This window comes from Albibacillus kandeliae, assembly GCF_003116585.1.
Taxonomy (GTDB): domain Bacteria; phylum Pseudomonadota; class Alphaproteobacteria; order Rhodobacterales; family Rhodobacteraceae; genus Albibacillus; species Albibacillus kandeliae.
The window spans coordinates 1-110564 of the sequence record NZ_QEHM01000004.1 but is presented as its reverse complement, the minus strand read 5'-3'; the positions used below and the strand labels follow the sequence as shown (position 1 = coordinate 110564).

The 110564-nt window shown below is 65.5% G+C and carries 115 protein-coding genes, 1 tRNA gene, 1 other RNA gene and 1 pseudogene (1 of these 118 running past the window's edge); 56 read left to right on the top strand and 62 right to left on the bottom strand.

Going from position 1 to position 110564, the window contains the following annotated elements:
- On the bottom strand, window positions 1–130 hold the 5' portion of the coding sequence (locus DDT93_RS11170) for a hypothetical protein (protein ID WP_109465930.1). The gene continues 71 nt to the left of window position 1, outside the view; only the first 130 of its 201 coding nucleotides appear in the window; its start codon is at window positions 128–130; its stop codon lies beyond the left edge, outside the window.
- A gap of 113 nt (window positions 131–243) precedes the next feature.
- Here DDT93_RS11170 and DDT93_RS11165 point away from each other — a divergent pair, with 113 nt between their 5' ends.
- The 5 genes from DDT93_RS11165 (at window position 244) to DDT93_RS11145 (ending at window position 5086) form a co-directional block, all read left to right on the top strand.
- On the top strand, window positions 244–639 hold the full coding sequence (locus DDT93_RS11165; protein WP_109465929.1) for a cytidine deaminase: 396 nt from the start codon (window positions 244–246) through the stop codon (window positions 637–639).
- A gap of 3 nt (window positions 640–642) precedes the next feature.
- Complete coding sequence (locus DDT93_RS11160; protein WP_109465928.1) at window positions 643–1947, top strand: thymidine phosphorylase; 1305 nt, start codon at window positions 643–645, stop codon at window positions 1945–1947.
- The gene (locus DDT93_RS11155; protein ID WP_109465927.1) at window positions 1947–3158 is read left to right on the top strand and encodes a phosphopentomutase; all 1212 of its coding nucleotides are present in this window, start codon (window positions 1947–1949) and stop codon (window positions 3156–3158) included. The genes DDT93_RS11160 and DDT93_RS11155 overlap by 1 nt, the downstream gene beginning before the upstream one ends.
- 99 nt (window positions 3159–3257) lie before the next feature.
- Complete coding sequence (gene upp / locus DDT93_RS11150) at window positions 3258–3890, top strand: uracil phosphoribosyltransferase (RefSeq protein WP_109465926.1); 633 nt, start codon at window positions 3258–3260, stop codon at window positions 3888–3890.
- A 119-nt stretch (window positions 3891–4009) separates the two neighbouring features.
- The gene (locus tag DDT93_RS11145) at window positions 4010–5086 is read left to right on the top strand and encodes an SPOR domain-containing protein (RefSeq protein WP_157960148.1); all 1077 of its coding nucleotides are present in this window, start codon (window positions 4010–4012) and stop codon (window positions 5084–5086) included.
- A gap of 5 nt (window positions 5087–5091) precedes the next feature.
- On the opposite strand, the gene DDT93_RS11140 is transcribed toward DDT93_RS11145, so the two are convergent.
- From DDT93_RS11140 to DDT93_RS11110, 7 genes are all read right to left on the bottom strand, one after another.
- Window positions 5092–6105 (bottom strand): hypothetical protein, encoded by a 1014-nt coding sequence (locus tag DDT93_RS11140; RefSeq protein WP_109465924.1) that lies wholly within the window; start codon window positions 6103–6105, stop codon window positions 5092–5094.
- A 200-nt stretch (window positions 6106–6305) separates the two neighbouring features.
- A complete protein-coding gene (locus DDT93_RS11135; protein ID WP_109465923.1) occupies window positions 6306–7421 on the bottom strand; it encodes a TFIIB-type zinc finger domain-containing protein in 1116 nt (371 codons plus the stop codon).
- Between the two features lie 57 nt (window positions 7422–7478).
- On the bottom strand, window positions 7479–8594 hold the full coding sequence (locus tag DDT93_RS11130) for an SPFH domain-containing protein (RefSeq protein WP_109465922.1): 1116 nt from the start codon (window positions 8592–8594) through the stop codon (window positions 7479–7481).
- Window positions 8595–8627: 33 nt separating this feature from the next.
- Window positions 8628–9587 carry a DUF2927 domain-containing protein gene (locus DDT93_RS11125; RefSeq protein ID WP_232825437.1) on the bottom strand — a complete coding sequence of 320 codons (960 nt, stop codon included), beginning with the start codon at window positions 9585–9587 and terminating at the stop codon, window positions 8628–8630.
- A gap of 34 nt (window positions 9588–9621) precedes the next feature.
- Window positions 9622–10812 (bottom strand): toxic anion resistance protein, encoded by a 1191-nt coding sequence (locus DDT93_RS11120; RefSeq protein ID WP_109465921.1) that lies wholly within the window; start codon window positions 10810–10812, stop codon window positions 9622–9624.
- 75 nt (window positions 10813–10887) lie between these two features.
- Window positions 10888–11775 carry a 5-bromo-4-chloroindolyl phosphate hydrolysis family protein gene (locus DDT93_RS11115; protein WP_109465920.1) on the bottom strand — a complete coding sequence of 296 codons (888 nt, stop codon included), beginning with the start codon at window positions 11773–11775 and terminating at the stop codon, window positions 10888–10890.
- Between the two features lie 199 nt (window positions 11776–11974).
- Complete coding sequence (locus DDT93_RS11110; protein ID WP_109465919.1) at window positions 11975–12898, bottom strand: pseudouridine synthase; 924 nt, start codon at window positions 12896–12898, stop codon at window positions 11975–11977.
- Between the two features lie 63 nt (window positions 12899–12961).
- Here DDT93_RS11110 and DDT93_RS11105 point away from each other — a divergent pair, with 63 nt between their 5' ends.
- The 10 genes from DDT93_RS11105 (at window position 12962) to DDT93_RS11060 (ending at window position 22607) form a co-directional block, all read left to right on the top strand.
- Window positions 12962–13414: a nucleoside deaminase gene (locus DDT93_RS11105; RefSeq protein ID WP_109465918.1), complete on the top strand. Its 453-nt coding sequence runs from the start codon at window positions 12962–12964 to the stop codon at window positions 13412–13414.
- A 100-nt stretch (window positions 13415–13514) separates the two neighbouring features.
- Window positions 13515–14207, top strand: a complete 693-nt coding sequence (locus DDT93_RS11100) for a metal-dependent hydrolase (RefSeq protein WP_109465917.1) — start codon at window positions 13515–13517, stop codon at window positions 14205–14207.
- Between the two features lie 230 nt (window positions 14208–14437).
- Window positions 14438–14725, top strand: coding sequence for an Asp-tRNA(Asn)/Glu-tRNA(Gln) amidotransferase subunit GatC (gatC, locus tag DDT93_RS11095; RefSeq protein WP_109465916.1), 288 nt, complete (start codon window positions 14438–14440; stop codon window positions 14723–14725).
- A complete protein-coding gene (gene gatA / locus DDT93_RS11090) occupies window positions 14725–16212 on the top strand; it encodes an Asp-tRNA(Asn)/Glu-tRNA(Gln) amidotransferase subunit GatA (RefSeq protein WP_109465915.1) in 1488 nt (495 codons plus the stop codon). Before gatC ends, gatA begins: the two co-directional genes overlap by 1 nt.
- 50 nt (window positions 16213–16262) lie before the next feature.
- Complete coding sequence (locus DDT93_RS11085) at window positions 16263–17033, top strand: hypothetical protein (RefSeq protein ID WP_109465914.1); 771 nt, start codon at window positions 16263–16265, stop codon at window positions 17031–17033.
- A 5-nt stretch (window positions 17034–17038) separates the two neighbouring features.
- Complete coding sequence (locus DDT93_RS11080; RefSeq protein ID WP_109465913.1) at window positions 17039–17674, top strand: N-acetylmuramoyl-L-alanine amidase; 636 nt, start codon at window positions 17039–17041, stop codon at window positions 17672–17674.
- A gap of 72 nt (window positions 17675–17746) precedes the next feature.
- Window positions 17747–18139, top strand: an RNA gene (gene rnpB / locus DDT93_RS11075) — RNase P RNA component class A.
- Window positions 18140–18379: 240 nt separating this feature from the next.
- Window positions 18380–20869, top strand: a complete 2490-nt coding sequence (locus tag DDT93_RS11070) for a GcvT family protein (RefSeq protein WP_109465912.1) — start codon at window positions 18380–18382, stop codon at window positions 20867–20869.
- Window positions 20870–21125: 256 nt separating this feature from the next.
- Window positions 21126–21764 (top strand): VPLPA-CTERM sorting domain-containing protein, encoded by a 639-nt coding sequence (locus tag DDT93_RS11065; protein WP_109465911.1) that lies wholly within the window; start codon window positions 21126–21128, stop codon window positions 21762–21764.
- A 204-nt stretch (window positions 21765–21968) separates the two neighbouring features.
- Complete coding sequence (locus DDT93_RS11060; protein WP_157960147.1) at window positions 21969–22607, top strand: Hint domain-containing protein; 639 nt, start codon at window positions 21969–21971, stop codon at window positions 22605–22607.
- Window positions 22608–22614: 7 nt separating this feature from the next.
- Here DDT93_RS11060 and DDT93_RS11055 read toward each other — a convergent pair whose 3' ends face one another.
- The 12 genes from DDT93_RS11055 to xdhA all read right to left on the bottom strand — a co-directional run bounded on the left by DDT93_RS11055 (window position 22615) and on the right by xdhA (window position 36295).
- Window positions 22615–23268 carry a DUF938 domain-containing protein gene (locus DDT93_RS11055; RefSeq protein ID WP_109465909.1) on the bottom strand — a complete coding sequence of 218 codons (654 nt, stop codon included), beginning with the start codon at window positions 23266–23268 and terminating at the stop codon, window positions 22615–22617.
- A complete protein-coding gene (locus tag DDT93_RS11050; protein ID WP_109465908.1) occupies window positions 23268–24338 on the bottom strand; it encodes an NAD(P)/FAD-dependent oxidoreductase in 1071 nt (356 codons plus the stop codon). The genes DDT93_RS11055 and DDT93_RS11050 overlap by 1 nt, the downstream gene beginning before the upstream one ends.
- Complete coding sequence (locus DDT93_RS11045; protein ID WP_109465907.1) at window positions 24335–25270, bottom strand: aldo/keto reductase; 936 nt, start codon at window positions 25268–25270, stop codon at window positions 24335–24337. Before DDT93_RS11045 ends, DDT93_RS11050 begins: the two co-directional genes overlap by 4 nt.
- Window positions 25271–25320: 50 nt before the next feature.
- On the bottom strand, window positions 25321–25800 hold the full coding sequence (locus DDT93_RS11040; protein ID WP_198654824.1) for a RidA family protein: 480 nt from the start codon (window positions 25798–25800) through the stop codon (window positions 25321–25323).
- A gap of 127 nt (window positions 25801–25927) precedes the next feature.
- Entirely contained in the window at window positions 25928–26710 is a 783-nt protein-coding gene (locus tag DDT93_RS11035) for a class I SAM-dependent methyltransferase (protein ID WP_109465905.1), read from the bottom strand.
- 146 nt (window positions 26711–26856) lie between these two features.
- Window positions 26857–27927, bottom strand: a complete 1071-nt coding sequence (locus tag DDT93_RS11030) for a BMP family ABC transporter substrate-binding protein (RefSeq protein WP_109465904.1) — start codon at window positions 27925–27927, stop codon at window positions 26857–26859.
- 55 nt (window positions 27928–27982) lie between these two features.
- Entirely contained in the window at window positions 27983–28903 is a 921-nt protein-coding gene (locus DDT93_RS11025) for an ABC transporter permease (RefSeq protein ID WP_109465903.1), read from the bottom strand.
- Window positions 28904–28906: 3 nt separating this feature from the next.
- Window positions 28907–29986: an ABC transporter permease gene (locus DDT93_RS11020; RefSeq protein ID WP_109465902.1), complete on the bottom strand. Its 1080-nt coding sequence runs from the start codon at window positions 29984–29986 to the stop codon at window positions 28907–28909.
- Between the two features lie 79 nt (window positions 29987–30065).
- Window positions 30066–31586, bottom strand: a complete 1521-nt coding sequence (locus DDT93_RS11015) for an ABC transporter ATP-binding protein (protein ID WP_109465901.1) — start codon at window positions 31584–31586, stop codon at window positions 30066–30068.
- Window positions 31583–32509 carry a xanthine dehydrogenase accessory protein XdhC gene (gene xdhC, locus DDT93_RS11010; RefSeq protein ID WP_109465900.1) on the bottom strand — a complete coding sequence of 309 codons (927 nt, stop codon included), beginning with the start codon at window positions 32507–32509 and terminating at the stop codon, window positions 31583–31585. Before xdhC ends, DDT93_RS11015 begins: the two co-directional genes overlap by 4 nt.
- Window positions 32499–34922 carry a xanthine dehydrogenase molybdopterin binding subunit gene (xdhB, locus tag DDT93_RS11005; RefSeq protein WP_109465899.1) on the bottom strand — a complete coding sequence of 808 codons (2424 nt, stop codon included), beginning with the start codon at window positions 34920–34922 and terminating at the stop codon, window positions 32499–32501. Before xdhB ends, xdhC begins: the two co-directional genes overlap by 11 nt.
- Window positions 34919–36295 (bottom strand): xanthine dehydrogenase small subunit, encoded by a 1377-nt coding sequence (gene xdhA / locus DDT93_RS11000; RefSeq protein ID WP_109465898.1) that lies wholly within the window; start codon window positions 36293–36295, stop codon window positions 34919–34921. Before xdhA ends, xdhB begins: the two co-directional genes overlap by 4 nt.
- 394 nt (window positions 36296–36689) lie before the next feature.
- On the opposite strand from xdhA, the gene map reads away from it, so the two are divergent.
- The gene (gene map, locus DDT93_RS10995; RefSeq protein WP_109465897.1) at window positions 36690–37439 is read left to right on the top strand and encodes a type I methionyl aminopeptidase; all 750 of its coding nucleotides are present in this window, start codon (window positions 36690–36692) and stop codon (window positions 37437–37439) included.
- A gap of 175 nt (window positions 37440–37614) precedes the next feature.
- Here map and thrS read toward each other — a convergent pair whose 3' ends face one another.
- On the bottom strand, window positions 37615–39594 hold the full coding sequence (gene thrS / locus DDT93_RS10990) for a threonine--tRNA ligase (RefSeq protein WP_109465896.1): 1980 nt from the start codon (window positions 39592–39594) through the stop codon (window positions 37615–37617).
- A gap of 288 nt (window positions 39595–39882) precedes the next feature.
- Between thrS and DDT93_RS10985 the strand changes: the two genes are divergently transcribed.
- Window positions 39883–40089, top strand: coding sequence for a cold-shock protein (locus DDT93_RS10985; protein ID WP_109465895.1), 207 nt, complete (start codon window positions 39883–39885; stop codon window positions 40087–40089).
- A gap of 118 nt (window positions 40090–40207) precedes the next feature.
- Here DDT93_RS10985 and DDT93_RS10980 read toward each other — a convergent pair whose 3' ends face one another.
- A complete protein-coding gene (locus tag DDT93_RS10980) occupies window positions 40208–40768 on the bottom strand; it encodes a type 1 glutamine amidotransferase domain-containing protein (protein ID WP_109465894.1) in 561 nt (186 codons plus the stop codon).
- A 203-nt stretch (window positions 40769–40971) separates the two neighbouring features.
- Here DDT93_RS10980 and DDT93_RS10975 point away from each other — a divergent pair, with 203 nt between their 5' ends.
- The 3 genes from DDT93_RS10975 to DDT93_RS10965 all read left to right on the top strand — a co-directional run bounded on the left by DDT93_RS10975 (window position 40972) and on the right by DDT93_RS10965 (window position 43943).
- Complete coding sequence (locus tag DDT93_RS10975; protein WP_109465893.1) at window positions 40972–41718, top strand: alpha/beta fold hydrolase; 747 nt, start codon at window positions 40972–40974, stop codon at window positions 41716–41718.
- A 91-nt stretch (window positions 41719–41809) separates the two neighbouring features.
- Complete coding sequence (locus tag DDT93_RS10970; RefSeq protein WP_157960146.1) at window positions 41810–42121, top strand: hypothetical protein; 312 nt, start codon at window positions 41810–41812, stop codon at window positions 42119–42121.
- Between the two features lie 103 nt (window positions 42122–42224).
- Window positions 42225–43943 carry a methyl-accepting chemotaxis protein gene (locus tag DDT93_RS10965; protein ID WP_109465891.1) on the top strand — a complete coding sequence of 573 codons (1719 nt, stop codon included), beginning with the start codon at window positions 42225–42227 and terminating at the stop codon, window positions 43941–43943.
- Window positions 43944–44112: 169 nt separating this feature from the next.
- Here DDT93_RS10965 and DDT93_RS10960 read toward each other — a convergent pair whose 3' ends face one another.
- Window positions 44113–44697 carry a DUF6151 family protein gene (locus DDT93_RS10960; RefSeq protein WP_232825436.1) on the bottom strand — a complete coding sequence of 195 codons (585 nt, stop codon included), beginning with the start codon at window positions 44695–44697 and terminating at the stop codon, window positions 44113–44115.
- 26 nt (window positions 44698–44723) lie between these two features.
- The gene (gene phaZ / locus DDT93_RS10955; protein ID WP_109465890.1) at window positions 44724–46001 is read right to left on the bottom strand and encodes a polyhydroxyalkanoate depolymerase; all 1278 of its coding nucleotides are present in this window, start codon (window positions 45999–46001) and stop codon (window positions 44724–44726) included.
- A gap of 108 nt (window positions 46002–46109) precedes the next feature.
- Here phaZ and phaC point away from each other — a divergent pair, with 108 nt between their 5' ends.
- The 5 genes from phaC (at window position 46110) to folD (ending at window position 52426) form a co-directional block, all read left to right on the top strand.
- Entirely contained in the window at window positions 46110–47915 is a 1806-nt protein-coding gene (gene phaC / locus DDT93_RS10950; RefSeq protein ID WP_109465889.1) for a class I poly(R)-hydroxyalkanoic acid synthase, read from the top strand.
- Between the two features lie 369 nt (window positions 47916–48284).
- A complete protein-coding gene (locus tag DDT93_RS10945) occupies window positions 48285–48725 on the top strand; it encodes a phasin family protein (protein WP_109465888.1) in 441 nt (146 codons plus the stop codon).
- 272 nt (window positions 48726–48997) lie between these two features.
- Window positions 48998–49561, top strand: coding sequence for a polyhydroxyalkanoate synthesis repressor PhaR (gene phaR / locus DDT93_RS10940; RefSeq protein ID WP_109465887.1), 564 nt, complete (start codon window positions 48998–49000; stop codon window positions 49559–49561).
- Window positions 49562–49765: 204 nt separating this feature from the next.
- Window positions 49766–51442 carry a formate--tetrahydrofolate ligase gene (locus tag DDT93_RS10935; RefSeq protein ID WP_109465886.1) on the top strand — a complete coding sequence of 559 codons (1677 nt, stop codon included), beginning with the start codon at window positions 49766–49768 and terminating at the stop codon, window positions 51440–51442.
- 87 nt (window positions 51443–51529) lie between these two features.
- Window positions 51530–52426, top strand: coding sequence for a bifunctional methylenetetrahydrofolate dehydrogenase/methenyltetrahydrofolate cyclohydrolase FolD (gene folD, locus DDT93_RS10930; protein ID WP_109465885.1), 897 nt, complete (start codon window positions 51530–51532; stop codon window positions 52424–52426).
- Between the two features lie 15 nt (window positions 52427–52441).
- On the opposite strand, the gene DDT93_RS10925 is transcribed toward folD, so the two are convergent.
- From DDT93_RS10925 to DDT93_RS10915, 3 genes are all read right to left on the bottom strand, one after another.
- Window positions 52442–53248 carry a class I SAM-dependent methyltransferase gene (locus DDT93_RS10925; RefSeq protein WP_109465884.1) on the bottom strand — a complete coding sequence of 269 codons (807 nt, stop codon included), beginning with the start codon at window positions 53246–53248 and terminating at the stop codon, window positions 52442–52444.
- Between the two features lie 122 nt (window positions 53249–53370).
- Window positions 53371–54579: a DegT/DnrJ/EryC1/StrS family aminotransferase gene (locus DDT93_RS10920; protein WP_109465883.1), complete on the bottom strand. Its 1209-nt coding sequence runs from the start codon at window positions 54577–54579 to the stop codon at window positions 53371–53373.
- A 216-nt stretch (window positions 54580–54795) separates the two neighbouring features.
- Window positions 54796–55194 (bottom strand): hypothetical protein, encoded by a 399-nt coding sequence (locus DDT93_RS10915; RefSeq protein ID WP_109465882.1) that lies wholly within the window; start codon window positions 55192–55194, stop codon window positions 54796–54798.
- Window positions 55195–55348: 154 nt separating this feature from the next.
- Between DDT93_RS10915 and DDT93_RS10910 the strand changes: the two genes are divergently transcribed.
- Entirely contained in the window at window positions 55349–56140 is a 792-nt protein-coding gene (locus tag DDT93_RS10910) for a helix-turn-helix domain-containing protein (protein WP_109465881.1), read from the top strand.
- Here DDT93_RS10910 and DDT93_RS10905 read toward each other — a convergent pair.
- The 4 genes from DDT93_RS10905 to DDT93_RS10890 form a co-directional block, all read right to left on the bottom strand.
- Window positions 56137–57441 carry an NAD(P)/FAD-dependent oxidoreductase gene (locus DDT93_RS10905; RefSeq protein WP_109465880.1) on the bottom strand — a complete coding sequence of 435 codons (1305 nt, stop codon included), beginning with the start codon at window positions 57439–57441 and terminating at the stop codon, window positions 56137–56139. The two genes, DDT93_RS10910 and DDT93_RS10905, sit on opposite strands and share 4 nt — an antisense overlap.
- A gap of 54 nt (window positions 57442–57495) precedes the next feature.
- Complete coding sequence (locus tag DDT93_RS10900) at window positions 57496–58854, bottom strand: glutamine synthetase family protein (RefSeq protein ID WP_109465879.1); 1359 nt, start codon at window positions 58852–58854, stop codon at window positions 57496–57498.
- Window positions 58854–59537: a type 1 glutamine amidotransferase gene (locus tag DDT93_RS10895; protein ID WP_109465878.1), complete on the bottom strand. Its 684-nt coding sequence runs from the start codon at window positions 59535–59537 to the stop codon at window positions 58854–58856. Before DDT93_RS10895 ends, DDT93_RS10900 begins: the two co-directional genes overlap by 1 nt.
- Before the next feature lie 73 nt (window positions 59538–59610).
- Window positions 59611–60930 carry a glutamine synthetase family protein gene (locus DDT93_RS10890; protein WP_109465877.1) on the bottom strand — a complete coding sequence of 440 codons (1320 nt, stop codon included), beginning with the start codon at window positions 60928–60930 and terminating at the stop codon, window positions 59611–59613.
- 329 nt (window positions 60931–61259) lie between these two features.
- On the opposite strand from DDT93_RS10890, the gene DDT93_RS10885 reads away from it, so the two are divergent.
- Window positions 61260–61898 (top strand): hypothetical protein, encoded by a 639-nt coding sequence (locus DDT93_RS10885; protein ID WP_109465876.1) that lies wholly within the window; start codon window positions 61260–61262, stop codon window positions 61896–61898.
- Between the two features lie 73 nt (window positions 61899–61971).
- On the opposite strand, the gene DDT93_RS10880 is transcribed toward DDT93_RS10885, so the two are convergent.
- The 14 genes from DDT93_RS10880 to secG all read right to left on the bottom strand — a co-directional run bounded on the left by DDT93_RS10880 (window position 61972) and on the right by secG (window position 72765).
- Complete coding sequence (locus tag DDT93_RS10880) at window positions 61972–62778, bottom strand: ABC transporter permease (RefSeq protein ID WP_109465875.1); 807 nt, start codon at window positions 62776–62778, stop codon at window positions 61972–61974.
- Entirely contained in the window at window positions 62775–63659 is an 885-nt protein-coding gene (locus DDT93_RS10875; RefSeq protein WP_109465874.1) for an ABC transporter permease, read from the bottom strand. The genes DDT93_RS10880 and DDT93_RS10875 overlap by 4 nt, the downstream gene beginning before the upstream one ends.
- A gap of 92 nt (window positions 63660–63751) precedes the next feature.
- On the bottom strand, window positions 63752–64477 hold the full coding sequence (locus DDT93_RS10870) for a transporter substrate-binding domain-containing protein (protein ID WP_109465873.1): 726 nt from the start codon (window positions 64475–64477) through the stop codon (window positions 63752–63754).
- A gap of 35 nt (window positions 64478–64512) precedes the next feature.
- On the bottom strand, window positions 64513–65289 hold the full coding sequence (locus tag DDT93_RS10865; RefSeq protein ID WP_109465872.1) for an ABC transporter ATP-binding protein: 777 nt from the start codon (window positions 65287–65289) through the stop codon (window positions 64513–64515).
- A gap of 163 nt (window positions 65290–65452) precedes the next feature.
- Window positions 65453–66187, bottom strand: coding sequence for a phosphate/phosphite/phosphonate ABC transporter substrate-binding protein (locus DDT93_RS10860; protein ID WP_109465871.1), 735 nt, complete (start codon window positions 66185–66187; stop codon window positions 65453–65455).
- A complete protein-coding gene (locus DDT93_RS10855; RefSeq protein ID WP_109465870.1) occupies window positions 66184–66621 on the bottom strand; it encodes a tellurite resistance TerB family protein in 438 nt (145 codons plus the stop codon). Before DDT93_RS10855 ends, DDT93_RS10860 begins: the two co-directional genes overlap by 4 nt.
- Before the next feature lie 61 nt (window positions 66622–66682).
- Window positions 66683–67396, bottom strand: coding sequence for a DNA helicase (locus DDT93_RS10850; protein ID WP_109465869.1), 714 nt, complete (start codon window positions 67394–67396; stop codon window positions 66683–66685).
- 176 nt (window positions 67397–67572) lie between these two features.
- Window positions 67573–68025: a tellurite resistance TerB family protein gene (locus DDT93_RS10845; protein WP_109465868.1), complete on the bottom strand. Its 453-nt coding sequence runs from the start codon at window positions 68023–68025 to the stop codon at window positions 67573–67575.
- Between the two features lie 42 nt (window positions 68026–68067).
- Complete coding sequence (locus DDT93_RS10840) at window positions 68068–68361, bottom strand: DUF1330 domain-containing protein (RefSeq protein ID WP_109465867.1); 294 nt, start codon at window positions 68359–68361, stop codon at window positions 68068–68070.
- Window positions 68362–68457: 96 nt separating this feature from the next.
- A complete protein-coding gene (locus tag DDT93_RS10835) occupies window positions 68458–69372 on the bottom strand; it encodes a nickel/cobalt transporter (protein ID WP_109465866.1) in 915 nt (304 codons plus the stop codon).
- Window positions 69357–70004, bottom strand: coding sequence for a DUF1007 family protein (locus DDT93_RS10830; protein ID WP_109465865.1), 648 nt, complete (start codon window positions 70002–70004; stop codon window positions 69357–69359). The genes DDT93_RS10835 and DDT93_RS10830 overlap by 16 nt, the downstream gene beginning before the upstream one ends.
- A 69-nt stretch (window positions 70005–70073) precedes the next feature.
- Complete coding sequence (locus tag DDT93_RS10825) at window positions 70074–70487, bottom strand: nuclear transport factor 2 family protein (protein WP_109465864.1); 414 nt, start codon at window positions 70485–70487, stop codon at window positions 70074–70076.
- Window positions 70488–70584: 97 nt separating this feature from the next.
- Entirely contained in the window at window positions 70585–72228 is a 1644-nt protein-coding gene (locus DDT93_RS10820; RefSeq protein ID WP_109465863.1) for a CTP synthase, read from the bottom strand.
- 171 nt (window positions 72229–72399) lie between these two features.
- Window positions 72400–72765: a preprotein translocase subunit SecG gene (secG, locus tag DDT93_RS10815; RefSeq protein ID WP_109465862.1), complete on the bottom strand. Its 366-nt coding sequence runs from the start codon at window positions 72763–72765 to the stop codon at window positions 72400–72402.
- A 232-nt stretch (window positions 72766–72997) separates the two neighbouring features.
- On the opposite strand from secG, the gene DDT93_RS10810 reads away from it, so the two are divergent.
- Window positions 72998–73729 carry a tellurite resistance TerB family protein gene (locus DDT93_RS10810; protein WP_109466312.1) on the top strand — a complete coding sequence of 244 codons (732 nt, stop codon included), beginning with the start codon at window positions 72998–73000 and terminating at the stop codon, window positions 73727–73729.
- A 15-nt stretch (window positions 73730–73744) separates the two neighbouring features.
- On the opposite strand, the gene DDT93_RS10805 is transcribed toward DDT93_RS10810, so the two are convergent.
- Window positions 73745–74686, bottom strand: coding sequence for an endonuclease/exonuclease/phosphatase family protein (locus tag DDT93_RS10805; protein ID WP_109465861.1), 942 nt, complete (start codon window positions 74684–74686; stop codon window positions 73745–73747).
- 161 nt (window positions 74687–74847) lie between these two features.
- On the opposite strand from DDT93_RS10805, the gene nthA reads away from it, so the two are divergent.
- The 3 genes from nthA to DDT93_RS10790 are packed head-to-tail and all read left to right on the top strand — an operon-like array spanning window position 74848 to window position 76474.
- Window positions 74848–75474, top strand: coding sequence for a nitrile hydratase subunit alpha (gene nthA, locus DDT93_RS10800; RefSeq protein WP_109465860.1), 627 nt, complete (start codon window positions 74848–74850; stop codon window positions 75472–75474).
- A complete protein-coding gene (nthB, locus tag DDT93_RS10795; protein WP_109465859.1) occupies window positions 75471–76157 on the top strand; it encodes a nitrile hydratase subunit beta in 687 nt (228 codons plus the stop codon). The genes nthA and nthB overlap by 4 nt, the downstream gene beginning before the upstream one ends.
- Complete coding sequence (locus tag DDT93_RS10790) at window positions 76154–76474, top strand: nitrile hydratase accessory protein (RefSeq protein ID WP_109465858.1); 321 nt, start codon at window positions 76154–76156, stop codon at window positions 76472–76474. Before nthB ends, DDT93_RS10790 begins: the two co-directional genes overlap by 4 nt.
- 3 nt (window positions 76475–76477) lie before the next feature.
- Here DDT93_RS10790 and DDT93_RS10785 read toward each other — a convergent pair whose 3' ends face one another.
- Complete coding sequence (locus tag DDT93_RS10785) at window positions 76478–76873, bottom strand: DUF6524 family protein (protein ID WP_109465857.1); 396 nt, start codon at window positions 76871–76873, stop codon at window positions 76478–76480.
- 165 nt (window positions 76874–77038) lie between these two features.
- Here DDT93_RS10785 and DDT93_RS10780 point away from each other — a divergent pair, with 165 nt between their 5' ends.
- Entirely contained in the window at window positions 77039–78331 is a 1293-nt protein-coding gene (locus DDT93_RS10780; RefSeq protein ID WP_109465856.1) for an adenylosuccinate synthase, read from the top strand.
- A gap of 83 nt (window positions 78332–78414) precedes the next feature.
- Window positions 78415–78645: a DUF2842 domain-containing protein gene (locus tag DDT93_RS10775; RefSeq protein ID WP_109465855.1), complete on the top strand. Its 231-nt coding sequence runs from the start codon at window positions 78415–78417 to the stop codon at window positions 78643–78645.
- A 57-nt stretch (window positions 78646–78702) separates the two neighbouring features.
- On the opposite strand, the gene DDT93_RS10770 is transcribed toward DDT93_RS10775, so the two are convergent.
- On the bottom strand, window positions 78703–80802 hold the full coding sequence (locus tag DDT93_RS10770; RefSeq protein WP_109465854.1) for a chemotaxis protein CheA: 2100 nt from the start codon (window positions 80800–80802) through the stop codon (window positions 78703–78705).
- 139 nt (window positions 80803–80941) lie between these two features.
- Here DDT93_RS10770 and DDT93_RS10765 point away from each other — a divergent pair, with 139 nt between their 5' ends.
- Window positions 80942–81628, top strand: coding sequence for a thiamine diphosphokinase (locus tag DDT93_RS10765; protein WP_109465853.1), 687 nt, complete (start codon window positions 80942–80944; stop codon window positions 81626–81628).
- Here the strand turns inward: DDT93_RS10765 and DDT93_RS10760 are convergent.
- The 6 genes from DDT93_RS10760 to pdxY all read right to left on the bottom strand — a co-directional run bounded on the left by DDT93_RS10760 (window position 81603) and on the right by pdxY (window position 87660).
- Window positions 81603–82568, bottom strand: coding sequence for a DMT family transporter (locus DDT93_RS10760; protein ID WP_109465852.1), 966 nt, complete (start codon window positions 82566–82568; stop codon window positions 81603–81605). The two genes, DDT93_RS10765 and DDT93_RS10760, sit on opposite strands and share 26 nt — an antisense overlap.
- Window positions 82569–82610: 42 nt before the next feature.
- The gene (locus tag DDT93_RS10755) at window positions 82611–83984 is read right to left on the bottom strand and encodes an L-serine ammonia-lyase (protein ID WP_109465851.1); all 1374 of its coding nucleotides are present in this window, start codon (window positions 83982–83984) and stop codon (window positions 82611–82613) included.
- Window positions 83985–84119: 135 nt separating this feature from the next.
- Entirely contained in the window at window positions 84120–84854 is a 735-nt protein-coding gene (locus DDT93_RS10750) for a hypothetical protein (protein WP_109465850.1), read from the bottom strand.
- Window positions 84855–85016: 162 nt separating this feature from the next.
- Window positions 85017–85691: a glutathione S-transferase family protein gene (locus DDT93_RS10745; protein WP_109465849.1), complete on the bottom strand. Its 675-nt coding sequence runs from the start codon at window positions 85689–85691 to the stop codon at window positions 85017–85019.
- Between the two features lie 73 nt (window positions 85692–85764).
- On the bottom strand, window positions 85765–86832 hold the full coding sequence (locus DDT93_RS10740) for a methylglyoxal synthase (RefSeq protein WP_109465848.1): 1068 nt from the start codon (window positions 86830–86832) through the stop codon (window positions 85765–85767).
- Between the two features lie 3 nt (window positions 86833–86835).
- On the bottom strand, window positions 86836–87660 hold the full coding sequence (gene pdxY, locus DDT93_RS10735; RefSeq protein WP_157960145.1) for a pyridoxal kinase: 825 nt from the start codon (window positions 87658–87660) through the stop codon (window positions 86836–86838).
- Window positions 87661–87777: 117 nt separating this feature from the next.
- Between pdxY and DDT93_RS10730 the strand changes: the two genes are divergently transcribed.
- Window positions 87778–87851: transfer RNA gene (locus DDT93_RS10730), tRNA-Gly, on the top strand.
- Window positions 87852–87965: 114 nt separating this feature from the next.
- On the opposite strand, the gene DDT93_RS10725 is transcribed toward DDT93_RS10730, so the two are convergent.
- The 4 genes from DDT93_RS10725 to DDT93_RS10710 form a co-directional block, all read right to left on the bottom strand.
- Window positions 87966–89030 carry a tyrosine-type recombinase/integrase gene (locus tag DDT93_RS10725; RefSeq protein ID WP_109465846.1) on the bottom strand — a complete coding sequence of 355 codons (1065 nt, stop codon included), beginning with the start codon at window positions 89028–89030 and terminating at the stop codon, window positions 87966–87968.
- 245 nt (window positions 89031–89275) lie between these two features.
- Window positions 89276–89575 (bottom strand): DUF2312 domain-containing protein, encoded by a 300-nt coding sequence (locus DDT93_RS10720; protein ID WP_109465845.1) that lies wholly within the window; start codon window positions 89573–89575, stop codon window positions 89276–89278.
- 108 nt (window positions 89576–89683) lie between these two features.
- The gene (locus tag DDT93_RS10715) at window positions 89684–89914 is read right to left on the bottom strand and encodes a hypothetical protein (protein WP_109465844.1); all 231 of its coding nucleotides are present in this window, start codon (window positions 89912–89914) and stop codon (window positions 89684–89686) included.
- Between the two features lie 219 nt (window positions 89915–90133).
- The gene (locus DDT93_RS10710) at window positions 90134–90415 is read right to left on the bottom strand and encodes a hypothetical protein (RefSeq protein ID WP_109465843.1); all 282 of its coding nucleotides are present in this window, start codon (window positions 90413–90415) and stop codon (window positions 90134–90136) included.
- A gap of 307 nt (window positions 90416–90722) precedes the next feature.
- Here DDT93_RS10710 and DDT93_RS26490 point away from each other — a divergent pair, with 307 nt between their 5' ends.
- From DDT93_RS26490 to DDT93_RS10685, 6 genes are all read left to right on the top strand, one after another.
- Complete coding sequence (locus tag DDT93_RS26490) at window positions 90723–90923, top strand: hypothetical protein (protein ID WP_157960144.1); 201 nt, start codon at window positions 90723–90725, stop codon at window positions 90921–90923.
- Between the two features lie 506 nt (window positions 90924–91429).
- Window positions 91430–91753 (top strand): hypothetical protein, encoded by a 324-nt coding sequence (locus tag DDT93_RS10705; RefSeq protein WP_109465842.1) that lies wholly within the window; start codon window positions 91430–91432, stop codon window positions 91751–91753.
- Window positions 91754–91876: 123 nt separating this feature from the next.
- On the top strand, window positions 91877–92293 hold the full coding sequence (locus DDT93_RS26485) for a TIR domain-containing protein (RefSeq protein ID WP_157960143.1): 417 nt from the start codon (window positions 91877–91879) through the stop codon (window positions 92291–92293).
- Between the two features lie 51 nt (window positions 92294–92344).
- Window positions 92345–92977, top strand: coding sequence for a hypothetical protein (locus DDT93_RS10695; protein WP_232825435.1), 633 nt, complete (start codon window positions 92345–92347; stop codon window positions 92975–92977).
- A gap of 172 nt (window positions 92978–93149) precedes the next feature.
- Entirely contained in the window at window positions 93150–93734 is a 585-nt protein-coding gene (locus DDT93_RS10690; RefSeq protein ID WP_109465839.1) for a hypothetical protein, read from the top strand.
- The gene (locus DDT93_RS10685; RefSeq protein ID WP_109465838.1) at window positions 93731–94465 is read left to right on the top strand and encodes a hypothetical protein; all 735 of its coding nucleotides are present in this window, start codon (window positions 93731–93733) and stop codon (window positions 94463–94465) included. The genes DDT93_RS10690 and DDT93_RS10685 overlap by 4 nt, the downstream gene beginning before the upstream one ends.
- Before the next feature lie 39 nt (window positions 94466–94504).
- Here the strand turns inward: DDT93_RS10685 and DDT93_RS26480 are convergent, their stop codons facing one another.
- From DDT93_RS26480 to DDT93_RS10680, 3 genes are read right to left on the bottom strand one after another with little or no spacing between them, the layout of a single operon-like run.
- Complete coding sequence (locus tag DDT93_RS26480; protein ID WP_157960142.1) at window positions 94505–95086, bottom strand: hypothetical protein; 582 nt, start codon at window positions 95084–95086, stop codon at window positions 94505–94507.
- Complete coding sequence (locus DDT93_RS26475) at window positions 95058–95627, bottom strand: hypothetical protein (protein ID WP_157960141.1); 570 nt, start codon at window positions 95625–95627, stop codon at window positions 95058–95060. The genes DDT93_RS26480 and DDT93_RS26475 overlap by 29 nt, the downstream gene beginning before the upstream one ends.
- Window positions 95627–96427 carry a TIGR04255 family protein gene (locus tag DDT93_RS10680; RefSeq protein ID WP_157960140.1) on the bottom strand — a complete coding sequence of 267 codons (801 nt, stop codon included), beginning with the start codon at window positions 96425–96427 and terminating at the stop codon, window positions 95627–95629. The genes DDT93_RS26475 and DDT93_RS10680 overlap by 1 nt, the downstream gene beginning before the upstream one ends.
- 122 nt (window positions 96428–96549) lie before the next feature.
- On the opposite strand from DDT93_RS10680, the gene DDT93_RS10675 reads away from it, so the two are divergent.
- The 7 genes from DDT93_RS10675 (at window position 96550) to DDT93_RS10645 (ending at window position 103501) form a co-directional block, all read left to right on the top strand.
- Window positions 96550–97065, top strand: a complete 516-nt coding sequence (locus DDT93_RS10675) for an HNH endonuclease (protein WP_232825434.1) — start codon at window positions 96550–96552, stop codon at window positions 97063–97065.
- Window positions 97066–97207: 142 nt separating this feature from the next.
- On the top strand, window positions 97208–97687 hold the full coding sequence (locus DDT93_RS10670) for a P27 family phage terminase small subunit (RefSeq protein WP_109465835.1): 480 nt from the start codon (window positions 97208–97210) through the stop codon (window positions 97685–97687).
- A complete protein-coding gene (locus DDT93_RS10665; RefSeq protein ID WP_109465834.1) occupies window positions 97684–99525 on the top strand; it encodes a terminase large subunit in 1842 nt (613 codons plus the stop codon). The genes DDT93_RS10670 and DDT93_RS10665 overlap by 4 nt, the downstream gene beginning before the upstream one ends.
- On the top strand, window positions 99510–100754 hold the full coding sequence (locus tag DDT93_RS10660; protein WP_157960139.1) for a phage portal protein: 1245 nt from the start codon (window positions 99510–99512) through the stop codon (window positions 100752–100754). Before DDT93_RS10665 ends, DDT93_RS10660 begins: the two co-directional genes overlap by 16 nt.
- 172 nt (window positions 100755–100926) lie before the next feature.
- A complete protein-coding gene (locus DDT93_RS10655; RefSeq protein ID WP_232825433.1) occupies window positions 100927–102513 on the top strand; it encodes an arylsulfatase in 1587 nt (528 codons plus the stop codon).
- A 287-nt stretch (window positions 102514–102800) separates the two neighbouring features.
- Window positions 102801–103010, top strand: coding sequence for a hypothetical protein (locus tag DDT93_RS10650; RefSeq protein ID WP_109466310.1), 210 nt, complete (start codon window positions 102801–102803; stop codon window positions 103008–103010).
- Window positions 103011–103084: 74 nt separating this feature from the next.
- On the top strand, window positions 103085–103501 hold the full coding sequence (locus DDT93_RS10645; protein WP_109465832.1) for a response regulator: 417 nt from the start codon (window positions 103085–103087) through the stop codon (window positions 103499–103501).
- Window positions 103502–103769: 268 nt separating this feature from the next.
- Here the strand turns inward: DDT93_RS10645 and DDT93_RS10640 are convergent, their stop codons facing one another.
- Window positions 103770–103976, bottom strand: coding sequence for a cold-shock protein (locus tag DDT93_RS10640; RefSeq protein WP_109465831.1), 207 nt, complete (start codon window positions 103974–103976; stop codon window positions 103770–103772).
- A 189-nt stretch (window positions 103977–104165) separates the two neighbouring features.
- Between DDT93_RS10640 and DDT93_RS10635 the strand changes: the two genes are divergently transcribed.
- From DDT93_RS10635 to DDT93_RS10595, 8 genes and pseudogenes are all read left to right on the top strand, one after another.
- The gene (locus DDT93_RS10635; protein WP_109465830.1) at window positions 104166–104759 is read left to right on the top strand and encodes an HK97 family phage prohead protease; all 594 of its coding nucleotides are present in this window, start codon (window positions 104166–104168) and stop codon (window positions 104757–104759) included.
- A 69-nt stretch (window positions 104760–104828) separates the two neighbouring features.
- The gene (locus tag DDT93_RS10630; protein ID WP_109465829.1) at window positions 104829–106112 is read left to right on the top strand and encodes a phage major capsid protein; all 1284 of its coding nucleotides are present in this window, start codon (window positions 104829–104831) and stop codon (window positions 106110–106112) included.
- Window positions 106113–108347: 2235 nt separating this feature from the next.
- Window positions 108348–108572, top strand: a complete 225-nt coding sequence (locus tag DDT93_RS26470; protein WP_157960138.1) for a hypothetical protein — start codon at window positions 108348–108350, stop codon at window positions 108570–108572.
- Window positions 108573–108575: 3 nt separating this feature from the next.
- Window positions 108576–109154: a head-tail connector protein gene (locus DDT93_RS10615; protein ID WP_109465826.1), complete on the top strand. Its 579-nt coding sequence runs from the start codon at window positions 108576–108578 to the stop codon at window positions 109152–109154.
- On the top strand, window positions 109154–109486 hold the full coding sequence (locus tag DDT93_RS27160) for a head-tail adaptor protein (protein ID WP_109465825.1): 333 nt from the start codon (window positions 109154–109156) through the stop codon (window positions 109484–109486). The genes DDT93_RS10615 and DDT93_RS27160 overlap by 1 nt, the downstream gene beginning before the upstream one ends.
- 4 nt (window positions 109487–109490) lie before the next feature.
- Entirely contained in the window at window positions 109491–109964 is a 474-nt protein-coding gene (locus tag DDT93_RS10605; RefSeq protein WP_109465824.1) for an HK97-gp10 family putative phage morphogenesis protein, read from the top strand.
- Window positions 109964–110320 carry a tail completion protein gp17 gene (gene gp17 / locus DDT93_RS10600; RefSeq protein WP_109465823.1) on the top strand — a complete coding sequence of 119 codons (357 nt, stop codon included), beginning with the start codon at window positions 109964–109966 and terminating at the stop codon, window positions 110318–110320. The genes DDT93_RS10605 and gp17 overlap by 1 nt, the downstream gene beginning before the upstream one ends.
- A gap of 50 nt (window positions 110321–110370) precedes the next feature.
- Window positions 110371–110564: pseudogene (locus tag DDT93_RS10595) on the top strand (hypothetical protein); the annotation flags it as partial.

Sequence of the window (110564 nt, the reverse complement as noted above, 5' to 3'; positions counted from 1 at the left end):
CCGGCTGGCCTTCACGCTCCGAGAGGCGCAGCAGTTCCGCCTCGGTCGCGGCGTGCATCATCTTGCGCGCGCAGTTGGCCGAGATGGGGCTGCGGGGCGGACGAGATATCTTGGTATCTTCCAGCTTCATGGCGTTTTCCCTGTTCTAGTGTATCAGGCCAACGGGCCGGGGGCCATAAGGTTCCGCTTGCATCCGGGGCGCGGGCTTTGGAACATGGGGGTTCAACACAGAGAGGCCCCGAGATGAGCGAGCTGAAGACTGCCGCGACCGCCGTGCGCGAGAACGCCTATGCGCCCTATTCCAAGTTCAAGGTGGGGGCGGCGGTGCGCGCAGCATCCGGCACCATCTATGCGGGCTGCAATGTCGAGAACGTGGCCTATCCGGAAGGCACCTGCGCCGAGGCCGGGGCCATCGCCGCGATGGCCGCCGCGGGCGAGTACGAGATCACCGAGGTCTACGTGATTGCCGGGTCGCCGACCCCGGTGCCGCCCTGCGGCGGCTGCCGCCAGAAGCTGGCCGAGTTCGGCAAGGGCGGGGTGCGGGTGACACTGGCCACCACCGGCGGGGCGGAGTTTTCCACCACCATCGCCGATCTCCTGCCGGGGGCCTTCGACGCGGGCCACATGGAAGGGGCCTGAGCCTTGGACGCACGTTCGATCATCGCCAAGTTGCGGCGGCGCGAGGTCCCGACGGCCGACGAGCTTGGCTGGTTCGCGCAGGGGCTCGCCGACGGTGGGGTGAGCGACGCGCAGGCGGGCGCCTTTGCGATGGCCGTCTGCATGGGCGGGCTGGGCACCGAGGGGCGCGCGGCGCTGACGCTGGCGATGCGCGACAGCGGGAGGGTGCTGTCGTGGGACGTGGACGGCCCGGTGATCGACAAGCATTCGACGGGCGGCGTGGGCGACTGCGTGTCGCTGATCCTCGCGCCCGCTTTGGCGGAGTGCGGTGGCGTGGTGCCGATGATCTCGGGCCGGGGCCTTGGCCACACCGGCGGGACGCTCGACAAGCTGGAGGCGATCCCCGGTGTGAGCACCGGAGTGACCGAAGACATGCTGGCGCGCATCGTGGCCGGGACGGGGTGTGCCATCGTGGGGGCCACCGCTGGGATCGCCCCGGCCGACAAGCGCCTTTACGCCATCCGCGACGTGACTGCGACGGTCGAGAGCCTCGACCTGATCACCGCCTCGATCCTCTCAAAGAAACTTGCGGCCGCGCCCGAGGCGCTGGTGCTCGACGTCAAGGTGGGGTCGGGGGCGTTCATGAAGACGCCCGACGAGGCGCGCGCGCTGGCCGAGGCGCTGACCGCGACGGCCAACGCGGCAGGCTGCAAGACCACGGCGGTGATCACCGACATGAACCAGCCGCTGGCGCCTGCGCTCGGCAACGCGCTGGAAGTGGCCGAGGTGATGAAGGTGCTGCGCGGCGAGGCCGAGGGGCCGCTGTTGCAGATCACAGCCGCGCTGGGCGGCGTCGTGCTGGCCGATTGCGGGCTGGCTGCGGATGTGCAGGCCGGGGCCGACAGGATCGCCGAGGCGCTGCGGGACGGTCGCGTTGCGGAACGGTTCGGCCGGATGATCGCTGCGCAGGGCGGTCCGCTGTCCTTCGTCGACGACTGGGCGCGCTTCTTGCCCGAGGCGAACGTGATCCACGAGGTCGGCGCGGCGCAGGCAGGTTACGTCACCGCCATCGACGGCGAAGCGCTGGGCCTTACCGTGGTGGCGCTGGGCGGCGGGCGGCAGGTCGAGAGTGACGTGGTGGAGCCGGCGGTCGGCCTCTCGCGGCTGGTCCGGCTGGGAGACAGGGTCGAGAAGGGCGCGCCGCTGGCGCAGGTCCATGCGGGGCGCGAAGACGCGGCGCGCCGGGCCGAGGCGTCGGTGCGGGCGGCGATCACCATCGGCGCCGAGCCGGTCGCGGTGCCGGACCTCATTCACGAAAGGATCGGTTGATGGCACGGGCGTTTCTGGTGGTGATGGACTCGGTCGGCATCGGCGGGGCGCCGGATGCCGGCAGCTTCTACAACGGCGCGATACCCGATACCGGGGCCAACACGCTGGGTCATATCGCGGCGGCCTGCGCCGCGGGGCAGGCAGAAGAGGGGCGCACGGGGCCGCTGAAGATGCCGAACCTCGATGCGCTGGGCCTTGGCGCCGCGCTGGCCCTCGCCTCCGGCACGTCGGCGCCCGGGCTCGGGGCCTATCCGCACGGGCGCTGGGGGGCCGCGACCGAGGTTTCGCCGGGCAAGGATACACCCTCGGGTCACTGGGAGCTTGCCGGTCTGCCGGTGCCTTGGGACTGGCACTATTTTCCCGACGATGTTCCGGCGTTTCCGAAGGCGTTGACGGACGCGGTGGCCAAACTTGCTGGGACAGACGGCATCCTTGGCAACTGCCACGCATCAGGCACCGCGATCCTCGACGAGTTGGGGGCCGAGCATATGCGCAGTGGCTGGCCGATCTGCTACACCTCGGCCGACAGCGTGTTCCAGATCGCCGCGCACGAGGAGACCTTCGGGCTGGACCGGCTGCTGGAGCTCTGCAAGGCCATCGCCCCGCGCCTGCACGAGATGAAGGTGGGCCGGGTTATCGCACGACCCTTTGTCGGCAGCCCGGAGGCCGGGTTCACCCGCACGACCAACCGGCGCGACTATGCCATCACGCCGCCCCGACCGGTGCTGACCAACTGGGTGCAGGAGGCGGGGCGGCGGGTCTACGGGATCGGCAAGATCGGTGACATCTTCTCGATGCAGGGCATCGACGAAGTGCGTAAGGGATCGGACGAGGCGCTGATGGGCCACCTCTCGGACCTTGTGGACGAGGCCGATGAGGGCAGCCTGACCTTTGCCAATTTCGTTGAATTCGACAGCCTTTACGGCCATCGCCGCAATGTCTCGGGCTATGCGCGTGCGTTGGAATGGTTCGACGCGGCGATCGGCCCGGTGCTGGAACGGCTGCGCCCGGGAGACCTGATGGTGTTCACCGCCGATCACGGCAACGACCCGTCCTGGAGCGGAACCGATCACACCCGCGAGCGTGTGCCGGTGCTGGTCAAGGGCGCCGGAGAGGGCGGGCTGGGGCAGGTGGCCTTTGCCGACGTGGCCGCCAGCGTGGCGGCGCACCTCGGGGTTCCGGGGCAGGGGCCGGGGCGGAGTTTCCTCTAGGACTGCCCCGGGTTCGGACCTTTTCTCCCCGTTGCATCTTGCCTCCCGCGCCGGACTCGCGGCAAAAGACGAAAACCCTGCAACCCCGGAGCCTGCCGCATGTCCCAGCATCTGACCGCCGTCGATCACCCGCTTGTCCAGCACAAGCTGACCCTGATGCGCGACAAGGCCACGCCCACCGCGGTCTTCCGCCAGCTGCTTCGCGAGATCACGCAGCTCCTCCTCTACGAGATCACCCGCGAACTGCCGATGACGCGCAAGCCCATCGAGACCCCGATGGAAGAGATGGATGCGCTGACCCTTGCGGGCAAGAAACTGGCGCTGGTCTCGATCCTGCGCGCGGGCAACGGGATGCTGGACGGTGCCCTTGAACTCATCCCCTCGGCGCGGGTCGGCTTTGTCGGCCTCTACCGTGACGAGGAAACGCTGCAACCGGTGCAGTATTACTTCAAGGTGCCGGAAGCGCTGGAAGATCGCCTTGTGATCGCCGTCGACCCGATGCTGGCCACCGGCAATTCCTCGGCCGCCGCCATCGACCTGCTGAAGAAGGCAGGGGCGACCGACATCCGGTTCCTCTGCCTGCTCGCCGCGCCCGAAGGGATCGCGCGGATGCAGGAGGCACATCCGGACGTGCCGATCGTGACCGCCGCCGTCGACCGTGGGCTCAACGAAAAGGGCTACATCATGCCGGGCCTCGGTGACGCGGGCGACCGCATGTTCGGGACCAAATAAAGCGGCCGCGACGCTTTACTCACAGGGCGATTTGCTGCAAGGTTGACCGCAATATCTCGTGTAGGGCGGTCATGAGAAACACAAGAATTATTGCGGCAACACTAATACTGGCAGCAGGCTTGGCGACCGGTGCAGAGGCCCGGACGCTGAGCGAGGGAGCCGTTCCCGCCGAGCTCCCGCCTGCCTCCTACACCGGCAAGAGCTATGTCGACAGCAAGGGTTGCCTCTACGTGCGTGCGGGCATCAACGGCATTCTCCGCTGGGTGCCGCGCGTCGATCGCCAGCGCAACCTGCTGTGCGGTTACAAGCCGACGCTCAGCCCCTCCGAGATCGCCCGGGCGCAGGCCGCCCCGCGCAGCGCGGAGGCCAACGGACCCGAGATCCTGACACTCGACGGGCCGGCGCCCGCCGCACCCAGTGCCCGCACCCCGCGGGCGGCCCCCGCCGCCACGACCCAACCTGCGCGCAAGCCGTCACCCAGCCCGGCCCCGACGGTCTATACATCGGGCGGCACAAGGGCCCCGGCGACGATCCAGCGCAAGCCTTCGGCCGGTCCGGCGCCTACGGTCTTTACCTCCGGCGAGGGGCAGATCGCCCCGGTCCGGGTGGAGATCCCGCCAAAGGTCGCCCAGTCGCTGCCGAATGTCACGGTGCCCAAGGGCTACCGCCTGGTCTGGACCGATGGCCGCGCGGCGACCGTGCGGCCGACCGGGGATGGTGCGGTGATGGTGACGGATATCACCCGCGCCCCCAAGGTGCCGCCGGGCTATCGTCCGGCCTGGAACGACGGGCGGCTGAACCCGCTCCGGGGGCTCGGCACGCCCGAGGGCGAGGCGCAGACCGACCAGGTCTGGACCCGGACGGTGCCACGGCAGCTGAAGCAGCCCACCGGGCGCGGCGGCGTAATCGTCGGGCAGGCGCAGCCGGTCACCCATGTCTCCACCCGTTCACAGGTTGCCACAGGTGCGCCCAGCTATGTCCGGGTCGGCGCCTATACCCAGCAGGCGGACGCGCAGAAGGTCGCGCAGGGTCTGTCGCGCAAGACCGGGCTGCCCGCCCGCATTGGCACCCTGCGCCGGAATGGCGAGGCTCTGCCGATGGTCCTGATGGGGCCCTTCGCCAGCGCGGAGCAGGCGCAGGCCGCATTGGTCAAGGTGCAGGGCGCAGGCTTTGGCGGTGCGACGGTGCTGCGCTAGGACGATCAGCCGCCGCAGATGCCCTGCAGCAGGACCCAGTCACGGTCGCGCATCACGGGCGCCGGGTCTTCGGCCTTCATCGGATCGGCCTCGATCAGCGGCAGGGTGGATTCCCCGGTGATGTCCCGCGCGCGGGCGTAGGGCGTGGAGGGGACCTTGGCGTCGGCGAATTCCTTCAGCACCGCGTCGGTCGGCAGCACGGGCTTCGGCGCGGTCACGATGCGCTCGGCGTAGGTGTCGAGCATGTCCTTGGGGATCTCCCCCGTGGTCAGCAGGCGGAAGGAGGCGAAGACGCCGCCATCCTGCAGCACCTCACCGAGGGGGTCGGTGCGCGCGGCGGCGAGTTTCTCGGTCAGCACGTAGCCCGCCAGAACCGCCGGGTCCTCGTGATCTTCAACAAGGGCTCGGTTCAGCAGGACGATGCTGCCGGGGAGGTGCAGGCTGTCGCGCAGCCCGCCGGGCAGGATGACGATGCGGCGCACGGCGAGACGGCGGGCGAGGCGTGACAGCACCGGCTGGGTCTCGGGACTGCGGCAGGCCCGGCCCGACAGCCGCTCGACCCGGGCCAGAAGCGCGTCGCCGATCTCCTGCCGCTTGATCACCGGCACCACGTCCAGCGTATGCCGCCGCATGGCACCCGGCAGCCAGAACACCGCCAGCACCAGCGCGGCGGAGAGCACCCCGGCCACGCCGAACGAACGCAGCCGCCCGGGATGCGGCCGGGCCCGCTCCACCGCCCGGCGCAGCCGTTCGATGGCCTCGATCATGTGCCCTTCGCTCTCGGCGAGTTCGAGCGTCTCGTCCGGGTCCCCGTCCGGGTGGTAGATTGCCGGGAATTCGTCAGGGTTGCGCCGCTGGATCGCGGCGAGCGACCAGTGGGTCAGGGCCTGGTTGTTGAAACTGTTGATGGTCAGGGTGGCGTCGCCGATGGAGACATAGACCTCGCGCCGCTGCTGCTCGGGAGACGGGCGCCAGAGGCCGGTCGCTTCGAGGCGCTGGTATTCCTTGAGTGCGGTCATCGGGTCCTGGTCTGCTCTCGCCTCGGGCTCTGCCGGCCTCGGTCTTTGACCCAGAGTAGCATGGGGCGCAAGCCGTCAGCAAACGGCGAATGCGGCGGTCCGGGGGCCTGCGGACGCGCATGGAACACCGGATGCGGGAGCGAGGGGCCAGCCCCTCGCGCTCCCCGGGATACTTGCAACCCAAAGAAGGGGCGGCGGTGCTATTGCCCGGTGGCGACGAGGTAACCGACCCCGGCGGCGACCAGCAGGCCGAGAACCACGGCGATGGTGATCTTGATCGCCGACCAGGGCCGCTCGCCCTGGACCCGTCCGGTCTGGCCGTTGATCACGAAGCGGTAGGTCTGGCCGCGGAACTTGTAGGCAGCGAGCCAGACCGGCAGCAGGATGTGCTTGAAGGTCACGTTGCGGACCTGCGTGTCGATCGAGTGGATACGCTGCTGGTCGCCGCCGATGTCGAAGCGCACGTCGCGTTCGATCACCCGGGACATCTGGGCACGGGCCTCGGCATGGCCTTCCTCGAGCTGGACGGTGTAGGCCTCGGCGCGGAACCCGGCGAGGTACTGGGGCAGGTAGGGCTGCAGCGCCGCGAGATCCCAGGGTTCGAGCGCGTCGGTGTACTGCCGGGGCAGGCTGCGCGAGGCCAGCACGAGGACGTCGTCGAAGAAGCGCGCGACCTGGCCGCGCACCCCGGTCCAGCGGATCTTCGGCACCTGCTGCTGCACCCGCTTGCCATCGCGCACCACGGTCTGGGTGACGTAGTAGATGGTGCCGCGCTCGCCGGTGTAGCGCGAGGCGGTGTCGGCGTCGAAGGTCCAGTAGGGGACGTAGATGCCCTGCATCCGGCGGCCCTTGCGGGCAAAGTCCTTGAGCCCGTTGGGGGCGAACCAGAGCCGGCCGAGCCAGTCGCTCATCGCCTTGTGGGCGGCGCGTTCGTCCAGCACGAAGGGCAGGACGCCCTTGGGCTTGATGTGCCGGCTTACCCCGGTGTCGGTCACCACGGGCGTCGCGCAGAACGGGCATTCGGCGGCGTGGTCGTTGGGGTCGAACTCGACCTGCGCCCCGCAGTTGGGGCATTGCAGGACCCGGGTTTCCTCGATCTCGGCCTCGGGCAGGCGTTCCGCCACGGCCGCCTCGAAGTCCAGCTCGCGCAGGGTCGCGCCTTGCCAGGGGCCGCCGCCGATCTGCTGTGTGTGCCCGCAATGGTCGCATTTCAGCACTCCCTGCGCCGGATCATAGCGCAGGTCGGCGCCGCACTGGTCGCAGGGAAAGCGGTGTTCCTCCAGAGGAGCGGTGGGCGCGGTATCGGCCTCGGACATGGGAAGGTACGCCTCCGGCGGGAGTATTTACAGAATGGAGAAGCGGGAGCGGTCCCGTTACGCCCCGGGGGGCGGCGGCGGCATCACGGTGAAGAGGCGCGCGAGCTCGGCGACATCGCCCGCCTTGAGCCAGCCATCCTGCCCTTCGGTCCAGACGTAGCTGTCGCGGGTCAGCTTGCCCTCGGTCACCATGCGGCCCATCGACGCCTTGGAGAAGGGGCCGGTGGTCTGGCCGTTCTCGGCGATGTGCCAGACGTGTTCGGCCGGGGGCGGGGGCGGCGTAGGCGCCGCGGCCGGGGCGGAGGGTGCGGCCCCCCAGGGTCCGGGGTTGGCCATCTGCGCGCCCATCGCCATGCCCATGCCGGCGCCGAGACCGGCGGCCATGCCACCGCCGCCCGGGTTGGAGGCGGCTTTGGTCATCGCCTCGGCCGCGGAATACTGGGTGAACTTGCCGAGGTCGCCGACCACGCCCATCGAGGTGCGCTTGTCGAGCGCTTCCTCCACCGCCGGGGGCAGCGAGATGTTCTCGATGTAGAGCTCGGGGATTGACAGGCCGTAGGCGGCGATGGTCTCGGAAATGGCGGTGGCCACCAGCTTGCCGAGGTCGGCGGTATTGGCGGCCATATCGAGCACCGGGATGCCCGAGCCTGCCACCACGCGCGAGAACTCCTGCACGATGATGTTGCGGATCTGGAAGCTGATCTCGTCCATGGTGAATTCGCCGTCGGTGCCGACGATTTCCTGCAGGAACTTGCCCGGGTCGGTCACCCGCACGGAATAGGTCCCGAAGGCGCGCAGGCGGACCGGGCCGAATTCGGGGTCGCGGCAGATGATCGGGTTCTTGGTGCCCCACTTCTGATCGGTGAAGCGGGTGGTGTTGACGAAGTAGATCTCGCTCTTGAACGGCGACTGGAACCCGTGGTCCCAGTGCTGGAGCGAGGTCATGATGGGCATGTTGTTGGTCTCGAGCATGTAGAGACCGGGGGTGAAGACGTCGGCCAGCTGGCCCTCGTGGACGAAGACCGCCGCCTGGCCCTCGCGCACGGTGAGCTTGGCGCCATACTTGATCTCGTGACCTTCGCGTTCGAAGCGCCAGACCATCGTGTCGCGGGTGTCGTCGGTCCAGTGAATGACGTCAATGAACTGGCCGCTCAGGAAATCGAATATGCCCATTGTCATGGTCCTCTTTGGTAATGGCTTTGCGGGTCAGGCATCCTGCCCCATCAATTCCCGCGCGATGACCAGGGCGATGGGGCGTGCTTCTTCCGCCGTCATGCCGGGCGTCAGCCTCGGATCGTACAGGATCTTGAGCAGCATTTCATCGTGGTTGGTCAGCAGCGCGAATTCGTCGTCGTCGTTGAAGATGGAGGGGCGCGCATCGGGGCTGTCGTTGGGCAGCCCGAGACCCTGCGCGATTTCCTCGTGCACGCAGCTCAGGCGGACGAGGTCGGGATGCTCGGCGCGGATCAGCGCCACGGCGCGGGTGTAGTCGTAGTCGGACTTGCCGCCGGCGACGCCAACGACGAGGCAGTAGTAGGAGCGGGGCAGGTTGGCAAAGAGGTCGAGCTCGGACCGGCTGATGGTCGGGATCAGCGTCTTGAGCCGGCCCTGCAGCGCGGTGCGGTCGTCCTCGCCGGCCACCACGATGAAGAAGTTCGGGTTGGAGCGCACCACTGAGACGGAATGGCGGGTGAGGCGGGCGAGGCGGTCGACATAGGAGCCGATGCTGGCGCTGTCCTTGTCGCGGATCGACGCGGGCACGCTCTCGCCGAATTCGATGCCGACCCGCACCGGCCCGCTCCAGCGGCTAAGCCGTCCGGGTTCGCCGCGCAGGGTGCTGCCGTTCTTGCGGGAGTATTCCTCGAAGAAGGCAATGGCGATGAAGTCGTCGACAAGGTCTTCGGCCGAGAAGGGCGTGTCGGGCCCGCCGCCGTCGGTGCGCAGCAGGCCCTGCGCCAGCAGGTCGTTCTGGATGACGCGGTAGTAGCGGGCCAGCTCCTCGCTGCGGGCCGAGGGGGCCGCTGGGGTCGGTTTGGCCAGCCCGTCGGGCCGGGCCTGTGGTGGCAGGGAGGTGGCGGGGCTGGACGGCAGTTCGCAGCCCGACAGCGCCATCACGGATGCGAGCATGACGACGATGCCGAACGCCCTGATGCCCCGCCGTTCCATGCTCCGGTTCTCCGCCTTCCGCCCCGACGTCCGCTCAGCCCGGGACCGAGGTCCCGGCGTTGTCGCCCAGCCCATCCTTGCGGGCCTTGGCGGCGGCGAGGGTCTCGCGCAGCTCGGCCTCCATCGTCTTGAGATCCTCCTCGGCGGCGGCGCGGCGCGCCTTGCCCTCGTCGGCGATCTGGAGGCTGTCCTGGATGGTGCCGATCAGGTCGGCGTTGGCCTTCTTCACCGCCTCGATGTCGAAGACGCCGCGTTCCATCTCCTGCCGGATCATCTTGTTGCTGTCGCGCAAGTTCTTGGCGTTTGCCGTCAGCAGCTCGTTGGTCAGGTCGTTGGCGTCGCGCACCGCGGCGGCCGCTTCGGACGAGCGCTGGATGGTCACCGCCTGTGCCAGCTGCGTCTCCCAGAGGGGGACGGTGTTGACGAGAGTCGAGTTGATCTTGGTCACCAGCGACTTGTCGTTCTCCTGCACCAGCCGGATCGAGGGCAGCGACTGCATGGTCACCTGGCGGGTGAGCTTGAGGTCGTGAACCCGGCGTTCGAGATCGTCGCGGGCGGCGCGCAGATCGCGCAGCTCCTGCGCCTGCATCACCTGCTCGCCCTCGGGCGCGGCCTCCATCTTGGCCTGCTGGGCCGGGATGTCCTTGCTGTCGAGCTCTTTCAGCTTGGCCTCACCCGCGGCGATGTAGAGCGCAAGCTCGTCGTAGAAGCCCAGCGTGCGTTCGTAGAGCAGGTCGAGCGACTTGATGTCCTTCAGCAGCGTGTGCTCGTGCTTGAGCAGGTTGTCGGTGATGCGGTCGATCTGGCCCTGCACCTCTTCGAAGCGGGCGGTGAACTTGGCGAAGGGCGCGGCGCGGCCGATCAGCTTTTCCCACCAGCTGCGTTCGCGGCGGACGTCGAGTTCGCTGACCGCGAAGCCGCGGATGGTGGTGACGATGTCGCGCAGGCTGTCGCCCGCCGGGCCGACATCCTTGTTGCGCACGTCCTGCAGCATGGCCTGGCTGATTTCCTGCAGCTCGGCCTGCGCGCCGGAGCCGAAGGAGACGATCGAGTTGGTGTCTCCCATGTCGATCTCGCCCATGCGCTGGCGGATCGCCTCGCTCACCGGGGCATCGGCCCCTTCGAGGGTGACCTGCTCTGCACTGGGATCGGGCAGGGAAATCGCGGTGACTTCGGAGAGCAATCCTTCGGATTCCTCGGCCTTCTGCCGTACTGTCTCAGACATTCCAATCTCCCTCGATGATGTTCGACCGGACGAATAAATCGCCTTTGTGAAAATTACGGGTGCTCAACTTCTGGTTCATTTCGGACGCACGCCTTCGCGCTGCAGCCGGTCGCGCAGCACCTCTATCTCGACGGTAAGGTCACTGCGGTCGTCAAGCAGCATGGCACGTGTGCGGGCGGCGAAATTCTGCTCAAGGTCGTCCAGCAGCGCCTCGTAATCGGCCAGCGCCCGCGAATCGCGGTTGCGTGCGTAGAGGTCGGCGAACTTGATCGTCGCGTCCCGCGCGCCCATCAGGTAGACGGTCAGGTACTTTCGCGCGGCGGTCAGGTCGCGCGGATCTTCCTCGACGGTGCGGAACAGGTCGCGCGCGGTGGCCTGGAACCGTTCCACCCGGCCCTCTATCCGCCGGTCCCCGGCGCGCCGCACGGCGTCGGTCATTTCCCGCAGGTAGGTCTCGCCCTCGTCGACCACGCGCGCCACCCGGTCCTGCTGGAAGGTGTCGATGCCCTCCATCCCCTTGTTGCGCAGCGGGTCGAGCCCGAAGGACCCGAGGTGCAGGGCACCGGCGACCAGACCGTAGAGAACCGGCGCCACGACGCCCGGTTCAAAGGCAAAGACGGCAAGGGCTGCGCCTATGCCGGTCAGCACGCTCGCGGCCATCTTGCGCGGAAAAGCGGGGCGGCGGGCCACCTTGCGGGCCTTGAACTCGGCCTCGGCCCTGAGCCCGCCCCGCAGCAGCCACGCGGCGAGGGCCAGAACGGCTGCCCCGGCGACGCCAAAGGCAAGGCCGACCGCTCCGCTGCCGAGACTGAAGAACAGCAGGAGGACCGGGGGCAGGAACAGCAGGTTGGCGCGCAGACCCACCGGCTCGACGCGGGCACCGTCATAGGCACCGCGCTGCGGCGTCCCGGTCTCGTCCTCGCGGGGATCGGGGCTGTATTTGCCGCCAAAGCGCTGCGCCATGGTCAGAGCCCTCCGAGCCAGCCGGTACAGACACCGCACAGGAGCAGGAAAAGCGCCACGAAGGCGACGTTCTGCATTGCATTGCCCGACATTGGGCGTCCCCCGCTTACCACGTCCAGAAAAAATCTAGGTCATGCAGCAGCTTCTTGCTAGTGCGCTGTGGGAAAAATCCACGGCCACCGGCAGCAGACGTCCGGGGTCAGGGCCGCCCGGGGCCCTTTCCCGGCCTGCCGGGGCGCGCGCCGCCCGGGCGCGGCTTGCCACCGCGCGGAGCATCGCCGCGGGGTTTGTCCGGCCGGCCCGCGGGCCGCTCGGTGCCGCGCGCATCCTGAGCGGGGCGCGGCTTGCGCCCGGGCTTGCGCGCAGGCTGTGCCGTGCCCTCGGGCTCCGGCCCGTCCAGACCGAGCTGGTCGCGCATCACCTTGCGGCGCACTTCCTCGACCTCGCCCGCCTTGAGCTGGCCCAGCTGGAACGGACCGTAGGAGACCCGGATCAGCCGGTTGACGGTAAAACCGAGGTCTTCCATCGCGCGGCGGATCTCGCGGTTCTTGCCCTCGCGCAGACCGACGGTGATCCAGGCGTTGGCGCCCTGCTGGCGGTCCAGCGTGACGATCATCGGCTGGAACTTCTCCTCGCCGATGACCAAGCCCTTGCGCAGCGGTTCGAAATGCTTGTCCTCGGGGCGGCCATTGATGCGGACGCGGTACTTGCGCAGCCACCCGGTGCTGGGCAGCTCCAGCTTGCGCTTGATCGCCCCGTCGTTCGTCAGCAGCAGCAGGCCCTCCGAGTTGAGGTCGAGCCGCCCGACGCTCATCACCCGGGGCATCTCCTCGGGCAGGTCGTCGAAGATGGTCTTGCGGCCCTGTTCGTCGCGCGCCGTGGTCACCAGCCCGGGCGGCTTGTGATAGAGCCAGAGCCGCGCGGGTTCGGCCTCCTGCAGCGGTTTGCCGTCCACGACGATACGGTCCTTGGCGGTGACGTTCAGCGCCGGGCTGTCGATGGTCTTGCCGTTGACCGAAACGCGACCGGCCTCGATCATGCGTTCCGCCTCGCGGCGCGAGGCGACTCCGGCACGGGCCAGAACCTTGGCGATGCGGTCGCCGGGAGGGGGATTGGTGCTCATGGCCAAGAGCGTTAGAGCAATTCGCGCGCTTGCGGAAGGGGCGGCAAAGGGGCAGGTTGCGGCATGGTCTTCAAATCCCATATGGCTCAGGCACTTGACGAGGCGCGCGCCGCCGCGGCGCGGGGCGAAGTTCCAGTCGGCGCGGTGCTGGCGGACGCCAGCGGTGCGGTCGTGGCCGCGGCGGGTAACCGCACCCGCGAACTGAACGACCCGACCGCCCATGCCGAGATCCTCACCATCCGCGCCGCCTGCGCCGCTGCCGGGTCCGAGCGGCTGACGGGCTACGCGCTCTACGTCACGCTGGAACCCTGCGCCATGTGCGCCGCCGCCATCGCCGCCGCGCGCATCTCGCGCCTCTACTACGGGGCGTCGGATCCGAAGTCCGGCGGGGTGGCGCATGGGGCCCGGGTGTTCGCGCACCCGCAGGCGCATCACCGCCCCGAGGTCTACGACGGGCTGGCCGCGCCCGAGGCCGAGGCGATGCTGCGCGACTTCTTCCGCGACCGCCGCCCCTGAGCCCCGGCGCCAGACGCCTGTCAGCGCAAAACTTTTGTGCCCCCGTCATGGATTTTTGTCCGCGCGGTGCTAGGCTCCCCGGCAACAAGAGGAGACGCCCATGAAACTCACCTGGCTCGGACACAGCGGCTTTCGGCTCGAAACCGGCGATAAGGTCATCCTGATCGACCCCTGGCTCAGCGGCAACCCGGTGCTGCCCGAGGAGAAGCACGAGGCCGCCACCACCGGCGCCACGCATATCCTGCTCAGCCACGCCCATTTCGACCACTCCGGCGACGTGCTGGCGCTGGCGCGCAAGTCGAAGGTGCCACTGGTCGGCCAGTTCGACCTGATGAGCTACTGGGCCGAGACCGAGGGCGTCGAGACCACCGGCTTCAACAAGGGCGGCACGGTGGACCTTGGCGGGGTCAAGATCACCATGACCAACGCGGTGCACTCCTCGACCTATTCCACCGCCAACGGCCCCCGCACCGGCGGCTCCGAGGCCGGCTACATCATCCGTGCCGAGGGCAGGACCATCTATTTCAGCGGCGATACCGACATCATGGCCGACATGGCCTGGTTCGGAGAGTACTACCGCCCCGACATCGGCATCCTCTGTGCCGGTGGCCATTTCACCATGGACATGAAGGCCGCGGCCTGGGCCGCGAAGAAGTACTTCGACTTCAAGACCGTGATCCCCTGCCACTACAAGACCTTCCCGATCCTCGAGCAATCGGCGCAGGCGCTGGTCGATGGGCTGCCGGGCGTTGACGTCATCGAGCCCGAGGTCATGGTCGCGATCGACCTCTGAGGGAGCAGGGGGCGCTGCCCCCGCCGCCTTCGGCGACTCCCCCGGAGTACTTGTGAAGAAAAGATGCAGGACGCGCCCCGCTCATCTTTTCTTCGAAAATACTCCGGGGGTGAATTGGCCGCAGGCCAAGAGGGGGCAGCGCCCCCGATGATGCCGCTTTGCAGCGGGCGCGGGCTTGCGAGCAGGGCGCGTGCAGAGTAAATGCGGCCTGACGTACAAAGAGGACCGCCATGTCGATTGACGAAAACACCGCCGCACGGGTGGCCAAGCTGGCGCGGATCAAGGTCGAGGACGACGCGCTTCCGGCCCTGGCCGCGGATTTCAACCGTATCCTCGGGTTCATCGAACAGCTGAACGAGGTGGATGTCGAGGGCGTCGAGCCGATGACCTCCGTCACCCCGATGCGGCTGAAGCGGCGCGAGGACCAGGTGACCGACGGGCATCAGCAGGCGCAGGTCCTGGCCAACGCGCCGGATGCGCGCGAGGGCTTTTTCGCGGTTCCGAAGGTGGTGGAATAATGGCTGATCTGAACAAGCTTACCCTGGCCGATGCGCGGGACGCGCTGAAGAAGGGCGAGACCACGTCCGTCGAGCTGACCGAGGCCTGCCTCAAGGCCATCGACGCGGCGGATGCGCTGAACGCCTTCGTGCACAAGACCCCCGAGATCGCCATGGAGCGCGCCCGGGCGGCGGATGCGCGTCTGGCCGAGGGCGATGCGCCGGCCATGTGCGGCCTGCCGATCGGGATCAAGGATCTCTTCTGCACGCGCGGTGTGCCCTCCCAGGCGGCGAGCGGCATCCTCGAGGGCTTCCGTCCCGAATATGAATCGACGGTCAGTCAGAACCTGATCGACGCGGGCGCCGTGATGCTTGGCAAGCTGAACATGGACGAGTTCGCCATGGGCTCGTCGAACGAGACCTCGGTCTACGGCAATGCGGTGAACCCGTGGCGGCGCGGCAATGACGAAGCGGCTCTGACCCCGGGCGGTTCCTCCGGCGGGTCGGCCTCGGCCGTGGCGGCGGATCTCTGCCTTGCGGCGACCGGCACCGACACCGGCGGTTCGATCCGCCAGCCCGCGGCCTTTACCGGCATCGTCGGGATCAAGCCGACCTACGGGCGCTGCTCGCGCTGGGGCATCATCGCCTTCGCCTCCTCGCTCGACCAGGCGGGCCCGATGACCAAGACGGTGCGCGACGCGGCCATCATGCTGGAAGCCATGTGCTCGTCGGATGCCAAGGACAGCACTTCGACCGACCTGCCGGTGCCGAACTTCGAGGCACTGCTGACCGGCGACATCCGGGGCAAGAAGATCGGTATCCCGCGCGAGTACCGCATCGACGGCACACCCGAAGAGATCGAGAAGATCTGGTCCGACGGCGCCGCCATGCTGAAGGACGCGGGCGCCGAGATCGTGGACATCAGTCTGCCGCACACCAAGTACGCGCTGCCGGCCTATTACGTGATCGCCCCCGCCGAGGCGTCGTCGAACCTCGCGCGCTATGACGGCGTGCGCTATGGCCATCGCGCCAAGCTGGCACAGGGCGACGGCATCACCGAGATGTACGAGAAGACCCGTGCCGAGGGCTTCGGCGACGAGGTGCAGCGCCGGGTGATGATCGGGACCTATGTCCTCTCCGCCGGTTTCTACGACGCCTATTACAACCGGGCCCGCAAGGTCCGGACCCTGATCAAGAAGGACTTCGAGGATGCCTTCGCGCAGGGGGTGGATGCGATCCTGACCCCGGCGACGCCGTCCTCGGCCTTTGGGCTGGGCGAGATGGCCGAGGCCGATCCGGTGCAGATGTATCTGAACGACGTCTTCACGGTCACGGTGAACCTTGCCGGGCTGCCGGGCATCTCGGTGCCTGCCGGGCTCGACAAGCAGGGGCTGCCGCTGGGTCTGCAGCTGATCGGCAAGCCCTGGGACGAGGGCGATCTGCTGAATATCGCCGCGTCGCTGGAGAAATCCGCGGGCTTTGTGGCCAAACCGGCACAGTGGTGGTAGAAGGCGGGCCAAGACAGCGATAGCCCGAAGTGGCAGTTGTGAGGCAAATCATGCGGTTGTTCTTTTCCCTCGTGGCGGTCGGCGCTCTGGCCGCCTGCGCCCCCCAGGTTCCCGAGAGCGGGCCGGGCTATTTCGATTCCCAGTCCGACAGGGCGGCGCGCGAGCAGGCGCTCGCCGGTGGCGGATTCGCGCCGCCGATGGCAGTGGATGGTCAGCCCTTGAGCGCGACCGGAACGGCGGGGCTGGGAAGCAGCGCGGATTCCGGTGATATCGCGGCGGAAACCGCAGCGGCGCTCGCGGCCTCGTCCCCGGCCGGATCCCAGCCTGTCGCCGAACCGGCGGCGCGGCCTCTGCCCGAGGCGGTGGCGCAGCCGCAGGTTCAGGCCGGTGCGGTGGACGTGACCGGCCAGTCGGCGGTGCCGGACAACCCGGGCATCTCGGCCGAGAACGATTTCGCGGCGGTGTCGGCGGAACGGACCATTCAGGACGACGCGCAGCGCATCGCCCAGATGAAGCAGGAATACGAGGTGATCCAGCCGACCGCGCTGCCCTCGCGCACCGGGAGTGCCGATCCCAACATCGTGACCTTCGCGCTGCAGACCTCGCACCCGCGCGGCACGCGGATGTACGACCGTTCCGGCGTCGGCCTGCCGGGCCGGACCCAGCGCGCCTGCGCCAAGTACGACTCGCCGGACCAGGCCCAGATGGACTTTCTGTCCAAGGGCGGGCCCGAGCGCGACCGGCTGGGGCTGGACCCCGATGGGGACGGCTACGCCTGCGCCTGGAACCCGGCGCCGTTCCGCGCGGCCAAGAACAACTGAGCGGCATGATCCGTCACGCCTCGCCGAACTTCGGCCCGCGGCGTGACGGGCTGACGCCCTCGCTCATCGTCCTGCATTACACCGCCATGTCCTCGGCCGCCGCGGCGCTCGAGCGTCTCTGCGATCCACTGGCCGAGGTCTCCGCCCATTACCTGATCGGCAACGACGGCACGCTCTGGCAGCTGGTCGACGAGGAGATGCGGGCCTGGCACGCCGGGGCGGGGGAATGGCGCGGGCAGGACGACATCAATTCACGCTCCATCGGGATCGAGCTCGACAACACCGGGCGTCATCCGTTCTCCGAACCGCAGATGCGGGCGCTGGAGGCGCTGCTGCCCGGTATCATGGCGCGCTGGGAGATCGCACCCGAGGGGGTGATCGGGCATTCCTGCATGGCGCCGGGGCGCAAGGCCGATCCGGGCGAACGGTTCGACTGGGCGCGGCTGGCGCGGCAGGGGCTGGCAGCGATGCCGGGCACCGGCGAGGTTCCGGCGGGCGCGCGCCTGCGCGATCTTGCGCGGGCGGCGGGATTCACCGCCGAGGCGGATGACGAGACCCTGCTGGCGGCGGTGCGCCTGCGCTATCGGCCCTGGGGCCGGGGCGGGGTGACCTGCGACGACCTGAGGGTGCTGCAGGGCTGAAGCCCGGTTCCCGGTCTCGCCGTGCGACCGGTGCTTGACCTGCGCCGTCCTTGATGCCACATGCCGCGATGCGCGGAGGGCCGGATGGCCGCGGGGTGCAAGCCTCGAGGAAAGTCCGGACTCCAGGAAGCAGCGGTGCCGGGTAACGCCCGGGCGGGGAAACCCGACGGAAAGCGCCACAGAGAACAGTCTGCCCCGAGTCAGATCGGGGTAAAGGTGAAACGGTGGGGTAAGAGCCCACCGCGCCCCCGGCAACGGGGGCGGCATGGCAAGCCCCACCGGGAGCAATGCCGAATAGGACCCCCGCGCGGGACCGGTCCCGCAAGGGATACCGCCGCTAGGCTCGCTTCCGCCGAGAGGGGTCGGGTTGGCAGCTTGAGCGCCGTGGCAACACGTGCGCCAGAGGAATGGTCATCGAAGGGGGCAACCCCGGAACAGAATCCGGCTTACAGGCCCTCCGCGCGTTATTCATCGCCGGCGACGGTCTTCCCGGCCTCGCCCTTGCGGTCGATCCGAGGGATGTCGCCCGCGAAACAGGCACCTTCGCTGCGGCGTTCGGTACGCTGCGGCGGGGGTTCCCGGTGCAAGTCGCACCCTGACTGCGCCCGCGTCGGTTTCGGGCTGTCACATGTCGGGCCTGCCGCACATATTTTGCTGGTTCCGCTAAAACCGACTCCAGAATCGCATATCCCCGGAGTCGCGCCCATGAAGACCCACGTCAAAGCTCTCGTCGTCGGCGGTGGTGCCGTCGGTACCTCGATCGCCTATCACCTTGCCCGCGCCGGCTGGGAAGATGTCATGCTGCTGGAGCGCGACGAACTGACCTCGGGCTCGACATGGCACGCCGCCGGTCTGCTGCCGCTCTTCAACATGAGCTACGCGACGACCCACATCCACAAGTACTCGGTCGACTTCTACAAGACGCTGGAAGAGGAAACCGGGCTGAACGCGGGCTTCTCGGTCGTCGGCAACCTGCGGATGGCGCAGACCCAGGCGCGGATGGACGAGTACATGCTCTATGCCTCCACCGCGGAGACCTGCGGCGTGCCCTACGAGTGGCTGTCGCCGAACGACATCAAGGACCGCTGGCCTCTGGTGCGCACTGATGACCTGAAGGGCGCGATCTATCACCCGACCGACGGCTACATCAACCCGGCCGACGTGACGATGGCGATGGCCAAGGGCGCCCGCCAGCGCGGCGTCCTGATCGAGCGCAAGTGGCAGGTCGACGGATATGAGTGGACCGGGTCCGAGTGGAAGGTGACCGTGACCAAGATGGTCGAGAAGGGCGGGAACCTCGTCCCCTCCGAGGAACAACAGGTGATCACCGCCGAGCATGTCGTGACCGCCACCGGCAACCATGCGCAGCGCACCGCCAAGCTTCTGGGCATCAAGATCCCGGCGATCCCGGTGGAGCACCAGTACATCGTGACCGAGCCGGACCCGGCGCTGGTCGAGTACCGCAAGACCCATGGCGAACACCCGGTGCTGCGCGATGCCGACGCCAAGTGGTACGTTCGTGAAGAGCGCGGCGGCTGGATCCTCGGCCCCTACGAACAGGGCGCCCCGGCGCGCTTCAAGTACGACGTGCCGGAGAGCTTCCGGGCCGACCTCTTCCCGCTCGACCTCGAACGGATCGAGGAAGAGTACATGAGCATGATCCATCGGATCCCGACCTCCGAGACCGTGGGCCTGAAGGACGATTTCAACGGCCCGATCTGCTATACCCCCGATGGCAACCCGCTGGTCGGCCCGGCCCCGGGCCTGCGCAACATGTGGCTGGCCGAGGGCTTCTCCTTCGGGATCACCGCGGCAGGCGGCACCGGCTATTACCTTGCCCAGCAGATGGTCGAGGGCGAGGCAGAGATCGACATGGCGTCGCTCGATCCCAAGCGCTACGGCTCGTGGATGACCACCGAGTACGCGGTGCAGAAGAACGAGGAGTGCTACGCGCACGTCTTCGTCCTCCACCACCCGGACGAGGAGCGCGAGGCGGCTCGCCCGCTGCGCACCGCGCCGGTCTATGACCGCCAGAAGGCACTGGGCGCGCAGTTCGGACAGGTGAACGGCTGGGAGCGTCCGAACTACTACGCGCCGGTCGGTTTCGACGATCACGCCGCGCGCAGCTTCCGCCGTGGCGGCTGGTGGCAGTACGCGGTGGAAGAGGCCAAGGCGATCCGAGAGGGTGCGGGCCTGATCGACGCCACCGCCTTTACCAAGCACGTGGTCAAGGGCCCCGGCGCGACCCAGTTCCTCGACTGGTTCACCTGCAACAAGCTGCCCAAGGTTGGCCGCATCAACCTGACCTATGCGCTGACCGATGCGGGCACCACCCGCACCGAGTACACCATCGTCCGTCTGGGCGAGAACGAGTATTACCTCGTCTCCGCCGGAGCATGGACGGCCTATGACGCCGACTACCTGAAGAAGGCGGCCGAGGATAAGGCGGGTGAGTTCGGCTATATCGAGATCCAGGACGTGACCACCCAATGGGGCGTCTTCGCCATCGCTGGGCCCAAGTCGCGCGACGTGCTGAACGAGATCGTCAAGGACGCCTCGCCCGAAACGGTGCTGTCCAACAAGCGCTTCCCGTGGCTGTCGATGCGCGAGATCGAGCTGGGCATGTGCCCGGTCCGCGCCATCCGCGTGGCCTATACCGGCGAGCTGGGCTGGGAACTGCACCACCCGATCGAGATGCAGACCTACCTGTGGGACCAGCTGATGGCGGCGGGCGAGAAGTATGGGCTGAAGCTGGTCGGCGCACGGGCGCAGAACTGGCTGCGGCAGGAGAAATCCTATCGCGCCTTCGGCACCGAACTGGGCCGCGACGCGACTCCGCTGGAAGCCGACCTGCCCCGCTTTGTCGACCTCGGCAAGGAGTTCCGGGGCAAGGCCGCGATGGAGGCCAAGGGCATCCGTTCGAAGTGCGTCACGCTGCTGATCGACGGACCTGAGGATGCCGATCCGTGGGGCCGCGAGGCGCTCTATGATTGCGATACCAAGGTCGGGCGCCTGACCTCGGGCGGCTATTCGGTCGCCTTCGGCAAGTCCATCGGCATGGGCTATGTTTCGCCCGAACTGGCGGTGGTCGGTACCAAGCTGAAGGTGCGGATGCTGAACCAGCTGTGGGACGCGGAGATCGTCGAGGACAGCCCCTACGATCCGAAGAACGAGGTCATCCGCAAGGACGGCTGACGGTTCAGGACCACTGGACACAGGACCGCCGGTGCCGGGTTCCCGCGCCGGCGGTTCGCGTGTCCGGCGCTATCGAATCGAGGTGGCGGAGGAGGCTTCGGGGCGTGGTTTTACGCCCGGATGTTTCCGTTCCAGCAACGGCGAGTGGCACTGTGACGGATCGTTCCCGTGACGTGGGGTACCGAACGGGATCTTGTTGAGTGGCGTCGGGCGCGGGCGTATAGGGCAGCTCTCCTCACTTCTTCTGGTGACCCCGATGTACCCCCTGTTTTCACGTGCCTTCGCCGCCGCTTTCGCGGGGCTTGTTACCCTCGTTTCGCCCGCCGTGGCGAGCACCCTGTCCGAAGCCGACGTTGCCGGTGGCGACTACTCCGGAGACTGGCAGAACTTCACCACCGTCGCCTCGGACGTGACCTCGGTCTCGGGCACTTGGTACGGCGGCAACGACTATGACCTGCTGGCCCTGACCGGTCTGTCGGCGGGCGACTCGCTCACGCTGACCTTCTCGACCATCGGCACGCAGGGCTACAGCTATTCCGCTGGCGGCAACGTGCTCTACAAGACCTCGGCGCTGCAGAACAGCGCCTGGGAAGGCACGACGCTCGGCACGGTCTCGTTCAGCTACTACAACCAGTCGCAGGACCAGAGCCTGTCGCTGACCCTGGGCGATGATTTCACCGGGACGCTCTATCTCCAGCTCTACGGCACCTATGGGACGCTGGCCTACAACCTGTCGATCTTCAGCGCCAACACCGGGTCGTCCACGGACACCCCGCAGGTGACCGTCCCCGAGACGACGCCGGTTCCGCTGCCCGCGGCCGGCGTGCTGATGATGGCCGGTCTCGGTGCGTTCGGGGCGCTGCGCGGCCTGCGCAAACGCGCGCTCAGGGCCTGACCTCCGGCGCCGGTGCGCGAGCCGTACCGGCGCGGTTCTCCTGCCTCGGGGACCTTGCCAAAACGTTACGCGGGCCGGTCAAAATCCGGTCACTTGGTTTCGACCTCTGCCTTTTTGGCCACAAAACGGCACCAATCCTCCGCATTTCCGCCTCAGTAAGTCATAGACTTGCTGAAACGACCACTCGAGCGGGAAAGCATAACATTGAGTTTCCAAGGAAAAATCGAGATCGCAGAGCTCCTGCCGCGACGCTTTGCCGGGGGAATCGCCGAAGGGGCTCAACTGCGGACCCCCTGTGGCCTGCGACGGATCGAGGTGGTGCGCCCGGGTGACCTGATCGTCACGCGCCGGGGGCTGCAGCCGGTCCAGATGGTCTGGAAGCGCCGCATTACCCGCGAACAGATCGAGACGTTTCCAACGCTTGCCCCCATCCGGCTGAAGCCGCGTGCCATCGGTCCGATGATGCCCCAGCGCGACCTGCTGGTGGCACCGGATCATCGCCTCCTGATCCCGGGGTTCCGACTGGCCGGGGTCGAGGATTCGCACCTTGTTCTGACCGAGGCCCGCAAGCTGGCGGGCAGCAGCGACGCGATCTATGCCGATACCACGGTCGAGAGCGTGACCTACTTCCAGCTGGTCTTTGAAACCCATCAGGTGCTGACGGCGAACGGCCTGCCGGTTGAAAGCTTCCTGCCCGATGCCGCCGCCATCGAGGCGCTGGGCGGCGAGCAGCGCGAGGCCCTTGAAGAGCGTTTTCCGGGTCTGGTGGCGCGGGGCGAGGGGCAACAGCCCGCGGCCTTCCCCATCGCCTCCGAGGTCGACTACCTGCCGTTCTACAACTAGGGGCGCGTCAGTCCCGGCGCGCCGCCAGCACGAGGTTGTTGGCGGGCATCTCGACGGTTTCGGCCCATGTCAGGCCGGCCGCCTCCATCATCCCGATCACCTCGCCATCGTCCTTATATCCCGCCTGCGCGTCCTTTGCCCGGATGCTGGCATCGAAGGCCTTGTCGCCCTCGCTGGTCAGCGCGCCTGACCGGCTGAATGGGCCGTAGACGAGGAAGATACCGCCGGGGGCGAGCGCCAGCGCGGCTTCATTGATCAATGTCTGCGCCTCTTCGCGGCTGACAAGGTGCAGGAGGTTGGCCAGCAGGATCAGGTCCTGTGGCGCGACCTCTGTGCTCCAGCCCGGAGCGGTCGCATCCAGTGCGCGGGCAGGGGCGATGTTCGCCAGTCCTGCCTCGGCCGCCCGCGCGTCGATGCTGGTGCGGCGCACGGGGTCGATCTCGGTTGGCTGCCATCTCAGGTCCGGCAGGGCGACGGCATAGCTGCACACGTGCTGTCCAGTGCCGCTGGCGATCTCCAACGCCGAGCCCGAGGCCGGGGCCAGCCGCGCCACCACCTCGGTCAGGGCCGCGACGTTGCGCGCGGCGGCAGGCGCGAAGAGCTTGCCGCTCTCGTCGGGCTGGGCGTAGCCCTCGACCGAAGGGATCAGGCGCTTGGGCATCAGCGCAGCCTGTCCGGCCGGAGCGCGGCGACGATGTCATCGGCCAGTGCCGGAGGCTGTCCAAGGGTCAGGTCCGCCACCAGTTGCGAGGCGGCAGGTGCGGTCTGGAAACCGTATCCACCCTGTCCGGCGCTCCAGACAAAGGCCGGGTCCACCGGGTCGGGCCCCAGCACCAGCTGGCGATCCGGGGCAAAACTGCGCAGCCCCGCCCACGAGGTCTCGAGCCGGGTCACCGGTTCGGTCATCATTTCCTCGTAGCGCGCCAGCCCCTCGGCCAGCACCATGTCGTCGGCCCATGCGTCGTGGGGTTCCATGGCGTCTTCCTCGGCGGGCGAGACCAGCAGCTTGCCGGCGTCCGGCTTGCAGTACCAGGTTTCGCCGACGCTGAAGATCATCGGCCAGCCGGTCATGTCATGGCCGCCCGGCGCGGGAATGCGGGCCATCGACCGGCGGTGCGGAACGATGCCGATCTTCGGCATGCCCGCCATCTCGGCGATGGTATCGGCCCAGGGACCGGCGGCGTTGACCAGCCGGCGCGCGGCGTAGGTGGTGCCATTGGCCGTGACCTCCCAGCCGTCCGGGGTCCGGGCGATGGCTTCGACCGGCGTCTTCGGCAGCACCTGCCCGCCGTGCGAGCGGATGTCGCGGGCGAAATCCTGCAGCATGCGGTCGGTGTCGAGGTCCATCGCATCCTCGTGCCATGCGGCATAGGCGACGGTCTCGGGGTTCAGGATCGGGACCATCGCGATGGCCTCGTCCACGCTGATGACGTTCAGCCCGGCGTCCGCGACCTCCTGCCGGAACCCGGCCTCGTCCCCGGCCTTGCCGACCACCATCAGCCCGCGTGGGGAGAGATAGCCGCCCTCTTGGTGAAAGGTGCGGCTGGCCAGATTCAGGGCGATGGTCGAGGCCTTGCCGTACTGCGCCTCGTACAGTGCGGCGGAGCGTCCGGAGGCGTGGTAGCCGAGCCCGTCTTCCTTTTCGAGCAGCACCACTTCGCCATGCGGAGCCAGCCGTGCCCCGGCACTGAGGCCCGCGATGCCACCGCCGATCACGAGGAAGTCGATCATGCCTGTTCCTCCAGCCGGTCGGTCGCGGGCGGCGGGGTCGGGCTCAGCGCGGCGATGCGCGCGTAGAGCTCGGGCGTCATGGCGAAGTCGAGCGCGGCGAGGGACGGAGCCAGCTGTTCGGCGTTGCGGGCCGAGACGATGGGCATGGGATGGCTCGGGTGCGCGGCGACCCATGCAACGGCGAGTGTCGCCGGATCGGTGCCAAGCTCGGCGGCGAGCGCGGCGAGGTCGGCTCCGGTCTGCGCCATCCAGTCCTTGCCATAGCGCGCGCCATAGCGGTCGTCCTCGGTCAGGCGCCCGCTGCCGCCGCTGGCGTATTTCCCGGTCAGCAGCCCGCCACCCAGCGGCGAGTAAGGGGCAACCGCAACGTCCTGATCGGCGCACATCGGCAGGATCTCGACCTCGGCCTGACGCTTGGCGAGGTTATACATGGGTTGCAGCACGTCGACGCTCAGGTCGAATTCGGCGGCGGCGCGGATGGCCTTCATCACCTGCCACGCGGCAAAGTTCGAAACGCCCACATAGCGGATCAGCCCGGCCTGTTTCAGGCTGGCAAAACACTCCATCGACTCGCGCAGGTCGGTCTCGGGATCGAAGCGGTGCAGGTAGAACAGGTCGACCGTGTCGAACCCGAGCCGCTGGCGCGAGACGTCGAGCGTGTCGCGCATGTTCGCGGCCGAGGCGCCGCCGACGTAACCGGCCTTGGTCGCGATCAGCAGGCTGTCACGTTCACCCGCCGCCATCCCGCCCAGCAGGGTTTCCGAGGCGCCATCGGTGTAGACGTAGGCAGTGTCGAAGTGGTTGATCCCGGCCGCCCGGCAGGCGTCGTACATCGCCCGGCTGTCGGTTTCGTCGGCGCGGCCGCCGAATTGCATGGTGCCGAAGGCAAAGCGCGAGACGGGCGTGCCGTCAGGAGTGGTAAGCTGTGTCATGGCGCGACACTGGCACAGGCTGGCGTCGCGTCAATGGGCAAAGCCGTGTCTCAGGCGATCTCGACCTCGGACCAGGTCTCGAAACACATCTTGTCGCAGAGGGACTGGACGCCGATGGTCGCGCGCCCGCCGATCCCCGCCGGGTCGCCGAAGACGTCGAACAGCACGTCGCTGCAGCCGCTGGAGACGAGGTGGACATCGTTGAAGTCGGGCTCGCATGCAACGAAGCAGAGGCAACGGATCAGCCCCTTGACCCGGCCAAGGTCGCCGAGGGCGTGTTTCATCCCCGCGATCATGTTGATGCCGGTCAGCCGTGCGGCCTCGTAGCCCTGCTCGGGGGTGATCTCGCCGCCGACGCGGCCGGGGTGCAGCACCTGTCCGTTCTGCACCGGCGTATGGCCGGAAAGGTAGAGGACATTGCCCACGATGTGGTGGGTCTTCATCTTGCCGTAGGTGGTGCCGTAGTAATTGCCGTCCGAGAAGTCGGGCAGGGTGATGCCGAGCTCGGCCAGGCGGTCTTCGATGGTCACGGGGGTGTCTCCTGTTGTCGTCCGTCGCACTATGGAAGGGGACGGTCGGGCCGCAAACAGGAACCTGCGCGGGGCCGCGATCATTTCGCGGGGCTTGGGGCGATACTGCCTCGACGCGTGGCAGCGCCTAGCGCGTTCCGCGAACGGCCCAGCAGCGGGCGGCCATCAGGATGCGTCCGGCGGGATCGGTCGGCACGGCTTTCGCCAGCCGCTCCATCAGACTGTTACGCTGCGGTTCGTCCAGCGACATGCAATACCCCGGAGCCGGCCCGACGCCGGTAAGGAACGGAGCCCAGTAGTCGTCGAAATCCGGAAAGGGTGTGACGATGTCGATGGCGGTGACCTCGACATCCTTCAGTCCGGCGGAGGCGAAGAGGTTCTGTAGCGCCTCGGGGTTGCAGATGGGAAAGCGGACGCCCTCATCTTGCGCCTTAGCCGCAGGGTCCAGCGCGACGGCGGCATCCCAGAAGTAGCGCATGAACTGGGTGTGACCGGCGTAATCCCATACATAGGCCGCGACCGTTCCGCCGGGCGCGACGCAGCGCGCCATCTCGGCCAGGGCGCGGCCCTTGTCAGGAATGAAATTCAGCACGAGGCCGGATACGAGGCAGTCTACGCTGCCGTCCTCCACCGGGATATCCTCGCCACCGCCCTGCCGGAAATCTGCACGCGCGCCGACCCTCTTGCGCGCCGCCGACAGAAAGCCCTCGGATGGTTCGACGCCCGTGACCGCAAGCGGCTGGCAGGCTTCAAGGATCTGGTTCGTCAGCGCGCCGGTTCCGCAGCCGAGGTCAAGCCATCTGAGCCCTGCCGGGGCGTTCAGCCAGTCGAGGAAACCGGCTCCCACTTTCCGGCTCCAGCGGCCAACGTAGAACTCGTAGGCGTCTCCGTCGTTCCATTTGTCCTGCATGGCGGCACCCGGGCGGCTGTGACCTTGGGGCAGCCTAGCACGATCAGCCCAAGACGTCAGTTACTTGCGTGACTCCCGAGGATCGGATGGGGCACAAAAAAAGCCCCGCAGACGCGGGGCTTTCTCGTAACCTTCGAAAGGTCGGCTTACTGCGGGATATCGCCCTTCACGCCTTCGACGTAGAAGTTCATCCCGGCCAGGGTGCCGTCGTCCGCCACTTCGCCTTCGGCCAGCCATGTCGAGCCGTCCTGCTTGTTCAGCGGGCCGGTGAAGGGGTGGTACTCGCCGGATTCGATGGAGGCCTTGAGCGCCTCGGCTTCGGCCTTGATCTCGGCCGGAACCTCGCTGGAGATCTCGCCGATGCCGACCATGCCTGCGGCGATGCCGTCCCAGGTGTTGTCGCTGGCCCAGGTGCCGTCAATCACGGCCTGGGTGCGGGCGATGTAGTAGGGCGCCCATTCGTCGATGATCGAGGAGAGCCGCGGCTTGGGGCCGAACTCGGCCATGTCGGCCGCCTGGCCAAAGCCGTAACCGCCCGACTTCTCGAGCACGGCCAGCGGCGCGGTCGAGTCGGTGTGGGCCAGAACCACGTCGACGCCCTGATCGATCAGCGCCTGGGTGGCGTCGGCCTCTTTCGCCGGGTCGAACCAGGTGTTCACCCAGACCACCGACAGTTCCACATCCGGGTTGGCCTTCTTGGCGTGGATGAAGGTCGAGTTGATGCCACGGATGACCTCGGGGATCGGGAAGGAGCCGATGTAGCCGATCTTGTTGGTCTTGGTCATCTTGCCGGCGAGGAAGCCGGTCACGGCGCGGCCCTCGTAGAAGCGGGCCGAGTAGACGCCGACGTTATCGGCGGTCTTGTAGCCGGTGGCGTGCTCGAACTTCACCTTGGGGAACTTCTTGGCGACGTTGATGGTCGGGTCCATGAAGCCGAAGGAGGTGGTGAAGATCAGGTCGGCACCCTTCAGCGCCATGTCGGTGATCGCGCGCTCGGCGTCGGCACCTTCCGGAACGTTCTCGCGCTCGACGACTTCGACCGCGTCGCCGAAGTGTTCCTTCATGGCCATCGCGGCCTCGTGGTGGTGCTGGCTCCAGCCGCCGTCGTTCACGGGACCGACGTAGATGAAGCCGATCTTCGGCTTGTCCTGGGCCATGCCGGCAGTGGCGAGGCCGAGGCCGATCGCAACGCCTGCAAGCAGTTTGGTGAGTTTCATACCGGGTCCCCCTGGTCTTTGTGTTGGCCCCCTGCGGGGCATGGTTGTGGTCGCCTCACTGGGAGGCATGGAAAATGCGGCCAAGAGAGGCAGGCGCCTTGTTCTTGTCCGCGGAAAGGATCACGAGCACGACGATCGTGATGATGTAGGGCGACATTGCCAGATACTCGACGGGAATGGCAACGCCTGCTGCCTGCAGGTTCAGCTGGAGCACGGTGATGCCGCCGAAAAGATAGGCACCGAGCAGAACCCGCCAGGGCCGCCAGCTTGCGAAGACAACCAGCGCGAGAGCGATCCAGCCCACGCCCGCCGTCATCCCGTCGGTCCACTGGGGCACACGCACAAGGCTGATGTAGGCGCCGCCAAGACCAGCACAGGCGCCGCCGAAGAGGATGGCGAGGATACGAATGCGCACCACCTTGTAGCCGAGCGCATGGGCGGCGTCGTGGCTCTCGCCCACGGCGCGCAGGACGAGCCCGGCGCGGGTGAACTTCAGCAGCGCCCAGACCGCCGCCACCAGTGCGATGCCGAGGTAGACCACGAGATCCTGGCTGAACAGGATCGGTCCGATCACCGGCAGGTCGCTGAGCGGCCCGAGGTCGAGCTTGCCGATGGGCGGCGGTTTCACCCCGCCATAGCTCTGCCCGATGAGTGCCGAGAGACCGAGGCCGAAGAGGGTGAGGGCGAGGCCGCTGGCCACATGGTTGGCGAGGGCAAACTGGGTCAGCAGAACGAAGAGCATGGAGAGCGCCGCGCCACCTGCTGCTGCGGCGACAAAGCCGACAAAGGGCGACCCGGTCTCGACCGCGGCGGCAAAGCCCGCGATGGCACCGGTGATCATCATGCCCTCGACCCCGAGGTTCAGAACGCCCGCCTTTTCCACCACCAGTTCACCGATGGCGGCCAGCAGGATCGGGGTTGCCGCGACCATGAGCGAGGCGATGAGCAGGACGGGGTTGATTGAAGATATGTCCATGGCTCAGGCCACCTCTCGCGTTTTCAGCCGCAGCCGGTAGTTGGTCAGCAGGTCCAGTGCCAGCAGGAAGAACAGCAGCATGCCCTGGAACACCTGGATCGCGGCGGCGGGCAGGGCCATCTGGCTCTGTGCGGCCTCGCCCCCGATATAGGTCAGCGCCATCAGCCCGCCTGCCAAAAGGATGCCGACCGGATGCAGCCGCCCGAGGAAGGCGACGATGATCGCGGTGAAGCCATAGCCGGTGTTGAAGTCGATGGTGATCTGACCGGCGGGGCCTGCCACTTCGAACAGCCCCGCAAGCCCGGCCAGCGCACCCGAGACGCCGAGGCAGAACAGGATCAGTCGCCCCGGATGCACCCCGGCAAAGCGCGCCGCGCGCGGGGCGTCGCCGGTCAGGCGGATGTGGAACCCGGCCATGTGCCGGTTCAGCAGCACATAGGCGAAGATCACCGCGATGAAGGCCGCGACCACGCCCCAGTGCATCCCGAGGTCCTGCGAGATCCAGCTGGAGGCCGAAGGGTAGTCGTTCAGGTTGCGGCTGCCGGGAAAGCCGAAGCCCTCGGGGTTCTTCAGCAGGCCCAGCGACATCGAGGCCAGCAGCTGCTCGGCCACGTAGACCAGCATCAGCGAAACGAGGATCTCGTTGGTGCCGAACCTGACCTTCAGGATCCCCGGGATCATCGCCCAGGCCCAGCCGCCAAGCGCGCCGCCCAGCACCATCAGGGGAAAGACATACCAGGCGTCCAGCGGATAGAAGGCGAGGCCCACAGCGGCGCCGCAGATCGCGCCCATGATGTACTGGCCCTCGGCGCCGATGTTCCAGATGCCGGCCTTGAACCCCAGCGAGAGGCCGATGGCGATGAGCACCAGCGGCGCTCCCTTCACCAGCAATTGCGGGCGGTAGTAGAAGGCGAACTCGCCGAACAGCGGATCCCAGAAGATGGTGCGGATCGCCTCCACCGGGTTCTTGCCCAGCAGGGCGAACAGCAGCCCTCCGAAGACCATGGTCGCCACCACCGCCAGCACCGGCGTGGCCAGCGACCAGGCCCGCGACGGCTGTGGCCGCTTCTCCAGCACGATCATTCCTTCATCCCCTGTCCCCTTCGGCGTCTGCGCGCCCTGTCATCTTTTCTTTCTAAATACTCCCGCCGGAGGCGGCAGCCTATCCAACCGCGGCCACTTCCATGCCGTGCGCCCCGCCCATCATCAGGCCAATCTCGTCGACCGTGAGGCCGGTGGTTGGGCGCGGCTCGCTCAGCCGCCCCTCGTTCAGCGCGGCAAAGCGGTCCGCGATCTCCATCAGTTCGTCGAGATCCTGGCTTATGCAGATCACCGCCGCACCGCTGGCGGCAAGGTCCAGCAGGGCCTGCCGGATCGCCGCCGCCGCCGAGGCATCGACGCCCCAGGTCGGCTGGTTCACCACCAGCACGTCCGGGCGCTGCAGCACCTCGCGCCCGATCACGAACTTCTGCAGGTTCCCGCCCGAGAGCGAGCGTGCCGCGTTGTCCGGGCCCGGCGTGCGCACGTCGAAGGCCTTGATGATCTTCTCGGCAAAGTCCTGCGCGGCCGCCCATTTCAGAAAGCCCCGGCGCTCCAGCCCTTCCCGCACCGAACCGGTCAGCATGGCGTTTTCGGTCAGGCTCATGTCCGGCGCCGCCGCGTGGCCCAGCCGTTCCTCGGGCGCGGTCAGCAGGCCGAGCCGCCGCCGCTCGGCCGGCCCGAGCCGCCCGATCCCGGCGCCCTTGAGTTCCACGGCACCCTCGTCGGTCGGGATCTCGCCCGACAGGACCGCCAGCAACTCGTCCTGCCCGTTGCCCGCGACGCCGCCGATGCCAAGCACTTCGCCCTGCTTCACCTCGAGGTGCACGTTCTTGAGCGAGGTGCCGAATTGCGAGGGCGAGGCGGCCGAGAGCCCGCGCAGCGCCAGCGCCACTGGCCCCAGTTCGCGCCCCGCGCGCGTCGGGGTCTGCAGCGTGGTGCCCACCATCAGTTCGGCCATCTCGCGCGCCGTGCTCTCGCGCGGCACGCATTCGCCCACCACCTTGCCCAGCCGCAGCACGGTGGCATGGTCACAGAGCGTCCGGATCTCCTCGAGCTTGTGCGAGATGTAGAGGATCGCGGTGCCCTCGGCTGAAAGCTTGGTCAGCGTCTTGAACAGGATCTCCACCTCCTGCGGCGTCAGCACCGAGGTCGGTTCGTCCATGATCAGCAGCTTGGGGTCCTGCAGCAGGCAGCGGATGATCTCGACCCGCTGCCGTTCGCCGGCCGAGAGGTCGCCCACGGTGCGGAACGGGTCCAGCGGCAGGCCGTAGGTTTCCGAGACCTCGCGGATGCGCCGGGCGAGGTCGCGCATCGGCGGCGGGTTCTCCATCCCCAGCGCGATGTTCTCGGCGACGTTCAGGGCGTCGAACAGCGAAAAATGCTGGAACACCATGGCGATCCCGTCGGCCCGCGCGGCGCGCGGTTCGGCCGGGGCATAGGGGGCGCCGCGCAGGGTCATGGCGCCGCTGTCGGGCTTGACCAGCCCGTAGATCATCTTGACCAGCGTCGACTTGCCCGCGCCGTTCTCGCCCAGCAGCGCGTGAACCTCGCCCGCGCCGATGTCGAAGGAGACGTCGGAGTTGGCGACAACGCCGGGATAGGCCTTGGTCAGGCCCCTGATGCTGAGGAGGGTCTCGCTCATGCGGTCTGGTCCTTTCGGGCGGGATGCGCTGCCCGCGGTCTCAGTAAGCGCGCGGCCACACCGAGGGCAATGGCCTGCGGGTGTTTCCCGAGCGCGGGGTCCCCGATCGGGCAGGTGATGCGCGCGATGCGTTCCACGGGATGACCGAGCGCGGCAAGTCGGCCGCGGAACCGGGCCCACTTGGTGGCCGAGCCGATCAGCCCGGCACTGGCGAACCCGTGGCCCAGCAGGCGATGGCAGAGCTCGAGGTCCAGCGCGTGCGAATAAGTCAGGATCAGGTGCTCGGCCTCGCGGGGGGCATGGGCCACCAGCGACGCCGGTTCGCGTGCGGGCACCACGGTGACACCTGCGGGAACCTCGGCGGGAAAGCGGTCCGGCGCGGTATCGATCCAGGTGATATCGAGATCGGGCAGGGGGGCCAGCACGCCGACCAGCGCCCGGCCCACATGGCCCGCGCCCCAGATCCAGATCCGTCGCGTTGCCCGGTGAACCGGTTCCACCAGCCAGCCATCGACCAGCTGCGCTGCCAACGGCGCGGCGCCGTTGCGTGCTCGCGCCAGCAGCCGGGCCACGGCCAGCGGCATCTCGCCCGGCCCGCGCGCCACCACCTCCGGGTCCAGTGCCCCGACGCGTGCTGCATCGTAGACTTCCGAGAGCAGGGTCACCGCCCCGCCGCAGCACTGGCCAAGCTCCGGCCCCAGCGCATGCTGGCTCAGCCGGTCCTGCGTGAGGGCTCTCGCCCGCGCCGCTGCCTCGTACTCCAGCGCGCCGCCGCCGATGGTGCCGGACTGCCCGTCCTCCCAGACCAGCATGGCGGCGCCGACCTCGCGCGGGCTCGACCCCTTCAGCGCGGCGATCACCACGCGGGTCACCCGCCCATGCGCCGCAATGGCAGTGCGCAGACCGTCGAGGTCAAACCCCATCGCGCGCCCTCCCGATGGCCCGCCAGACCTCCTCGGCGGTGGCCGGCGCGTTCAGCGCCGGGTAATGCGGCCCGCAGGCCGCCACCGCGTCCGACAGCGCGAGAAAGGCGGAAATCCCCAGCATGAAGGGCGGCTCGCCCACCGCCTTGGAGCGATAGATGGTCTCCTCCCGGTTGGCCCCGTCCCAGAGCGCCACGTTGAACACCTCGGGCCGGTCCGAACAGGCGGGGATCTTGTAGGTCGAGGGCGCGTGGGTCCTGAGCCGCCCCTTGCCGTCCCAGACCAGTTCCTCGGTGGTCAGCCAGCCCGCGCCCTGCACGTAGCCGCCCTCGACCTGCCCGATGTCCAGTGCCGGGTTCAGGCTCGCGCCCGCATCGTGCAGCACATCCGCCCGCAGGATTCGGTTCTCGCCCGTCAGCACATCCACCGCGACCTCGGTCACCGCCGCGCCATAGGCAAAGTAGAAGAACGGTCGCCCCTGCCCCTTGATCCGGTCCCAGGCCACCTTGGGCGTCTTGTAATAGCCGGTGGCCGAGAGGCTGACCCGACCCACGTAGGCCCGTTCCACCGCCTCGGCAAAGGCGTAGCTCTCGGAGCCGACATGGACGCGGCCACCCTCGAAGCGCACCTCGGCCGGTTCGGACTGGTGCTGCTCGGCGAGGAAGGCGGCGATGCGGTCGCGGATGGTGTCGCAGGCGGCCTTCACCGCCATGCCGTTCAGGTCGCTCCCCGACGAGGCCGCGGTGGCCGAGGTATTCGGCACCTTGCCGGTGTCGGTCGCGGTGATCTTCACCATTTCCAGCCCGATCCCGAACCGGGCCGCCGCCACCTGCGCGACCTTCTGGAACAGTCCCTGTCCCATCTCGGTGCCGCCATGGTTCAGATGGACCGAGCCGTCCTGGTAGACATGGACCAGCGCGCCCGCCTGGTTCAGGTGGGTGAGGGTGAAGGATATCCCGAACTTAACCGGCGAAAAGGCGATCCCCTTCTTCACCAGCCGGTGCGACGCGTTCCATTCGGCCACCGCCGCCCGCCGCGCGGCATAGTCGCTGGTCTCCAGCAGCCGGTCGGTCAGCCCGTGCAGGATGAAATCCTCGACCTCCATGCCATAGGGCGTGGTCTGCGCCCCCTTCGGCGCCGCCGGAACCCCCGGCTGCGACACCTCCGAGACGGACCCGCGCGAGGCATATTCCACGTGCTTCCTTGGGTCCAAAATATCCTCGGGGGGAGTCGGCGCAGCCGACCGGGGGGCAGACGGCCCCCCGTCCGCGGCCTCCGCATAGTAGTTCCGCCGCCGCAGCTCGACCGGGTCCATCCCCAGCACGTGCGCCGCGTGGTCCATCACCCGTTCGATCCCGATCATCCCCTGCGGCCCGCCGAAGCCGCGGTAGGCGGTGGCGGACTGCGTGTGGGTCTTCAGCCGGTGGCTCTCGATCCGGATGTTGTCCAGCAGGTAGGCGTTGTCGGCATGCAGCATCGCCCGGTCGGCGACCGGCAGCGACAGGTCCTGCGCCCAGCCGCAGCGGGCGTAGTGCACGAAGTCGACCGCCAGCACCCGCCCCTCCGCGTCGATCCCGGCGCGGTAGGTCACGCGGAAATCGTGCCGCTTGCCGGTGATGACCATGTCGTCATCGCGGTCGTAGCGCATCTTGCAGGGCTTGCCGGTGGCGCGCGCCGCCACGGCGCAGGCCACGGCGAGGTGGTTGCCTTGGCTCTCCTTGCCGCCGAAGCCGCCGCCCATGCGCCGCGTCTCGACCCGGACACCGTGCATCGGCACCCCGAGCGCCTCCGCCACCTTGTGCTGGATCTCGGTCGGGTGCTGGGTCGAGGACATGACGACCATGTCTCCACCCTCCTGCGGCAGCGCCAGCGCGGCCTGTCCCTCGAGGTAGAAATGCTCCTGCCCGCCGATCTCGAAGCTGCCCTCGATCACCTGCGGCGCCTTGGCCAGCGCCGCCGCTGCATCGCCCTTGGAGTAGACCCTCGGGCCCTCCTCGAACCGGCTGTTCGCGGCCATCGCCTGATCAACCGTCAGGATGGCCTCCAGTTCCTCGTAGTTGACCTGGCCCAGCTTGGCCGCCTTGCGGGCGGCGAGGTGGCTTGCCGCCACCACGGCAAAGACCGGCTGGCCGACGTAGAACACCTCTCCCTCCGCCAGCAGCGGCTCGTCGTGGTTGGACGGCGAGACATCGTTCTCGAAGGGCATGTCCTCGGCGGTCAGCACCGCGACCACGCCGGGCGCGGCGCGTACCGCGTCGAGGTCCATCGCGGTGATCCGGCCCCGGGCCACCGGGCTCATCCCGAAGGCAAGGTGCAGGCACCCCTTTGGCGTCGGGATATCGTCGATGTAGCGCGCGGCGCCTGTCACATGCAGGCGCGCGGCGTCGTGGGGCAGGGAACTCGCGACACTCATGCCCGCACCTCCAGCACCGAGGCGCCTTCGCCCATGTCCTCTGCAAGGTAGCGCGCCAGCATCGCCTTCGCGCTTGCCAGCCGATAGCCGGCCGAGGCGCGCATGTCACTCATCGGTGTGAAATCGTGGTCGAAGGCGGCCTGCGCGGCCGCTACCGTGGCCTCGGTCCAGGGCTGCCCGACCAGCGCGGCCTCGACCGCAGCCGCCCGTTTCGGCACGCCAGCCATCCCGCCGAAGGCAATTCGCGCGGCGCGCACGGTGCCGTCCTCGATCGTCACGTTGAAACAGCCGCAGACCGCCGAGATATCCTGATCGAACCGTTTCGACAGCTTGTAGCACTTCAGCCGGTCGGTCTGGCGCGGGATCGTCACCGCCTCGACAAACTCGCCGGGCGCGCGGTCCTGCTTGCCGTAGTCGAGGAAGTAGTCCTCGATCGGAAGATCGCGGCGGATCTCGCCCTTGCGCAGGTGCAGGGTGGCGCCAAGCGCGATCAGCGCGGGCGGGTTGTCCCCGATGGGCGAGCCATTGGCGATGTTCCCGCCGATGGTCGCCGCGTTCCTGACCTGTGTCGAGCCATAGCGGCGGATCATCTCGCCGTAGGAGGGGAACAGCGGAGCGAGGGTCGCCCGTACCGTGTTCATGTCGACCATGGCGCCGAAGCGGATCGACGCTTCCGTTACCTCGACCGCCTTCAGGTCGTCGCAGCGGCCGAGAAAGATCACCTCGTCGAGCTCGCGCAGCGCCTTGGTGACCCAGAGGCCGACATCGGTGGCACCGGCCACCAGCACGGCCTCCGGATGCGCGGCATAGATCGTGGCCAGCTCGTCGGTGCTCGCCGGCATCCACGGGCCCGATGCGGTCGGCGCGGGCGGGGTGGAGCCCGGCACCTCATCGGCCATCCATTCGGGCACCGGGGTGCCTTCGGCTGACCGGGCGGCCCGGATGATCGGCGCATAGCCGGTGCAGCGGCAGAGGTTGCCTGCCAGCTGGTCGTCGTGATCCGTGGCGCCGCGGGCATGGGCGGTGGCCATCGACATGATGAAGCCCGGGGTGCAGAAGCCGCACTGCGATCCGTGATGCTCGACCATTGCCTGCTGCACCGGGTGCAGCGTTCCGTCCGGCCCCGACACGCCTTCGACCGTGCGCACCGCGCGCCCGTGCAGTTGCGGCAGGAACAGGATGCAGGCGTTCAGGGCCCTCGGCCCGCTCTCGTCCGTCACCATGACGGTACATGCACCGCAATCGCCTTCGTTGCAGCCTTCCTTGGTGCCGGTCAACCCGCGCTCCTCGCGCAGCCAGTCCAGAAGCGTGGTCGTCGGCGCCACGCCATTCAGGACCACAGTCTCTCCGTTCAGAAGAAACGTGATGTCCATATGAGAAACCCGTCGCCTTACCCCTGTTGCGGCCGGATCGGTCCTCCCTCGATGCGACGTAGAGGGCAGGACCAGCCTTTTGACGTACCGGAGGTTAGAAAAGCGTGGGCCGCTCTGGCAAGGAAAAGCTGTGGCCCCCCCGGGTCACCGGCGGAATACCACGGCATACGTGGTTTTTCTGCCATCCGGGTTAAGGCGTTCCTTTTCAAGGTCTTGGCCTTTGTGCGTTGTCGCACTGACTTGAAGCAGCTTCGCATAAATACGAAGAATGATGCCTTATTTACCGGCATTTCCGGAGGGGCCGGGCGCGTGCCACAGGGGCGATGAGTGTTCCGGCCGGGACAAGTCGGCGGCTTGCGGGTAGACTGGCGGGCGCAGTTGCGAGGGCGGACAGATGACGATCACCAGACAGGACGAGTTGGACGGGCTGAAACACATCGGCCGCATCGTCGCCAATACCATGCAGGCCATGGCCCGCGCCATGGAGCCGGGCATGACGACCGGGGAGCTTGACGAAATCGGACGGGACCTGCTGGAACGCGAGGGCGCGGTTTCGGCGCCGCAGTCCACTTATGGCTTTCCGGGCGCGACCTGCATCAGCGTGAACGAGGAAATTGCCCACGGTATCCCCGGCGACCGGGTGATCGCCAAGGGCGACCTCGTGAACATCGACGTCTCGGCCTCCAAGGATGGTTACTTTGCCGATACCGGCGCGACCTTCCGCATTGCCCCGACACGCCCTTCGCAGGACCGCCTGTGCCGGGATGGACGCCGCGCCATGCAGATCGGCATCGGCCAGGTCCGTCACGGCCGCCCGCTGTCGTCGATCGGCAACGCGATCGGCCGCTTCGCCGCCGAGCAGGGCTATACATTGATCCGCAACCTTGCCAGCCACGGGGTCGGCCGCTCGCTGCATGAGTACCCCGAGGAAATCGCGACATGGCCCACCCGCGATGACCGGCGGCAGATCAACAAGGGGCTGGTGATCACGGTCGAACCGTTCCTGTCGACCGGGGGCCTCTGGGCCAGCGACGGGCCGGACGGCTGGACGCTCTACAGCGAGCCGCGCGCGCCGGTGGTGCAATATGAGCATACGGTCGTGGCGACCGAGCGTGGTGCCATTGTGGTGACCTTGCCGGGGTAGGTTCGTCACGCGCCCCGCGCTGGTACGGGTGGGTGCAATGGGAGGCGGGGCCCCGGGGCAAGCCCGGGGCGGGGGCGGGCCCGGGGCGGGGGTTAACCTGGAGTGGAAGGGCTATGTGACGAGAAAGGGCGGCGACTTCCGTCACCGCCCATCGCTTTCCGATATGTGTCAGAGCTTATCGCAGGTCCGGCGGCGTTGCTTCTGCCGTCAGGCTCGCGACGATCTCGTCGAGCGTTGCCATGCTGGTCTGCTTCTCGCCAAGGCGGCGCACCGAGACGGTGCGTTCCTCGACTTCGCGGGCGCCGACGGCGAGGATCACCGGGACCTTGCCGACCGAATGCTCGCGCACCTTGTAGTTGATCTTCTCGTTGCGCACGTCGGCCTCGGCGCGGACACCGGCGGCAGCCAGCTTCGTGACGACCTCGTTCACGTAGTCATCGGCCTCGGAGGTGATCGAGGCGACTACGACCTGACGCGGGGCGAGCCAGAAGGGCAGCTTGCCTTCCCAGTTCTCGATCAGGATGCCGATGAAGCGCTCGAAGGACCCGAGAGTCGCGCGGTGCAGCATGAACGGACGGTGCTTGGCGCCATCCGCCGCGATGTAGGTCGCGCCGAGCCGTTCCGGCAGGTTGGGATCGACCTGAAAGGTGCCGCACTGCCAGACCCGGCCGATTGCGTCGGTCAGGTAGAAGTCGAGCTTGGGACCGTAGAAGGCACCGTCGCCCGGCTCGAGCGTGTACTCGCGGCCCACGGCCTTGATCGCGTTCTCCAGCGCCCCTTCGACGTAGTCCCACGACTCCTCGGTGCCGACCCGTTTCTCGGGACGGGTGGCGAACTTGATCTCGAACTCGGGAAAGCCGAGCTCTTCGTAGATGTTCGCGAGGAAGTCGATGAAGCGCGCGCATTCGGCCTGGATCTGGTCCTCGGTGCAGAAGATATGCGCGTCGTCCTGGGTAAAGCCGCGCACCCGCATGATCCCGTGCAGCGCGCCCGAGGGCTCGAAGCGGTTGCACGAGCCGAACTCGGCCAGCCGCAGCGGCAGGTCGCGGTAGGACTTGAGGCCCTGGTTGAACACCTGCACGTGGCAGGGGCAGTTCATCGGCTTCAGTGCGTTGATCCGCGTCTGCTCCCGGTTCTTGGCCGAGGCATCGTCGTTCTCGCCGTCGCGGCTTTCATCCACCTCGACGATGAACATGTGGTGCTGGTACTTGTCCCAGTGGCCCGAGGCCTCCCACAGCTTGCGGTCCACCACCTGCGGCGTGTTGATCTCGCGGTAGCCACCGGCGCGCTGCTTGCGGCGCATGTAGTCCTGCAGCGTGGTGTAGACGGTCCAGCCGTTGGGGTGCCAGAACACCTGACCAGGGGCCTCTTCCTGCATGTGGAACAGGTCCATCTCGCGGCCCAGCTTGCGGTGGTCGCGCTTGGCGGCCTCCTCCAGCATCGTCAGATGCGCCTTGAGCTGTTCCTTGTTGCGGAAGGCCACGCCGTAGATGCGCTGCAGCATCGGACGCTTGCTGTCGCCGCGCCAGTAGGCGCCCGCGATCGACATCAGCTTGAAGCTGTCGCCCGGCACCTGCCCGGTGTTCTGCAGGTGCGGACCGCGGCAAAGGTCCTGCCAGTCGCCGTGCCAGTACATGCGCAGCGGCTCGTCGCCCGGAATGGCGTCGATCAGCTCGACCTTGTAGGGCTCGCCGTTGTCCTCATAGTGCTTGACCGCGCGGGCACGGTCCCAGACTTCGGTGCGCACCGCATCACGCTTGTTGATGATCTCCTTCATCTTCTTCTCGATGAGGCCGAGATCTTCGGGCGTGAAGGGCTCCGAGCGGTCGAAATCGTAGTACCAGCCATTCTCGATGACGGGGCCGATGGTGACCTTGGTGTCGGGCCAGATCTCCTGCACCGCCCGCGCCATGATATGGGCGAGGTCGTGACGGATCAGCTCGTTGGCCTGCGCTTCGTCCTGCAGCGTGTGCAGCGCGATGGAGGCGTCGGCTTCGATCGGCCACTGGAGATCCCAGTGCTTGCCATCGACGGTGGCCGAGATCGCCTTTTTGGCGAGAGAGGTGGAGATGTCGGCCGCGACCTGCGCAGGCGTCACGCCGGCGTCATAGGAACGCGAATTGCCATCGGGGAAGGTAAGGGAGACTTGGGCCATATCGGCACTCCTCGTCAGTTTGGCGCCCACGGAACGCCCGGTTGCGGGTTATATGTGTGGGCGTCTTGTGACGGGATGCAGGAAAGGTGTCAAGCGCGGTTGGCGGTGCCGCACCGGGGGCGCGCAACTTGGTCGTTGTCCGCGAGACGAAGTTCATGTAGAGGGGCGTGGCTACTTTTTCTTTTTCGACCTTCTGTCTCCGCGCAATCGGCTCTCAGACTCTCGATCCAGACTGATGACGCCAAGCTGCCGCATCCTGCGGGCAGCACATTATAGGAGACCACGGATATGGCTACTGGCACCGTGAAATGGTTCAACACCACCAAAGGCTTCGGCTTTATCGCACCCGATGGCGGCAGCAAGGACGTGTTCGTCCACATCTCTGCCGTTGAGCGTTCGGGCCTCACCGGGCTGCGCGACAACCAGAAGGTGACCTTCGACATCGAAGCCGGCCGCGACGGTCGCGAATCCGCAGTCAACCTGGCCCTGGCCTGAGTTGAGTGCAGGGGCGGCCCGTGCCGCCCCGTTGCAGAGCTGAGGCAAGGCCCCTGGGCTTTCGTCAGATCAAGAAAAGCCGGGACAGATGTCCCGGCTTTTTGCGTATCAAAGGGGTTCAGGCCGCCTTGCGCTGGTGCCTGCCTTCCTCGATCTCCTCCACGATCTTCGACACGAAGGCCTCTAAGTCGTCGGGGCTGCGCGAGGTGACGATGCCCTTGTCGGTCACCACCTCGGCGTCGGTCCACTTGGCACCGGCGTTGATCACGTCGGTGCGGATGGAGCCATAGGAGGTCATCTCGCGGCCCTTGGCGATACCAGCCTCGACCAGCACCCAGGGGGCGTGGCAGATGGCGGCGATCACCTTGCCCTCGTTGTGGAAATCCTTGACCAGGTTCAGTACGTCCTCCTCGACGCGCAGCAGGTCGGGATTGATCTGGCCGCCGGGGATCACCAGGGCATCGTAGTCGAAGGCATTCGCGTCGGCGATCCTGAGATCGGCCTCGGCCTCGCGGCCCCAGTCCTTCTGATCCCAGCCGGTGATGGGCTTGCCGTCCAGCGTGGCCACCTGCACCTGTGCGCCGCGCTCGCGCAGTTGGTCGCGCGGAACCTCGAGTTCGGACTGTTCGAACCCATCGGTGGCGATGATCAGGATTTTCGCATCGTTGATACGGGGCATGTTGCTCTCCTTTCTGTTCGATTGGAGGCGCCGCAGGGCGCCCGTGGGGAGAGAACGAATGCATCCCGGCCGAGTTCCTGACGCAGCCTCAACTCGCCGTGACCCAGCCCGGGTCGAAGCGGCGGGCGCGCAATCGGGGTGTTGACCTCGCCCGCGCCGGTCGGTCATCTGCGACGCGCAACGGATTGCCTGAGGAGACCGCGATGACCGAGCCGAGCTATCTGGAAACCGGGCAGGGCCGGCGCATCGCCTATCACGCGACCGCGGGTAGGGGGCCGACGGTGGTGTTCTGCGGGGGGCTGAAGTCCGACATGGAAGGCACCAAGGCGCTGCATCTGGAGGCCTGGGCCAGGGCGCGCGGACAGGCGTTCCTGCGGTTCGACTACACCGGTCACGGGCAGAGTTCGGGCACCTTCGAAGAGGGCAGCATCGCCGACTGGCATGAGGACACCCTGGCGGTGATCGACAACCTGACCGAGGGGCCGGTGATCCCGGTCGGATCGTCGATGGGCGGCTGGCAGTCGCTCTTGCTGGCGCGGGCCCGACCGGAGCGCGTTGCGGGCCTCGTCACCATCGCCGCCGCGCCCGATTTCACCGAGGACGGCTACTGGGCCGGGTTCAGCGAGGCTCAGAAACGCGAGCTGGAAGAGCGCGGGCAGGTCGAGATGCCCTCGGATTACATGGAACCCTACGTGGTCACGCGCCGGATGATCGAGGACGGGCGCCGCATGCTGGTGTTGCGCGCACCGCTGCCGCTGCCCTTTCCCGTCCGGATGCTGCAGGGCACGGCGGATACGGCGGTCAGCACCGAAACCGCCCTGCGCCTGCTGGATCATGCGGACTGCCCCGACATGCGGCTGACACTGGTGAAGGACGCCGATCACCGGTTTTCCGACGACCCCTGCCTCGCGCTGATCGAGACGGCGCTGCTGGAGGTCATGGGCGCCTGACCCGAAGCGGCAGCCGGGCCCGGAAAGCTGGGCCCGGTTAACTGAACCGCAAGGATCGGGAGGATAGACCTGCACACCAGCTGACACTGGTTTGAGCATGACGATTCTCCGATTGACCGCGCTTCCCCTGGCAACACTCGTTCTCGCGCCCTGGATATCGGCGGCGAACGCACCGCCGCGCGCGGGCGATCCCATTATCGTGGTCGCGCCGCCCTGGCGCGACGCCGCGGCAGTGACCAAGGCGGCCGGAGGGCGCGTGATCGGCCCGCGTCCGGCCCCCCTCGCGGTGCTGGCAGAGCCGCCCGCCGGGGGCGATCCCGGCGATTTCCGCGCGCGATTGCGGGCCGCGGGCGCACTGCTGGTGTTTGACGCGACGCGGCTGGCGGCAATCTGCGGGAGATAGGCATGGCAAAACGATTGAGGCACCGAAGGCGCTGACCTTCCGCGGTCTGGACGATGAGCCGGGTGGCGCGACAGGGCAGGACGAGCAGCGGTTCGAATGCCGGATGATCCTGCGCGCGGCCTGGGTCGTTGCGCCGATCAACGCCGGGGTGGCCTATCTGCTTGGTGGCAATGTCGTCGTCCTGTTGCTGGTGGCGGTGGCCCTGGCCGGCATCGGAACGCTGATGCAGTCCGGCTCGGGTCAGACCGCGCGGATCGGCGCGGCGCAGGCGCTGGTGGGGCAGGCCGTGGTGTTCAACGCCGCGATGGCCGGTCACGCCTGGCAGATCGACGCCCATATGCTCTACTTCGCCCTGCTGGCGACCACGGTTGCCTTGAACGACATCGCGGCGATCCTCGCGGCCACGCTGCTGATCGCCGCGCACCACCTGACGCTGACCTTCCTGATGCCGAGCCTTGTGTTCCCCTCGACCACCATCGCCGAGAACCTGCCGCGCACGCTGATGCACGCGGTGATCCTCCTGATCGAGAGCGGGGCGCTGATCTACGCCGTAGCACACCGCCAGACGCTGGATGCCCGTGCACGAGCGCAGAACGAACGTCTGGAACAAGCCGGACACGAGGCGGAGGCATCGCGCGTGAAGGCCGAACAGCTCTGGCAGGATGCCGAAAGCACGCGCGCCGAGGCCGTCGCGGCGCGGTCGGAGGCGGAGGCCGCTCTGGTGCGCGCCGAGGACGAGGCGGAACGCGCGGCACGGGTCGATCGAGACGCGCGGGAGGCGGCCGAGCGCGATGCCGCCGCGCGGGAAGCGGTGGCACAGCGCCAGCGCACCGTGGTCGAGGTACTGAGACGTAATCTCAAGACCCTGCGCGAACGCAATCTCGGCGCCGCCATCGGCAGCGATCTCGATGCCGAGTACGCCGATCTGCGCGACGACTTCAACGAGGCGGTAACGGCGCTGCGCAGTGCCATCGAGGTGGTACAGTCCAATGCCGATGTGATTTCGGGTGAGGCGCGGGCGCTGGCCCAGGCCTCCGGCGACATGTCGCAGCGGACCGAGAGCCAGGCGGCCTCGCTGGCCGATATCTCCTCGAACGTCTCGAAGCTGAACGACACCGTTCGGTCGACCGCCAAATCCGCGCGAGACGCCCAGAGCGAGGCCGACCAGACCCAGGGTGAGGTCGAAGCCAGCGCCGAACTGGTTCAGCGCGCCGTGGTCGCCATGGGCGCCATCGAGGCCAGTTCGAACCGGATCCAGAAGATCGTTGGGGTGATCGACGAGATCTCTTTCCAGACCAACCTGCTGGCGCTGAATGCCGGGGTCGAGGCCGCGCGGGCGGGGGAGAGCGGCAGGGGCTTCGCCGTGGTCGCCTCGGAAGTGCGGAGCCTGGCGCTGCGCAGCTCGGATGCGGCACAGGAGATCAAGTCGCTGATCGCCGAATCCGACGCCCGGGTGAACGAAGGCGTGAGCCTAGTCCGCCAGACCGGCGAGGCGAACGAGAGCGTGATGGGCGCGGTCTCGATGATCGTACGCCGGATCGTCGAGATCGCCTCCAGTGCCGAAAGCCAGTCGGGCGCACTGGACGAGATCAACGCAGCACTCTCGCGGCTGGACACGGTGACCCAGAAGAACGCCGCCATGTTCGAGGAGACCTCGGCTGCGAGCGAAACACTGTTGAAAGGAACCACGACCCTCGCCTCGGTGATCAGCGCGTTCACCTTGTCGGACGTAGCGAGGGAAACTGCCGGGGCGGCGCGTCGGAAGGGCGCGTCGGGCAGAGATACGGTTCCGGCCCAATCCGGGCGCCGCGGCGTTGCCTGATCTCTTAGCAAACAAGGGGGCGCTTGGTGGTTTCCTGCTCGCCCAAGGCCGCGGGCGTTTGTTGCGGCCGACGGCGGGAAGCGGGGCTCGCGGATCAAAGGCTGGTCAGATCGGGAGGTAAGCCAGAAACGGCGAGAGTGCCTGAAGAGATTGGCTCAGCCAGATTTGCTCAAGCCGTAGGGGTTGCTGCCTCGCGTTCGGCCTTGGTCAGGACAACAGGGGCTACGATGGGTTGGCCCGTCGCGACATCGAAGAAGGGTGTCGATTTCCAGCGCCCCGAAAGACGTGCGGCAGCGAGACGGCCGAAGATCTTCAGGACGAGGCCCAGCGGAAAGCGGCTGCTACCCTTGCCGTCCGCACCGGCGGGGCGGTTCACCTGCGCTATGACGGGGCCGATCGGCTTGGTGTCGACGATGCGGTCCGCCGAGAGGCCGACGAAGGGCATCGAGGGTTTTGGCAGAGTGTTGAACAGGGTCACGTTGCAGCAGGTCGCGTACCAGCGGAACAGACCCTCCGGCCCCAGCCGCATCAGCCCGAGCTTGTCCAGTCCGCGGGTGATGTGAACGTGGTCAGGCGTGGTCTGGTAGATGGGAACGCCGCCGGGGGCGGTATCGCCCTCGCCAAGGTGAATGCGCGCCGCGCGGCAATCGCGGCAAAAGCACTCCACATGGGTCCCGTGGGCCGGGCCCGCCGGTTGGACGCTGCCCTCGATCAGGCCACAGGAGCAGCGGAAGGTGATCGCGTCGGCGCCCATCGCTGCTCCTCTCTTCGTGGTCCGGTTCAGGCCGCTTCGGTCTTGGCACCTTTGCGGGTCTTGCCCGAGGTGCTGCCGTTGTTCGCGTCGATGAAGTCGAGCACCAGCGGGCGGATGTTGTTCCGCCAGGACTTGCCGGCGAAGATGCCGTAGTGACCGGCGCCCGGCTCCAGGTGGCTGAACTTCATCTCATCGGGCAGCCCGGTGCAGAGGTCGAGTGCGGCAACGCACTGCCCCGGCGCCGAGATATCGTCGTTCGCGCCCTCGACGGTCTTGACCGCGACCTTGGTGATCTTGCCGATGTCGATCTTGTGGCCGTCGACCATGAACTCGTTCTTCGCGATCTCGCGGTTCTTGAAGATCCGCTCGACGGTCGAGAGGTAGAACTCGGCCGTCATATCCATGGTGGCGAGATACTCGTCGTAGAACCGGTTGTGCGGATCGTAGTCCGACGCAGTGCCGCGCGCGACCGAGGAAATCTGGTCGGAAAAGGCCTTGGCGTGACGGTCTGCGTTCATCGCCATGAAGGAGGTCAGCTGCAGGAGGCCGGGGTAGACCAGCCGGCCGACGCCCTTGTACTTGAAGCCGACGCGCTGGATCGCGGATTGTTCCAGCTGGCCCATGGTGACGCGGGCGCCGAAGTCGGTGACCTCGGTCGGGGTGGCGTCCGGGTCGATCGGGCCACCGATCAGGGTCATGGTGCGAGGCTGCGCGGCGGGCTCGAGCTCGGCCAGGTAGGCCGTTGCGGCCAGCACCAGCGGCGCGGGCTGGCACACGGCGATCACATGGGTGTCGGGCCCGAGCTCGCGCATGAAGTCGACGATGTAGAGGGTATAGTCCTCGATATCGAACTTGCCGGCGCTGACCGGAATGTCGCGGGCGTTGTGCCAGTCGGTCACGTAGAGATCGACATCGGGCAGGAGGCTCTGCACGGTCGAGCGCAGCAGGGTCGCGTAGTGGCCCGACATCGGTGCCACGAGCAGAACCTTGCGGGCGCTCTTTTCGCGGTCCTGCACGCGGAAATGAATCAGGTTGCCAAAGGGCCGCTCGATCGCGGTCTGCACCTCGACGACGTGGTCGCGGCCGTCATCGCAGGTGACGCTGCGGATGCCCCAGTCGGGCTTGACGATCATCCGCTCGAAGCTGCGCTCGGTCACTTCGCCCCAGGCTGCCATCCACGCAATTGCGGGGTTTGGAGTCATCGCGAAGATCGGATAGGATGCAAGTGCCTTGGCCGTTGCGCCCATCCACTGGTTGGTGTTGCGCGCGGTCTCCATCAGGTCGTAGGTCGCCATGAAGTGCATTTCGGGTCTCCTGGTATTTGGCACCGACGTGTCGGACTTTTCGTCGCTTTGCCTCCCGAGTGCGGCGACGTTATTCTGCACTGCAGTAAATAGGGGGAAATCGTTGCGATGACAACTACGGAGGAGGGGGGGCCGCTTCCTACAGCGGAACATTACGAACGACTCGCGGAAAATCTTGCGAAAGTCGAAGAACTGTCTCGGCGCCTGGTCGATGTGATGACACACAAGACATCGCACAACCCGGCCCTGAACGGTCCGAATCACGATCTGTTCACCAATGCGGCAACGGCCTACTGGGCGCAGATGGTTCAGAACCCGGCGCGCATTCTCGAGAACCAGGTGGCTTACTGGGGGCAGACCCTGCATCATTTCGCCGAGGCGCAGCAGGCGCTGGCCAAGGGCAAGCTGCAGGCTCCGGAGGATCCGGGCCCGGCTGACCGGCGCTTCAAGAACCCGCTTTGGGATACCCATCCCTACTTCAATTTCATCAAGCAGCAGTACCTGATCAACGCCAAGGCGATCGAGGACGCGGTGAATTCGGCCGAGGACCTCGAGCCGAAGGACAAGAAGCGACTCAAGTATTTCTCGCGCCAGATCATCGACATGCTGGCGCCGACCAACTTCCTTGGCACCAACCCGGACGCGCTGGAACGGGCACTGGAGACCGACGGCAAGTCGCTGGTCGACGGGCTGGAAAACCTCGTCGCGGACCTCGAGGCGAACAACGGAGAGCTGGTCGTACGGCTGGCCGATTCCTCGGCTTTCGAGCTGGGGGGCAACATCGCCACGGCGCCGGGGCAGGTCGTCTATCGCAACCGGATGCTCGAGCTGATCCAGTACGCGCCGACCACCGAGACGGTGCACGAAACGCCGCTGGTGATCTTCCCGCCCTGGATCAACAAGTTCTACATTCTCGACCTCAAGACGCAGAACAGCCTGATCCGTTGGATCACCGACCAAGGCTATACTCTCTTCGTGGTCAGCTGGATCAACCCCGATGCCCGCTATGCCGATGTCGGCATGGAGGACTACATCGAGGATGGCTACCTTGCCGTGTTCCGAGAGGTGAAGGCGATCTGCAAGACCGAGCAGATCAACGTGATCGGCTACTGTATCGCGGGTACGACGCTGGCGCTGGTGCTGTCGCTGCTGAAGCAGCAGGGCGACAAGTCCATCAAGTCGGCGACCTTCTTTACTGCGCTTACGGACTTTGCCGAACAGGGCGAGTTCACGCCCTTCCTGTCGGATGACTTTATCGACGGGATCGAGGCCGAGGTGGCGGCCAGGGGGTACCTGCGCTCCTACATCATGTCGCGGACGTTCAGCTACCTGCGCTCGAACGATCTCGTCTACGCGCCGGCGATCCGCAGTTACATGATGGGAGAGGCGCCGCCCGCCTTCGACCTGCTGCACTGGAACGGCGACGGGACGAACCTGCCGGGTCGGATGGCGATGCAGTACCTGCGCGGTCTCTGCCAGCGCAACGAGTTCGCGCGGGATGGCTACGAGATCCTCGGCCACACGCTCAAGCTGGAGGACGTAGATGTACCGGTCTGTTCGATCGCCTGCGAGACCGACCACATCGCTGCGTGGCGCGACTGCTATCGCGGGGTCCAGCAGATGGGCTCGCGCAGCAAGACCTTCATCATGACCCAGTCGGGTCATATCGCCGGGATCGTGAACCCGCCGAGCAAGAACAAGTACGGCCACTACACCAACACGGATCTCAAGCTGGACGCGGCCGACTGGCTGGCCGGCGCCGAGTTCCACGAGGGCTCTTGGTGGCCCCGCTGGGAGGCCTGGCTGAAGAAGAAATCGGGCAAGCAGATTCCTGCGCGCGAGGTTGGTGATTCGGACCATCCGCCGCTGGCACCGGCCCCCGGAACCTATGTGGCGATGAAAGCGAACGGCTGATCCCGGGCTCCGGAGGCCGCCGGGGAGGGCGGCACCGGACCACCGGGCGCAGGTTCGAGGGAGGCATCGCTGCTGCCAGAGGGCACCATCCCCTGCTTTACGTAAGGGAAAACTTCTGGCCAAATTCCGTTGCGCGGCAACCTGTTGTGTTGCGGCGCCGGGCACACGTCGGGGTTGATCCCGACACTCCGGGAGGCGCTCCACCCCCGGACATTCGCGGTGACGGCAGGCCGTTCGCGAAGCAGGTTTGCTGATACTTTTTCTGCACTGCAGCAAAAAGATCTTGAAATGCCGCGCCGCAGCATTCATATTCCTCTCAGCTTCAGAAAGCGCGGGGAAGTCCCGCTAAATGCAAAAGGACTACTTGAAATGGCAAAGACCCAAGATTTTACCGCTGTGATGAAGGACATGATGGGCGCGTTCCCCGTGGACACCGCAGCCTTCGAGGAAGCTTTCAAAACCACCGCCACGCTGAATGAAAAGCTGTCGGCCGTGGCCCTGGAAGCCGCCGAGAAATCCGCCGAGATCTCGAGCAAATGGACCAAAGAAACCATTGCCAAGCTGTCGGACATCTCCAAAGCCAAGACCGAGCCGGCTGACTACGCCAAGGCCATGACCGATTTCGCATCGGCCACTGCCGAAGTCGCCGCCGAAAACATGGCCGCCTTCGCCGAAGTCGCGAAGAAGGTGCAGATGGATACCGTCGAGCTGATGATGGCCGCAGGCAAGGACCTGACCGAAGACGCCACCGCAGCCGTCAAGAAAGCCACTGCTGATGTGACGACCGCTGCCAAGAAGGCCGCAAAGTAACGATTACAGCAGCGATTGCGCGTCTCTTCCTCCCAAAAACCGGCGCAATCGAGGGGCAGGCCTGCGGGCCTGCCCCATTTCGTTTCCGGGCCCCAGCGGGTCCCGCAAAGGCCAACGGGGACATGCTCTGACCGATTGCCCGGGGGAAACAAATCCGTTTCCTGTGCGGCAGGGCAGGACAAATCGGTCATTTTCGCGGGATAGCTCAGTCTTTTCTTTTCAATTTCGCTCGCATAGGCTCCCATTAACATATTGCGCGGGGAGGCGAGACCGTGGCTGAACAAGAAAAACCATTGCTGATCAAACGGTATGCGAGCCGGCGGCTGTATAATACCGAGACCAGTGACTACGTGACGCTGGAAGATATCGCAGGGTTCATTCGTGACGGGCGAGAGGTGCAGATCGTCGATCTGAAATCGGGCGACGACCTGACGCGCCAATACCTGCTCCAGATCATCGCGGAACACGAGAGCCGGGGCGAGAACGTGCTGCCGGTCGACGTGCTGAACGACCTCGTGCGGTCCTACATGGTGCCGGGCGGGGGGATGATGCCGCAGTTCCTCGAGACATCCTTCGAGATGCTGCGCGACAGCCAGGCCAAGATGATGAAGAACATGTCGGCCATGAACCCGATGGCCAAGATCCCCGGGTTCGAGGCGCTGCAGGCGCAGCAGGAGGCCTTTCTCAAGGCGATGACCGGCGGGCTGGCCAATACCTGGGCGGGCTCCAGCGGGCCGGAGCCCGAGAAGGAAGAGAGCTCGGACTCGGGCGAAGACCTCGACGAGATCAAGAAACAGCTCGCCGAGCTGCAGAAGAAACTGTCCAAACTCAAGTAACGGCACGGTGCCCGGACGACGCGAAACATGCGTCGCCCGTGCACGGCACCGGTTTCCAATCCGAAATCCGCGTGGACCATCGGGTCGCTTCGTGTCAGAGAAGCGTCGCAAATCAATCCCGTGAAGGATTGCGGCGGCGCTTAGGCTGACGCAGGGTGCGGCCATCCGCCGGAGGGCTCACCCTTCAGGGAGGAGCTGGACGGAATGGAATACAAGAGCGACATCGAGATTGCCCGCGCGGCACAGAAACGCCCGATCCAGGAGATCGGCGCGAAACTGGGAATCCCGGCCGAGGACCTCGTGCCTTATGGGCATGACAAGGCCAAGGTGAACCAGGATTTCATCGACCGGGTTCAGGACAGGCCGAACGGCAAGCTGATCCTCGTGACGGCGATCAACCCGACGCCGGCGGGCGAGGGCAAGACGACCACCACCGTGGGCCTTGGCGACGGGCTGAACCGTATCGGCAAGAAGGCGGCGGTCTGCATCCGCGAGGCATCGCTCGGGCCCTGCTTTGGCATGAAGGGCGGGGCGGCCGGGGGCGGCTATGCGCAGGTGGTGCCGATGGAGGACATGAACCTCCACTTCACCGGCGATTTCCACGCCATCACCTCGGCCCACAACCTGCTGGCCGCGATGATCGACAACCATATCTACTGGGGCAACGCGCTCGACATCGACACGCGCCGGGTTACCTGGCGCCGGGTGCTCGACATGAACGACCGCGCGCTGCGCCTGAACGCGATCTCGCTCGGCGGCGTGACCAACGGCTTCCCGCGTGAGAGCGGGTTTGACATCACCGTCGCCTCCGAGGTCATGGCCTGTCTCTGCCTTGCGCGCGACCTCAAGGACCTCGAAAAGCGCCTTGGCGACATCATCGTGGCCTACCGCCGCGACCGCACGCCGGTCTTTGCCCGCGACCTCAAGGCTGACGGTGCGATGACCGTGCTGCTGAAGGACGCGATGCAGCCGAACCTGGTGCAGACGCTGGAGAACAATCCGGCCTTCGTGCACGGCGGTCCGTTCGCAAACATCGCCCACGGCTGCAACTCGGTGATCGCGACCACGACGGCGCTGAAGCTGGCCGACTACGTGGTGACCGAGGCGGGCTTTGGCGCCGATCTCGGGGCCGAGAAGTTCATGAACATCAAGTGCCGCAAGGCGCACCTTGCGCCCGACTGCGTGGTGCTTGTGGCCACCGTACGCGCGATGAAGATGAACGGCGGCGTCACCAAGGAGAACCTCGGCGCCGAGAACATCGCGGCGGTCAAGAAGGGCTGTGCCAACCTCGGCCGCCACATTGCCAACCTCAAGCAATTCGGCGTGCCGGTTGTGGTGGCGATCAACCACTTCGTCACCGACACCGAGGGCGAGATCGACGCGGTGAAGGCCTTTGTCGCCGAGCAGGGCACCGAGGCCATTCTCTGCCGCCACTGGGCCGAGGGTGGCGCCGGGATCGAAGCACTGGCGACCCGGGTCGCGCAGATCGCCGACAGCGGCAAGGCGCAGTTCGCGCCGCTCTACGGCGACGACATGCCGCTCTTCGATAAGATCGAACGCATCGCCAAACGTATCTACCGCGCAGACGAGGTGCTGGCCGACCAGAAGATCCGGAGCCAGCTGCACCAGTGGGAAGAGCAGGGATATGGAAAGCTGCCGATCTGCATGGCGAAGACACAGTATTCCTTCTCGACCGATCCCACCCTGCGCGGCGCCCCCACGGGGCACTCGGTGCCGGTCCGCGAGGTGCGGCTGAGCGCGGGCGCGGGCTTCGTGGTGGTGATCTGCGGCGAGATCATGACCATGCCGGGCCTGCCCAGCGTTCCGGCGGCCGAGAGCATCCGGCTGAACGAGGCCGGACAGATCGAAGGGTTGTTCTAGGGCGCTCCTGCCCTCGTGACCCGAAACATGGCCCGCCGGGGATGCCTCCGGCGGGAGTATTTGGAAAGAAAAGATGAGGGCGCGCGGATGACGGCGACAATCATAGACGGCAAGGCCTTCGCGGCCGATGTGCGGGCCCGCGTGGCCGAGAAGGTGGCGGCGCTGGCCGGTCACGGCCAGCCCGGCCTTGCCGTGGTGCTGGTGGGCGAGGACCCGGCGAGCGAGGTCTACGTCAAGTCCAAGGGCAAGATGACTGTCGAGGTCGGCATGAAGTCGGTCGAGCACAAGCTGCCGACCGATACCTCCGAAGCGGACCTGCTGAAGCTGATCGACGACCTGAACAATGACGACACCATCCACGGTATCCTGGTGCAGTTGCCCCTGCCGGGGCACCTGAACGAGGATCTGGTGATCAACTCGATCGACCCGGCCAAGGATGTCGACGGATTCCACATCTCCAACGTCGGCCTGCTGGGCACCGGACAGAAGAGCATGGTGCCCTGCACCCCGCTCGGCTGCCTGATGATGCTGCGCGACCATCACGGCAGCCTCTCGGGGCTCGACGCCGTGGTGATCGGCCGCTCGAACATCGTGGGCAAGCCGATGGCGCAGCTGTTGCTGAAGGACAGCTGCACCGTGACCATCGCGCATTCGCGGACCAAGAACATTGCCGAGGTGGTGAAGCGCGCCGACATCGTCGTGGCCGCCGTGGGCCGCGCCGAGATGGTGACCGGCGACTGGATCAAGCCGGGGGCCACCGTGATCGACGTGGGCATCAACCGCATCGACGCGCCCGAGAAGGGCGAGGGCAAGACCCGGCTGGTGGGTGATTGCCACTTCGACAGCTGTGCAGAGGTTGCGGGCGCCATCACGCCGGTGCCGGGCGGCGTCGGGCCGATGACCATTGCCTGCCTGCTGGCGAACACGCTGACGGCCTTCTGCCGGTCCAAGGGCCTGCCGGAGCCGGAGGGGCTGACCGCCTGATCTGCGCCCTCGCCGTCAGGCCCGGGCTGTGATCACGTTCGAGACATGGGGGAAGTGCAGGGCGGTTCCGTCGAAGCACTCTCCCAGCGCGCTCAGGAATTCCGCGATGCAGACGCCGCGCTCGGCGTCTGACAGGGGCGAGAGCTTGTCGCCGGTGTGCATTCCGCCCATCGCCCCGGCGGCGAAGGTGCGTGCGTCGGGGTGGGTGAGGGCGAGGCTCACGCGCTCAACCTCGACATGGGAAAACCCCGCCTCCTCGAACAACTCGCGGATCATTCCCGGATCGGTGAGGCTGCAGATCGCGCGCACGGCGTTCCCGGCTTCCGCCCCGGCGTGTTTCTCCAGCGTTCGCGCCTGCGCATCGAGCAGGGGATTGTCCGACAGGGCGGTCGAGACGCAGAAGGCGACGCGCCCGCCGGGCACCATGACCCGGTGCAGCTCGTGCAGGGCCTTCACCTTGTCGGGGAAGAACTGCAGCGCCTGCTGGCAGAAGGCCAGTTCGACGCTGGCGTTGTGAAGCGGCAGGCTGTCGGCGGCGGCCTCGTGAAAGGTGGCGCTGACCCCGGCCTCGCGGGCCCGGGTCTCGGCCACGGCCAGCATGTCGGGGCTGATGTCGATGCAGGTCAGGCTTGCCGGGCGGACTCCGGCGGCGGCGAGTTCCATCGTCACCGCACCGGTTCCGCAGGCGAGGTCGAGGATGGCCTCGCCGTCCCGCGGGTTGGCCCGCCGGATCAGTTCCTTCGCCCAAGGCCGGAAAATCACCGGGACGAGGGTGCTTTCGTATCGCTCTGCGAAGGTCGTGGCGGTCGCGCTGTGTGCCATGACAGGGCTCCTCCCGGGATCAGATTACCACAGAAGGGCGAGTCGTCTAAGCGCTGCGCCAGACAGCGGAACGGGCGCCGAAATTGCGCCCGTTCCCTTGGTGCCGTGAGTGGCAGGCGTGCTCAGGCCGCAGCCGAGCGGGTAACCTCGTTCATCGCGTCGAGCAGGATGTCGGCCACGGCGTCGTAGTCTTCGCGGCTCAAGTGAACCGGAAGGCGGACGTCGCAGGCGCGCATCAGCATGGCACGTGTCTTGGGAAGCTCGGGCATGTCGCCGAGGAACTGCCAGTTCCAGAAGGCCCGGGCGTTGTCGGTGGATCGTCCGAAGATCTGAACCTTGACCCCGCGCGCGGCGGCGGCGGCGGCAAAGGCGTCGATCTCGTCATCGGAGAGATCCACCAGGTTGAACTGGATCGAGTCGGGGGCGCGGACTTCGGCGGCCAGCTTGGCGGGCACGTTGAAGTTGGCGGCGCTGTTCAGCCGGTCGGCGACATAGTCGTGCCCCTTGCGCCCGTCGGTGACGCGGCGGGCCAGCTCGGGCAACTGCGGACGGATCACCGCGGCCGAGAGGTTGCCCATGCGCAGGTTGTAGAGCGGCAGCTGGTTCTGCCAGCGGCCAAAGGCCTCTTCGAGGTCGCGGATGTTGTCGCCCATCGGGACCTTGTGCTTCTTCCAGTTGTGCTCGTAGGCGCCCGACATGATCACCGCGCGGGCAACTGCGTCGGCATCGTCCGAGATCAGGATACCGCCTTCGCCGGCGTTGATCATCTTGTAGGACTGGAAGGAGAAGCAGCCGATCTTTCCGATCGTGCCGATGTTGCGGCCATGCCAGGTGGTGCCGAGCGAATGGGCTGCATCCTCGATCACCGGGATGTTGCGCGCATCGCAGAGCGCCATGATCGCGTCCATGTCGGAGGTATGGCCGCGCATGTGGCTGATGATCACGGCCGAGATGTTGTCGTCGATCCGAGCCTCGAAGTCGGCCATGTCGATACGGTAGTTGTCTCCGACCTCGCAGAGGACCGGCACGCAGTCGGCGTGGATCACGGAGGAGGGGACGGCGGCAAAGGTAAAGCCGGGAATCAGCACGCGCGCGTCGCGCGGCAGGCCGAGCGCCTTGAGCGACAGGAAGAGCGCGGCGGAGCAGGAGGAGACCGCGAGCGCATACTTCGCGCCCAGCAGTTCCGCGAACTCGGACTCGAGCAGGGCGACAGGTGCATCCTGCGGCGCGGTGTAGCGGAAGAGGTCGCCCGATTGCAGCAGTGCTTCGATGGCTTCGCGTGCTGCGGCTGGGATCGGCTCTGCCTGGTGGACGTCTGGTGCCTGTGTCATATTTTGTTTTCCTTAAGCCAACCTTCGAAAAATGTAAAACAACCCGCGAGGGTTGTGAACGCCGAAATAGGCGTCAGCCATGACATTTATGTGTCAGCCCCGGATCGGTGTTGCGCCGGGGCCATGATTTTGGGCCTCCGGGCAGCGAAATCCCCCGCACGCCGTGGGAAGGAGCCGTGCGGGGGGCTGCCGGGCAGTGCCCAGCGGCGCGGCCCTTCAGGAGAAGGAGGCCGGTTCGGTGACTCGCCGCAGCGCGGCGTATTCAAGGCTCGCGAGGACGGCGACGGCCACGCCCTGCAGGAGGACAAGGGCAATCCCCGCCCCGGTGAGGGGGAAGACGCCGGAGAGCGCCACCCAGGCCGATGCAAGGGTCCAGGCGGCGTTCCCGGCGACGATCAGCAGCGCGCCGGGGCGGAACAGCGGACTGCGCCGGGCGGTGAAGATCATCAGTGCGCCCGAAGGCACAAGGATCGCGACGCTGACCAGATGCAGGGCGCGGGGCAGCCCGGTGAGCGTTTCCACCGGGCCGCCGGCGACCAGCAGGATCAGCAGCAGCGCAATGCAGGTTGCGGCATCGAACCAGAAGAGGCGCCGCAGCAGGGTTTCGGATGTCATGGGTCTGTCTCCGTTGGGATGGATGATGGACCGATCCTGCCTGTCGCGGGGCGGGGCGGCGATTAAGCCGGAGGTAATAGTCGCAGGATTTTTCCGCGCCGCGATTACCTCGGGCGTAATTGTGCGGGCGCCGCAGGGCACCTAGGGTTGGGGCATGACACCTACACTCTCAACCACCGCGCCGCGCATCGGCGCCCTGTTGCGCGACTGGCGCCTCCGCCGCAGCCTCAGCCAGCTGGCCCTCGCGGGCGAGGCGGAGGTCTCGCAGAAGCACCTGAGTTTCGTCGAGAGCGGCCGCTCGGCCCCCTCGCGCGAGATGGTGCTGCGGCTGGCCGAGGCGATGGAAATCCCGCTACGCGAGCGCAATGCCCTGCTGCTGGCGGGCGGCTTTGCCCCGCTCTACCCCGAGCGGCCACTGGATGCGCCGGAGATGGGGCCGGCGCTCCGCGTGGTTCAGGCGGTACTGGAGGGCCACGCGCCGTTCCCCGCCATCGCGGTGGATCGCCACTGGAACCTGATATCCGCCAACGCGGCGATGGCGCCCTTCCTCGACGCGGTCGCGCCGTCGTTGCGCCAGCCCCCGGTCAACGTGCTGCGCGCCAGCCTGCACCCTGAGGGACTCGCACCGATGATCCTGAACCTGCCGGAATGGCGCGCCCATATCCTCGACCGGCTGGGGCGCGAGTTCCGCCAGAGCTATGACCCTGCCATTGATGCCTTGATCACCGAACTGCGCGCCTTGCCCGGGGGGCTGCATCCTTTGCCGACGGGCGGGACCGGCAATATCGCGGTGCCCCTGCGGCTGCGGTTCGGCGATGGTGTGCTGTCTTTCCTGACCGCGACAACGGTCTTCGGCACGGCGACCGAGGTCACCCTGTCGGAACTGGTGATCGAGGCCTTCTTTCCTGCGGACGAGGCGACGCGGGCGGCGCTGACCGGGGGCTAGATGCCGACCCGGTCGCGCAGGCCGAACCACAGCATCGCCAGCACCAGCAACGGGCTGCGCAGCGCCGCACCGCCGGGGAAGGGCGTGGTGGGGATCGCCGCCATGGTGTCAAAGCCCTCGGTCTCGCCCCTGATCGCCGCCGCCATCAGCTGCCCGGCCTGAGTCGCCGAGCCGACGCCGTGGCCCGAGTAGCCCGAGGCGGAGAGAATGTTCGGCGCGATCCGCGCGAGGTAGGGCAGGCGCTTCATGGTGATCGCCAGCGTGCCGCCCCAGGCGTAGTCGATCTTGACGTCCTTCAGGTGCGGATAGATCTCGCACATCGGATTGCGCACCTTGGCGGCGATGTCGTCGGGAAAACGATAGCCGTAGTTCTCGCCCCCGCCGAACAGCAGCCGTCCGTCGGCGGACAGGCGGAAGTAGTTCACCACGAATTTGGTATCCGCCACCGCCACGTCGCGGGTCAGCACCTTCGCGGTCTCGGCGCCCAGCGGCTCGGTCGCGGCGATGAAGTTGTTGATCGGCATCACCCGCTGTGCGACCTGCTTCTGCAGCCCGCCGAGGTAGCCGTTGCAGGCAAAGATCACATGGTCGGCGGTGACCTTGCCCTTGGCGGTGCTCACCATCGCCGGACGGCCTTCCTCGACCGAGGTGACCTCGGTCATCTCGTGGATGCGCACCCCGGCCTTCGCCGCCGCCGCGCCCAGCCCGAGGGCATAGTTCAGCGGATGCAGGTGCGCGGCGTCCATGTCGAGGATGCCGCCGACATAGGCGGGCGAGGGGCAGAGCGCGTGGCTCGCCGCCTCGTCGAGGATCTCGATGTGATCATAGCCGTAACGGTCGTGGAGAAACTCCGCGTAGTGGTGCGTCTCCTCCATTTCCTTCCTGGTAAAGCCGATGTGGGCGACGCCCGGCTTCAGCGCACAGTCGATCTGGTGGCGCGCGATCAGCCCCTTCACCAGCGCCTTGCTCTCTTCACCCAGACGCCAGAGCCGGTCGGCCATGTCGCGGCCCATCATCTTCTCGATGCTGTCCTGCTCGATCCGCTGGCCGCTGCCCAACTGCCCGCCGTTGCGCCCCGAGGCGCCGAAGCCAACGCGATGGGCTTCCAGCAGAACCACGTCCATCCCCGCCTCGGCGAGGTGCAGCGCGGCCGACAGGCCGGTGTAGCCCGCGCCGATGACGCATACATCGGCCTTTGTGTCCCCCTCCAGCGCGGGGAAGGGGGCCAGGGCATTGGCGGTTGCGGCATACCAGCTCGGCGGGTAGCTGCCGTGCCGGTCGTTCGAATAAAGCAGGTTCATCGCAACCGCCTCATCTTTTCTCTTCAAATACTCGAATCCGACCCGGCAACCGGGTCAGACGTTCAGCAGCAGGTGCTCCCGCTCCCACGGGCTGATGACCTGCAGGAACTCCTCGTACTCGGTGCGCTTCACGATCGAGTAGACGCGGGCGAACTCGGGGCCCAGCACGTCGTGCAGTTCCTTGTTGTCGTCGAAGAGGTCCAGTGCCTGGCCCTGGACGCGCGGAATGTCCTCGTCGCCCTCGTAGGCGTCGCCGCGGAACTGCTTGTCGGGGCGGATCTCGTTCATCAGCCCGAGGTAGCCGCAGGCGAGGCTTGCCGCCATGCCGAGGTAGGGGTTGCAGTCCATCCCCGCCAGCCGGTTCTCGATGCGCCGCGAATCCGGGCCCGAGAGCGGGATGCGGATGCCGGTGGTGCGGTTGTCGCGGCCCCATGCGAGGTTGATCGGCGCGGCGTGCTCGCGCACGTAGCGGCGATAGCTGTTCACGTAGGGTGCGAGAACGGCGATGGCCGAGGGCAGGTGTTTCTGCAGGCCGCCGATGAAGTTGAAGAAGGCGTCGGTATCGCCCCCTTGCGGTCCGGCGAAGAGGTTGCGCCCGGTTTCCATGTCGATGATCGAGTGATGGATGTGCATGGCACTGCCCGGCTCGTCGGCGATCGGCTTGGCCATGAAGGTGGCAAAGCAATCGTGGCGCAGGGCGGCCTCGCGGATCAGCCGCTTGAAGTAGAAGACCTCGTCGGCGAGCTTGACCGGATCGCCGTGGCGCAGGTTGATCTCGAGCTGACCGGCCCCGCCTTCCTGCGTGATGCCGTCGATCTCGAAGCCCTGCGCCTCGGCAAAGTCGTAGATGTCGTCGATCACCGGGCCGAATTCGTCCACGGCCGTCATCGAGTAGGCCTGACGCGCGGCGGCGGGGCGCCCCGACCGGCCCATCATCGGCAGGATTTCCTTGGCCGGGTCGAGGTTGCGCGCGACGAGGAAGAATTCCATCTCCGGCGCGACCACGGGTTTCCAGCCCTGTTTCTTGTAGAGCTCGACCACGCGTTTCAGCACGTTGCGCGGCGCGCAGGGGATCGGGTCGCCGTCGCGGTCGTAGGCGTCGTGGATCACCTGCAGGGTCCAGTCGGCGGTCCAGGGCGCGGCGGTGGCAGTGGAGAGATCCGGTTTGAGGATCATGTCCCGCTCGATGAAGCCTTCCTCGCCCGCAGCCTCGCCCCAGTCACCGGTGATGGTCTGGTAGAAGATGCTGTCGGGCAGGTGGAAATAGGACTGCCGTGCGAACTTGGAGGCAGGCACCGCCTTGCCCCGGGCGATCCCCGGAAGGTCGGCGACGATGCATTCCACTTCGTCGAGCCGCTTGCCCTCGAGGTAATCCTTCGCGGGTTGCGGCAGGTTGTCGGTCCAGTCGGCCATCAGGCCCTCTCTTTCTTGAAGAATTCGGACATCTCGTCGGCGAATGCCTTGCTGTCCACGGGTCCATCATGAAGGTGTTCGATCGCGGCGGCCAGTTGCGCGTCGGGGACCACGCCCTTGCCGCGGGTCCGGATCAGGCCGTCGATGAACTCGGTGCCGAACTCAGGGTGCGGCTGAACCGTCAGGATGGTGTCGTCATAGGCCAGGATCGCGTTGGCACAGAATTCGTTGCCGGCCAGCACGCGCGCGCCCGGCGGCAGTTCGGTCACCTGGTCCTGGTGCCAGGCGTTGAAGCTGACGGGTTTACCGTCGCGCTCGTACTCCACCCGGCCGATCGACCAGCCGCCCGGGTACTTCTCGACCTTGCCGCCAAGGGCCTGCGCGATGATCTGGTGGCCGAAGCAGACCCCGATCAGCGGGCGCCCCTGCGCATGGATGGTGCGGATCAGGTCCTCCAGCGGCGGGATCCAGCCATGTTCTTCGTAGGCGCCGTATCGCGAGCCGGTGATGAGCCAGCCGTCGGCGGACTCGGCTCCGGAGGGGAACTGGCCGTCCACCACGCGATAGGTGTCGAAGTCGAAGCCCCTGCCACCCAGCAGGGTTTCGAACATGGCGTTGTAATCGCCGAACTCGCCCAGGAGATCCTGGGGCGCATGTCCGGTCTGCAAGATACCGATTTTCATGAGTCACGCTTGGGATATGATCAAATCCAAGACTACCCGAGCCCGGCTGGCCGGGCAAGGGGGTCGGAGATGGTCAGACCGCCTCCAGATAGCTGAACCAGTGCCGTTCGGGCGGCATTTCGGCAAAGCCCGCAAGCTCCTGCCGCTTGGTCATGACAAGGTTCTGCAGCAGCGGTCCGGGCAGGATGCGCGCCATCAGCGGGTCGCTTTCGATCCGGTCGATGGCGGCGGCCCAGGTGGTCTCCAGGCGCGGAACGCCGGTGATCTCGTAAGCGTTGCCGCTGATCGGTTCGGCTGGCGACATCTGGTCCTCGATGCCGATCAGCGCGGCGCCCAGCACCGTGGCCAGCATCAGGTAGGGGTTGATGTCCCCCCCGGCGCAGCGGTGTTCGATCCGGCGGGCGACCGGCGCGCCGCCGGGAATGCGGATCGCGGCGGTGCGGTTCTCGTAGGCCCAGATGGCGCTGACCGGCGCATGCGCTCCGGGGACCAGCCGGTCATAGGAGTTGCCGTGCGGGGCGAAGATCAGCGTGCTGGCGGGCATCGCGGCGAGGCAGCCGCCGACCGCATGGCGCAGCTTGTCGGTTCCCTGCGGGCCTCCGTCGTCGAAGATGTTGTTGCCGTCGCGGTCCAGCACCGAGAAGTGCACATGCATCCCGTTGCCCGCGTCGTCGTGATAGGGTTTGGCCATGAAGGTGGCCGCGAAGCCGTGCTTGCGGGCCAGTCCCTTGACCAGCGCCTTGAACAGCCAGGCGTCGTCGGCGGCGCGCATGGCCTCTTGGTGCACGAGGTTCACCTCGAACTGGCCGACCCCGACTTCCGAGATGACGGTATCGGCGGGGATGCCCATCTCGTCGCAGGCTTCGTAGAGCGCGGTGAAGTAGGCGTCGAAGGCATCGAGCTGGCGCACCGACAGGATGGCGCTGTTGTAGATCGGGCGCCCGGTCAGCGGGTTGATCGGAGCCTCGGGCGCGGTGCCGGAGTCGTCGATCAGGGTGAATTCCATCTCGGTCGCGCAGATCGCGGTCCAGCCCTTTGCGGCGTAGCGGTCCACGACCTCCTGCAGTGCATGGCGCGGGTCGCCGAAGAACGGTTTGCCCTGCTCGGTATACATCGACATCGGCACCAGCGCCGACGGGGTCGACAGCCAGGGCATCGGCACCGCGCCGCGCTCGGTGGGGCGCAGGATGCCGTCGGCGTCGCCACTTTCGAATACCAGCGGACTGTTCTCGATATCGGCGCCCCAGAGGTCCACGTTCAGCACCGACAGCGGCATTCTGATCACACCCTCGTCGATCTTCTCGGCGTAGGAGCGTGGAACGCGTTTGCCGCGCATCTGCCCGTTCAAGTCGCTTGCCGCCACGCGGAAGGTGGGAAATCTCCTCAGATCCATGAAAGACTCATCTATTTCTGATTTTGTCAGTGCTCCCAGATGTAACGGAGCCAAGACGGGGTGTCACCACAATTTGATCAAATTTAAGGTTTTCATCGGGATCAATCCTCCTGATTGCCTCGAATTGGATCTCCAGAGTGTCCAATGACAAGATCTTGCCTTATTTCCGCCGTTCCTCGGTCAATTTGGGCGGGAGTATGGCAGTGCGGTGTCAAGATCGGTGCCGTGTTCTCCAAGCTCACGGAGTACGGTCCGGGTTCAGCCAACAGAGGTGCCGCCAGAGCACCGGGTGGCCTGGATAATTAAATATTTATTAAGGGTTGCGGTAAATGGCGATCATGTTTGACGAGTGTCCCGGCGCCCGGGACAAGAAGGTTGTTGTCGATTTCTCAGAACTGGACAATTTCGAAACAGAGGTCGGACGGCTGGTCCGGAATGCTCTCGAGGGAGAGGGTAAGGCAGACCAGACCCCGGCCTTTCCGAAGGACAGTACCGACCGCATCCGCAGCGGTCTGCGCAAGGTCGAGCAACGCGGGGTTGTCGCGCATGACTTCGCGGTAGACGGGCGGGTGGCTCCGTTCAACCGCGCGGGTCTGGCCCGTGCCGCCTATGTCTCGCTGGGCCTGTTCTCGGCCTTTTTCCTACTACCCGCCTGGTTTGCCCCGGCGGTAATTGCTCTCGGTCTGCTGGTGGGTGTTGCCAGTTACCTCGTGCTGGGGGGCGCGAAGGTGCATGCGATGGTGCGAGCCTGGCTTGCCGCGCTACGGGCGCAGGAGGCCGACCGCAGCCGTCGCATGCGTCGTTGGAAGGTTGCTCTTCTGTCGCGCGTCGAGGCTCTGCTGAACCGGCTGCCGGCCTCGTGGACCCAGGGCCTCTACCTTCCCGATGCCGAGCCCGAAGAGACCCCGCACGAAAAGATGGCGATCGACCCCTTCGACCGACTGAGGGAAATGGCCTCGAACGGCTGATCACAGCGGAACATCAGGACATTCCATGTCGCCTCGGACTAGGTCCGGGGCCTTTGCATTTCCGGTAGTCCGATCAGCGCAGCAGGTTCGGACGGAAGCGCAGACGTGTTCTGCGCTCGGTCGGCAGGTGGCGGTTCAGCCGTTTGTTGACCAGCCCGAAGACGGTGACGATGACCAGCGTGAACAGGATGAAGTACATCGCCAGGATCGGGTAGGGGATGAACGGGTTGAAGGTCTTGTCCGCGAAGTAGCTCGCATAATAGAGCGCGTCGCCCCGCTGCTGCCATGCCGGGAAGCCCGAGAAGAACACCAGCGTCGTGGCATGGAACAGGAAGATCGCCTCGTTGGTATAGGCGGGCCACGCCAGCCGCAGCATCGTCGGCCAGATGATGCGCCGGAACCGGGGCCAGCCCGACATGCCGTAGGCGTCCGCCGCCTCGGCATCGCCACGCGGCACCGAGCGCAGCGCGCCATAGAAAATTTCTCCTGAATAGGCCGCCGTGTTGAGGAACAGGACGATCAGCGCACCGAGCCATGCCGCCGTGAAGGGGCTGAAGAAGGCGTACTGGCTCTTGAGGCTCAGGAAGAAGAAGTAGGCAAAGAAGAACTGGATGAAGAGCGGCGAGCCGCGGAACAGGAAGATGAACCATTCCGCGGGCTTGCGCACCCACTTGTGCGGCGAGGCCTTGGCCACGGCAAGCGCGGTGGCAAGGAAGAACCCGGTAATCAGCGCCAGCACACCGAAGTAGATGTTCCAGATCATCCCCGAGCCGATCAGCACGAAGTGTTCGCAGAGGGTAAAGTCGCTGCGCGGCAGCAGCCGCTCGCCGATACCGATGCTGCGCAGGCCGTAGTCCTGCAGGGTCTGCCAGCAGCTCATGCGGCGGCCTTTCTCTGCGCTTCGCCGCCCAGCGTTGCCTGGCCGTGCGTGAGGCGCTTCATCAGCCGTTCCAGCAAGACCTCGGAGACGCGGGTGCAGCCGAGATAGAAGATGAGCAGCGCGAGGAAGTACCACATCCGCCAGTCGCCGTGCGGGTAGTCGGTGAATTTCGGTGTCTTGGTGCCGCCCAATTCGCGGGCCCAGTAGACGATGTCCTCGAGCCCCAGCAGGAACAGCAGCGGCGTGGCCTTGATCAGCACCATCCAGAGGTTCGACAGGCCGGGCAGGGCATAGACCCACATCTGCGGCACGAGGATGCGCCAGAAGGACTGGCGGTGGGTCATGCCATAGGCCTCGGCGGTCTCGATCTGGGCGCGCGGGACCGCGCGCATCGCGCCGTAGAGCACGTTGGCGGCGAAGGCCCCGAAGACGATGGAGAAAGTGATCAGCGCAAGGAAGAAGGCGTAGGACTCATGAACCCATTGCGGCGCCGTGCCCAGCGGGAGCTTGGCCGCCGCGCAGACGATGAAGTCGTTGCCCTGCCGGATCGGCTGGGTCCACTCGGGGCAGAGCAGCTTGTGGCGTGTCCACTCGAAGGCCTGATCCAGCGCGATCACGAAGAACATGAAGAAGGCGATATCGGGCACGCCGCGCACGATGGCGATATAGGCCCGACCGATCAGGCTCAGCGGCAGGAAATGCGAGCGCGCGGTCATCGCCCCGATGAACCCGAAGGCCAGCGCGACCGGAGCGGTCACGGCCAGCAGACCCAGCACCTTGAAGAAGGCGAGGTAGAAAGACAGGTGCACGCCCGTGGTCAGGAAACAACTGAACCAGGCAATCGTGCCGAGCGATTCTGGGTCCGCGCAATAGGAGAACATGCAAATCCGGGCTGTGGTGCCGCGCCCGCCACCTGTGACGGCTCACGGCAAGTGGTGAAAGGGCCGGGCGTCTTGCCCGGCCCCGCTTGGGATCAGTAGGTCGCGACCTCGTCACCGAACCACTTCTTGAGCAGGTCGTTCAGCGACCCGTCTTCCTTCATCGCGGTGATGGCCGCGTCGAACTTCTCTTTCAGCTCGGTGTCGCTTTCGCGCAGGCCCATGCCGACGCCACCGCCCAGCGGCACGCGGTCGCCGACGAACATCAGCTCGCCGTTGCTCTCTTCGACCAGCGGAACGAGGTAGTCGTAGTCGGCGAAGACCGCGTCGGCCTCGCCGTTGCGCACGGCGGCAACAGTTTCCTCGGGGGTTGCGAATTCGACCAGGGTCGCGCCGCTCTCGGCGACATAGCCCGCCTGAATGGTCGCGGTCTGTGCGGCGACGATGCCGCCCTTGATGTCAACGCCATCGGATGCGGCGACATAGGCGGATTCGGTCGGCGGGTAGTAGTCTTGGGTAAAGTCGATGACCTGATCACGCTCGTCAGTGATGCTCATCCCGGCCATGATGGTGTCGTAGTTGCCGGACACGAGGTTGGGGATGATCGAATCCCAGTCGTTCTTGACCCATTCGCAGGTCAGTTCGGCACGCTTGCAGAGCTCGTCGCCCAGCTCGCGCTCGAAACCGTCCACTTCACCCTTGTCGTTGATGAAGTTGTACGGAGGGTAGGCGCCCTCGGTGCCCATGCGGACGGTGTCCTGCGCCAGGGCCATTCCGGCGCTGAACGCCAGAACGGCGGTGCCGAGAAGGATCTTTTTCATGAGTTTGACTCCCTTGGTCTGGTTATTGCCACGCATTATGCGTGGGTTGTTGATTTCAGGAACCCCCGCAGGCGTTCCGATTTCGGGGCGCCGAACAGCGTGGCCGGGGCGCCCTCTTCCTCGATGAGGCCCTGGTGCAGGAACACCACGTGATCGCTCACATCATGGGCCATTTTCATGTCGTGGGTGACGATCAGCATGGTCCGGCCCTCGCGGGCGAGATCCTTGATGACCTTGACCACTTCCTGTTCCAGTTCCGGGTCCAGCGCGCTGGTCGGTTCGTCGAACAGCAGGGCTTCCGGTTCCATGCAGAGCGCGCGGGCGATGGCGGCGCGCTGCTGCTGGCCACCCGAAAGCTGCGCTGGGTAGTTGTCGCACTTGTCGCCTATCCCGACCTTCTCGAGGTAGCCGCGCGCGGCCTTCTCGACCTCGGCGCGGTCACGGCCCAGCACGGTCAGCGGCGCTTCCATCACGTTCTGCAGGATGGTCATGTGAGCCCAGAGATTGAACTGCTGGAACACCATGCTGAGGTTGGTGCGGATGCGGAGCACCTGCTTGGGGTCCGCCGGGCGCCGGCCGTGGCCGCCGCCCTTCCACTTCACCGGCTCGCCCTTGAACAGGATATCGCCCTGCTGGCTGTCTTCCAGCAGGTTCGCGCAGCGAAGGAGGGTGGATTTGCCCGAGCCGGAAGAGCCGATCAGCGAGACGACGTCGCCCCGGTTGGCACGGATGGAAACGCCCTTGAGCACTTCCAGCTCGCCATAGCTCTTGTGAAGGTCACGGATTTCGATGACGGGCGTGGTGTCAGGCACGGCAGGTCCGGTGTTGGCAACATCTGGGGAGGCAGTAGGGATGAAAATCCGGGCCAATGCAACGGCGAATGCGGTGTCCCTGCCGCAGAAAGCGGCAGGATGACCCGAAGGAATGCTCAAAAAAACAGCGTGTGTCCCGGGGCAGCAGCCCGCGAAGCCGCCTTCAGGCCCTCTCGGGCGTGGGCACGTCGAGATAGGTGGCGGTGTCGATCTGGATCAGCCCTTTGAGGTGCAGCGTGGCGCGGTCCTCATCCGAGAGGGACTCGATTGCGCCCTCGATGGCCGCGTGCAGTGCGGCGACATCATTGCCGGGGGCGGTGATGTAGGGCAGGCCCGGGGTCGGGGGTGTTTCGTCGATGATCTTCAGCGCGGCGGTCGCCGGATCGTGGGCGCTCAGCAGCGCCCAAGTCAGGGCGTCGATCCCGGCGATGTCGGCGCGCCCCTCGGCGATGGCGTGGACCGAGTTCACATGCGCCCCGGTGCCCTCGTAGCTCGAGAACCGCACGCCTTTGCCGTTCAGCAGGGTCAGCGGCCCGGCCCAGCCCGACTGCGAGACGGATTCGTTGAACACGAAGCGCGCGCCTTCGAAGTCCTCGGTCTTTTCTCCCGCCTCGTCTGCCCGCACCACGATGTAGGATTTGTAGTGGCCCGGAGGGCAGCCCGGCAGGCCATAGTCGGGCGTCGCGATCTTTTGCACCTTGTCGTGCAGGCGCGACCGGTAGGGCAGACCGCAGGTCTGGCCCAGCAGCAGCTCGGGCGAGAGCCACATCTCGAAGTAGTCCATGTCGCGGGTCAGCGTCTCGGGGCCGTAACCAAGGCGGCTGCGGATGGCGTCCCAGTAGCGGTTCACCGCGGGCTGGATGGCGGGCATGTCATACATGCCGAGCATGGCGATCATGTTCGTTCGGCCTTTTGTCTGGCAAGGGCGCTGTCGCGGTCTTCGACCCCGAGCAGGCTGGCGGTGAGGCGCATGAGCGCATTTTCGGCATCGGCCCGACCGCCGTCGGCGAGCACCACGCGCCACATCGCCTCGACCACGGCGCGGCGGTCCTCGTAGGGAACGGCGTCCTTGATCGCGCGGGTAAAGCGCACGGTATCGGGGGCTTCGGCCTCCAGCGCCTCGGCCTGTTCCCGCAGCTCGCGGGCACCGGCATCCGAGAGGCCGTAGCGGTGGCGGATGATGTCGTCGATCTGGGCCACTTCGGAGGCGGCGTAATCGTTGTCGGACCGGGCGATCCGGACCAGCAGCGCGGTCAGCGCCAGCCGGGCGTCGGCATCGGGAAGATGGGATGGGTCTGGCGCGGTGAGGCGCCGCAGGAAATCTCCGAACATGTGCAGGATATAGGCCCGGCGCGAGAGCGCGCCAAGGCCAATCTGTCGTCGCCCGGGCGGATCAGGCGGCGCGGTCGATGCGGAGCGCCCCGTCGTGCAGATAGCAGGCGCGCGCGAATAGGGAGAGGTCCACCGGGTTGGGTCGTCGCACGTCGTCGGGGCCGGGCAGGGGGCGGAGGGCAGGATCGAACCGGCGGTCCACCTGCGAAAGCACGATGAAACGAACCCCAGAGGCCGCCGCGAACTGCCCGAGCGCGGCGAGCTGTTCGCTCACCGGGGGTGTCTCGCGGCGCTGGTCGAGGAGTTGCAGGTAGTCGATCACCGCCAGCGTGCCGGGCGCGGCGCCGCGCAGCCGCTCGATCATGAACTTTGCGCAGATGTCGTCTGAAGTCTCGCAGCTCAGGCGACCGCCGAGGGTTGCGGGATCCACGGCAAGCACTCGCAATGCGTCGTTCAGATCGCGCTCGGTCCAGTCGAGAGTGAAGAACAGGCCCTGCCGGCCCCGGCGGATCGCGTGAACCAGCGCCTCCAGCGCCAGCATCGTCTTGCCCTGACCGGGGCGGGCGGCCAGCAACAGCAACTCTCCGGGCGCGAGGACCTCCTCGAGTTGGGATGCGGGATTCGGGGCGGGCTGTTTCGCTACAAGTTCGCTCCAGCGGGCGTAGCCCTCGGTGCGGGCGATGGCGTCAAGCGCCGCGTGGAGGGCGATGCCCTTGGTGCGCGCCAGCCGGTGCGCGTCGCGTTTCAGCCGGTAGATCGGTGCAGTCAGTCTCATTCATGATCCTCCTGTCACGGGCGGAAACGGCAATCCCTCCTCATGCCTCTGCCCGAACAGCGGATGTGATCCGAGAGCTGCCCCGCATGACATCTGCTTTCCCGTATCGGAGGGGGGAGGCGCGGGCCGTGCCTGTGCGCCGAGGATAGGCCGGGGCGGGCAGGCGATCAACTGCCTCAGCGCGCGGGTGCGGCCCCGAGCACGCGATCGCGGGCTTTCTCGCTGTCGGCATAGGACAGGCCCATCGCCTTGCGCGCATCCTCGATGATGAGAAGCTCGCCCTCGTTCTGCTCTCCGTCGGCCAGCACGACCTCCCAGAGGGCATCCAGCGCGGCCAGCCGTTCGGGCAGGCTGGTGGTCTCGCGGATCAGCTTGCCGAAGGTGTCGGTATCGGGCGCGGCGGCGTGCAGCTTTTCGCAGGTGGCGCGGACCTTGGCCGCTTCGACCGCGTCGTGCTTGTAGAGCCGCTGAAGGATCCGGTCGATCAGGCGGATCTCCTCGACCTTGTAATCACGGTCCGATTTCGCGACGCGGACCAGCAAGGCGCCAAGGGCAAGCTCGGCATCAGGGTCCGGCAAGGACGCCTGATCGGCGGGGCGAAACACCTGAAAGAGCTTGCTTAGCTTCATGGCGCGAGATTAGCCCAGATATTGGGGTCCGCCAAGCGGGATCTACCCGTCATAGCCCCGGACAATCACAAGGTCTCCAGTGGAAACGGGATCGCGCAGGGCCTTGGCCTGTTGGTACTCGGGGCTGTCGTAGCAGGCGACAGCGGTCTCGTAGTCGGGGAACTCCAGAACCACGGTCCGCGCACGCACGGCACCTTCGCGGGTCTCGTACTCACCGCCCCGAACAAGGAAGCGCGCGCCGTATTTCTGGAAAGCGACCGCGTTGGCGGCGATGTAGGCCTTGTAGGCCTCCGGATCGTCCACATCCACATGGGCCACCCAATATGCCTTGGCCATCTCGCACTTCCTCCTCTTCGTTCCGCGCGCAGGCTGTCCCAGAACGGCCGGTTTGGCAATGGGGCGGCCCTGCCCCGGCGGGCGCCCGCCTGCCCCTCAGTAGGGCGCGAGGGCCCGCAACAGAAGGCCGGAGGCGAGGCTGACGATGACAAGGCCCGCAAGTATCTCGGCGACCGGGATGGCGCGGGCGAGGAGGGGCGATCCGGCCAGCGCGGTGACCAGCCCGCCGCGCGTGCCGGCGGCGGCCAGTGCGACGGCCACGGTGACCGTCGCCGTGCCGAGGCCCATCGCCACGGTGCCCGCAATCCCGGCGAGGGCGATACCCATCTGCCAGGTGATCAGCAGCACGAAGATCGCACCCGAGCAGGGCCGGATCGCGATGGCTCCGATCAGCGCCAGTGTCTCGCGCAGGGACCCCGCGCGCTCCACCTCGTCGAGGGTCGGCCCGTGCCGGTGGCCGCAGTCATGGTCATGGTCGTGGTGGTAGTCATGGTGGTGGTGATCGGCGGCGGGCTGGCGCAGCGAAAGGGCATGACGGACCCCGCGCACCAGCAGCCAGAGGCCCACCAGCACGATGGCGCCATAGCTCAGCGGCGCCATGATCTCCTCGGCCAGATCGGTGAGGTGCTGGCGCGTCAGGTGAAAGACCCAGACGCCGGCGTAGACCAGCAGAATCGCTGTCAGCGACTGACCGAGGCTCGAAATCACGCTGATCGCGACGAGGCGCAGGACGGGCGCCTTGCGGCCCACGCCATAGCCTCCGATCAGAACCTTGCCGTGGCCCGGCCCCACCGCGTGAAAGAACCCGTAGGCGAAGCAGACCGTCAGCAGTGCGGTCAGGGCTCCGGCCTCGCCGGTGCGTGCCGCACGCAAGGCCCGCGCGATGGCGTTCTGGAAATGCTGCTGTTCCTGCGCGGCCCAAGCGGCCAGCTGGTCGAACCCTCCGACATACCAGAACCAACCGAGGCCGAGGGCGGCGGCGAGGAGGGGGATGATCAGGAGGCGGGGCACTGGATCTCGACCTCCGTGGCGAAATCGGCACCGATGTCGGGCAGGCCCGCGTCCTCGGGGTTCATGCTCGGGTCAAGCGTGGAGAGCTTCTGCTGCATATTGGCCAGAGCGCTGTCGATCTCGGGGGGAATGCTCTCGATCAGGCACCCCTCGCGCCCGGGGACGGTGACCGGCAGGGTCACCTCGTAGGCGGTGTAGTAGGTCGGATCGTAGGGCTTGAGCATCAGGATATGGCCGGTCAGCTCCGGCGTGCCGGTAACCCTGCGCAGGTGTGTGGTAACGATGCGCCCCTCGCGTAGAGCCGCCGTCGTTTCCAGCGGGCCGGTCAGGCTCAGCGGTTCACCGTCGAGCGTTGCGACAAGGTCGCCGTTGAAGCCCTCGACCCATTTCATGTCGAAGCCGTTCAGCGCGGCCTGCTCGGCCGTGTTCAGCACGCTGTCGTAGTCGCGGTCCAGCCCCATGTCCTCGAGGATCATCAGCGAATAGAACTCGTCGTAATCCCACGTGGTCCGGATGCCGGTCAGGTTGCCTTGCTCGTCGGTCACGATCTCGAACCCGGCAGCGATGAAGATGTGCGGATGGGCGATGGCCTGCAGCGGGACAAGGGCGAGGAGAAGGGCGAGACGGATCATGGGCGGACGCTAGAGCGGCGGGAGGCGAAGCGCAATCGGACCGGAGGGCGAAAGGCGGAGGGGCGCCGGCTATTGGCTTGCCGGATAGGGCCCGAGAACACGTTCGCACAGCGCGCTGTCCTGATATTCCTTCGCCTCCACGATCATCCCGTCCTCAAGCCGGTACATCAGGCAATAGTCGTTTACGTATGGCGTTCCGTCCGCGGCGGTCATCTGGCCCCTGGCCTCCACCACGACCCAGTCCTCGTCGGCGAGAAACCTTGACGGGATGGTCCGCGAGGTGCCGGTGGTGACCCTGCGAACATGTCCGTAGAGGTCGCGCAGGATCGCCTCCTTCCCGCGAAAGGTCTGCGACCAGGAGGACTGGCCGGTCACCGTCATGGTCGCGGTTTCGTGCAGGTGCGCGACGAAGAGCGAGCCGTCGCCCTCGGCCAGACGCGCGAAGATGCGCTGCATCAGCGCCTTGTTCTCGGCAGTGGGCATGGCGGCTTCTCGGAGGATGGGGGAGTTGCCCAAAAAAGATAGGGGCCCGAGCGGGCCCCTGTCAAACGCCACCATGTACCCCCAAGGGGCCGCGCGGTCAGACCAGACGCGAGGTGTCCTTGGCGGCGCGCACGAAGCTGTCGAACAGCGGGTGCGGCGCGAAGGGCTTGGATTTCAGCTCGGGGTGGAACTGGACGCCGATGAACCACGGATGGTCCTTCCATTCCACGATCTCGGGCAGGCGTCCGTCCGGCGACATGCCCGAGAAGGCGAGGCCGCAGGTTTCCAGCTTGTCCCGGTACTTGAGGTCGACCTCGTAACGGTGGCGATGGCGTTCCTCGATCTGGGTATCGCCATAGACCTCGGCCACCTTGGACTCGGGGGACAGAACCGCGGTGTAGGAGCCCAGCCGCATCGTGCCGCCCTTGTCGTCGTCGACCTTGCGCGCGACGGTGTGGTTGCCCTGCACCCATTCCTTCAGGTGATAGACCACCGGCTCGAACCGTTTCTTGCCGGCCTCGTGGTCGAACTCTTCCGAACCGGCATCCTTGACCCCGGCGACGTTGCGCGCGGCTTCGATCACCGCCATCTGCATGCCGAGGCAGATGCCGAGGTAGGGCACGTTGCGGGTCCGGGCGAACTCGGCCGCCTTGATCTTGCCCTCGGTGCCGCGCTCGCCGAAGCCGCCGGGCACGAGGATCGCGTGATAGCCTTCGAGGAAGGGCGCCGGGTCCTGCGTGTCGAAGATCTCGGCGTCGACCCATTCGACGTTCACCTTGACCCGGTTCGCCATGCCGCCGTGGGTCAGCGCCTCGGCGATGGATTTGTAGGCGTCTTCAAGCTGGGTGTACTTGCCGACGATCGCGACCTTCACCTCGCCCTCGGGGTTGTAGATGCGGTCCGCCACGTCTTCCCACCGGTCGAGGTTCGGACGCGGGGCGGGGGCGATGTTGAAGGCATCGAGCACGGCCTGGTCGAGACCCTCGCGGTGATAGGCGAGCGGCGCCTCGTAGATCGACTTGAGGTCCTGTGCGGCGATCACCGAATCCGGGCGCACGTTGCAGAACAGCGCGAGCTTCTCGCGCTCCTTCTGCGGGATCGGGCCCTCGGAGCGGCAGACGAGAATATCGGGCGCGATGCCGATGGAGCGCAGCTCCTTCACCGAGTGCTGGGTCGGCTTGGTCTTCAGTTCGCCGCTGGCCTTGATGTAGGGCAGTAGGGTCAGGTGCATGAACACGCACTGCCCGCGCGGCTTGTCCTGGCTGAACTGGCGGATCGCTTCGAAGAACGGCAGGCCCTCGATGTCGCCGACGGTGCCGCCGATCTCGCAGAGCATGAAGTCGACCTCGTCCTCGCCGATCGAGATGAAGTCCTTGATCTCGTTGGTGACGTGGGGGATCACCTGAATGGTCTTGCCGAGGTAGTCGCCGCGGCGTTCCTTCTCCAGCACGTTCGAATAGATGCGCCCCGAGCTGACCGAGTCGGTCTTGCGTGCGGCCACGCCGGTGAAGCGTTCGTAGTGGCCGAGGTCGAGGTCGGTCTCGGCGCCGTCATCGGTCACGAAGACCTCGCCGTGCTCGAACGGGCTCATGGTGCCCGGGTCGACGTTCAGGTAGGGATCCAGCTTGCGCAGCCGGACCGAGTAGCCGCGGGCCTGCAGCAGGGCACCGAGTGCCGCCGAGGCCAGACCTTTCCCGAGAGAGGAGACAACGCCGCCGGTGATGAAAATGAATCGCGCCATAGGTGTCGCTGCTCCCGTGAAAACCGAATTCGAGATGGTTTGCGATTCACAAAAAACCGCTAACTCACGGGAGTCCATCTATAACGGATTCGCGTGAGAAGGGCAATAGAACCGCAAGGTGTTGTTGCGTGCGTTACCGTCCGCTCAAGGTATTGTAGGCTTTGCCGAAACTTAGTCCGCTTTGGGTGTCAGCGGAGCGTCGTCGCCCTGTGCCGGCGGCAGCAGGCTGTCGCCAGAAGGCACCTGAACCGGGGTGCTTTGCTCCTCGGTTGCGGGTGCCTGGGTGCCCAGACGGTCCAGCACGGAAACGCCTGCGGCCTTCTCGGCGGCAATGATCGTCAGAGCCAGCGAGGTGCAGATGAAACCGATGGCCAGAACCCAGGTGAGCTTGCCCATTGCCGTCGCCGCCGCGCGCCCGCTGACCGCACCGCCACCACTGCCCATGCCAAGCCCGCCCCCTTCGGAGCGCTGCAGCAGCACGATGCCGATCAGAGAGACGGCAAGGATCAGGTGGATGATGAGGACGACGTTTTCCATAAGAGGTTCGGCTCTCCGGCTTTGACGGGGGGTATCTATGCAAGATTGCGGCGGGGGGCAAGGGAGGATTGCGCCCTGTGGCGAGGTTGCCGGTTCGCGTCCCTGCGACGAGCCTGTCGGGCACGTGTCCGCCTGTTCACGAGAGTATTATCGGGACGCGGTAAATTCCGGTTGAACAGGGGCTGGACCGTTCCCAGTTCGGTCCGGACCACAGGTTTTGAGGGAGATGATCATGAACATCAACGGGCTTATCGAAAGCGTTCTCGGTTCCGGCAGCACCGGAGGGCGAAATCAGGGCGCGAGAAATCAGGGCGGGCCGGCCGGCCCGGCCTCCGGCCTGCCGGGCGGGCTGGTCGGCGGCGCTGCCGCCGGGGGCATGATCGCCCTGCTGCTTGGCACCAAGAAAGGCCGCAAGCTGGGTGGCAAGGCGCTGAAGTACGGCGGGCTCGCAGCTGTGGGCGGCCTTGCCTACAAGGCCTACCGCGATTGGCAGACCAACCGCCCCTCGGGGACCGAGGCCGACCCGCTGGGCCTGCCCAAACCGCCCGCCGACAGCGGGTTCGACATCGACAACGACCGTGACAGCGGGGGGCAGGATTTCCGGCTGACCCTGATGCGCGCGATGATCGCGGCGGCCAAGTCGGACGGCCACATCGACAAGGCGGAACACGAACGCATCCGCGCGCAGATCGACCAACTGGGTCTTGGCGCGCCCGAGAAGGCCGCGCTGTTCGACTATTTCTCGGCGCCCTCCGACCCGGCGGCGATGGCGGCGCTTGCCCGCTCCGGTGAGCAGCAGGCCGAGATCTACCTTGCCTCCGCCCTTGCCATCGACCCGGACACGGCAGAGGAACAGGCCTATCTGGATGCACTGGCAGGAAACCTCGGGATGCCCGAGGGGCTGCGCGATCACCTCGACCTCGAGGCCGGTGCGGCGCGTCGTCAGGCGGGCGAACTCGCCTGACGCAGGGAGGGCAGGTCAGGGCAGAGCGACGTCGGCAACGAACCCGAGGTGGTTCGAGCCGAGCCCGGCCCCGAAGGTTCGGATGTCGCTGACCTGAACACCGCCGCGCACCAGCAGCTGGTCGATGGGCAGGCCGAAACGGCCTGCCGCCACCGGCCAGGAGGCGGGCTGCCCCCGGATCACGCGCATTCCGGTGCTGCCCAGGACCTGCCGCATCGGCAGGCTCCACGGCGGCATGTTGTAGTCGCCGACCACGGCGACCGGGCCGGTCAGCCAGTCGTATTGCGATTTCAATCGCGCGATTTCGGTCTCGGCGATGCCCGACATCCAAGGCTTGGCCAGATGGTTGGCGACGAGGAAGCCACGCTTGCCCGACTGCGTGGCATATTCGAGCACCATGTAGCGCTTGGGAAAGCCGGGGGCGATCCGCATGGCCCATGTGCGCACCACCTTCAGGTTCGTGGCCACCAGCATCGTGCAGCCCTTCTCACAGGGCGAGACGAAGTCATAGGTCGCGCGCAGCCGATCGAGGGTGGAGGTCAACGCGCCCGCCTCGGTGAAGACGAGGATGTCGGGCTGTTCCGCCAGCGCGGCATCGACGATCCGGTCCGCCGACTCGCTATTGCTGGCCAGCACGTTGAACCAAAGGATGCGGACATCCGTGGCGGCCTCCGGATGCAGCGGCTGGCTGATGGTGCGGTACTCGGAGTAGAGCCAGCCGCCGCAGCCGATGGCCACCAGCGCCAGCAGCGGGCCAAGGCGCCGCGCCCCGAGCAAAAGGGCAAACAGGGCAAAGAGCAGGCCGAGGGCGAAGAGCAGGGGCGAGAAGGGATCGACCAGCCGCGCAAAGGGGCCGATCACGGAGTTGGTGGGGCAGTCCATCGCGACGGCGCCGCCGATGATCGACAGGGCCGACACCGTGATGGTGGCACCGCTAAAAGCTGCTTTCGTGCTCAACGGCCTCGTTCCTGCATTGCCCACCGATCCATCTGCCGCGCGCGGCAGGGGCGTGGCAATGATCTAGCATCTGATCATCACGACGCCACCCCAGGTTTCGTCGCATATGATCAAACAGATGGCCTCTGGACAAGCCGGGGACGGCGGCGCAGTCTCGGTCCATGCCACACGATCATCACTCCCACGACGATGCGCATCCGCACGCCCTGCTTCCCTCTGATCCGGCACTCCGGGTCAAGGCTCTCGAAACCATCCTGACGCGAAAGGGTCTGATCGATCCGGCGGCGCTGGACGAGATCATCGACACCTACGAGAACAAGATCGGGCCGAAGAACGGCGCCGACGTGGTTGCCCGCGCCTGGAGCGACGCGGGGTTCCGCAAGGCCCTGCTGGAGGATGCCACCGCCGTGGTGCGCGATCTGGGCTACTACGGCCGTCAGGGCGAGCATGTCGTGGTGGTGGAGAACACGCCAGAGACTCACAACATGGTCGTCTGCACGCTCTGTTCCTGCTACCCGTGGTCGCTGCTTGGCATTCCGCCCGCATGGTACAAGTCCGACGCCTACCGCGCCCGCGCCGTGCGTGAGCCGCGCAAGGTGCTCGCCGACTTCGGTGTGACGCTGCCAGAGGGGACCGCCGTGCGGGTCTGGGATTCGACTGCCGAGATGCGCTATCTTGTCCTGCCCATGCGTCCCGAGCGGACCGAAGGCATGCCATTCGAGCAATTGGCGGCGCTGGTCACCCGGGACAGCATGATCGGAACCGGCCTCGCAAAGGCCCCGGCATGACCCGCATCCATGACATGGGCGGCCGGTTCGGCGACGGGCCAGTGCAGCCGGAGGGCGAGGATGAGCCGATTTTCCACGAGGAATGGCATCGCCGTGCGCTAGCGGTGACACTGGCCACCGGCAGCCTTGGCCAGTGGAACCTCGACATGTCGCGCCATGCCCGAGAGTCGCTTGCGGTGCCGGATTACGCGACCTTCTCCTACTACGAGAAATGGATCGGTGCTGTTGCGGACCTGCTGGTCGACAACGGGGTGCTGACCCGCGCCGACCTTGCCGGGGAGGACAGCCCTGCCGATGGCGCGGCGCATCCGCTGGCGGGCCGGGCGCTGACCAAGGACAAGGTGGCGGGCGTCCTGTCGCGCGGCGGCCCGACCACGCGCGAGAGCAACGTCGCGCCGCTGTTCGAGCCGGGGCAGGCAGTGCGCGCCCTGCGTCCGGCGGCCAATCGGCTGGTCGATGGCGGGCACACGCGGATGCCCTCCTACGTGGCCGGGGCGCGAGGGCGCATCCTGATGGCGCACGGTGCACATGTCCTGCCCGACAGCAACGCCCACGGTTTGGGCGAGGCGCCCGAGCCGCTCTATGCCGTGATCTTCCCGGCAGGCGAACTCTGGGCCGCGCCCGAGAACCCGGACGACGAGGTAGTGCTGGATCTCTGGCAGTCCTACCTCGAGCCGGCATGAGCGAAATTCCGGAACCCGTCTTTGCCGAACTCTGGCACGCGCAGGTCTTTGCGCTGACGGTGCACCTCAGCGAGGCCGGGCGCTTTGCCTGGCCGGACTGGGCCGAACGGTTCGGGGCGACGCTGAAGGCGCACGGGCTTGCGCGCGACCTTGACGGCGGGGACGACTATTTCAACGCCTGGCTGGAAACGCTGGAGGCGATCCTCGCCGAGGACGGTATCGCCGATCCCGTCGAGGCGGCGCAGGTCAGGTTGGCGTGGGAAGCCGCCTATCTCTCCACCCCGCACGGCAGCCCGGTCCGGCTCGCCGGGGACTAGGCGCTACTCGTCCACGTCGTCCATGTCGGACTGACCCGACAGGGCGCGGCGCACGTGGCTCCAGCTGAGCCCGATCCCGAGCACCAGCGAGAGCGCGAGGATGCCGACCCAGACGTTCGAGTCGCGGTTGTCGAGCGCCAGTAGGCCGAAGTCGTGCAGCACCCAGAGCAGCGCGGCGAACAGTGCCAGCACCAGACCCATGCCAAACGGGCCGATCGAGCGCAGGGTCGCGCGCAGGTAGATGATGTAGCCGACCAGCAGGAACAACCCGATGAGCACCACCAGCGAGAGCTTGTCGCCGCTCTCGGCGCGGGCCCAGGTGATGTAGTTCCATCGAGTCGGATTGTAGGTGGCGCCCAGCAATATGAAGGCGAAGATCCATCGTACGATGATGCCCATTGCCGCGTATGCCCCTGCGCCTGCCCCTTCTGCCCGAACAGATGTGCAAAAGCGCTGAGGTCTGTCCAGCCTTTCGCGCACGAGGGTCCACTTTCCGGTTTCGCTGCGGCAGAGGCATCGCTATACCGGCGCGGGTTTGATCCACATTAAAGCAGAGGACCTGAAATGGCCAATGTCGTCGTGGTCGGCGCCCAGTGGGGCGACGAGGGAAAAGGCAAGATTGTTGACTGGCTGAGCGAGCGTGCGGACATCATCGCGCGCTTCCAGGGTGGTCACAATGCGGGCCATACGCTGGTGATCGACGGTGAGGTGTTCAAGCTCTCGCTGCTGCCCTCCGGCATCGTGCGCGGCGGCAAGCTGAGCGTCATCGGCAATGGCGTGGTGCTGGACCCCTGGCATCTGGTCAAGGAGATCGACGGCCTGCGCAGCCAGGGCGTGACAGTCAGCCCCGAGACGCTGATGATCGCCGAGAACACTCCGCTGATCCTGCCGATCCACGGTGAGCTGGACCGCGCCCGCGAGTCGCAGAACTCGGTTGCCAAGATCGGCACCACCGGGCGCGGCATCGGGCCCGCCTACGAGGACAAGGTCGGTCGCCGCTCGATCCGCGTGGCCGACCTCGCCGACGACGCGACGCTGGAAACCCGCGTCGACCGTGCACTGGTGCACCACAACGCGCTCCGCGCGGGCCTCGGGCTCGACCCGGTCGACCGCGACAAGCTGCTGGCCGACCTGCGCGCCATCGCGCCCGCCGTGCTGGAATATGCCGGGCCGGTCTGGAAGGTGCTGAACGAGAACCGCAAGGCGGGCAAGCGCATCCTCTTCGAAGGCGCGCAGGGCTCGCTGCTCGACATCGACTTCGGCACCTATCCCTTCGTGACCTCCTCGAACGTGCTCGCCGGCCAGGCGGCCACGGGCACCGGCATCGGGCCGGGCTCGATCGACTTCGTCCTCGGCATCGTCAAGGCCTACACTACCCGCGTGGGCGAGGGCCCGTTCCCGGCGGAGCTGACCGACGAGGTCGGCCAGCGTCTGGGCGAGCGGGGCCACGAGTTCGGCACCGTGACAGGCCGCAAGCGCCGCTGCGGCTGGTTCGACGCGGTGCTGGTGCGCCAGACCTGCGCGACCTCGGGCGTCAACGGCATCGCGCTGACCAAGCTCGACGTGCTGGACGGCTTTGAGACCCTGAAGATCTGCGTCGGCTACGAGCTGGACGGGCAGCGGCTGGACTATCTGCCGATCGCCTCGGACCAGCAGGCGCGCTGCACGCCGATCTACGAGGAAATGCCGGGCTGGAGCGAGTCGACCGAAGGCGCGCGCAGCTGGGCCGACCTGCCGGCGGAGGCGATCAAGTACGTCCGCCGCGTCGAGGAACTGATCGAATGCCCGGTGGCGCTGCTCTCGACCTCGCCGGAGCGGGACGATACCATCCTGGTGACCGACCCGTTCGCGGACTGAGGCGGTGCATTGGGTTTCGCCCCGGCGAAACCCAGGCCTCCGGCGGGGATACTTGAGACCCAAAGAAGCAGGGGAGGGGTTCTATGGCATTGTCCTACAAGGCGCGGAGGCGCTGGGCGCTGGTGATCCTGCTGGTCGGCCTGCCGCTCTACATCGTGGTGGCGGTGACGGTGATGAACCTGCTGGGCCGCCCCTCGATCCTCGTGGAGCTACTGGTGTACGTGGCGCTGGGCGTGCTCTGGGCGCTGCCCTTCAAGTTCGTCTTCAAGGGGATCGGACGCGACAACCCGGACCGGCCAACGCGGTCGCGGTGATCGGAGAATGCGAAAGGGCGGCCCCGGGGCCGCCCTTCGTCATTAAGGGGTCTTCGATCAGCCCGCGGCGCGGGCGTCGGGGCGGAAGCCGATGTCGTGGGTCGCGGTGAAGCGCCCGCCGCCGGTCTTCTCGATCTTGCCCTCGCGCAGCAGCTGGCCGAAGGAGCGCAGACCGTCCTCGCGGTTGAACTCGTTGTGCTGCACCTGGCGGACCTTGTTCATCAGCTGCGGTCGCGAGAACTGTTCGCGGCCTTCGACGAAGGACAGATAGGAGGCGGCAGCCTCGAGCAGCTCGCGCAGCTCGGTTGCGCCCATGTCGGCGGCATACTTCTCGAAACCGCCGGATTCACCTGCCTCGGCCTCGGGGGCGGAGACACGGCGCGGACGGACCGGGCCGCGGGCCGTGTCCTGGTCGAGATCGACACGCTGTTCGGCCACCAGCTTGAGCGGCGCGGGGCGGGATTCGCCCGAGGGCCGCTCGGGGCGGGCCGTGCCGTTGGGGCGGGGGCGGCGCGGGCGCACCACGTTGGCGAGATCCTCGCGGTAGACATCGTCGCCGGAAGCGTCGCCCGGGTTGCGGCCGGCACTGCGCTCGGCCTCGGTTGCGGCGACGGCAGCGCGCAGGTGACGGTAGGTTTCGCGGCTGGTCGAGGATTCGGCCTCGCCCATGCGTGCCTCGGCGGCGGCCATCAGGCGCGACACGTCGCTGTCAGACTGATCGGCGACGAGGCGGGCGGGGCTTTCCGGGGCCTCGGGGGTCTCGTCCTCAACGGCCTCGACCTCTGCCGCGGTTTCTTCCTCCTCGGCGGGCCGCAGGGCTGCGATCTCCTCGGCATCGCTTGCCGCTTCGATGGTTTCTTCCGCGGCCTCGAAGGTTTCTTCCACAGTCTCAGCGACCTCGGGCAGATCCTCCGCGTGCTCGGCCTCGATCTGGGCGAGTTCGGCCATGAGGTCGGCTTCGTCTTCGGGAGAGAGCGAGCTCTCGTCCTCGTCCATCACGGCACGGGCTGCGGCCTCGGCGGCCTCTTTCGCGGCCAGCTCGCGGGCCTCCTCGGCGGCGCGCTCGGCGCGTTTCTGTTCGGCCAGCGCGGCGAAGTGGTCCTCGACGACCTCTTCGAGCTCTCCTGCGGCAATCGCGGCTTCGAGATCGGCGCGCTTGACCCGCATGGTCATCGGCGTGGCGTCGCCGGTGGACTGGTCGAGGATGTTGATGACTTCCTCGTCATCCTCTTCTTCGTCCTCGTCCTCGTCCTCGTCGCTCAGGTCTTCCGTGGCCATGTCGTCGGGGGCATCGGCGAAGAGGACGTCGTCGTCCTCGTCTTCTGCGGCTTCGTCATCCGCTGTGGCGAGCGTATCCTCATCGTCCGCGGCATCGACCTCTTCGTCTTCCACGGCAGGGGCGGCTTCGGCCTGCATCGCGGCGAGGATCGACATCACGTTGCCGTCGGTCGCGTCGGTCTCTTCCTCGTAGCTGCCCTGGTCGCCGGCATAGATGGCGGTTTCGGCCCGGGCGTCGATCCGGGCGAAGGCGGCGGAGAGCTCGTCATCCACCGGGAGCGCCTCGGGTTCGTCCGCATCCACGTGCTGGCTGTCGGCGTCGAGCGCGGCGGTCATCTCATCCGCGGCGGAGGCGATCACCGAATCGGCGTGCTCGTCTTCGGAATAGTCGTCCGCCTCGGCAGCCTCGTTGCGCGAGACCACGGCGCGGATGCGCTGCAGCTTGGCGGCGATGCTTTCCGGGGCAAAGCTCTGGGCGGCGGGGGATACGGAGGCAACGGCTTCGGCGGTCTCTGCCACAGCGACTTCGACCTCGGGGGCCGGGGCTTCGGCGACCGGTTCCACCGGCGCGGCGGCGGGAGCGGGCTGCTCAGCCGGGGTTTCGGCAGGGGCCTCGTAGGCGTTGGCCCGCAGGATCACACCGGTACCGTTGGCGTCACGGCGCGCCTCGACCTGGCGCGAGGCCTCGCGGCGCGCGATCAGGGCCAGCGTCTCGGGGTCCAGCTGCGGGGGCTCGGCCCCGAAGTAGCGGTCATCCGCGGCGAGATCGCGGAAATACTCCGCGATGGCCTTCATGGTCTCGAACGAGTCCTCGAATCCCTCAAGGGTGCACGAGAAAGTCCCGTAGGAAACAGTCAGGATCTTGTTGTTGTTTACCATCGGATGCTCGTCCTCTGCATAAGTCCTTGACGGTCAATACCATCCATAGAGCGTCAAAAGCGGCCCGAATCTGTGCAATTCAGCGTATCATTTCGTGGCGAGATTGTGATGGGTCGATGAAAATGCCATTCAAATCGCCATGAACAAACAAACTTCTCGTGCTGCCCTGACCACCGGGCAGGCAGTGACACTGGTCGGCGGCGGCGCTCTGGACGACCGCGATCTCGAAACCGCCATGGCGCTCGCGCCGGTGCTGGCGGCCGCCGATTCCGGGGCCGGGGCGCTGCTGGCGCGCGGACACATGCCCGAGGCGGTCTTTGGCGACTTCGACTCGATCGCCGAGAGCGACGCGGCCCGCATCCCGCCTGGGCGACTGTTTCGCATCGAGGAACAGGACAGCACCGACTTCCACAAGGCGCTCAGCCGGATCGAGGCGCCGCTGGTGCTGGCGGTCGGCTTTCTCGGGGCGCGGGTGGATCATCAGCTCGCGGTGCTGAACACGCTGGTCCAGGTGAACCGGCCGCCCTGTCTGCTGCTTGGACCGCACGAGGTGATCTTTCATCTGCCGCCGGCCTTCGCGCTCGACATGGTGGCGGGAGAGACGGTCTCGCTGTTTCCATTGTTGCCGGTTGCCGGACGGTCCGAGGGGCTGGAGTGGCCCATCGACGGTCTCGCCTTTGCGCCCGGCGGGCAGATAGGCACCTCGAACCGCGCGCTTGGTCCAGTGCGGATCGAGATGGAGGGGCCGGGGATGATCGCGCTGCTGCCGCGCCGGCATGTGGCGGGGGTGATCGCCGCGCTCACACTTCCGGGGGATGGGGCGTGACCACCGCCTTGCGGGCAGAGACCGGAACGTCGGGTGGCACGTCACCCAGCCGCGCGAGCCGCCGTTCCCGCAGGATCACGTAGAGCCCGGCGGCAATGGTGATGCAGATGCCGAGCGCCGCCAAGCCGTTCGGCAGGTCGCGGAAGATCAGCCAGCCGATCAGCGTAGCGATCGGAATCTCGAGGTACTGCATCGGGGCGAGGGTGGCCGAGGGCGCGTAGCGCAGCGACCAGGTCATCAGCAGGTGCGCGAAGGTCCCGATGGTGCCGATGGCGATCAACAGGAACCAGCCGCGTCCGTCCGGTCCGACCAGTGCCAGCGGATCTCCCCAGCCCAGCAGGTGACCGGCGAGGAGCAGCGGGGCGAGCACGACGCTCGCCATGACCCCGCTGACGGCCTGCAGCGAGATCGGGTCGGTATCCTTGGCCACCTGGCGGGTGACCAGCATGAAGAGCGCGAAGACGACTGCCACCACCAGCGGCCAGAGCGCGGGCCAGCCGACCTCGCGAAAGCTGGGCTGGATCACCAGCAGGGTGCCAATGAACCCTACAAGACAGGCTATCAGGCGGCGCGAACCGACTTCCTCGTCGAGCACGAACTTGCCTAGCAGCAGCATGATGAAGGGCATCACGAAGGCGATGGCGACGGCGTCGGCCAATGGCAGGAAGCGCAGGGCGGTGAACATCGCGCCGATGCCGATCATGTGCAGCAGCGTGCGCAGCGCGGCGAGCCGGAACAGGCGCGGCGTCATCCGCCATTCGCGCCCCGTGGCGGCGACCATGGGCACGAGGATCGCGCCCTGTATCGCGAAGCGCAGCAGCAGGAGCTGGCCCAGCGGAACAGTGTTGCTCAGCAGCTTGGCCACCGCGTCGCCGAGCGGCGCGAGGCAGCAGAAACCGAGCATGAGCATGACGCCGAGGGCGGGCCGATCCTGAGACATGAGGGGCAGGCTATGGGCGCCGTCTGACCGGCGCAAGCGCATTCAGCAGTTGGGAATATTCACTGCGAGCCCCCCCAGCGAGGTCTCCTTGTAGTGCTCGTGCATGTCCCGGCCTGTCTGGCGCATCGTCTCGATACAGGCGTCCAACGGCACGAAGTGCTGCCCGTCGCCACGCAGCGCCAGCGAGGCGGCCGAGACGGCCTTGATCGCGCCCAGTCCGTTGCGTTCGATGCAGGGGACCTGCACGAGGCCTTTGACCGGATCGCAGGTCATCCCGAGGTGATGCTCCAGCGCGATCTCGGCGGCGTTCTCCACCTGCTCGGGGGTACCGCCCATGACGGCACAGAGCCCGGCGGCGGCCATCGCGGCGGCCGAGCCGACCTCGGCCTGGCACCCGGCCTCGGCGCCCGAGATCGAGGCGTTGTACTTGACCAGCCCGCCGATGGCGGCGGCGGTCAGCAGGAAATCCTCGACATGGGCCTTGGAGGCGCCCGGCACATGGTCGAGGTAATAGCGCAGGACGGCCGGCACCACGCCCGCCGCGCCGTTGGTCGGTGCGGTGACGACCTGCCCGCCGGCGGCGTTCTCCTCGTTCACCGCCATGGCATAGGTGCTCATCCAGTCGTTGATGGTATGCGGCGCAGTCAGGTTCAGCCCGCGCTCGGCCTGCAGGGCATCGTAGATCGCCTTGGCGCGGCGGCGCACTTTCAGCCCGCCGGGCAGGGTGCCATCGGTGGTCAGCCCGCGCTCGATACAGCCGTTCATCACCTCCCAGATGCGGGCGGTTCCCTTGGCGAGCCTGTCGGCGCCCAGCCGCGAGATCTCGTTGGCGCGCTTCATCGCGGCGATGGATTTGCCGGAAGCTTTCGCCATCTCCAGCATCTCTGCCGCGCTCTTGAACGGGAAGGGCACCGCAGGGCCGTCATCGGTTGCCTTGCCCGCCGCCAGTTCCTCCTCGGTCAGGACGAACCCGCCGCCGACCGAGTAATAGACCTGTTGCAGCACCACGTCGCCCTGCGCGTCGGTCGCGAACAGGGTCATGCCGTTGGCATGGCCGGGCAGGGGGCGGTCGTAGTCGAAGATCAGGTCGGCATTCGGGTCGAACTTCAGCGGCCCAAGACCCTCGGGCGTGACCGTCCGGGTTTCGCGGATGGCGACAAGGACCGCTTCGGCCCGTTCCGCGTCATAGCTCTCTGGCTCGAACCCGGCGAGGCCGAGGATGGTGGCGCGGTCGGTTGCATGGCCGATGCCGGTGAAGGCCAGCGAGCCATGCAGCGAGGCGCGCAATCCCGCCACGTTGAAAGGCGCGGCGCGCACCTTGTCGAGGAACCGCGCGGCGGCGACCATGGGACCCATGGTGTGCGAGGAGGAGGGACCGACGCCCACCTTGAACATGTCGAAAACGGAAAGGAACATCTTGGCCTCGCTTTTCGCACAGGTGGCCACAGCGGTAAAACCCGGCAAGCACAAATGCGACCGGTTCCCAACGCAATACGCCTTCGGGAGCTGACACGGCGGATTTCGAGGCATCAACCGCCGTGTCAGCCCGGTTCAGAACAGTTTCTTGAAGAACGCGGTGGCGTCTTCCATCAGCAGCTTCAGCTTCTTGTCCGCCGCGCTTTTCAGCGCCGCCTTGGCATAGGCATGCTCGCGGGCAATGGTCTTCTCGTGGTCCTCGGCTGCCTTCTTGAGCTTCTTGTAGGCGTTCGCTACCGCCGTCGGATGCTTCTCGATCCCCGCCCGCATGATGGCGAGGATCTCGCCTCCGGCGGCGGTCTGCGCCTCGGGGACCGAGACGAAGATTGCCTTCAGCGCCAGCATGGTCGAGGAGATGACCTGTCCGATGGTGGTGAAGTTCTTGATGTTCAGGTCGCACTTCTTCTTGACCAGCGTCATATAGCTCAGCCGCTCGCGAAGATCGTATTCGTATTGCGTCAGCTTCTTGATGTAGGCGTTCAGCTCTTTCTCGAATCCGGGGCCGTTGGGGCCTTTCGCCTTGCTGATCTTCTCCATCTTCTTGCGGGTCTCGTCGGCGGGGTTCGGGATCGGCGGAAACCCCTCGTTCGCGGCGGCCAGCGCCTCTGTCTGGGCACCGGACAGGAACGCCTTGAGCGGCTTGTACTTGTCCGTCGCAAGGCCAAGGGCCTTCTTGGCGGCGGTCAGATCGTGCGGGTTGCTCTTGGCGACGGCGCGGACCGTCTGCACGTTTTCCAGCACGGACTTTGCGCCGTCCAGGTATTGATAGGCGGTGGCAAGGGTTTCTAATCGCGACAGGGCGTCGGCCATTGGATCAATTCCTTATCAAAAATAGGTCGAGAGCGACCTTTCGGCGGCTCTCTCAAGAGGTCTTGGAACAATGCCGGAGAGGATAGCACGTTGCGGCCAACGGGTGTATCGGCGGCGCCCCGACCGGCGGGAACCGGCCAAGACGTCGCCGCCTCGAAAAGCCTAGAGCGCGACGCCTTCGGGCGGGTTCGGATGCTCCGGCCGCGTGAAGGGATGCGCGCCGAGACCTTCGGCGACGCACAGCCTTCGGGTCGAGGTGCGCCCTTCCATCCGAGCGCAGAGGGCCGCGAGCCGGGGCCAGCGGGTGAGATCGGTCCAGGCCGGATCGGCAGCGGGATAGATCATCGACCAGCGCAGCATTGGCATCAGGTAGCAGTCAAGGATGGTGACGCCCAGCGCCTCTGCCTCCGGGGCAAGATGCGCTTCGGCCAGATCGTTCAGTTCGGCCAGCCGCATGCGCGCCCGGTTCGGATCGGCATGGGGGAACTGGTCGGGGTAGAACCGCGACTTGAGCGTCGGGTGATAGGTGTTCGCGAGCCAGAACAGCCAGCTGAGCGCGCGGGTTCGTCGGGGCGCATCATGCGCGGGGAACACCCCGCCGTGACGGTCGGCCAGCCACAGCAGGATCGCGCCGGTCTCGAACATCACCCCGTCCGGCGTTTCCAGCGCGGGGATCAGACCGTTGGGGTTCAGGCTCAGATAGGCGGGCGCCTTCTGGCCCCGGGTGCTGCGGTCGACCAGAGCGGTGTCATAGGGCAGGTCCAGCTCTTCCAGCGCGAGGCGCACGGCGAGGGAGGCGTTATCCGGGGCGTAGTGCAGGCGATAGTTGGTGCTCATGGGAAAGACCTAGCAGCCCGTTCGCCTCGAGCCGACCCGGAAAGCGACATTCGGGTCGGTCGCGGCGAAGCAATCAGCTCTGCAGCAGCGCGCCCGCGACCATGTCCGCCGCCGCCGGCCCCAGCGCGAGGGGGGTGTCGTGCAGGACCGCCAGCCGGGTCAGCGCCTGCAGGTCGGCGTCGCCGCTATGGGGCAGGGTCGGATCGGCAAAGAAGATCACCGCGTCAAGGTCGCCCGTCGCGATCAGCGCGCCAAGCTGCTGGTCGCCGCCCCGCCCACCCCGTTGCAGCCGCTGGATCGACAGGCCCGGTGCGGCTTCGGCCACCATACGGCCAGTACTGCCGGTACAGATCAGCCGATGCCCGGCCAGCGCCTTTTCGTGACGCAGAACCCAGGCCCGCAGCTGCGATTTGCGGGTGTCGTGCGCGGCGAGCGCGAGGCGGCGCGGCGCGGTCGACTGGGCCCGGGCGCGGTCGGTGAAGCCGAGGATGGCGCGGATCTGCGCGACGAAGCCCTCGCCCTCGGCCGGAAAGACCCCGGCGAGCGCTGCGGTGCCCACGGTGAACCCGGCGGCCCCGGCGCGCGCGGTCTCGACGATGCGATCGGGGCGGTCGATGCTGCCGGCCATGATCACTGGCTTGGCCACGGTCTTGCAGACGGAAGACATGAGCGCGGGCACGTCACCAGCGAAGCGGTAGGCCAGCAGGTCGAGCCCATGCACATGCTCGAGGTCGGCCAGCCTGCGGGCGGACTCGGTGATCGCCTCGGCGGGGCCCTCCAGCACCGAGGGATGGCCGGTGATCCGGCCGGGGAAGGGGTAGTATCGCAGCGGATGGTCTCGGGTCAGCCCGGTGACCTCAGCCGCCCGTGTCCCGCCCAGCAGGCAATCCACGTCAAGATCGACGGCGGCGCGGGCCGAGGCCATCTCGCTCTCGGCATCGAGGCTGACCACCTCGAGGTAGGACCGTCCGCCCGCCGCACGGATCGCATCGGCGAGGCCCCGCAACTCGGAGATGGGCAGCCCGACATCCTTGAACCCGATGTGGCGGACGCCGCCCTCCAGCGCTTCCTCCAGCCGGGCGCGGGCATCCGGAATGGTGCGGTCGTTGGAGGTGAGCATCAGGATGAAGTCGAAGGCCAAGGATCAGGTCTCCTGCAGGTCAGGTTGAGGATCGGGAGCAAGTGGCGGGGCGAGGGTCCATGTCGGTGCGGCTTCGGCGATGCGCAGGTGCGGCGCGCCAAGACTCTCGCGGATCAGTGCGTCGAGATGGCCGAGCGCGGCACCCGGGGCCAGCCCCGCCGCGACCAGCGCAGCCAGCACATCGCCGACGCCGTTCGGAACGCCCTCGTGCAGATCCGCCGACCAGAGACCGGTGACGTCCTGACCGGAGTGCAGGAGACCGGTCCGCCCGGGCCCGAGCGGCGCGGAGGTCAGCAGGACCTGCCGGGTGCCGCCAGCCAGTTGCCGCGCTGACAGGAGCGCATCGTCCAGTGTCTCCGTCGCCCGACCGGTGAGCCAGCCCAGTTCGAAGGCATTCGGGGTCAGCAGGTCGGCGCGCGGGGCGAGGTGATCGCGCAGCGCGACGGCGACCGCGTCGGGCACGTAGAGCCCCTTGGGCCGGTCGCCAAGCACGGGGTCGACGACGACGCGGACGGCGGGGTTGGCCGCGCGCAGATGCTCGACCAGTTCCACCGCGAGGTGGACGTGGTCGGCGCTGGGCAGGTAACCGGTCTGAACCGCATCGACATCCGAAAGCCAGCCGTTGGCCGCGAGCGCCTGCACCATGCCGCGCAACTGCGCCACCGGCAGCGGGGCGCCGGAGACATGGGGCCAGCCGGGATGGTTCGACAGGATCACGGTGGGCAGTTGGGTGACCTCGTGCCCCAGCATGTGCAGGGCCGTCGCGCCTGCGGACAGGCCCACGTGGCCGTGGGCCACAAAGCTCGACAGCATCAGGACACGCGTCATGACCGGCTCCGCCTCCACGCAAGAGCCCGCCGTTCCAGCCGCTGTCTTTTCATCAGAGCGAACGCCAACATGCCGCTTGACCCGTCCATCCCCGTAAAATACACACGGCCGAGATTTGCGGGTATAGCTTAATGGTAAAGCCCCTGCCTTCCAAGCAGGCTATGTCGGTTCGATTCCGTCTACCCGCTCCAATCTCTTCCGGTTTTCCCTTATCTATCATCGGCATAGCTACCTAAGTGTCCCACGTTCAAAGGGGCCATGGGACACTTTTGCGTTTCGAGTCCCGTTGTGTGTCTCCTCAACGCTCACCAATCCATACCCTCCAGCGCGCTCATTGCGTCGCGCGCTAGGCGCCAACGCTCGATGCCCTTGGTATAGATCTCTGAGGTCTGTGCCTGAGTGTGTCCGTGGATTGTCATTATCTGGTATTGCGAACATCCCTCTTTTGCCAGGAGATGGCCAGCAGCCTTGCGTATGCCGTGCGCGCTGCGACCTTTGAGGTCGGCCTCGCTGCACCAACGCCTGAACATATTGCCCAGTGAGTCCGGCGTCGAGAATGCGTTTCCCTTACTGTTTAGGAGGTAGGTGTCTCCCAGAACCTTCACTGCCCGCGTCGCGCGATATAGCGGCGGTAGGATCGGGATGGTCACTTCGGCCGAGCCCCGCTTGGTCGGTTGCCACCGCAAGGCTCTGACGCCTTCCAGGTTCGTTTCATGTTGACGTCCCAGCTTGATCGCATCGCCAATGCGGCAGGCGGTGAACATCAGAATGGTGAGGCAGAGGTGAGGCGTTGTTCCCGGTGGATGCCTTTCACGAAACTTGAGCAGGTCATCGGAAGTCCAAGGGACGGCGCCTCCCTTTCCTTTGTCGATCCGAGCTATGCCGAGGGCTGGATTTACATCGCAAAGCTGCCTTTCGCATGCCCAGCGGTACATCGACCGGATGCCCTCGATGATGCTGTCTGCGCGGGCTGGGGTAGCAACGAATTCGTCCCGTAGTTCTAGCAGCTTCGATTGCGGCATATCGCTCGCGTAGTCGGCGTATCGATCAGTCAGCACCTTCATGACACCAATCCGCTTCTTGAGCGTTAGAGGGGAGACGACACCTGCCTCGACCGAGCGCTCCAGAGACGCCAAGTGCTTCGCCGCGATCCAGCCAATGGAACCACGAATGGCCCGTTCCTCAGGTGTTGACTCTGGGCTGATCCGGACCCCTGCTCGGGCGGCGAGATAGACCTCAACGAACTGCGGATGATCGGGACTGATCGTCAGCGGAATGCGCTTGGCCTTGTTTCCCTCAACTCTGACTCTGTACCTGGTGGCGCCCGAGGGAAGCTTTTCGGCCAAGAGGCCAGGGTACTTAACTTTCATCTAGCTCATGTCCACGGAATCGGGGTTCTGTGATCCTGTTTCGATTGCTGTGGCGTCGCAACTTCTTCAGGCGCTCGCTCGATCCTGATCGTGCCGTCGGGATGGATTTCAACTGCCCCGACCCGCAAGCCAGCTCTTTCCCATGCGGCTAGTGCGCGTTCGATCTGCTGCTTTGTGGGCTTGGCTGCCGGCATGTCAGAAGCTGCTCCTGGTAGTTCGGTGGTTCTCGATTGGTAGGAGCGTGCTCAACCCATCCCGAGGGCGGCCATGTAGAGCTCGAGGACGGCCTCGTGCTCTGCGAGCGTGTCGGGGTCCTGCTTGCGACGCTTGACGAGGGCGCGGAGGGCCGGGGCATTGAAACCCTCGGCCTTGAGCTCGGCGTAGACCTCCTTGATCTGCCCTGCGATCTCCGCCTTCTCCTGCTCCAGCCGCTCGATACGCTCGATGAAGGACCGGAGCCGGTCGGCCGTGGCCTGCTCGACCTTGTCGCGGACGGCGCGGTCGGCCTCGGTCTCCTTCATGCGGGGGGCGGTGTCATCGAACATGGAATGTCTCCGGAATAGCCTGCAGGGCCGCAGGGCGGGTCAGTCACACGTGGGGCGCGGCGAACATCGTGAGTGGCAGCCTGCGCCGCGCCCCGGGCGGAAAGGGGATCAGGTCAGCAGCAGCGCGAGCAGCAGCACGACCCAGAAGATGATGGTGGCGATGCCGGCCCAGACGAAGGGGCGTAGCGCCGCGATGGCGTCGAGGTGCGCGAGCTCCTCGGAGAGCGCCATGTGCATGTCGTCGGGCAGGGGCGCCGGGTGATCCGGCACGCCCTTGTCCTCCCAGTCGGTGGCGCCGCTCTCGCGATCGGCGGGGAAGTCATGCAGGGCCTTTGTCATGGGAACGCCTCCTCGAGATGAAGCGCGGGCAGGGCTTCGGGGGAGGATTGGCCTGCCCGCGCGGGGTCCGCGCCAATTGCAAGACGGGGCACGGACCCGTCCCAGGGAAGACACCGGCCATCCTCGCGCCGGTATCCCCCGTTCGATCATCGGGGTGGGGCAGGCGCGGGCGGACCGCGCGGACAAACATACCGAGTGCAAAGATCACCACGCATTCCCTCAGGCGGCATCGTCACGCCGGACCGCGTAGCCCCGGGCCTCGATGACGGCGCGGATCTTCTGACCCGTCCGCTCGAGGGTCTGCTCGGTCGGCTCCGGCGCGGGTCCGGGCGGAACGATGATGTGCATGGGGCGCAGCCGGGCCGGGTCGAAGCCCTGTCCGCGCCCGGCCTTCATGGCGGCCCAGGCGGCCACGAACTGGGCCGGGTCATCGAGGTAGTCCTCGGGCGTGAGCGCCACGTGACGCGCATCGCTCAGCACCGCTTTCCTGTCGTCTTGCATTCAATCCTCCATCAGGTTGATGAGGATATAAGTGCGATAATCGCAATATCTGTCAAGATAAATATTGCGATTATCGCACGATTGATCTATCGCGGCATGACGTCGAGAGCGGAGACGAGGGCGAGCGACGTTAGTGAGATGGTGCAATGAAGGATGCCGTGAGCGAGGCAACGAATATTGCCTGTTTGGGCCGCACGGTATCGATCAGGTCTTATCTCATTGATTTTACTTGGTTTTGGTTGTGTTGTGTTGCCGTTCTCGCAGGGGGCGAGAGCGTTGAGTTACACTAGAACTACCGGAGGAGCCAATGGACGATCAGTTGCGAGCTTTGCTTGCCAAGTTGGATCAGGAAGAGATCAACCGTCTGTCTCGTTGTTTCTGTCTTGCCGAACAAATTCTGGGCTCTCCAGAAGAGCTTCCAGTTGCTTTTGCAGAACTCGTTGCCCGGTTTTATTCAGCCGACCGATTTGTTGAAGCAAGTCAAAATCAACTTCCTCAGATGGGCTGAGCCGCTCCTTGAAGAACTCGAAGAGTAGCGGAACTTCGCGCGGCTGCACGTTTCGGGTTCCAGCCAAGATCTTCGTAAGTTTGTCAGTCGAAATGCCAAGGTACCTGGCGAGCTGTGCTTGCTCGCCTCGTGCGCCAGACAGGCGCGATCTGATCCAGTTTCCGTCTATGACATCCATGTTGGTATTTATTGCGGAAATCGCATCGTTTCAAAATGAGCGATAATCGCAACCTTTCTTCTTGACTGATGTTGCGATTATCGCAATCTATGCGTATGGAACCTGCGAGCACGATCATAACAATCTGTGGCGGCGTCAAAGCTGTAGCTGACATCACCGGTCGCGATGAAACCCGCGTTCGGCGCTGGACCTATCCCAAGCATAAGGGAGGAACCGGGGGCTTCATCCCGGTCGAGTGTCAGCAGGCACTGATAAGAGAGGCTCGCCGCGGTCGCTTTTGCCTCACTCCCGACCACTTTTTCCCCGAGGCTGTTGTTGGTGACGCCGCATGAGCCGCCCGCGCTTAACCCTGATCGTGAACAATGCCGTGTCATGCCGAGACCGTGGCACGGAAGGGGCACAAGAGTCTTGGGCAAATCGTCTGGATCCTTATGCGCTGAAGGCTAACGCAGCGAAACTCTGGTCTGCGTACTTTCGCGCCCGTTTCAACAGCCCGCGGGACGTGGCGCTGTTCTGCGATGTCAGCTTCCAGACGGCACATAATTGGTGGGGCGCGGTGACGGCGCCGACCAGTCATACCGCGCTCCTGGTCATGCTCACCGATCCAGACGCCACGGCATTCTTTCAATCCGAGCTCAAGAGGGCAGCATGAACCTGCAAGATAGCTGGAGCGGTCATGCGTGACCTGATGGCCTGCGCCGGGGACTTCCCGGATCGTCCCGACTGGATCTGGCTGCGCTGGTTTTGGGGTGGCTCGACGCTGCTCCAGGAGGGCGTGCGTCTCGGTGATCTGGCAGAGCGTGAGGCGGGGCGTCTCGCGTGCCTTGCGACACCCTACGCTGGCTTCCCGGGTGGAATGGATGCGGCGTCGGAAAGCGCCTCCGAGTGGCTGCAGGTGCTGGCCGGGGCAGGGGTGCAGGCCATCGCGCCCGCCTGCGTCAGTGCCTGGGCGGGGCTGCCCGAGGCGGACCCCGAGCCGGTGGCGCGTCTCGCCGAGCTCGTGGTGGTTCCGCCGGTACCGGGCTGGGAGACATCGCTCGAGGTCTGGCGCGCGGTCGAGCTCGCGCTCGCGGCCGTGAAACCCGTCTACCTACTGGACGAGGGCGGACATTCGCCGGGCAAAGGTGAGGGTGGCTCTGAGCCGGAACCAGATGACCTTGCAGGTCGTTGGGATACGCGGGCCTATGTGTAGCAAGATATGCCCCTTGCCGGCTGCACACCCGCTGCGGCCCGGGTGTTTTTCATGACAACTCGGGCCGTCCATCTCCTGCCAGTTGATGCGGACGAACTGCCGGATTACCCGTTTGGTGCGGATGACCGGCTGGATAGCCATTATTTCATGGTCTGGGAACGCCGGCGCTGGCTGAACTCCGATATGCGCCTCAAGGGAACGCCCGAATGTCGGGCGCTCTACTTCGACCTGACCAACATCGCCTATGACCAGTCGCCTGTCGGCACTTTGCCCGACGACATGGATGTACTGGCCAAGATGCTCTTCCTCGATCCCGGTCACTTCCGGGCGCTCTGCAAGCTCGACTACGGCCCGCTGCACAAGTGGACCCGCTGTCGGTGTGAAGGCGGCGAGATACGGTTGATGCATCCCATGGTCTTGCGGTCCCTCACCGAGGCGATTGCCAGGAAAGAGGATAACCGGGCTCGGAACGAGGCGGCCAACGCTGCCAAGCGCCTGCAACGCCTGCGCGCGACGGTGGCAGGGTACCAGGCCGAGCTCGCCAAGAACGACGCCGCGGTGCGCTGGATCGACGAGTGGCTGATGAAAGAGGGCTGCGAGTATCGCAGCGCCGCGTGGATCGAGCGGGCCATGCTGGCGTGGTCCAACCATGTCTTCGACCTTGGGCGGGCAAGACTGTCCTGACACTGTCCGAGACTGTCCGAAAGACACTTCGAGACAGTCTCGGACAGTCTGAGACTGTCCTGCACGACAGGGACATAGACAGGGACAAAACAGGAAAGAGGGCAGTCGCGCGACAGATCGGCCGCGGGACTGGTGGATAACTCCGGAGAGCAGAGAAGGAGGGACATCGGCAATGGACGCGAGAGAACAGGCAGAGGGCGAGCGCCGGGTGAAGGCGGAGCTGATTGAGCCACTGCAAAGGCTGGGGCTCGGGAAGCCCTCTACCCTGACCAAGGCGCAGTTCGAGGTCATGACGGGCGAGCTCTGCCAGATGCTGGCCTACATGAACGCGGCGAACCTGCAAGCGCTGGCCGAGGTGGTTGCGGCCAACCCGGGCGGGAAGGACCGAGACCGCTTCCCGATCGCCAACAAGATCCTCGATTGGGCACGGCAGATGCAGGAGCCCCCGGGCGACGGCTCGCCACTGCAGCGCGCGGTCTTCGCCTCGGCGCTCGGCCGCCAAGCGCTCGACGAGTTCTGGGCGCCCGAGTTGCTGCGCCAGCTGCGTGAGGATCGGAAGTGGCCGGGGCCCTGGTTGGTGAGCCAAGTGAAGCAACGGGCAGATGAGGCGCGGCGGCGCCTGGTGGACATCGATGCGCGGCTCGCCCGCGGTGACCAGGTCTCGCAGGAGGAGGCGCAGTGGCGCAGCCAGCGCCGGGCCGCGCTGCAACGGTGCCAGGATATCCGGAGCCGAGCACTGGAGGGGGTAGCGGCATGATGAAGCATGTGGTGATCGTGGCGCCCGATGGGGCGGCCAGCGTGACGCCGGTCGCGCGCTACCTGGCAGCCCGGCGAGAGCGGGAGGCGGAAGAGGCCGCGCGGATCGCGGAGGTCAAGGTCCGGGGCCACGTTCCCGAGCAATGCGGCCCGGAGATCCCGGAAGCGCCGGCGCGTGGGGTCTTCAGGGTCTTCGAGCCCCAGCAACTCTACCCGGACGGCAAGGACGGCTACGTCTCGCGGCCCGCAGGTTACCGAGGGCGTTCGGCGATCCAGCATGCGGACGTCTTCGATGTCATGGCAGCGAAGGCGGCGCGGCACCGCAAGCCACATCCTCTTACTCCGAGCCAGATCGCGATGGGGCGGCACTACCGCGACCTGGTCGAGCGGCATGCCGCCGCCGGCATCAGGGGATCGTCTCTCGAAACCAGGAGTTCCGGTCGAGGCCGGGATGCGGGCGACTACATGGACCGGGTACTGCGCGACAAGGCGGAGATTGACCGGCTGCGTCGGAGGATCGGCGACGGCACGGCAATGGTGGTGCGACGGATCAGGCCTTCAAAGCGCGGCTCTCGGGTGAACATCACCGATCGTCGTCTAGTCGATATGGTTTGCTTGGAGGACAAGAGACTTAGCGAAGTGCTGCGAAAACATGGTTGGATTGTCAATGGAGAAACCGTGAAAGCCATACAAATTGCGATAGCGGCCGCGTTTGAGAGGATGCTTAACTAGTTCGTGGTTCTCGCGGTCAGGCGAAACCTAATGCTTGTGCTAACGATCTCGAAAAATGCTGCGACGAATGGCAGTGATGAGTGATTTCAGCCAGTTGCTTTGAGATTGTTCGTTTGGCGAATTCGTTGGTGCGGGGTGCAAATCGCCGTATCTCTCAAACAGGTGTCTTAGAAACAGCGCCACCGTCAAGTCATTGTCGCTCCCATCGCACACCGCATGTGCATGATACCGGTTATCGGAATTCGGTACCTCTGAATTGCCCTCCACTGGCGATGCAGAGATGCTCCATTTTGGTATGTTGTTCCATTTGTTTGTTAGTTTTTCTGCTTGTATTGTCGCCCATCCATCAAAGCGACGATTTGGGCTAAATGAAGCCCCGTGCAACTCACAGCGTGGTTGCAAGTAAGAGATTACCCGTTTCTCAATTCCTGTGCGTCCAAGCCGATCCAGTGAGACTTCTTTAGATCGCCGCTCGCGAAAGATCTCGATGTCGAGGGCTGCGACATCTGGTTGAGTGTCGGCGCCGCGCAATTTCGGAGTATCCCAAATCCTTCTTCCAATCCGTTCATTTTTTCCGATTGGTTCGCTGGGATCAGGTTCCCAAACCTTCGACTTTCCCATTGATGCCTATGCCTAATGCCTGTGTGAATTCTTTGACCTCATGCCGTCGACGGTTGCTGCCGTTCTGAATTATGCATTGTGTTGGGAAGTCATCGTGATCTCGTCGATAACCAAACATGGTCGTACCATTTCCGGCGATAACAGTGGTGACGCGAAGGTTCCCAGTCTCAAACTCTGCAACTAAATCGCCTTCAGGTGTGCCATAAAGGTATGGTTCGGAGGGCAAAAGATCGCAGCTATCTCGAAGAAAAGTAAGTGCCGCAAGAGCTGCGTCACGATTGAGCCAATCTCTTGTGGATAGATCGACCTCAGTGTGAGGGGCGATGGAGTCCCTAATGCGACCCTCAACACTTGCGAGCCAATCAGTCACCGCTGGAAACTCGGTTTCTTGTTCTTTGGTGTAAAGAAGTTCCTCGACTGAGGCTGCGAGAGCCACGGTGTTCTGATCTACTTGCATTGATCTTTGATTGTGATTGATCGCGCCGCCTGTGCAGTCCAGCCAGTCTATCAATCTCCAGTAGCTAGAGGTGGTTGTGTCCATTAGTTTTTCTTTCTTAACCGCTCGGTGTTTTTGGAGCCAAGGACTGAGAAAAAGCGCTCATTTTTCTCAGCTCTGGCTCGTTGCGCCCAGTCTATCACCCCTCTTAGATCCTTTATCTTGGGGTCGCCGTTTGTTCTGACGTCAATGTCAATTACAAAGGTAGTATGGTCTGGAATTGCGCCGCCGGCAAACTCGGTGGTCGAGAGGCGCGTGAGAGACTCCACTTGAGAGCCAGCATTTGAGACAAAACTGAGACTGAATGGGCCGTTGATTGAGGAATCGGCAACATCAATCTTAACTTGAAGGTCCTTGGGGCCAGAAATGCCGTGAAGATCGGATCGCAGGGCGTTTATGTATCTAAGGCCCAAACGCCTTACTCGAATCTCTCCGAGAATGCTGAACAGTCTCTGGCATATTTTCTCGATGCTATGCCCGAACACTTCATTCCAACCTCCATACTCCCCGCGACGGCTCAAGATAACGACATCAGGTCCGAGTCTAATTGCGGTTCCACCATCGGGTGACACCAATTCGAGGATGGGCTTGTGTTGTAAGCTCGACTCAGAGCGGCGTACCGCGTCGGGAATGTCTGCAATCGGAAGGCGCACTGGTTTATAGCTCTTCCACTCCTCCGAGTCCGACATTCGGCCGTAAAAAATTTCAGGAATGAAGTCTTTGCTAGGATCAAACCTAACTTCGAAAACAGCCTCGCGTATTGCATCGGTCTCTAGGGTGGGGAAATTTGTTGTCATTATCAATCGGCCAGCGCCTGCTCCTAATTTTGGACCAATGGGTGTCACGCGTTTTCTGAAGCAACGTAGTCAACCAAGGTCCACGTTGCAATGCCAGGTGAGATATAGAACGCAAATCTGGACTTGTCCGAGGTGATCTTGTGGTCGAAGGTTGGATGAGCTTACGCTAGATGAGCCAGACGGCAGGCAAGCTGGCCGTACAAGGCGTGGTCTGGCTGCGAACAGTGCTTGACAGCTGTGTCATCAGCGTGCCACTTGATCTTCATCATCAACAAGTGCGCCCACGGGAAACCGGCGGGCGCTTTTGCATTCTGGGGGCAGCGATGACGGCCCGGAACGAGTACCACCATCTTTACAACCTGTCGGCCTGGCGGCGCGCGCTGCGGCCCCAGCACCTTGCGCGGGAGCCTCTGTGCCGGGCGTGTCTTCGGCGGGGCATCGTCAACGACGGGTCTCTGACCTCGTCGGGTGAGCGGCAGGCAAACGCACGACGCCGGTTCCTGGTTGTGGACCATCTGATCCCGCACCGGGGTGACCGGGCGTTGTTCCTGGACACGGGCAACCTGCAAACGCTGTGCCCGGATGATCACGACCAGAACAAGCAGCGCTTCGAGGCGCGGGGCTATTCGGAAGAGCGCGGCGAAGATGGCTGGCCTCTCGATCCCGAACACCCGGCCAACCAGTAGAGCAGGCTCCCGGGGTCATGGCCCCGGGGGGAGGGTCCGCAGAAAATCCGCTTTCGGTGGAAACCGGAGGGGGAACCTTTCTGTGTGCAAAGTCGAAATTGGATAGAAAAAGCCACGTGGTAGAGGGAGTTAGAGGGAAGGCATGCGAGGTCGCAAACCGACAGAGCAGAACGTGGTGCCGCTGGCCGAGGATGGAGTGCAACTCCATAACCTTGAGGAGCGGGCGCGGGCCCGGCTGGAGGAATTGCGGCCCGAGGGGCTGACCGGCCAGATGCGCTGGACCTTCGACCGCCTGGCGCTGCCGCTCTGCCACCCGACCGTCGATCGGCTGAAGCCTTCCAACGTTTACATGTTCCGGCAGCTCTGCTCGGCCGTGGTGCGCCATGACCGGATCGCGCTGGAGCTCGAAGAGCTCGGCGAGACCTACGAGAGCGAGACCCGCAACGGGGTGCAGATCAAGAGCCGGCCGGAGGTGGCGCAGCTGAATGAGACGTTCCGGCAGATCCGCGGACTGGCAAATGACTTCGGCATGACGCCGGCAGCGGAGCGCGGTTTCACCGGGGCCGGTCAGCTCGGGTTCAACTTCACCGACCCGACCGGCCCTGAGGGCTACCTGACGTGAGCGAGACGGAACCCCGGGTCACTTACGAGGTGGATCCGGTGACGGCCTGGGCACAGGTCGTCGCGGCGGGCGAGATCGTCGCGGGGCCTTATGTGCGCGCGGCGGCCGAACGTCATCTGCGCGACCTGGTCGAGGGGCCGGGGCGCGGTCTCAAGTGGGACCTGGAGGCGGCGCGGCGCGCCATCGACTTCTTTCCGAAGGTGCTGCGGCTGAACGGCGGGCAGTTCGAGGGGCGGCCGTTCAAGCTGCACCCGAGCCAAGCGTTCCGGATCGGGTCGCTCTTCGGCTGGAAGCGGTTCAGCGCGCGGCACAATGCCTGGCTGCGCCGCTTCACGCGGTTCTACGACGAGGAGGGCAAGGGCAACGGCAAGTCGCCGATGCTGGGCGGCATCGGGCTCTACATGATGGTGGCCGATGGCGAGCCGCGCGCCGAGGTCTACGCGGCGGCGGCGAAGAAGGACCAGGCGGCGATCCTGTTCCAGGACGCGGTCGCCATGGTGGATCAGTCCCCGGTCCTGAAACGTCGCGTGGCGCAGCAGGGCGAGAACCCGGTCTGGCAGATGACCTATGTCGGCAAGCAGGGCGACAAGCGGAAGTTCCGCCCGCTCTCGGCCGAGAAGGCGCAGTCGGGGCCGCGTCCCCATTGCGCGCTGACCGACGAGGTGCACGAGCACCCGAACCGGGACGTGATCGACATGCTGGAGCGGGGCTTCAAATTCCGCAAGCAGCCGCTGCTCTGCATGGCGACGAACTCGGGGACGGACAAGAAGTCCATTTGCTGGGAAGAGCATCAGCACGGCGTAAACGTGGTGACCGGACTGATCGAGGACGATTCCACCTTCGCCTTCATCTGCTCGCTGGATGACGGTGACGACTGGGAGAACGACCCGAGCTGCTGGGTGAAGGTGAACCCACTGCTGGGCGTGACGATTGATGAGGAATACCTGCAGAAGGTGGTCAACCAGGCAAAGATGATGCCGGGCAAGCGGAACGGCATCGCACGGCTGCACTTCTGCCAGTGGACGCAATCGGTGAAGGCGGCAATCAAGCGCGACGCCTGGATCGCCTGTCACGGCGAGGTGGACCCGGAGGCGCTGACAAAGGCAGGCTATCCCTGCTTCGGTGGCCTCGACCTCAGCCAGGTGCGCGACTTCTCGGCGCTGACGCTGGTCTGGGTACTGGACGCGACGAAGGACGCGGAGAAGCTCGCGGCCAAGACCTGGTTCTGGACGCCGGCGGATACGCTGCTGGAGCGCTCGGGGCGCGACCAGGCCCCCTATGACCTCTGGGCCAAGCAGGGGCACATCGAGGCGGTGCCGGGGGAGCGGCTCAAGTATCCGTGGCTGGCGGACGCGCTTGCTGACCTGAACTCGCGCTACATGCCCGAGGTGATCGCCTGCGACCAGTACGGGCTCGAGCGGCTGAAGGACAGCCTGACGGAAAAGGGGCTGGTGCTGCCGACCGAGATCCACCCGCAGGGCTACCAGAAGCGGGTGCTCGACAAGGTGCCGGACCCGACCAACCCGGGCGAGGAGGTCGAGGTCTACCTCTGGATGCCGGACTCCATCAACAAGCTGGAGAACGCGATCTACGACGGGCGCCAGGTGGTGGCGGTCAATCCGCTGCTCGACAGCATGGCGGCCTCGGTGACCTATGCCGAGAACCGCACCGGGCACCGGATGTTCGACAAGGAAAAGGCGCATGGCCGGATTGACGGCATGGTTTCGCTGGCCATGGCGACGGGCATGGCGCTGTGCCGCGAGCGCGGGGGCAAGGAAACCTCGCCCTGGGCCGATGATGGATTCTCGCTGGAGGGCGAACTGTGGGACTTGGATTGAGGTTCGGGCGCGCCAAGGCGGCTCCGGAAGAGCGGGCGCAGGTGCTGGTGGACAGCGGCGTGACCGCGATCACCGAGGTGCTGACGGGCGAGGTGTCGGAAGGCGTCACCATGAAAGAGGCGCTCTCTCTTCCGGGGGTCTGGGCCGCGATCAACTTCCTCTCGGCCGCCATGGCGGGCCTGCCGATCGACGTCTACGAGAAGACGGGCGAGCCGGGCGGGGACAAGAAGATCACGGGCGGGGTGGCCGATGTGCTGGGGGCGGCGGTCAACGACAGCACCACCAGCTTCTCGTGGCGCGAGACCTTCTTCGCCGAGGTCTTCGGTCCCGGTCGGGCCTATACCTACATCGAGCGGCGCGGGGGCAAGGTGATCAACCTCTTCCCGATGGAGTACCATCGCACCACGGTGCGCAAGTCCAAGGGGCGGCTCTTCTACGACTACACCGAGCCCTCGGGGAAGACGAAGACCTACGAGGGCAAGGACGTGATCGACATCGCCTTCCTGCTGAAGGCGGATCACGTGAACTGCTACAACCCGGTGATGACCTGCGCCTCGGCGATCCGGCAGGGGTTGAACGCGAACCGCTACGCGCTCACCGTCTTCGGCAAGAACGGGGTGCCGCCCTACGTGCTCAAGGGGCCGTTCACGGCGGCCAAGGAAATGATGCGGGCGGCGGCGGACCTGATGAAGGTGACGCGCCGCTCGGCCGAGGAGGGCAAGCCGGTGCTGCCGCTGCCGGCGGGGCATGACCTTCAGCGCCTCGGCGATGATCCGGAAAAGATGCAGCTGACGCCGGTGCAGATCTTTGCTGTGGGGCAGGTGGCGCGCATCTACCAACTGCCGCCGGTGTTCCTGCAGGAGCTCAGCAAAGGCAACTACAGCAATGTCGAGCACCAGGACTTGCACCTGGTCAAGCACACGCTGCGGCGCTGGGTGAAGAAGTTCGAGCAGGAGCTCACGCTCAAGGTCTTCGGGCGCGGCTCCAAGCGCTACGTGAAACTGAACCTCGACGGCATCATGCGCGGGGACTTCAAGACGCGAATCGAGGCCATCGTGCGCGCGATCCAGAATGGCCTGCTTACCCCGAACGAGGGGCGCGAGCTGGAGAACCGGCCACCGAAAGAGGGTGGCGACACGCTCCTGGTGCAGGGCGCCACCGTGCCGATCGAGCTCGCAGGTAAGGCCTTCGCGAAGGGGGGAAACGATCAATCTGAGAAGCAAGAATGAGCCGATGAAGTCAGCTTCGAGAATGCGATAGGCGCCGATGGTTAAGGGACGAATTCCTTGTCTTGCAGGCTGGCGCTTAGGCGCGAGTTTTCCTCAACTGCACCCGCAAGAAGTGTGCTAACCTACTAATTAGATTTCGATTCTACATTTCATACCGCAAAGGAGAGGACTGATGTCTCGATACCTATACATGGCTTTACCCTTCGCAATTCTGGGCCTGGCAGGACCTGCGTTGGCGCAAGATGCACCAACAAAGCCAAACATTCTTGTGATTTGGGGCGATGACATCGGGTGGCAGAACCTGTCGTCCTACGGCATCAGCACAATGGGTTACTCGACCCCGAACATCGATCGCATTGCTAATGAAGGCATTCGCTTCAGTGACCACTACGCCCAGCCAAGCTGTACCGCAGGCAGGGCGGCTTTCATCACGGGGCAATATCCAATCCGCTCAGGTATGACGACGGTTGGACAACCGGGATCGTCGCTTGGACTTCAGGCCGGCTCGCCAACATTGTCGGAGGAGTTGAAGGATGTCGGCTATCGAACGGGGCATTTCGGCAAGAACCACTTGGGCGACCGCAACGAGCACCTCCCGACTGTCCATGGCTTTGATGAATTCTTCGGTAATCTCTATCACCTGAACACCCAAGAGGAAGCAGAGCAGCGCGATTATCAGCGCTTCGGCGAGGCGTTCTCGGGCTCACTCGAAGAGTACGAGGCACAGTTCGGGACACGGGGGGTGATCCATTCCTTTGCAAGTGAGACAGACGATCCTACCGAGCAACCTCGCTTCGGGCGTGTCGGGAAGCAAACGATTGAAGATACCGGAGCGCTAACTCAGGAACGGATGAAAGATTTCGACGCCGGCGAGGTGATACCGCTTGCTATCGACTTCATGGCAAGTGCCAAGGAAGCAGGTGAACCGTTCTTCGTTTGGCTCAATACTTCTCGCATGCATCTATACACCCGTCTGAACGATGAGTGGCGCTATGCAGCGGAAGAGTACACTTCGGAGGCAGATCTCTACGGTTCAGGTATGCTGCAGCATGATCACGACATCGGGCTGGTGCTTGACTGGCTGGATGAGCAGGGCCTCGCAGACAACACAATCGTTTGGTATTCGACAGACAATGGTCCGGAACACAATTCTTGGCCGCACGGCGGAACGACGCCGTTCCGCGGCGAAAAGATGACCACCTATGAGGGTGGTGTGCGTGTTCCCTCAATGATCCGGTGGCCCGGGCACTTCCCAGAGGGAGCTGTTCTGAATGGTATTCAAGGACATCAGGACATGTTTACGTCCCTTGCGGCCGCTGCTGGAATCGAAGACGTCGCAGCAGAGGTAATGGAAGAAAAGCAGCAGGTGATCGATGGGGTCAACAACCTTCCATACTGGACAGGTGAACAGGACCACTCGAACCGGAATAGCATTTTCTACTACTACGAGAGCAAACTTACTGCTGTTCGAATGGGGCCATGGAAGTTCCACTTCTCCACCAAAGAGGACTACTATGACAGCCTTCAGGCCCGTACCGCACCGATGGTTTTCAACATCCGGATGGATCCATTCGAAAGCTATTCGAGCACAGACGCTTACGGACACCTGATGCAAAAGGTGTCGTGGCTAATGCAACCTATGAACGTTTTGATGCAGGAGCATCTGCAGTCCCTTGCCGACTATCCGCCGGTACAGGGAGGTGCGTCGTTCGACATGTCAAATGTAGTCGAGCAGTTCATGAGCAAGGCGATGCAGTAGCTACTGCGCTGCGTGCGAACTATCAGTTTGTACGCAGCGATTTCTCTCCGGGCAGGGTCGGGGCAAGACAGATAGTTCTAAGGTAGTCCTATTGAGTGCTTCCGGCTATCTTGGGTGAACCCCAACCACATCAATAGAGTGCTTGAGCGCGATTCAGTGCTCGGCCGAGGAAGCGAGCTTCGCAAGGCACAACTAGTGGTCCCGGGTGAAGCGTATTGATCATTAGATCACGTTAACGGTGCTCCGTGGGTTTCAAGCGCTACGTGACTTTTCACGACTGCGGCGTCATGCGCGAGGACTTCAAGACGCGGATCGAGGCCATTGTGCGCGCGATCCAGAGCGGCTTGCTGACTCCGAACGAGGGGCGCGAGCTGGAGAACCGGCCACCGAAAGAGGGTGGCGACACGCTGCTGGTGCAGGGTGCCACCGTGCCAATCGAGTTCGCGGGCAAGGCATTCGCGAAGGCGGGGGGCGGAGACGGCGAAACACATTTGTGAAAGAAGTCCGCACTAATGCGAAGTTGGTTGAAGTTTCACCTTCCCCATGGTCAACTATGAACTAGGCGGGGGCCTTGCAGATCCAGAGAGGCACCGAATTTGGTGAACAACTGTACCTGATGCGTGTTCTGCACGTCGATGATGATGAGTTCATTGGTGAGCTGGTGCGAATGTCACTGGTGGAACTCGGAGGGTTTGAGGTTCTTCAGTGTACGGACGGGCAGAGCGCCATAAGTGCCGTCGAAACGTTTCGGCCTCAAGTTCTATTGCTCGACTTTAATATGCCCGGGATGACTGGTGCGGAGGTCCTGTCTGCTATTCGTGAAAAAGCAGAGTTTCAAGACACTCCAGCACTGTTCCTTACAGCGATCTGCTCGGACAAGCTGACAGAGGAGCTGGCTGGGCTAAAAGTGTCCAAGGTGATCACTAAGCCGGTTGATTTCATTAAGCTTCCAGAAATGGTGAAAGAAGCATGCAAGACCCGAAGTTGAAGGTCTGGATGTCTTAGCCGAGAACGTTAGTACGAAGCCGTGAGGTTTGCTGCTGACTTCTTGTCTAGGATTTCTGGTTCATGTCCAGCTTCAAACCAATAAACATTTCATCGCACGGCGCGAGGGCGCGGTACCGATCGCGCTCACAGGAAGGGCCTCGATGAAGCGGTCGGTACGAGGAGAGGCTTTCTGCTAGCATCCTCTTTGAGCAGAACATAAAAAGGGCAGCCAAATGGCTGCCCCTTCAAACGTCATGCATGCAGACGTGTTACGCGAGAGCGAGATTGCTCGCGCTTTCGCGACCGTCACGGCCGCTTTCTACGTCAAAGGTGACGGCCTGGCCGTCATCAAGGCTCTGGATGCCGGAGCGTTCCAGTGCCGAAATATGGACGAAGATGTCCTTGCTACCGGTTTCCGGTGCGATAAAGCCGAAGCCTTTGGTTTGGTTGAACCATTTCACGGTGCCATTGGCCATCGTGATATCTCCTAGTTTCTTGCCACTCGCATGACGCAGTGACTTGGCCCAGTGTCGTCATAAGATCAACTGAGGCCGCTAGGTAACAGATGTTCAAAGGAAGAAGCTTTGCACGCCTTACATAGTGGCTAGCACAGCAAAATACAAGCCTGGCAACACGCCCAAGTTAATACAGCAAAGGAGGCCGCGATGAGCGACCCACAACGCGAGGTGCGTTACTGCGCCGTCGCGCCCGTCGAGCTGCGCGCGGCCGAGGGCGACCTAATCCATGTGACCGGCTACGCGGCTGTCTTCGGGGAGCAGACCGAGATCGGTCCGCTCGACAGCTGGGGCTGGGCCGAGGTGATCGAGCCCGGCGCCTTCACCGAGGCGCTGAAGCGCGGCGATGACGTTACCTTCCTGATCAACCACGGCGGCCTGCCGCTGGCGCGCACCAGCTCGGGCACCCTGACGCTGACCGAGGACGAGCGGGGCCTGCGGGTCGATACGGCTTTTGACGCCTCGGATCCGGACGTGCAGCGCATCCTGCCGAAGATGAAGCGCGGCGATCTCAGCAAGATGAGCTTCGCCTTCATCTCGGAAAAGGAGACCTGGGACGAGACCGGCAATTATGCAGTGCGCTCGATCCACCAGGTCAAGCTCTACGACGTGTCGATCGTGACGGATCCCGCCTACGAGGGCACCGAGATCGGCTTGCGGTCCAAGACCGCGGCCTTGGGCGCGGGAAGTGAATTCTTCCTCCGCCAGATGCAGATGCGCTCGCGTCTGTCCGGCCTGGACTGACCAGCCGACCCCGCCCGTTCCCGGCGCCCTGGGCAGGCGCAGTTACCCTACATATCGAAAGGCAGGGCAATGACGAAAGTGAAAGAGCTGCGCGAGAAGGCGCAGAAGGTTCTGACCGAGGCGAACGACGTCCGGTCGAAGATCACCGAGAAGACGCCGAAGGAAGAGGCGCGCGCGGCCAATGATCAGTTCGACAAGCTGATGGATCAGTACGACGAGCTGGTGAAGGAAGCTGGCCGCGAAGAGCGGGCCTGCAAGGCGCAGCAGGACGAGGAGCGCCGCCAGGAAGAGCGCGAGCGCGAGGAGCGTGAGGCGCGTCGCCCCGGGCAGGAAGACGTGACCCACTCGGCGGGCGACACCTTTGGCGAAGAATACCGCGAGGCCTTCCGCCAGTTCCTGGCGTCGGGTGCGGATATCTCCGATCTCGACAAGGAGGTGCGCGAGGCGCTGCGGGCCGGCGCCCGTGAAATCCGGACCCAGACTTTGGGCACCGGCGCGACGGGCGGTTTCCTGGTTCCGACCACGCTGGCCAATGCTATCAATATCGCCATGGCTGCCCACGGCCCGATGATGGATGCGAACGTCGCAACCGAGATCAACCTTGCAACCGGTGCGCCCTTTGACCTGCCGAAGGTGGACGATACCGCCGAAGAGGCCAACCCGCACACCGAGGGCGATGAGGGTGTCGACGATGACACCGGCGATATCGTGCTGGCGAAGACCCAGCTGCTCGCTCATACGCTTGTCACGCCCTGGATCAAGTGGTCCTTCGAGCTGGCACAAGACTCGGCCTTCGGCTTCGAGAGCCTGCTCGGCAAGCTGATCGGCGAGCGCCTGGGCCGCAAGGGCAATGCGTGGCTGACCGTGGGCACCGGCGTGAACGAACCACTTGGCTTCGTTACCGGCGCGCAGGTCGGCCATACCACCGCCTCGGCGGCCGCGCTGACTTTCGACGACATCATGGAGCTCGAGCACTCGGTCGATCCGGCCTATCGCTCCGGGCCCAAGGTCCGCTTCCAGATGCATGACCAGACCGTGAAGACGCTCCGCAAGATCAAGGACAGCAACGGGCGTTACATCTGGTCGGACGGCGACGTGACGAAGGGTGTCCCGGCGACGCTGAACAATCGCCCGGTCTCCTTCAACCAGGCGATGGCGCAGATCGCGGCCTCGGCCAAGACCATCGCCTACGGCGACTTCTCGCAATACTACGTCCGCAAGGTGGGCAACCCGCTGCTGGGCGTGGCGCGCGAGAAGTTCTTCCCGAACCTCGGCATCATGGGCGTGCACCGCATCGACGGGGCCATCGGCCACGCCAAGGCGATCAAGACGCTGCAGATGGCGGCGGGGTGAGAAAATGGAAGCTTTGAGCTGATCTCGTCGAGATCGCGCCACTAGTTTGGCGCGATCTCAGTCGCAAAGACTGTTTCGAGGCTAGTCCTTGTTAGGGTGCCGTGAGTGGCAGTCACCTGTCAACATTTTCAGGGGCGATTCATTTCCAGCACAAAACTCGGTATGTCAGCTTGGGCTGGGAGTGCGCTGGCTTCGGGAACGAATGCACGAAGCTGGCCGGAGCTAAACCGATCGTGGTTCAGGTAGGCTTAAGATGGCGTCCAAAAGGTGAGGGAACTGCTGGTCTAGGTCATCGCGACGCAGACTAAGTAGGCGCCCGGATGCACATTGATCACTTTGAATAATCCCGGCTTCTCGGAGAACCTTTATGGCGTGCGACTTTGTTGTCTTGGGAGTGCCTGTGCGAAACGTTGTACAGTCTCTGATTGGCTTTGGACCGAAGAAAGCCAGCTCCCGTACGAGAGCGAGGCGGACAGGGTCGCTAAGCGCGAAGAATAGGCGCGCAAGCGCGGTATCATGTGGTGCAAGATGACTTGGGAGCTGTCGTTCTTGGGTGCTTTTGGATACAATCATGGAGGGTCAGGTCGGATACTTAGAGGGCGAGCATAGCAGAGGAGACCCTTCAACGAAACACGAGAGCAGCAGAACTTACATGGGAACGCGCGTCAGGTCTTGCAGTTAGCGATGCGGTTTTCCGATGCGGCCGTGTTAAGGGTGTGCATTTTCTGTGGTAGCTTCAAAGGATGCTCTCGGTCGTGCCAGATTCTGAGAATTTTAGGGACGCCCTTCGGCGTCTCCTAAAGGACGCAGAGATTCAAGGGCGAGCTTCCGCAACGATTAGTGCCTCGGGGCTTAATCACGAGGTCCAAGGGGATACAAACCCGACTTACCGTATCCCACTGTGTTGCGAGGCGATGATCAAGGAGATGTGGTCTGATGATGAGTTGGTGTTCGCCCCGCGCAATGGCACCGGACCGTCTCTAAGCATTCGGTATCGTCTACCTCGTCACAAGTCTTGAACTCCGCGCGTTCTTCAGCATCTGAGTATTAGGAACTCCTGACACGCTTGGGTTCAGCTGTGACGGCTACCCGGTGTGAGAGGTGGCAGAAGTTCGCCTGCATCTCGGCAGTACAAGTTATAGCTGTACTCGGTGGGAATATTACCACTGGACGGGGGAAGAGTGAATCTTCAGACTTTAGAGTGAGAGATCACTTTAGGTCCCAACTAGTCAAACCATGATTTGTTGTGAGGCGAGGGTTCCGCAGGAACGTAACAACGAAGCTGATTGGGGACAGTTAGTTGATCGAACCAGAGGTACGGTTTCACACTGAGGACGCAATTAAGTTTGTTTCAAGGCGTCTTGACCTACCAGAACTACCAGGTACCCAAGATTGGGCATTCAAAGTTGTGAAGCCCACGGATCTGGACCGCTACCTGTCGCTTTACAAGGAAACCTCGGGCCAGGACGACGTGCGTTTCGTTCTAGCAGACATGATCATTCATGCCTTTGAGTACTCTGACGTTGACTTGGACCAGGACAATCGATGGATTTGGTTTCTCAAGTCCCTCATAGATTGCGCGGATCTTCACGCCTATCAGATCTGCAACTGGGCCGCTTTGGGCGATCCGCCAGAACTTGCATGGCGAGTCTCTCCGTCAATGCGCGCGGTCTGCGAAGTATACTTTTCTAGAGATTAGTGATCAGCAGTGGCTGAGGTTGGGCATGCTAATGTTGACTCAACACAGCTGCCGGTCACGGGAAGTCCGGGCGTTCGTTGCGTCCTTCGCTGTCATTCGCTTCTGAGGAAAAAGACAAGCAGTGAGAGTGCGCCGGTTAGCAGGCAGGCCTCTCCAAGAGGGAGCAGTAGCGTGTGAGGCGTTGTGATCGGGGGCAAGAAGTCGCCGCCAAAAACGAGGGCTTCTCCAGTAAGTAATATCGCCCCAAAGACCGAAAGGCCGAGACCGGTCCAGAAGTATTTGGCGTGAGAACGCATCACAAGAAAATCTCCACGGATAGCCTGGTTGGACGTCGTCGTCGACGAGGCGAATAGCGGCTACGCCATGGTTCCTCTTTGAACTGGCCTTGCAGTGGGCAAAGGCAAGTCAAATGTCGACCGCGCCAGAAACAAACTGCGAAACACTGTTAATTCGACGTTGCTCGAAGGAGCGAAGCTCCCCTGCAGGCCCCATGCCCCGCAGGCCAAATCCTTGTTCCCTGACGAAAGGACTCTTCGATGAAAATCCAGATCACGACGAACTGTTCCGGCGCAACCTTCAGCTACATCGTCGGGCAGACGCCGACGGTTGAAGACTGGCTCGGCGTGGACCTGGTGCGCGCCGGCTACGCGGAGCCGATTGACGCCGAGGCGCAACCTGTTGAGCCCGCTCCCGAGCCGACCGAGCCGACCGAGCCGACCGAGCCGACCGAGCCGACCGAGCCGACCGAGGCGCAGGAATAAGCCATGACGCTCAAGCGCATCAGTGCGCCGGCGGCGCAGCCGGTCAATCTGGCAACCCTGCAGGCACACGTGCGGCGCGAGCCGGGCGAGGATGACGTCTTTCTGCAGCATTGCCTCGACGTTGCCGTGGCGCAGTTCGACGGCGACGACGGCGAGCTGGGGCGGGCGCTGATCGCGCAGACATGGGAAGAGGGCTACGCGGTCGTGCCGGCGCCGGGCGGGGCCGTCGAGCTGACGCTTGCCCCGGTCTCCGCGCTCGCCGAGGTCGAGGTCTACACCTCGGCGGAGAAGTGGGAAGAGATCGCCATCGCGGATGCCGAGCTCTTCGAGGATGCAGGACGCTACCTGGTCGCGGCCGCTTGGCTGCGCCCGGGCAAGCACCGCGCGCCGCTGCGCATCACCTACGTGGCGGGATATGGTGCCTTTGCGGCTTCGGTGCCGCCGCAGATCGCCCATGCCATTCTGCTCTTCGCGGCCCACCTCTACGAGGTGCGCGAGCCGGTCAGCTTCGAGGGGACGCCGGTCGAGGTGCCGCTCTCGATTGCGCGGCTGGTTGCCAATCACAAGACCTGGTGGCGCTGATGCGGTCCAGCTCTCGAGAACACCGGGTCACGCTTCTGGCACCGATTTCAGCAAAGAACGAACTCGGTGAAACCCGTCCAAGCGGTTGGGAGGAAGTGATCACTCTCTGGGCAAAGGTTGTACCGGTCTCAGATGGGGAGCGCTGGCGCGCCGGGGCGGTCGAGCAGAGAGCGGATGCCCGCATTACGGTTGCCTACTCCGCTCTAACTGCAGCGGTCGATGGGACCTATCGGGTCTTTCTGGACGGTGCGACCTGGCAGATCATAGGCTCAAAGCCCGTAGGGTTCCGCCTGGGCTTCGAGCTCACGGCCTGGCGCATGCCGGCGGCATAGACCCATGTCGGTCAAGTTGAAGATCGAGGGCGCGGGCGATATCGAACGCGCGCTGGCGGAGCTCGCGCGCGGTACGGCCAAGGGCGTGATGCGCCGCGCCATGCGACGCGCCCTGCAGCCGGTGGCGGAGGCGGCGGACAATTCCGCCTTCGAGATCGCGATCACCAGTCGCCTCACACCGCGCCAGTACGGGCAGGCCCGGGGGGACCGGGGGCCGTCCCGGGTGACGCTCTACGTGGGCCCGGTCGAGAGCGACGGGTCGCCGGCGCCGCATGCGCACCTGGTCGAGTTCGGCACGGGACCAAGGACCCACGCCAGCGGCAAGTACGTGGGTGCGGTCATGGCGGACCCGTTCATGCGGCCGGCGTGGGACGCGAACCTCGCGGACATGCTGGCCATCCTGCGCCGCGAGGTCTGGGCCGAGATCGAGAAGGCGGCCGCGCGGGCGGCGCGCAAGGCGACGAAAGGGACCAGCTGATGGAATTTGATCTCTACAGTGCGCTGGCCCCGCTGTGCCCCTCCGTGGTCTGGGGCGGCTTCGACCAGGGCGCAGGCTTTCCGCGCATCACGCTGCAGCGGATCAGCAACCGGACGGAGTATGCGCTGAAGTCGCGCGCTGGCAACGAAACGGCGCGGGTGCAGGTGAACGTCTACGCGACAAGCTACGCGGAGATGCTGGCGCTGGCCGAGCTTGTCTCCCGGACGCTGACAGACTTCCGCGGAGGATCGGTGATCCGCTGCAAAGAGATATCCCGGCGGGATTCCACCTCGGAAACCGACGGCGATGTGGTCCGGCTTCAAATGCTGGACATCCTGGTGCGCTATCGCGCCTGAACAACGGTCGGGTCACCGGCTCTCTCTCACAATCTTGAAAGGATGAAGGAATGGCAGACAAGGTCATTGCCGGCGATCTCTGCACCATCAACTGGTCGGACGACGGCGCAACCTGGACCGAGATCCCGGGCTGCAAGACGGTCGGGATCCCGGAAGAAACCCAAGAATACCGCGATCGCACGTCGCTCGACAGCCCGGGGCGGAGCAAGGAATACGGCGTCGGCCTCACCGATATCAGCGAGCT

Excerpts from the sequence above, each read along its gene's own strand:
- DDT93_RS10690 (WP_109465839.1), top strand. The coding sequence starts at position 93,150 with ATGGACGCGAGAGAACAGGCAGAGGGCGAGCGCCGGGTGAAGGCGGAG.
- DDT93_RS11045 (WP_109465907.1), bottom strand. The coding sequence starts at position 25,270 with ATGACACAGCTTACCACTCCTGACGGCACGCCCGTCTCGCGCTTTGCC.
- DDT93_RS10635 (WP_109465830.1), top strand. The coding sequence starts at position 104,166 with ATGAGCGACCCACAACGCGAGGTGCGTTACTGCGCCGTCGCGCCCGTC.
- DDT93_RS10710 (WP_109465843.1), bottom strand. The coding sequence starts at position 90,415 with ATGCAAGACGACAGGAAAGCGGTGCTGAGCGATGCGCGTCACGTGGCG.
- DDT93_RS11085 (WP_109465914.1), top strand. The coding sequence starts at position 16,263 with ATGCGGTTGTTCTTTTCCCTCGTGGCGGTCGGCGCTCTGGCCGCCTGC.
- DDT93_RS10845 (WP_109465868.1), bottom strand. The coding sequence starts at position 68,025 with ATGAAGCTAAGCAAGCTCTTTCAGGTGTTTCGCCCCGCCGATCAGGCG.
- gatC (WP_109465916.1), top strand. The coding sequence starts at position 14,438 with ATGTCGATTGACGAAAACACCGCCGCACGGGTGGCCAAGCTGGCGCGG.
- DDT93_RS10960 (WP_232825436.1), bottom strand. The coding sequence starts at position 44,697 with ATGGGCGCCGACGCGATCACCTTCCGCTGCTCCTGTGGCCTGATCGAG.
- DDT93_RS11050 (WP_109465908.1), bottom strand. The coding sequence starts at position 24,338 with ATGATCGACTTCCTCGTGATCGGCGGTGGCATCGCGGGCCTCAGTGCC.
- DDT93_RS11025 (WP_109465903.1), bottom strand. The coding sequence starts at position 28,903 with ATGGACATATCTTCAATCAACCCCGTCCTGCTCATCGCCTCGCTCATG.
- upp (WP_109465926.1), top strand. The coding sequence starts at position 3,258 with ATGTCCCAGCATCTGACCGCCGTCGATCACCCGCTTGTCCAGCACAAG.
- xdhA (WP_109465898.1), bottom strand. The coding sequence starts at position 36,295 with ATGGACATCACGTTTCTTCTGAACGGAGAGACTGTGGTCCTGAATGGC.
- folD (WP_109465885.1), top strand. The coding sequence starts at position 51,530 with ATGACGGCGACAATCATAGACGGCAAGGCCTTCGCGGCCGATGTGCGG.
- DDT93_RS11020 (WP_109465902.1), bottom strand. The coding sequence starts at position 29,986 with ATGATCGTGCTGGAGAAGCGGCCACAGCCGTCGCGGGCCTGGTCGCTG.
- DDT93_RS10750 (WP_109465850.1), bottom strand. The coding sequence starts at position 84,854 with ATGGCCGACGCCCTGTCGCGATTAGAAACCCTTGCCACCGCCTATCAA.
- DDT93_RS10905 (WP_109465880.1), bottom strand. The coding sequence starts at position 57,441 with ATGAACCTGCTTTATTCGAACGACCGGCACGGCAGCTACCCGCCGAGC.
- DDT93_RS10975 (WP_109465893.1), top strand. The coding sequence starts at position 40,972 with ATGACCGAGCCGAGCTATCTGGAAACCGGGCAGGGCCGGCGCATCGCC.
- DDT93_RS10985 (WP_109465895.1), top strand. The coding sequence starts at position 39,883 with ATGGCTACTGGCACCGTGAAATGGTTCAACACCACCAAAGGCTTCGGC.
- DDT93_RS10825 (WP_109465864.1), bottom strand. The coding sequence starts at position 70,487 with ATGCCCACTGCCGAGAACAAGGCGCTGATGCAGCGCATCTTCGCGCGT.
- DDT93_RS10760 (WP_109465852.1), bottom strand. The coding sequence starts at position 82,568 with ATGTCTCAGGATCGGCCCGCCCTCGGCGTCATGCTCATGCTCGGTTTC.
- DDT93_RS10770 (WP_109465854.1), bottom strand. The coding sequence starts at position 80,802 with ATGGTAAACAACAACAAGATCCTGACTGTTTCCTACGGGACTTTCTCG.
- DDT93_RS10695 (WP_232825435.1), top strand. The coding sequence starts at position 92,345 with ATGACAACTCGGGCCGTCCATCTCCTGCCAGTTGATGCGGACGAACTG.
- DDT93_RS10630 (WP_109465829.1), top strand. The coding sequence starts at position 104,829 with ATGACGAAAGTGAAAGAGCTGCGCGAGAAGGCGCAGAAGGTTCTGACC.
- DDT93_RS10655 (WP_232825433.1), top strand. The coding sequence starts at position 100,927 with ATGTCTCGATACCTATACATGGCTTTACCCTTCGCAATTCTGGGCCTG.
- DDT93_RS10810 (WP_109466312.1), top strand. The coding sequence starts at position 72,998 with ATGAACATCAACGGGCTTATCGAAAGCGTTCTCGGTTCCGGCAGCACC.
- DDT93_RS10755 (WP_109465851.1), bottom strand. The coding sequence starts at position 83,984 with ATGTTCCTTTCCGTTTTCGACATGTTCAAGGTGGGCGTCGGTCCCTCC.
- DDT93_RS11065 (WP_109465911.1), top strand. The coding sequence starts at position 21,126 with ATGTACCCCCTGTTTTCACGTGCCTTCGCCGCCGCTTTCGCGGGGCTT.
- DDT93_RS11080 (WP_109465913.1), top strand. The coding sequence starts at position 17,039 with ATGATCCGTCACGCCTCGCCGAACTTCGGCCCGCGGCGTGACGGGCTG.
- DDT93_RS26490 (WP_157960144.1), top strand. The coding sequence starts at position 90,723 with ATGGACGATCAGTTGCGAGCTTTGCTTGCCAAGTTGGATCAGGAAGAG.
- DDT93_RS11030 (WP_109465904.1), bottom strand. The coding sequence starts at position 27,927 with ATGAAACTCACCAAACTGCTTGCAGGCGTTGCGATCGGCCTCGGCCTC.
- DDT93_RS10715 (WP_109465844.1), bottom strand. The coding sequence starts at position 89,914 with ATGACAAAGGCCCTGCATGACTTCCCCGCCGATCGCGAGAGCGGCGCC.
- DDT93_RS10605 (WP_109465824.1), top strand. The coding sequence starts at position 109,491 with ATGTCGGTCAAGTTGAAGATCGAGGGCGCGGGCGATATCGAACGCGCG.
- DDT93_RS10615 (WP_109465826.1), top strand. The coding sequence starts at position 108,576 with ATGACGCTCAAGCGCATCAGTGCGCCGGCGGCGCAGCCGGTCAATCTG.
- DDT93_RS10860 (WP_109465871.1), bottom strand. The coding sequence starts at position 66,187 with ATGATCGCCATGCTCGGCATGTATGACATGCCCGCCATCCAGCCCGCG.
- secG (WP_109465862.1), bottom strand. The coding sequence starts at position 72,765 with ATGGAAAACGTCGTCCTCATCATCCACCTGATCCTTGCCGTCTCTCTG.
- DDT93_RS11100 (WP_109465917.1), top strand. The coding sequence starts at position 13,515 with ATGAAACTCACCTGGCTCGGACACAGCGGCTTTCGGCTCGAAACCGGC.
- DDT93_RS10910 (WP_109465881.1), top strand. The coding sequence starts at position 55,349 with ATGACACCTACACTCTCAACCACCGCGCCGCGCATCGGCGCCCTGTTG.
- DDT93_RS10840 (WP_109465867.1), bottom strand. The coding sequence starts at position 68,361 with ATGGCCAAGGCATATTGGGTGGCCCATGTGGATGTGGACGATCCGGAG.
- DDT93_RS10925 (WP_109465884.1), bottom strand. The coding sequence starts at position 53,248 with ATGGCACACAGCGCGACCGCCACGACCTTCGCAGAGCGATACGAAAGC.
- DDT93_RS11115 (WP_109465920.1), bottom strand. The coding sequence starts at position 11,775 with ATGGCGCAGCGCTTTGGCGGCAAATACAGCCCCGATCCCCGCGAGGAC.
- phaC (WP_109465889.1), top strand. The coding sequence starts at position 46,110 with ATGACAACTACGGAGGAGGGGGGGCCGCTTCCTACAGCGGAACATTAC.
- DDT93_RS10920 (WP_109465883.1), bottom strand. The coding sequence starts at position 54,579 with ATGACACAGGCACCAGACGTCCACCAGGCAGAGCCGATCCCAGCCGCA.
- xdhB (WP_109465899.1), bottom strand. The coding sequence starts at position 34,922 with ATGAGTGTCGCGAGTTCCCTGCCCCACGACGCCGCGCGCCTGCATGTG.
- DDT93_RS10915 (WP_109465882.1), bottom strand. The coding sequence starts at position 55,194 with ATGACATCCGAAACCCTGCTGCGGCGCCTCTTCTGGTTCGATGCCGCA.
- DDT93_RS10890 (WP_109465877.1), bottom strand. The coding sequence starts at position 60,930 with ATGGATCTGAGGAGATTTCCCACCTTCCGCGTGGCGGCAAGCGACTTG.
- DDT93_RS10785 (WP_109465857.1), bottom strand. The coding sequence starts at position 76,873 with ATGGGCATCATCGTACGATGGATCTTCGCCTTCATATTGCTGGGCGCC.
- DDT93_RS11055 (WP_109465909.1), bottom strand. The coding sequence starts at position 23,268 with ATGCCCAAGCGCCTGATCCCTTCGGTCGAGGGCTACGCCCAGCCCGAC.
- DDT93_RS10685 (WP_109465838.1), top strand. The coding sequence starts at position 93,731 with ATGATGAAGCATGTGGTGATCGTGGCGCCCGATGGGGCGGCCAGCGTG.
- DDT93_RS11125 (WP_232825437.1), bottom strand. The coding sequence starts at position 9,587 with ATGGAACGGCGGGGCATCAGGGCGTTCGGCATCGTCGTCATGCTCGCA.
- DDT93_RS26470 (WP_157960138.1), top strand. The coding sequence starts at position 108,348 with ATGAAAATCCAGATCACGACGAACTGTTCCGGCGCAACCTTCAGCTAC.
- DDT93_RS10935 (WP_109465886.1), top strand. The coding sequence starts at position 49,766 with ATGGAATACAAGAGCGACATCGAGATTGCCCGCGCGGCACAGAAACGC.
- nthB (WP_109465859.1), top strand. The coding sequence starts at position 75,471 with ATGACCCGCATCCATGACATGGGCGGCCGGTTCGGCGACGGGCCAGTG.
- DDT93_RS26475 (WP_157960141.1), bottom strand. The coding sequence starts at position 95,627 with ATGGACACAACCACCTCTAGCTACTGGAGATTGATAGACTGGCTGGAC.
- gp17 (WP_109465823.1), top strand. The coding sequence starts at position 109,964 with ATGGAATTTGATCTCTACAGTGCGCTGGCCCCGCTGTGCCCCTCCGTG.
- xdhC (WP_109465900.1), bottom strand. The coding sequence starts at position 32,509 with ATGGGGTTTGACCTCGACGGTCTGCGCACTGCCATTGCGGCGCATGGG.
- DDT93_RS10870 (WP_109465873.1), bottom strand. The coding sequence starts at position 64,477 with ATGAAAAAGATCCTTCTCGGCACCGCCGTTCTGGCGTTCAGCGCCGGA.
- DDT93_RS10720 (WP_109465845.1), bottom strand. The coding sequence starts at position 89,575 with ATGTTCGATGACACCGCCCCCCGCATGAAGGAGACCGAGGCCGACCGC.
- DDT93_RS10880 (WP_109465875.1), bottom strand. The coding sequence starts at position 62,778 with ATGAGCTGCTGGCAGACCCTGCAGGACTACGGCCTGCGCAGCATCGGT.
- DDT93_RS10790 (WP_109465858.1), top strand. The coding sequence starts at position 76,154 with ATGAGCGAAATTCCGGAACCCGTCTTTGCCGAACTCTGGCACGCGCAG.
- map (WP_109465897.1), top strand. The coding sequence starts at position 36,690 with ATGACGATCACCAGACAGGACGAGTTGGACGGGCTGAAACACATCGGC.
- DDT93_RS10725 (WP_109465846.1), bottom strand. The coding sequence starts at position 89,030 with ATGAAAGTTAAGTACCCTGGCCTCTTGGCCGAAAAGCTTCCCTCGGGC.
- DDT93_RS10980 (WP_109465894.1), bottom strand. The coding sequence starts at position 40,768 with ATGCCCCGTATCAACGATGCGAAAATCCTGATCATCGCCACCGATGGG.
- gatA (WP_109465915.1), top strand. The coding sequence starts at position 14,725 with ATGGCTGATCTGAACAAGCTTACCCTGGCCGATGCGCGGGACGCGCTG.
- DDT93_RS10965 (WP_109465891.1), top strand. The coding sequence starts at position 42,225 with ATGATCCTGCGCGCGGCCTGGGTCGTTGCGCCGATCAACGCCGGGGTG.
- DDT93_RS10875 (WP_109465874.1), bottom strand. The coding sequence starts at position 63,659 with ATGTTCTCCTATTGCGCGGACCCAGAATCGCTCGGCACGATTGCCTGG.
- DDT93_RS10780 (WP_109465856.1), top strand. The coding sequence starts at position 77,039 with ATGGCCAATGTCGTCGTGGTCGGCGCCCAGTGGGGCGACGAGGGAAAA.
- DDT93_RS10640 (WP_109465831.1), bottom strand. The coding sequence starts at position 103,976 with ATGGCCAATGGCACCGTGAAATGGTTCAACCAAACCAAAGGCTTCGGC.
- DDT93_RS11165 (WP_109465929.1), top strand. The coding sequence starts at position 244 with ATGAGCGAGCTGAAGACTGCCGCGACCGCCGTGCGCGAGAACGCCTAT.
- DDT93_RS10850 (WP_109465869.1), bottom strand. The coding sequence starts at position 67,396 with ATGAGACTGACTGCACCGATCTACCGGCTGAAACGCGACGCGCACCGG.
- DDT93_RS11035 (WP_109465905.1), bottom strand. The coding sequence starts at position 26,710 with ATGCAGGACAAATGGAACGACGGAGACGCCTACGAGTTCTACGTTGGC.
- DDT93_RS10745 (WP_109465849.1), bottom strand. The coding sequence starts at position 85,691 with ATGAGCACCAACTATCGCCTGCACTACGCCCCGGATAACGCCTCCCTC.
- DDT93_RS10670 (WP_109465835.1), top strand. The coding sequence starts at position 97,208 with ATGCGAGGTCGCAAACCGACAGAGCAGAACGTGGTGCCGCTGGCCGAG.
- DDT93_RS10765 (WP_109465853.1), top strand. The coding sequence starts at position 80,942 with ATGAACAAACAAACTTCTCGTGCTGCCCTGACCACCGGGCAGGCAGTG.
- DDT93_RS11015 (WP_109465901.1), bottom strand. The coding sequence starts at position 31,586 with ATGAGCGAGACCCTCCTCAGCATCAGGGGCCTGACCAAGGCCTATCCC.
- DDT93_RS10820 (WP_109465863.1), bottom strand. The coding sequence starts at position 72,228 with ATGGCGCGATTCATTTTCATCACCGGCGGCGTTGTCTCCTCTCTCGGG.
- DDT93_RS11130 (WP_109465922.1), bottom strand. The coding sequence starts at position 8,594 with ATGGGCATATTCGATTTCCTGAGCGGCCAGTTCATTGACGTCATTCAC.
- DDT93_RS11155 (WP_109465927.1), top strand. The coding sequence starts at position 1,947 with ATGGCACGGGCGTTTCTGGTGGTGATGGACTCGGTCGGCATCGGCGGG.
- DDT93_RS10775 (WP_109465855.1), top strand. The coding sequence starts at position 78,415 with ATGGCATTGTCCTACAAGGCGCGGAGGCGCTGGGCGCTGGTGATCCTG.
- phaZ (WP_109465890.1), bottom strand. The coding sequence starts at position 46,001 with ATGCACTTCATGGCGACCTACGACCTGATGGAGACCGCGCGCAACACC.
- DDT93_RS10675 (WP_232825434.1), top strand. The coding sequence starts at position 96,550 with ATGAGCCAGACGGCAGGCAAGCTGGCCGTACAAGGCGTGGTCTGGCTG.
- DDT93_RS11070 (WP_109465912.1), top strand. The coding sequence starts at position 18,380 with ATGAAGACCCACGTCAAAGCTCTCGTCGTCGGCGGTGGTGCCGTCGGT.
- DDT93_RS10650 (WP_109466310.1), top strand. The coding sequence starts at position 102,801 with ATGCGCGAGGACTTCAAGACGCGGATCGAGGCCATTGTGCGCGCGATC.
- DDT93_RS10855 (WP_109465870.1), bottom strand. The coding sequence starts at position 66,621 with ATGTTCGGAGATTTCCTGCGGCGCCTCACCGCGCCAGACCCATCCCAT.
- DDT93_RS11105 (WP_109465918.1), top strand. The coding sequence starts at position 12,962 with ATGGTCTTCAAATCCCATATGGCTCAGGCACTTGACGAGGCGCGCGCC.
- DDT93_RS11140 (WP_109465924.1), bottom strand. The coding sequence starts at position 6,105 with ATGACCGCACTCAAGGAATACCAGCGCCTCGAAGCGACCGGCCTCTGG.
- DDT93_RS11135 (WP_109465923.1), bottom strand. The coding sequence starts at position 7,421 with ATGTCCGAGGCCGATACCGCGCCCACCGCTCCTCTGGAGGAACACCGC.
- DDT93_RS10830 (WP_109465865.1), bottom strand. The coding sequence starts at position 70,004 with ATGATCCGTCTCGCCCTTCTCCTCGCCCTTGTCCCGCTGCAGGCCATC.
- DDT93_RS10900 (WP_109465879.1), bottom strand. The coding sequence starts at position 58,854 with ATGGCCGACTGGACCGACAACCTGCCGCAACCCGCGAAGGATTACCTC.
- DDT93_RS27160 (WP_109465825.1), top strand. The coding sequence starts at position 109,154 with ATGCGGTCCAGCTCTCGAGAACACCGGGTCACGCTTCTGGCACCGATT.
- DDT93_RS26480 (WP_157960142.1), bottom strand. The coding sequence starts at position 95,086 with ATGGGAAAGTCGAAGGTTTGGGAACCTGATCCCAGCGAACCAATCGGA.
- nthA (WP_109465860.1), top strand. The coding sequence starts at position 74,848 with ATGCCACACGATCATCACTCCCACGACGATGCGCATCCGCACGCCCTG.
- pdxY (WP_157960145.1), bottom strand. The coding sequence starts at position 87,660 with ATGACGCGTGTCCTGATGCTGTCGAGCTTTGTGGCCCACGGCCACGTG.
- thrS (WP_109465896.1), bottom strand. The coding sequence starts at position 39,594 with ATGGCCCAAGTCTCCCTTACCTTCCCCGATGGCAATTCGCGTTCCTAT.
- DDT93_RS10895 (WP_109465878.1), bottom strand. The coding sequence starts at position 59,537 with ATGAAAATCGGTATCTTGCAGACCGGACATGCGCCCCAGGATCTCCTG.
- DDT93_RS11110 (WP_109465919.1), bottom strand. The coding sequence starts at position 12,898 with ATGAGCACCAATCCCCCTCCCGGCGACCGCATCGCCAAGGTTCTGGCC.
- DDT93_RS10885 (WP_109465876.1), top strand. The coding sequence starts at position 61,260 with ATGGCGATCATGTTTGACGAGTGTCCCGGCGCCCGGGACAAGAAGGTT.
- DDT93_RS10705 (WP_109465842.1), top strand. The coding sequence starts at position 91,430 with ATGAGCCGCCCGCGCTTAACCCTGATCGTGAACAATGCCGTGTCATGC.
- DDT93_RS10945 (WP_109465888.1), top strand. The coding sequence starts at position 48,285 with ATGGCAAAGACCCAAGATTTTACCGCTGTGATGAAGGACATGATGGGC.
- DDT93_RS11120 (WP_109465921.1), bottom strand. The coding sequence starts at position 10,812 with ATGTCTGAGACAGTACGGCAGAAGGCCGAGGAATCCGAAGGATTGCTC.